The organism is Alteromonas sp. HB246098 (assembly GCF_054890645.1).
In genome coordinates this window covers 115343-230685 of sequence record NZ_JBTZUG010000005.1, presented here as the reverse complement: position 1 = coordinate 230685, position 115343 = coordinate 115343, and the positions used below count along the sequence as shown (strand labels likewise).

The 115343-nt window shown below is 43.0% G+C and carries 93 protein-coding genes, 1 tRNA gene, 1 pseudogene and 1 riboswitch (2 of these 96 running past the window's edge); of the genes and pseudogenes, 52 read left to right on the top strand and 43 right to left on the bottom strand.

What is annotated here, in order from left to right:
- Nucleotides 1–69, bottom strand: the 5' end (the start) of a protein-coding gene (locus ACYTPF_RS12750; RefSeq protein ID WP_179984394.1) for a hypothetical protein. 714 nt of this gene lie to the left of the window's left edge; the window shows 69 of its 783 coding nt (coding positions 1–69); its start codon is at nucleotides 67–69; the stop codon falls past the left edge of the window.
- Nucleotides 70–197: 128 nt separating this feature from the next.
- Between ACYTPF_RS12750 and ACYTPF_RS12745 the strand changes: the two genes are divergently transcribed.
- Nucleotides 198–1031, top strand: a complete 834-nt coding sequence (locus ACYTPF_RS12745; protein WP_179984395.1) for a polyphosphate kinase 2 family protein — start codon at nucleotides 198–200, stop codon at nucleotides 1029–1031.
- Between the two features lie 31 nt (nucleotides 1032–1062).
- On the opposite strand, the gene minE is transcribed toward ACYTPF_RS12745, so the two are convergent.
- The 5 genes from minE to ACYTPF_RS12720 all read right to left on the bottom strand — a co-directional run bounded on the left by minE (nucleotide 1063) and on the right by ACYTPF_RS12720 (nucleotide 5137).
- Nucleotides 1063–1317, bottom strand: a complete 255-nt coding sequence (gene minE, locus ACYTPF_RS12740; protein ID WP_118492536.1) for a cell division topological specificity factor MinE — start codon at nucleotides 1315–1317, stop codon at nucleotides 1063–1065.
- On the bottom strand, nucleotides 1317–2126 hold the full coding sequence (gene minD, locus ACYTPF_RS12735; RefSeq protein WP_461852471.1) for a septum site-determining protein MinD: 810 nt from the start codon (nucleotides 2124–2126) through the stop codon (nucleotides 1317–1319). The genes minE and minD overlap by 1 nt, the downstream gene beginning before the upstream one ends.
- Nucleotides 2127–2156: 30 nt before the next feature.
- Nucleotides 2157–2951: a septum site-determining protein MinC gene (gene minC / locus ACYTPF_RS12730; protein ID WP_461852470.1), complete on the bottom strand. Its 795-nt coding sequence runs from the start codon at nucleotides 2949–2951 to the stop codon at nucleotides 2157–2159.
- A gap of 361 nt (nucleotides 2952–3312) precedes the next feature.
- Nucleotides 3313–4680, bottom strand: a complete 1368-nt coding sequence (locus ACYTPF_RS12725; RefSeq protein ID WP_461852469.1) for a class II fumarate hydratase — start codon at nucleotides 4678–4680, stop codon at nucleotides 3313–3315.
- A 124-nt stretch (nucleotides 4681–4804) separates the two neighbouring features.
- Nucleotides 4805–5137, bottom strand: a complete 333-nt coding sequence (locus ACYTPF_RS12720; protein WP_461852468.1) for a hypothetical protein — start codon at nucleotides 5135–5137, stop codon at nucleotides 4805–4807.
- 202 nt (nucleotides 5138–5339) lie between these two features.
- Between ACYTPF_RS12720 and azu the strand changes: the two genes are divergently transcribed.
- Both azu and ACYTPF_RS12710 read left to right on the top strand, forming a co-directional pair.
- On the top strand, nucleotides 5340–5789 hold the full coding sequence (gene azu / locus ACYTPF_RS12715) for an azurin (protein ID WP_461852467.1): 450 nt from the start codon (nucleotides 5340–5342) through the stop codon (nucleotides 5787–5789).
- A gap of 91 nt (nucleotides 5790–5880) precedes the next feature.
- Nucleotides 5881–7128 carry a putative manganese transporter gene (locus ACYTPF_RS12710; protein ID WP_461852466.1) on the top strand — a complete coding sequence of 416 codons (1248 nt, stop codon included), beginning with the start codon at nucleotides 5881–5883 and terminating at the stop codon, nucleotides 7126–7128.
- A gap of 83 nt (nucleotides 7129–7211) precedes the next feature.
- Here ACYTPF_RS12710 and ACYTPF_RS12705 read toward each other — a convergent pair whose 3' ends face one another.
- Nucleotides 7212–7919: a DUF6776 family protein gene (locus tag ACYTPF_RS12705; protein ID WP_461852465.1), complete on the bottom strand. Its 708-nt coding sequence runs from the start codon at nucleotides 7917–7919 to the stop codon at nucleotides 7212–7214.
- A gap of 104 nt (nucleotides 7920–8023) precedes the next feature.
- On the opposite strand from ACYTPF_RS12705, the gene ACYTPF_RS12700 reads away from it, so the two are divergent.
- The 3 genes from ACYTPF_RS12700 to ACYTPF_RS12690 all read left to right on the top strand — a co-directional run bounded on the left by ACYTPF_RS12700 (nucleotide 8024) and on the right by ACYTPF_RS12690 (nucleotide 10505).
- On the top strand, nucleotides 8024–9700 hold the full coding sequence (locus tag ACYTPF_RS12700; protein WP_461852464.1) for a chloride channel protein: 1677 nt from the start codon (nucleotides 8024–8026) through the stop codon (nucleotides 9698–9700).
- A 1-nt stretch (nucleotide 9701) separates the two neighbouring features.
- Nucleotides 9702–10130: a CopD family protein gene (locus tag ACYTPF_RS12695; RefSeq protein WP_179984404.1), complete on the top strand. Its 429-nt coding sequence runs from the start codon at nucleotides 9702–9704 to the stop codon at nucleotides 10128–10130.
- Between the two features lie 183 nt (nucleotides 10131–10313).
- Complete coding sequence (locus ACYTPF_RS12690; protein ID WP_179984405.1) at nucleotides 10314–10505, top strand: hypothetical protein; 192 nt, start codon at nucleotides 10314–10316, stop codon at nucleotides 10503–10505.
- Between the two features lie 31 nt (nucleotides 10506–10536).
- On the opposite strand, the gene ACYTPF_RS12685 is transcribed toward ACYTPF_RS12690, so the two are convergent.
- Nucleotides 10537–11235, bottom strand: coding sequence for a UPF0149 family protein (locus ACYTPF_RS12685; protein ID WP_461852463.1), 699 nt, complete (start codon nucleotides 11233–11235; stop codon nucleotides 10537–10539).
- 251 nt (nucleotides 11236–11486) lie between these two features.
- Here ACYTPF_RS12685 and ACYTPF_RS12680 point away from each other — a divergent pair, with 251 nt between their 5' ends.
- Nucleotides 11487–12683, top strand: a complete 1197-nt coding sequence (locus ACYTPF_RS12680) for an Nramp family divalent metal transporter (RefSeq protein ID WP_461852462.1) — start codon at nucleotides 11487–11489, stop codon at nucleotides 12681–12683.
- A 173-nt stretch (nucleotides 12684–12856) separates the two neighbouring features.
- Here the strand turns inward: ACYTPF_RS12680 and ACYTPF_RS12675 are convergent, their stop codons facing one another.
- The 3 genes from ACYTPF_RS12675 to typA form a co-directional block, all read right to left on the bottom strand.
- Complete coding sequence (locus ACYTPF_RS12675; protein ID WP_461852461.1) at nucleotides 12857–14032, bottom strand: MalY/PatB family protein; 1176 nt, start codon at nucleotides 14030–14032, stop codon at nucleotides 12857–12859.
- Between the two features lie 264 nt (nucleotides 14033–14296).
- The gene (locus tag ACYTPF_RS12670) at nucleotides 14297–14674 is read right to left on the bottom strand and encodes a response regulator (protein WP_179984409.1); all 378 of its coding nucleotides are present in this window, start codon (nucleotides 14672–14674) and stop codon (nucleotides 14297–14299) included.
- Nucleotides 14675–14991: 317 nt separating this feature from the next.
- Nucleotides 14992–16824: a translational GTPase TypA gene (typA, locus tag ACYTPF_RS12665; protein ID WP_179984410.1), complete on the bottom strand. Its 1833-nt coding sequence runs from the start codon at nucleotides 16822–16824 to the stop codon at nucleotides 14992–14994.
- Between the two features lie 458 nt (nucleotides 16825–17282).
- Here typA and glnA point away from each other — a divergent pair, with 458 nt between their 5' ends.
- The 4 genes from glnA to glnG all read left to right on the top strand — a co-directional run bounded on the left by glnA (nucleotide 17283) and on the right by glnG (nucleotide 22175).
- The gene (gene glnA, locus ACYTPF_RS12660; protein ID WP_020746516.1) at nucleotides 17283–18692 is read left to right on the top strand and encodes a glutamate--ammonia ligase; all 1410 of its coding nucleotides are present in this window, start codon (nucleotides 17283–17285) and stop codon (nucleotides 18690–18692) included.
- A gap of 244 nt (nucleotides 18693–18936) precedes the next feature.
- Complete coding sequence (locus ACYTPF_RS12655; RefSeq protein ID WP_461852546.1) at nucleotides 18937–19560, top strand: DUF4124 domain-containing protein; 624 nt, start codon at nucleotides 18937–18939, stop codon at nucleotides 19558–19560.
- Between the two features lie 130 nt (nucleotides 19561–19690).
- Nucleotides 19691–20776, top strand: coding sequence for a nitrogen regulation protein NR(II) (gene glnL, locus ACYTPF_RS12650; RefSeq protein ID WP_179984413.1), 1086 nt, complete (start codon nucleotides 19691–19693; stop codon nucleotides 20774–20776).
- Complete coding sequence (gene glnG, locus ACYTPF_RS12645) at nucleotides 20766–22175, top strand: nitrogen regulation protein NR(I) (protein ID WP_179984414.1); 1410 nt, start codon at nucleotides 20766–20768, stop codon at nucleotides 22173–22175. The genes glnL and glnG overlap by 11 nt, the downstream gene beginning before the upstream one ends.
- A gap of 86 nt (nucleotides 22176–22261) precedes the next feature.
- Here glnG and ACYTPF_RS12640 read toward each other — a convergent pair whose 3' ends face one another.
- On the bottom strand, nucleotides 22262–23401 hold the full coding sequence (locus ACYTPF_RS12640) for an HD-GYP domain-containing protein (RefSeq protein WP_461852460.1): 1140 nt from the start codon (nucleotides 23399–23401) through the stop codon (nucleotides 22262–22264).
- A gap of 203 nt (nucleotides 23402–23604) precedes the next feature.
- Between ACYTPF_RS12640 and ACYTPF_RS12635 the strand changes: the two genes are divergently transcribed.
- From ACYTPF_RS12635 to ACYTPF_RS12620, 4 genes are all read left to right on the top strand, one after another.
- Nucleotides 23605–24330, top strand: coding sequence for a 1-acylglycerol-3-phosphate O-acyltransferase (locus ACYTPF_RS12635; protein ID WP_461852459.1), 726 nt, complete (start codon nucleotides 23605–23607; stop codon nucleotides 24328–24330).
- A gap of 32 nt (nucleotides 24331–24362) precedes the next feature.
- On the top strand, nucleotides 24363–24761 hold the full coding sequence (gene rraB / locus ACYTPF_RS12630) for a ribonuclease E inhibitor RraB (protein ID WP_118492491.1): 399 nt from the start codon (nucleotides 24363–24365) through the stop codon (nucleotides 24759–24761).
- A 111-nt stretch (nucleotides 24762–24872) separates the two neighbouring features.
- Nucleotides 24873–25688: a choice-of-anchor H family protein gene (locus tag ACYTPF_RS12625; protein ID WP_461852458.1), complete on the top strand. Its 816-nt coding sequence runs from the start codon at nucleotides 24873–24875 to the stop codon at nucleotides 25686–25688.
- A 167-nt stretch (nucleotides 25689–25855) separates the two neighbouring features.
- Complete coding sequence (locus tag ACYTPF_RS12620; RefSeq protein WP_461852457.1) at nucleotides 25856–27310, top strand: sensor domain-containing diguanylate cyclase; 1455 nt, start codon at nucleotides 25856–25858, stop codon at nucleotides 27308–27310.
- Between the two features lie 79 nt (nucleotides 27311–27389).
- On the opposite strand, the gene ACYTPF_RS12615 is transcribed toward ACYTPF_RS12620, so the two are convergent.
- Both ACYTPF_RS12615 and ACYTPF_RS12610 read right to left on the bottom strand, forming a co-directional pair.
- Entirely contained in the window at nucleotides 27390–27596 is a 207-nt protein-coding gene (locus tag ACYTPF_RS12615; RefSeq protein ID WP_461852456.1) for a type II toxin-antitoxin system antitoxin, read from the bottom strand.
- 61 nt (nucleotides 27597–27657) lie between these two features.
- A complete protein-coding gene (locus tag ACYTPF_RS12610; protein WP_461852455.1) occupies nucleotides 27658–28506 on the bottom strand; it encodes an SPFH domain-containing protein in 849 nt (282 codons plus the stop codon).
- Nucleotides 28507–28691: 185 nt separating this feature from the next.
- Here ACYTPF_RS12610 and ACYTPF_RS12605 point away from each other — a divergent pair, with 185 nt between their 5' ends.
- Together ACYTPF_RS12605 and ACYTPF_RS12600 are read left to right on the top strand one after the other, a co-directional pair.
- Nucleotides 28692–29975, top strand: coding sequence for an ABC transporter substrate-binding protein (locus ACYTPF_RS12605; RefSeq protein WP_461852454.1), 1284 nt, complete (start codon nucleotides 28692–28694; stop codon nucleotides 29973–29975).
- Nucleotides 29976–30023: 48 nt separating this feature from the next.
- The gene (locus tag ACYTPF_RS12600; RefSeq protein WP_461852453.1) at nucleotides 30024–32699 is read left to right on the top strand and encodes a hybrid sensor histidine kinase/response regulator; all 2676 of its coding nucleotides are present in this window, start codon (nucleotides 30024–30026) and stop codon (nucleotides 32697–32699) included.
- 259 nt (nucleotides 32700–32958) lie between these two features.
- Here the strand turns inward: ACYTPF_RS12600 and ACYTPF_RS12595 are convergent, their stop codons facing one another.
- Genes ACYTPF_RS12595 through pepA form a run of 3 tightly spaced genes read right to left on the bottom strand, consistent with a single transcriptional unit; the run spans nucleotide 32959 to nucleotide 37703 of the window.
- The gene (locus ACYTPF_RS12595; protein ID WP_461852452.1) at nucleotides 32959–35733 is read right to left on the bottom strand and encodes a valine--tRNA ligase; all 2775 of its coding nucleotides are present in this window, start codon (nucleotides 35731–35733) and stop codon (nucleotides 32959–32961) included.
- A gap of 35 nt (nucleotides 35734–35768) precedes the next feature.
- Complete coding sequence (locus tag ACYTPF_RS12590) at nucleotides 35769–36191, bottom strand: DNA polymerase III subunit chi (RefSeq protein ID WP_461852451.1); 423 nt, start codon at nucleotides 36189–36191, stop codon at nucleotides 35769–35771.
- Between the two features lie 6 nt (nucleotides 36192–36197).
- A complete protein-coding gene (pepA, locus tag ACYTPF_RS12585) occupies nucleotides 36198–37703 on the bottom strand; it encodes a leucyl aminopeptidase (RefSeq protein ID WP_071817605.1) in 1506 nt (501 codons plus the stop codon).
- Nucleotides 37704–37966: 263 nt separating this feature from the next.
- Between pepA and lptF the strand changes: the two genes are divergently transcribed.
- Nucleotides 37967–39067 carry an LPS export ABC transporter permease LptF gene (gene lptF, locus ACYTPF_RS12580; protein ID WP_461852450.1) on the top strand — a complete coding sequence of 367 codons (1101 nt, stop codon included), beginning with the start codon at nucleotides 37967–37969 and terminating at the stop codon, nucleotides 39065–39067.
- Nucleotides 39068–40129, top strand: a complete 1062-nt coding sequence (gene lptG, locus ACYTPF_RS12575) for an LPS export ABC transporter permease LptG (RefSeq protein WP_461852449.1) — start codon at nucleotides 39068–39070, stop codon at nucleotides 40127–40129.
- Between the two features lie 111 nt (nucleotides 40130–40240).
- Here the strand turns inward: lptG and ACYTPF_RS12570 are convergent, their stop codons facing one another.
- Nucleotides 40241–40684: an RDD family protein gene (locus ACYTPF_RS12570; RefSeq protein WP_461852545.1), complete on the bottom strand. Its 444-nt coding sequence runs from the start codon at nucleotides 40682–40684 to the stop codon at nucleotides 40241–40243.
- A 316-nt stretch (nucleotides 40685–41000) separates the two neighbouring features.
- On the opposite strand from ACYTPF_RS12570, the gene ACYTPF_RS12565 reads away from it, so the two are divergent.
- From ACYTPF_RS12565 to ACYTPF_RS12535, 7 genes are all read left to right on the top strand, one after another.
- The gene (locus ACYTPF_RS12565) at nucleotides 41001–41141 is read left to right on the top strand and encodes a hypothetical protein (protein ID WP_461852448.1); all 141 of its coding nucleotides are present in this window, start codon (nucleotides 41001–41003) and stop codon (nucleotides 41139–41141) included.
- Between the two features lie 80 nt (nucleotides 41142–41221).
- A complete protein-coding gene (locus ACYTPF_RS12560; protein WP_461852447.1) occupies nucleotides 41222–43282 on the top strand; it encodes a TonB-dependent receptor in 2061 nt (686 codons plus the stop codon).
- A 161-nt stretch (nucleotides 43283–43443) separates the two neighbouring features.
- On the top strand, nucleotides 43444–43977 hold the full coding sequence (locus ACYTPF_RS12555; RefSeq protein ID WP_461852446.1) for a sigma-70 family RNA polymerase sigma factor: 534 nt from the start codon (nucleotides 43444–43446) through the stop codon (nucleotides 43975–43977).
- A complete protein-coding gene (locus ACYTPF_RS12550) occupies nucleotides 43974–44711 on the top strand; it encodes an anti-sigma factor (protein ID WP_461852445.1) in 738 nt (245 codons plus the stop codon). The genes ACYTPF_RS12555 and ACYTPF_RS12550 overlap by 4 nt, the downstream gene beginning before the upstream one ends.
- Before the next feature lie 205 nt (nucleotides 44712–44916).
- Nucleotides 44917–46509, top strand: coding sequence for a DUF4331 domain-containing protein (locus ACYTPF_RS12545; protein ID WP_461852444.1), 1593 nt, complete (start codon nucleotides 44917–44919; stop codon nucleotides 46507–46509).
- An 11-nt stretch (nucleotides 46510–46520) separates the two neighbouring features.
- Nucleotides 46521–47099, top strand: coding sequence for an Ig-like domain-containing protein (locus tag ACYTPF_RS12540; RefSeq protein WP_461852443.1), 579 nt, complete (start codon nucleotides 46521–46523; stop codon nucleotides 47097–47099).
- A 304-nt stretch (nucleotides 47100–47403) separates the two neighbouring features.
- Nucleotides 47404–47490, top strand: a tRNA-Leu gene (locus tag ACYTPF_RS12535).
- A gap of 59 nt (nucleotides 47491–47549) precedes the next feature.
- Here ACYTPF_RS12535 and ACYTPF_RS12530 read toward each other — a convergent pair.
- The 4 genes and pseudogenes from ACYTPF_RS12530 to ACYTPF_RS12515 all read right to left on the bottom strand — a co-directional run bounded on the left by ACYTPF_RS12530 (nucleotide 47550) and on the right by ACYTPF_RS12515 (nucleotide 52969).
- Nucleotides 47550–48758, bottom strand: a pseudogene (locus tag ACYTPF_RS12530) (ISL3 family transposase).
- 278 nt (nucleotides 48759–49036) lie between these two features.
- Nucleotides 49037–50338: a glycosyl hydrolase family 8 gene (locus tag ACYTPF_RS12525; RefSeq protein WP_461852442.1), complete on the bottom strand. Its 1302-nt coding sequence runs from the start codon at nucleotides 50336–50338 to the stop codon at nucleotides 49037–49039.
- 455 nt (nucleotides 50339–50793) lie between these two features.
- Nucleotides 50794–52197, bottom strand: coding sequence for a sugar porter family MFS transporter (locus ACYTPF_RS12520; protein WP_461852441.1), 1404 nt, complete (start codon nucleotides 52195–52197; stop codon nucleotides 50794–50796).
- Between the two features lie 10 nt (nucleotides 52198–52207).
- Nucleotides 52208–52969, bottom strand: coding sequence for a ThuA domain-containing protein (locus ACYTPF_RS12515; RefSeq protein WP_461852440.1), 762 nt, complete (start codon nucleotides 52967–52969; stop codon nucleotides 52208–52210).
- A 223-nt stretch (nucleotides 52970–53192) separates the two neighbouring features.
- Here ACYTPF_RS12515 and ACYTPF_RS12510 point away from each other — a divergent pair, with 223 nt between their 5' ends.
- Both ACYTPF_RS12510 and ACYTPF_RS12505 read left to right on the top strand, forming a co-directional pair.
- Nucleotides 53193–53756 (top strand): hypothetical protein, encoded by a 564-nt coding sequence (locus ACYTPF_RS12510; RefSeq protein ID WP_461852439.1) that lies wholly within the window; start codon nucleotides 53193–53195, stop codon nucleotides 53754–53756.
- Nucleotides 53753–55873, top strand: a complete 2121-nt coding sequence (locus ACYTPF_RS12505) for a glycosyl hydrolase family 8 (protein WP_461852438.1) — start codon at nucleotides 53753–53755, stop codon at nucleotides 55871–55873. Before ACYTPF_RS12510 ends, ACYTPF_RS12505 begins: the two co-directional genes overlap by 4 nt.
- Nucleotides 55874–55908: 35 nt before the next feature.
- Here ACYTPF_RS12505 and ACYTPF_RS12500 read toward each other — a convergent pair whose 3' ends face one another.
- Entirely contained in the window at nucleotides 55909–57096 is a 1188-nt protein-coding gene (locus ACYTPF_RS12500) for a XylR family transcriptional regulator (protein ID WP_461852437.1), read from the bottom strand.
- Between the two features lie 196 nt (nucleotides 57097–57292).
- Between ACYTPF_RS12500 and ACYTPF_RS12495 the strand changes: the two genes are divergently transcribed.
- Both ACYTPF_RS12495 and ACYTPF_RS12490 read left to right on the top strand, forming a co-directional pair.
- Nucleotides 57293–57994: an NUDIX hydrolase gene (locus ACYTPF_RS12495; protein WP_461852436.1), complete on the top strand. Its 702-nt coding sequence runs from the start codon at nucleotides 57293–57295 to the stop codon at nucleotides 57992–57994.
- A 126-nt stretch (nucleotides 57995–58120) separates the two neighbouring features.
- A complete protein-coding gene (locus tag ACYTPF_RS12490) occupies nucleotides 58121–58948 on the top strand; it encodes a hypothetical protein (RefSeq protein WP_461852435.1) in 828 nt (275 codons plus the stop codon).
- A gap of 80 nt (nucleotides 58949–59028) precedes the next feature.
- Here ACYTPF_RS12490 and ACYTPF_RS12485 read toward each other — a convergent pair whose 3' ends face one another.
- Nucleotides 59029–60159, bottom strand: a complete 1131-nt coding sequence (locus tag ACYTPF_RS12485; RefSeq protein ID WP_461852434.1) for an endo-1,4-beta-xylanase — start codon at nucleotides 60157–60159, stop codon at nucleotides 59029–59031.
- A gap of 187 nt (nucleotides 60160–60346) precedes the next feature.
- Between ACYTPF_RS12485 and ACYTPF_RS12480 the strand changes: the two genes are divergently transcribed.
- From ACYTPF_RS12480 to ACYTPF_RS12450, 7 genes are read left to right on the top strand one after another with little or no spacing between them, the layout of a single operon-like run.
- Nucleotides 60347–61678: a glycoside-pentoside-hexuronide (GPH):cation symporter gene (locus tag ACYTPF_RS12480; RefSeq protein ID WP_461852433.1), complete on the top strand. Its 1332-nt coding sequence runs from the start codon at nucleotides 60347–60349 to the stop codon at nucleotides 61676–61678.
- Between the two features lie 14 nt (nucleotides 61679–61692).
- Nucleotides 61693–62736, top strand: coding sequence for a glycoside hydrolase family 43 protein (locus tag ACYTPF_RS12475; RefSeq protein ID WP_461852432.1), 1044 nt, complete (start codon nucleotides 61693–61695; stop codon nucleotides 62734–62736).
- A gap of 5 nt (nucleotides 62737–62741) precedes the next feature.
- Nucleotides 62742–64232, top strand: coding sequence for a tryptophan halogenase family protein (locus ACYTPF_RS12470; RefSeq protein ID WP_461852431.1), 1491 nt, complete (start codon nucleotides 62742–62744; stop codon nucleotides 64230–64232).
- Nucleotides 64225–64926, top strand: a complete 702-nt coding sequence (locus ACYTPF_RS12465) for a SapC family protein (RefSeq protein ID WP_461852430.1) — start codon at nucleotides 64225–64227, stop codon at nucleotides 64924–64926. The genes ACYTPF_RS12470 and ACYTPF_RS12465 overlap by 8 nt, the downstream gene beginning before the upstream one ends.
- Nucleotides 64927–64935: 9 nt before the next feature.
- Nucleotides 64936–65943 carry a cupin-like domain-containing protein gene (locus ACYTPF_RS12460; protein WP_461852429.1) on the top strand — a complete coding sequence of 336 codons (1008 nt, stop codon included), beginning with the start codon at nucleotides 64936–64938 and terminating at the stop codon, nucleotides 65941–65943.
- Between the two features lie 11 nt (nucleotides 65944–65954).
- Nucleotides 65955–67445 (top strand): tryptophan halogenase family protein, encoded by a 1491-nt coding sequence (locus ACYTPF_RS12455; RefSeq protein WP_461852428.1) that lies wholly within the window; start codon nucleotides 65955–65957, stop codon nucleotides 67443–67445.
- Between the two features lie 11 nt (nucleotides 67446–67456).
- Nucleotides 67457–68143, top strand: coding sequence for a DUF6445 family protein (locus ACYTPF_RS12450; RefSeq protein WP_461852427.1), 687 nt, complete (start codon nucleotides 67457–67459; stop codon nucleotides 68141–68143).
- A 39-nt stretch (nucleotides 68144–68182) separates the two neighbouring features.
- Here the strand turns inward: ACYTPF_RS12450 and ACYTPF_RS12445 are convergent, their stop codons facing one another.
- Both ACYTPF_RS12445 and ACYTPF_RS12440 read right to left on the bottom strand, forming a co-directional pair.
- Nucleotides 68183–71221 (bottom strand): TonB-dependent receptor, encoded by a 3039-nt coding sequence (locus ACYTPF_RS12445; protein ID WP_461852426.1) that lies wholly within the window; start codon nucleotides 71219–71221, stop codon nucleotides 68183–68185.
- A gap of 109 nt (nucleotides 71222–71330) precedes the next feature.
- Nucleotides 71331–72266 carry an SMP-30/gluconolactonase/LRE family protein gene (locus ACYTPF_RS12440; RefSeq protein ID WP_461852425.1) on the bottom strand — a complete coding sequence of 312 codons (936 nt, stop codon included), beginning with the start codon at nucleotides 72264–72266 and terminating at the stop codon, nucleotides 71331–71333.
- A 142-nt stretch (nucleotides 72267–72408) separates the two neighbouring features.
- Here ACYTPF_RS12440 and ACYTPF_RS12435 point away from each other — a divergent pair, with 142 nt between their 5' ends.
- The 4 genes from ACYTPF_RS12435 to xylA all read left to right on the top strand — a co-directional run bounded on the left by ACYTPF_RS12435 (nucleotide 72409) and on the right by xylA (nucleotide 78590).
- Nucleotides 72409–73539, top strand: coding sequence for an endo-1,4-beta-xylanase (locus ACYTPF_RS12435; protein ID WP_461852424.1), 1131 nt, complete (start codon nucleotides 72409–72411; stop codon nucleotides 73537–73539).
- A 157-nt stretch (nucleotides 73540–73696) separates the two neighbouring features.
- On the top strand, nucleotides 73697–75154 hold the full coding sequence (xylB, locus tag ACYTPF_RS12430) for a xylulokinase (protein WP_461852423.1): 1458 nt from the start codon (nucleotides 73697–73699) through the stop codon (nucleotides 75152–75154).
- 10 nt (nucleotides 75155–75164) lie between these two features.
- Nucleotides 75165–77180 carry a transketolase gene (gene tkt / locus ACYTPF_RS12425; protein ID WP_461852422.1) on the top strand — a complete coding sequence of 672 codons (2016 nt, stop codon included), beginning with the start codon at nucleotides 75165–75167 and terminating at the stop codon, nucleotides 77178–77180.
- Between the two features lie 90 nt (nucleotides 77181–77270).
- Complete coding sequence (gene xylA / locus ACYTPF_RS12420; RefSeq protein ID WP_461852421.1) at nucleotides 77271–78590, top strand: xylose isomerase; 1320 nt, start codon at nucleotides 77271–77273, stop codon at nucleotides 78588–78590.
- Nucleotides 78591–78695: 105 nt separating this feature from the next.
- Here xylA and ACYTPF_RS12415 read toward each other — a convergent pair whose 3' ends face one another.
- Nucleotides 78696–80306 (bottom strand): glycoside hydrolase family 43 protein, encoded by a 1611-nt coding sequence (locus ACYTPF_RS12415; protein ID WP_461852420.1) that lies wholly within the window; start codon nucleotides 80304–80306, stop codon nucleotides 78696–78698.
- Between the two features lie 197 nt (nucleotides 80307–80503).
- On the opposite strand from ACYTPF_RS12415, the gene ACYTPF_RS12410 reads away from it, so the two are divergent.
- From ACYTPF_RS12410 to ACYTPF_RS12390, 5 genes are all read left to right on the top strand, one after another.
- Nucleotides 80504–81478: a Gfo/Idh/MocA family protein gene (locus ACYTPF_RS12410; protein WP_461852419.1), complete on the top strand. Its 975-nt coding sequence runs from the start codon at nucleotides 80504–80506 to the stop codon at nucleotides 81476–81478.
- Nucleotides 81479–81530: 52 nt separating this feature from the next.
- On the top strand, nucleotides 81531–82475 hold the full coding sequence (gene tal, locus ACYTPF_RS12405) for a transaldolase (protein ID WP_461852544.1): 945 nt from the start codon (nucleotides 81531–81533) through the stop codon (nucleotides 82473–82475).
- 138 nt (nucleotides 82476–82613) lie between these two features.
- A riboswitch (FMN riboswitch) is annotated at nucleotides 82614–82770 on the top strand.
- Nucleotides 82771–82889: 119 nt separating this feature from the next.
- On the top strand, nucleotides 82890–83543 hold the full coding sequence (gene ribB / locus ACYTPF_RS12400; RefSeq protein ID WP_461852418.1) for a 3,4-dihydroxy-2-butanone-4-phosphate synthase: 654 nt from the start codon (nucleotides 82890–82892) through the stop codon (nucleotides 83541–83543).
- A gap of 447 nt (nucleotides 83544–83990) precedes the next feature.
- The gene (locus ACYTPF_RS12395) at nucleotides 83991–85214 is read left to right on the top strand and encodes a sugar phosphate isomerase/epimerase family protein (protein ID WP_461852417.1); all 1224 of its coding nucleotides are present in this window, start codon (nucleotides 83991–83993) and stop codon (nucleotides 85212–85214) included.
- Between the two features lie 798 nt (nucleotides 85215–86012).
- The gene (locus tag ACYTPF_RS12390; protein ID WP_461852416.1) at nucleotides 86013–87983 is read left to right on the top strand and encodes a DUF2779 domain-containing protein; all 1971 of its coding nucleotides are present in this window, start codon (nucleotides 86013–86015) and stop codon (nucleotides 87981–87983) included.
- A gap of 440 nt (nucleotides 87984–88423) precedes the next feature.
- Here ACYTPF_RS12390 and ACYTPF_RS12385 read toward each other — a convergent pair whose 3' ends face one another.
- The 7 genes from ACYTPF_RS12385 to ACYTPF_RS12355 form a co-directional block, all read right to left on the bottom strand.
- Entirely contained in the window at nucleotides 88424–89185 is a 762-nt protein-coding gene (locus tag ACYTPF_RS12385) for a GolD/DthD family dehydrogenase (protein WP_461852415.1), read from the bottom strand.
- A 33-nt stretch (nucleotides 89186–89218) separates the two neighbouring features.
- Nucleotides 89219–90505 carry a D-tagatose-bisphosphate aldolase, class II, non-catalytic subunit gene (locus ACYTPF_RS12380; protein ID WP_136781831.1) on the bottom strand — a complete coding sequence of 429 codons (1287 nt, stop codon included), beginning with the start codon at nucleotides 90503–90505 and terminating at the stop codon, nucleotides 89219–89221.
- Nucleotides 90495–91451 (bottom strand): sugar kinase, encoded by a 957-nt coding sequence (locus ACYTPF_RS12375; RefSeq protein ID WP_461852414.1) that lies wholly within the window; start codon nucleotides 91449–91451, stop codon nucleotides 90495–90497. The genes ACYTPF_RS12380 and ACYTPF_RS12375 overlap by 11 nt, the downstream gene beginning before the upstream one ends.
- A gap of 775 nt (nucleotides 91452–92226) precedes the next feature.
- On the bottom strand, nucleotides 92227–93996 hold the full coding sequence (locus tag ACYTPF_RS12370) for a purine-cytosine permease family protein (protein ID WP_461852413.1): 1770 nt from the start codon (nucleotides 93994–93996) through the stop codon (nucleotides 92227–92229).
- Nucleotides 93997–94775: 779 nt separating this feature from the next.
- The gene (locus tag ACYTPF_RS12365; RefSeq protein ID WP_461852412.1) at nucleotides 94776–95717 is read right to left on the bottom strand and encodes a tagatose kinase; all 942 of its coding nucleotides are present in this window, start codon (nucleotides 95715–95717) and stop codon (nucleotides 94776–94778) included.
- 40 nt (nucleotides 95718–95757) lie between these two features.
- Nucleotides 95758–96579, bottom strand: a complete 822-nt coding sequence (locus tag ACYTPF_RS12360; protein WP_161569384.1) for a DeoR/GlpR family DNA-binding transcription regulator — start codon at nucleotides 96577–96579, stop codon at nucleotides 95758–95760.
- A 1074-nt stretch (nucleotides 96580–97653) separates the two neighbouring features.
- On the bottom strand, nucleotides 97654–97881 hold the full coding sequence (locus ACYTPF_RS12355) for a type II toxin-antitoxin system Phd/YefM family antitoxin (protein ID WP_461852411.1): 228 nt from the start codon (nucleotides 97879–97881) through the stop codon (nucleotides 97654–97656).
- 222 nt (nucleotides 97882–98103) lie between these two features.
- On the opposite strand from ACYTPF_RS12355, the gene ACYTPF_RS12350 reads away from it, so the two are divergent.
- From ACYTPF_RS12350 to ACYTPF_RS12340, 3 genes are all read left to right on the top strand, one after another.
- Nucleotides 98104–98460 carry a RidA family protein gene (locus tag ACYTPF_RS12350; RefSeq protein WP_461852410.1) on the top strand — a complete coding sequence of 119 codons (357 nt, stop codon included), beginning with the start codon at nucleotides 98104–98106 and terminating at the stop codon, nucleotides 98458–98460.
- Between the two features lie 194 nt (nucleotides 98461–98654).
- Entirely contained in the window at nucleotides 98655–99443 is a 789-nt protein-coding gene (locus tag ACYTPF_RS12345) for a lipase family protein (protein WP_461852409.1), read from the top strand.
- A 90-nt stretch (nucleotides 99444–99533) separates the two neighbouring features.
- Nucleotides 99534–100607, top strand: coding sequence for an ADP-ribosylglycohydrolase family protein (locus ACYTPF_RS12340; protein WP_461852408.1), 1074 nt, complete (start codon nucleotides 99534–99536; stop codon nucleotides 100605–100607).
- Between the two features lie 127 nt (nucleotides 100608–100734).
- Here the strand turns inward: ACYTPF_RS12340 and ACYTPF_RS12335 are convergent, their stop codons facing one another.
- Complete coding sequence (locus ACYTPF_RS12335; RefSeq protein WP_461852407.1) at nucleotides 100735–101823, bottom strand: Gfo/Idh/MocA family protein; 1089 nt, start codon at nucleotides 101821–101823, stop codon at nucleotides 100735–100737.
- Between the two features lie 288 nt (nucleotides 101824–102111).
- Between ACYTPF_RS12335 and ACYTPF_RS12330 the strand changes: the two genes are divergently transcribed.
- Complete coding sequence (locus tag ACYTPF_RS12330; protein WP_461852406.1) at nucleotides 102112–103275, top strand: AI-2E family transporter; 1164 nt, start codon at nucleotides 102112–102114, stop codon at nucleotides 103273–103275.
- A gap of 194 nt (nucleotides 103276–103469) precedes the next feature.
- Here the strand turns inward: ACYTPF_RS12330 and ACYTPF_RS12325 are convergent, their stop codons facing one another.
- The 3 genes from ACYTPF_RS12325 to ACYTPF_RS12315 all read right to left on the bottom strand — a co-directional run bounded on the left by ACYTPF_RS12325 (nucleotide 103470) and on the right by ACYTPF_RS12315 (nucleotide 107918).
- Nucleotides 103470–105215, bottom strand: a complete 1746-nt coding sequence (locus ACYTPF_RS12325; protein WP_461852405.1) for an alpha-amylase family glycosyl hydrolase — start codon at nucleotides 105213–105215, stop codon at nucleotides 103470–103472.
- A gap of 377 nt (nucleotides 105216–105592) precedes the next feature.
- A complete protein-coding gene (locus ACYTPF_RS12320) occupies nucleotides 105593–106090 on the bottom strand; it encodes a DUF6644 family protein (protein ID WP_461852404.1) in 498 nt (165 codons plus the stop codon).
- Nucleotides 106091–106100: 10 nt separating this feature from the next.
- Entirely contained in the window at nucleotides 106101–107918 is a 1818-nt protein-coding gene (locus ACYTPF_RS12315; protein WP_461852403.1) for a DUF6152 family protein, read from the bottom strand.
- A gap of 525 nt (nucleotides 107919–108443) precedes the next feature.
- On the opposite strand from ACYTPF_RS12315, the gene ACYTPF_RS12310 reads away from it, so the two are divergent.
- On the top strand, nucleotides 108444–111572 hold the full coding sequence (locus tag ACYTPF_RS12310; RefSeq protein ID WP_461852402.1) for a TonB-dependent receptor: 3129 nt from the start codon (nucleotides 108444–108446) through the stop codon (nucleotides 111570–111572).
- Between the two features lie 171 nt (nucleotides 111573–111743).
- Here ACYTPF_RS12310 and ACYTPF_RS12305 read toward each other — a convergent pair whose 3' ends face one another.
- Nucleotides 111744–112184 carry a Dabb family protein gene (locus tag ACYTPF_RS12305; protein ID WP_461852543.1) on the bottom strand — a complete coding sequence of 147 codons (441 nt, stop codon included), beginning with the start codon at nucleotides 112182–112184 and terminating at the stop codon, nucleotides 111744–111746.
- Here ACYTPF_RS12305 and ACYTPF_RS12300 point away from each other — a divergent pair.
- Nucleotides 112069–112341 carry a hypothetical protein gene (locus ACYTPF_RS12300; RefSeq protein ID WP_461852550.1) on the top strand — a complete coding sequence of 91 codons (273 nt, stop codon included), beginning with the start codon at nucleotides 112069–112071 and terminating at the stop codon, nucleotides 112339–112341. The genes ACYTPF_RS12305 and ACYTPF_RS12300 overlap by 116 nt on opposite strands.
- Here ACYTPF_RS12300 and ACYTPF_RS12295 read toward each other — a convergent pair.
- The 4 genes in view from ACYTPF_RS12295 to ACYTPF_RS12280 are tightly spaced (at most 58 nt apart) and all read right to left on the bottom strand, a layout consistent with a single transcriptional unit that may run on beyond the window.
- Complete coding sequence (locus ACYTPF_RS12295) at nucleotides 112316–113047, bottom strand: HugZ family pyridoxamine 5'-phosphate oxidase (protein WP_461852401.1); 732 nt, start codon at nucleotides 113045–113047, stop codon at nucleotides 112316–112318. The two genes, ACYTPF_RS12300 and ACYTPF_RS12295, sit on opposite strands and share 26 nt — an antisense overlap.
- A gap of 58 nt (nucleotides 113048–113105) precedes the next feature.
- Nucleotides 113106–113936, bottom strand: a complete 831-nt coding sequence (locus tag ACYTPF_RS12290; RefSeq protein WP_461852400.1) for an ATP-binding cassette domain-containing protein — start codon at nucleotides 113934–113936, stop codon at nucleotides 113106–113108.
- A 5-nt stretch (nucleotides 113937–113941) separates the two neighbouring features.
- On the bottom strand, nucleotides 113942–115081 hold the full coding sequence (locus tag ACYTPF_RS12285) for a FecCD family ABC transporter permease (RefSeq protein WP_461852399.1): 1140 nt from the start codon (nucleotides 115079–115081) through the stop codon (nucleotides 113942–113944).
- Nucleotides 115081–115343, bottom strand: the end of a protein-coding gene (locus ACYTPF_RS12280; RefSeq protein ID WP_461852398.1) for a heme/hemin ABC transporter substrate-binding protein. Its footprint extends 694 nt past the window's final position; only the last 263 of its 957 coding nucleotides appear in the window; its start codon lies beyond the right edge, outside the window; its stop codon occupies nucleotides 115081–115083. The genes ACYTPF_RS12285 and ACYTPF_RS12280 overlap by 1 nt, the downstream gene beginning before the upstream one ends.

Here is a 115343-nt window from a genome sequence, read left to right as displayed (position 1 = left end):
ACTACGGGTATTAAAAGAAAAAAGAAAAATTGCCGTCAAAAGAACCAACGAATAAACGTTGAACTGCATACTTAAATCCTGTTAGCGTAATTTGACAGGTAAGTGTAGACGCTCTTTTCAATTCTGCATGAGATTTCTTAAAAATTAATAATTCGCGGTTAATATTCTGATATTTATCTGAAATATAGGTTATTTATATGAGCTCTTCTCATCAAAAAACTATCGTTACCTTGTTTGATGATTTCGGTCGTTCTCGATTTAATGAGAAAGAAGAATACAAAAATCAGTTAAGTACATGCCAAGAATCTCTTTTTCATGTTCAGCAGTCCTACTATCACCAAAAAAAACGCGCGCTTATCGTTTTTGAAGGCTGGGATGCATCAGGCAAAGGTGGAGCCATACGACGTATCACAGAAAAATTAGATCCTCGCTCCGTGAACGTGTTTCCGGTATCTGCGCCGACACAAGAAGAACGTGAAAAACACTTTCTTTATCGCTTTTGGAAACAGATCCCTTCACCTGGTAAGCTCACAATTTTTGACCGTTCCCACTATGGACGAGTGCTGGTTGAGCGGGTTGACGGGCTAACTCCCGCCAATGACTGGCAGCGTAGTTATCAAGAGATAAACGAATTTGAAAAAACGCTTAGCGATAATGGCGTTCGCATCATAAAGTTGTTTATGCATATCTCCGCAGACGAGCAGCGCGAAAGATTTGAAGAGCGCTTACACAACCCTTTTAAGCGTTGGAAACTCACTGAAGAAGATTTACACAATCGTCGCATGCGCGAACATTACGTTGAAGCTATTAACGATATGTTCGAGAAGACTCATACTGATTACGCTCCATGGCATATTATAAATGGAGAGTATAAATGGCAGGCGAGAGTTGACGTACTCGAAACCCTCGTTCAAGCATTAAGTGAAGGGGTAGATATTACCCCTCCCCCTTTAGATGAGAAGCTCATCGCTATGGCTTCAAAACAGCTAGACGTGAATGAGGAAAAACTAAGAAGCACTGATAAAGAATAATGTGTCACTATTTTTTATCAGCAATTACCAACTAGTTTTCCGGAAGCGTTACGTTTAGCTCTAGTACGCTGCATTCGTCATTATTATCAAGCTGAACTGAAACCTGATCATCCGCGATAGAAACGTATTTGCGAATTACCTGAATAATTTCCTGCTGCATCATTGGCAAGTAATCGGGCTCTGTCCGTTTCTTACGCTCATGCGCAACAATAATCTGTAACCGCTCTTTGGCTACTGCCGCAGTGCTCGGCTTTTGCTTCTTTTTGAGCAGGTCGAAAATTCCCATTACTTCCCTCCTAGCAGACGCTTAAAGAACCCTTTCTTCTCTGCCTCTAGGAAACGATGAGGAACAGTTTCGCCTAGCAGACGTTTTACAGCGTCAGCATAAGCTTGTCCTGCATTAGCTTCTTCGTCAAGAATAACCGGCTGACCTTGGTTAGATGCTTTAAGCACTGCTTCAGATTCTGGAATAACGCCCAATAGTGGAATCGCCAAAATTTCTTCCACATCGGCAACACTCAACATTTCCGCACTTTCTACACGCATTGGGTTGTAGCGAGTAAGAAGCAGATGCTCTTTAACCGGTTCGCCTTTTTCTGCGCGCATCGATTTGCTTTGTAAAATACCTAAAATACGATCTGAGTCACGTACCGACGATACTTCCGGATTGGTTACTACAATGGCTTCATCAGCAAAATAAAGCGCCATTTGAGCACCTTGTTCGATACCTGCTGGCGAATCACAAATGATGTACTCGAAGTCTTTCTTAAGCTCGTCTAATACGGCTTGCACACCCTCTACAGTGAGTGCATCTTTATCGCGAGTTTGAGAAGCGGGAAGAATGAAAAGATTTTCCGTTCTCTTATCTTTAATTAGCGCTTGTTTTAGTGACGCTTCTTTGTTGATAACGTTAACAAAATCGTAAACAACGCGGCGCTCACAACCCATAATAAGGTCGAGGTTTCGCAAGCCTACATCGAAGTCTATCACTACCGTTTTATTACCTGCTAACGCAAGCCCCGTACTTATTGCTGCACTCGATGTAGTTTTACCTACACCACCTTTTCCTGAGGTTACTACGATAATCTTTGCCATCTATTCTTTCCTATTAGTGCGTACAAAGCATTAAGCTAACGGCTCTATACGTAATGTTTCTTCTTCTAAATACACTTGTGCAGGCTTCTTCCAGCACTCACCCTTTACGGTGTCGTGCATAATGAATTGCCCAGCAATTGAAATGAGTTCTGCGTCTAATGACTGACAAAATACACGAGCCCCCGTGTTGCCTTTAACGCCAGCTAACGCGCGTCCGCGCAACGTACCGTAAACATGAATGTTGCCATCAGCCAAAAGCTCAGCACCTTCGCTGACCGACGCAGTTACTACTAAGTCACTGCCTTCAGCATAAACTTGCTGGCCAGAACGTACAGGACGATTTATGACTTTAGCTGGCTTAAGTGCTGGAGCTACTGCAGGAGCAGGCTCGCTTTTAGGAGGCTCTGCAGGTGCTTGCTTCTGTGCTTGCGACGCGCGCTCGTTGCTATGGGTTTTGTTGCTGCCGCTTTCAGTGCCGTTATTAGCGCTCTCTTTTTGTGAACGAAGTGCGCTATCTGTAAATTTACTTTGGCTTACATCAGCTAATCCCAAATCATTAATGGTTGCTTTCAGCTCTGCCACTTCACCTTTCACCGCCATAGGCTGCAATTGCAAACGACGGCAAAGAGCCACTAGCAGTTCGAACTCGGTAGCAGACAAAGGCTTTATCAAATGCAAAATCAGTGAGGAACGGGTAAAGAACTGCGGCGCGCTCGCAACTTTCTTAGATAACTGAGTTTCGAAGTTATCTGGCTCAAAATCTATTACTTCTAACACAATACTGGTGAGCGTAGTGCCCTTCATGCGAAAGCAAGTTTCTGTCATTTTTTCATCCCGAAAAGGCGTTACTTTTTTCCTAGCAATTCGCCATCAAAATAAGTAAAACCTATTAGCGCTAATGTCTGTCGCTGTCTTACGCAGCTATACAAATAATTTATATCATCACTGTACCAAAATTCCTGTTCACATACAGCAACTGTATACCGCTTAAAACAGGTTTTACCTAAGCTATTAGCTAGGAACGTGCCAACCATCGCATAGTTTTTAGGCAAGCAGCTGCTCTGCGATTTTTTTACTCAACATCCTTCGAGCCAAACCACAAAAAAAGTGCGATGGTAAGTCGCACTTTTTTCAGTCCACATCTGTTTCTAACAAATAGTTTAGGCCTTGGGTAAGCCCTTTACAGCTAAGTGAGATCTCTAGGATCTAGTAAGGCTTCCAGCTCGTCCCTAGGGATATCTGTCATTGCTTCAGCCACATCGATAACAGGCTTATTCTCCTTATAAGCTGCTTTGGCAATTTCCGCAGCTTTTGCATAGCCAATGACAGGGTTGAGCGCGGTAACGAGGACAGGGTTTCTGTAAAGAGGCGCTTCAATGTTATCTTGGTTGACCGTGAATCCTTCAATTGCCTGTTCGCCGATAAGCGTCGCACTGTTGGTCATTAGCGACAAGCTTGATAACAAATTACTGGCAATCATAGGCAGCATGACGTTGAGCTCGAAGTTTCCAGACTGCCCGCCTACGGTAATTGCCGCGTCGTTGCCTATTACCTGTGCTGACGCCATTGCCACCGCTTCAGGAATAACTGGGTTAACCTTGCCCGGCATTATCGATGAGCCGGGCTGTAATGCTGGCAAAGCTATTTCGCCCAAACCAGCTAGCGGGCCGGAATTCATCCAGCGCAGGTCATTGGCAATTTTCATTAAGGTTACTGCCAAGCTTTTCGTCGCACCTGAAAGCGTTACCGCGGTGTCTTGCGAGCCAATGAGCGCAAAGAAATTATCTGCTGGTTTAAACGCGATATCAGTGAACTCTCCTAGCGTATCTGAAAATGTTGTTGCAAAGTCAGCATGGGCGTTTACACCCGTACCCACTGCCGTGCCCCCCTGAGCAAGGGTTTGGATAGCAGGTTGCACAGCACGAAGATTTTTTAACTGCTGCTTAAGCTGAGATGCCCAAGCTAGTAGGCTTTGATCCATTCTTACTGGCATCGCATCCATAAGGTGAGTGCGCCCCGTTTTACAATATTGCGCGACAGACTTTGCTTTTGATTCAATAATACTAACCAGACCTTCCACAGCAGGCACTAGCTCATTTGATAAGGCAATAGCCGCGCTTACGTGAATGGTTGTTGGTATTACATCATTTGAACTTTGCCCATAATTTACATGATCGTTCGGGTGAACCTCTTCACTTGAATAACGACATGCCAAACGGGCTACTACTTCGTTGGCATTCATGTTTGTGCTGGTACCGGACCCCGTCTGAAAGACATCTACCGGAAAGTGCTGCATAACATCGTCAAGGGCTAACAGTTCATCGCAGGCTTTTACTATCGCCAAACCGCGATCGCTATCTAGTGCTTTCAGCTTCATATTTGCTTGCGCTGCGGCTTTTTTTACAGTGAGCAACGCGTGTATAAAAGCTTCAGGCATGCGCTGCCCACTGACCGGAAAGTTTTGAATAGCACGTTGAGTTTGTGCGCCGTAAAGTGCATCTTCAGGCACTTGTAACTCACCCATGCTGTCGCGTTCAGTGCGTGTTGCTGTCATAACTCGTATCCTTGTGTTGATGTAACTGAATTTTTGGCGTGTTTATCACGCTGTCATCAAAGGTCTACTCGGGCTACTAAGTGCAAACTAAGAGTACTCAGTAGGTATCTCCCTCGTTAGCCGCTCATAAAAAATGTGGGACTAGCACATGCATATCTATTTTTAATCTTGCAAGCGTAATTCGATCACTCTCGGTACAGGCGTAGCGCTCAGCGGTAAGTAAAGGCTTGTATAAGTGGTCTAAACAGGCATAACGCCACTGCTTACTAACTAGCGGGTCGCAAATGACTTCATACAGCAATTCAACTGCATTTTTATAAATCGCAAACTTGTCGCTTTTTTGTGGTAGTAAATTAGCGATGCAGGTCACACTATCTAAATAGTTGGCCAATACATCCAGTTCACCACCGTTGTGTCCAAAACGAATTTGTTTACGTGCATTTCGTATCGATGACATTAGCTTTTATCGTTTATCAAGAGAGCATCAAAAAATAACGCAGTGAATAGGCGAGAACTATTGATAGCAAACTCACCACAAAAACTCAAATGATAATTATTAGCATTCAGGCTGATCCAGTGTTATGCTTTTTCGTATTGAAAATGGAATCTTCTAATTCCACCGAAAGGTGCGGTTAATCTTTATTCAAAGGATATTATTTATGATCAAGAAACTACTTGGCGGCACAGCCCTTTTTCTTTTAGCTTCCAGTGCATTTGCTAACGAATGTGAAACGACTGTGGAATCAAATGACGCGATGCAGTTCAATACAAAAAACGTAACGATTCCTGCAAGCTGCAGCGAATTTACCGTAACGCTAAAGCATACTGGTCAACTACCTAAGCAATCTATGGGTCATAACTGGGTAATGACCACCAAGGCTAATGGGCAAGCGGTAGCAACAGACGGCATGAGTGCTGGACTCGATAATGACTACATTAAGCCTGGTGATGAGCGTGTTATTGGCGCTACAGAGATAATTGGTGGTGGCGAACAAACTTCTACTACGTTTTCTGTTGAAGGTCTAAGTAAAGACGAAGAATACATGTTCTTCTGCTCATTCCCCGGTCATATCGGAGTTATGCAAGGTACGGTTACCCTTTCTAGTTAAGCATATGCAATTTGCCGATAGGCAAACGAAAGGCGCACTTTTAATTGTGCGCCTCCAAATAAGTGTTCAGTAATCTGAGAGTGAAGTTGTAATGAGTACAGCGTCCCACACATCGAAAAGTGCAAAAGCGTTGGAGCGCGATAAGTATCGACCGCGGCTTCTTGGTAGTTTTACTCAAGGTTTAATTCAGAGCACTCTTTACCCGCTGCTAGCTAACAAGCGGCTGCTTATGCCGCTTTTAGTTATCACTCTACTCGCTTATGACAGTACCCGCTTTGTGACGCTTTCAGTTTTATCAGACGCATACTTCCAAGTAGCAGCATTTGTTTATGCATCGCTCGCACTTTATTACTTGGCCACATTGCGGGTCTCAGCTGATGCTATTGGCAACTACATGAAAACGCACCCCGTCCACGAGGTAGGCCTTTCGGCACTGCTTGGTGCTTTACCCGGCTGCGGTGGTGCAATTATTGTAGTGACCCAGTACACACGAGGTGTTACCAGCTTTGGCGCGGTGGTAGCGGTATTAACCAGCACCATGGGCGATGCCGCCTTTTTGTTGCTAGCTCAGGCGCCATTAGATGCGTTAACCGTTATGGCGGTTAGTGTGACTGTAGGTGCCGCGACGGGATTAGTGGTTAATAAATTCCATAATTATCGAGCACCTGAAACGGTTGATTCGAATGAAGAGCTCCAGAACACCGATAAACCAAAAGCACTAAGCCATCAAGCCGCGTCACTATCTAAAGTATTCTGGATGACTATGAGCTTACCGTCGCTAGCAATTGCCTTGGCTCTGGCGTTTCAACTCCCCGTTCACAGTTACTTAGCTATTAGTGAGGATACACTAACACTAATTGGCGCCTGTCTGTGTATAGCAAGTTTGGTGCTTTGGTCACTGTGTGGCTCGGGAAGCGGATACGCCTCAGTCACCAAAGAAGACGTCATTCCGCCCCCTCCTAAATGGCAGGAAAAAGCCGCGTTAGATACGCAATTTGTATTGGCATGGGTGATACTCGCATTTTTGATTTTCGAGCTTTCTGTTGCCTGGTTTGGACTAGACATAGCTGGAATGCTTGAAGCTATGGGACCTGGCTTGGTCGGCTTGGCTATTGTTATAGGTTTTTTACCCGGCTGCGGCCCTCAAATATTGGTCACCAGTTTGTATTTAAATGGCGCTGTTCCTTTTTCAGCTCAATTAGGCAACGCGATTAGTAACGATGGCGACGCCTTGTTTCCCGCTATCGCGCTTTCGCCAAAGGCAGCCCTTATCGCTACGGTGTACTCTGCCATTCCAGCTTTTCTTGTAGGCTATGGCTACTGGTATCTCTTTGAATGAAATAACAAGACCATAATCCTAAAAACTATTAAGGTTTTACACACCAAAACCACGGGCGTGGCTAAACCATAGTTTTCAGGGGCTTACTCTAGGTCAACTGAAAGCGCTTCACTCCACGGCACGCTTACCTCATAGTTTCCTTTGCGAGTTTTATACTGATAAACCCGAGTAGTGAAAACAATAGACTCTACGTCTATATCCTCTTCGATAGTAAGCGTTACGTTAACCGCTTGGAAAAAACGAAAGCGATACTTAACGTCTTCATCAAGTAAGCTTGATTTGCCGGATTCTAACCTAACAGGCTTTCCATTTCTTTTGCCCACAATAGCAATGTCTAAGTTGCCATTTATCACTGCCTTTCTTTGTTTAGATTGCAGTAAAACTAATCTGAGTTGATATGATGAATCACTTAATTTAAAGACCTCTACCCCTTCAATAGCAAAGCCGTCATCGGTTTTCTCGGGCGCCATAACACGCTCATAAAAGCTTAACAGCTCTTGTTGTGCTTCTAGTTCTTTCTTCTGACCGCTCAACGTTTTTGCGATATTTTCAGACTCTAATGTGGCGAGCTCTACGGCTACTTCAAGCTGATTTACTTTCGTCGTTAGCGCGTTATTTTCTTCAGACAAAATAGCAATAGTTTCTTTTTGAGCCTGCACTTTCTTGCTGTCGCCTTCGTCAACAATTCGCGCTAGCTTGTAACCGAATCCAATCATGACGAACATGATGAACGCTACCATCAAGGTCCATTTATAGTTGCCTAATAATTCTTTTAATTGGTCTGTTGTCATAATTTCTTCATTAAAAAACTACAAAACGCTAACGCGTTCTAAATATTATGAATTTTAAGTGTTTATGGTAAGCTGCTAGCTACGTTAATCTACTGTACCACAACATGCGCTTGCAGGCTTTAAGAGAGGAGTTAGCTCATCCACGCACTACTATTCAGTTGTGCATGCTGGGCATTGTAGGGGGAACCTGCGCGGCGCTTATTATTATACTGTTTCGGCTATGCGTTGAATGGCTTCAAGAAACAGGGATATCGTCGCTTAAGTCAGTTCTTGCTTACGACTGGTTAGTGTGGCTAATTATGCCGCTTATTAGTGTTGGCTTAATACTATTCATTGCTTTTCTCACCGGCTTCAAACACTACCGCTTGGGCATTCCTTTCGTTATTCACCGGGTAAAATACTATTATGGTTACGTGCCTTTCAGAACAACCATAAACCAATTTTTTGGCGGTATGCTGGCATTAGCGGGCGGTTTTGTCGTAGGGCGAGAAGGCCCTTCTGTCCATATGGGGGCATCAGGCAGTAGTCTTCTCGGGCAATGGCTTCGTTTACCCTATAACAGTATTCGAATTCTTGCTGGCTGTGGCATTGCGGCAGGCATCTCTGCATCGTTTAATACTCCCTTCGCTGCCGTTATCTTTGTAATGGAAGTCGTGCTTCGAGAATACAAAATTCACATATTTGTACCTATCATGCTGGCCGCAGCCTGTGGCTCTGTGCTTACCCGTATTGTATTTGGAGAGGTCAATGAACTTTCCTTCTTATCGTTTAATGCGTTTAGCCAATGGATGTATTTCTATCTCGTGCTATTAGGCATTTTACTGGGTATGTTGGCCGTGCTTTTTAATAGCCAGCTTATGCGTGTTATGACTTGGTTTAGACCGGTTTCTATGGTGTGGCGCTTAATACTTGCAGCGCTAATTACAGGTATCATAGGTATGTTTATACCTGAGGCACTTGGGGCGAATTTTATCGACGTTGAGCACTTATTCGATAGCTCCCCTGGCGCGCTATTGTTGGTATCTACCCTTGTATTTAAGGTTATCTTAGCGGTATTCGCTATTGGCCTTGGTATCCCTGGGGGGATCATAGGCCCAGTAATGGTTATTGGTATGCTCGCCGGAGCCGTGCTTTTATTGCCGCTATCCTACTTTATCAACGTGCCTGAATTCACTAACAGCTTTGCATTGCTAGGTATTGCGGGAATGCTGACGGCGGTGTTACACGCGCCTCTCGCTGCACTTTCTGCGGTTATGGAGCTCTCTTATAGCCCTCAAATTATTCTGCCAGCCATGCTGGTGATAGTGCCTGCTTACGTAACTTCCACCCAGTTTTTCGGCAACCGCTCTATTTTTATACGCCAGCTTGACTATCAAAATCTTCCATACGCTATTTCATCTATCCGAGAGGCCCTTGAAAAGACAGGTGTGCTAGCGGCAATGAATACAGATTATAAGCTTTTTCACGATGCCCCAGAACAAGCGCTAATCAACTATTTAGAAGGCGATCCGACAAAAATTGTCATTCAGAAATCAAAATTTGAAATAGATGTGCAGTATAAACTGGTCCAATACAATGTAAGTTTGGAACACGATGCATCCGCGTTAAACTATTATGAAATGGAAGGCATTAGCGCCCAGTCTACGCTGCACGAAGTATACGAACATCTTAAAAATTCGCGCTCTGGCGCAGTTTATATTTACGATCAGGAGCTTAACGATATTATTGGCGTAGTAACCTGGAATATCTTGCAAAGCTTCTTACAAAAGGCACATTATTAATATGTACATTTTATGGTTTAAAGCACTGCACATCTTTTTCATGCTGGCATGGATGGCAGGACTTTTCTATTTACCACGACTTTTCGTTTATCACGCCACGACTAAGTCTCAAATAGTTAAAGATGAATTTAAAGTCATGGAGCGCCGATTGTGGCTCTTCGTTACTCCATTCGCCTTATTAACTCTGGCATTCGGCGTTGCGCTTATTGTCAGCTATGGTGGCACCTGGTTTAAAATGTCCGGGTGGCTCCATATAAAATTATTGTTGCTGCTTGCTATTTATGGCTACCACTTCTATTTGTTTAAGTTGATGAAGCAGTTCGCACGAGATGAAAATAGGCACACTCCCCGCTTCTATCGCTTTTTGAATGAAGCCCCAGTGTTAATTATTCTCGCAATTGTATGCTTAGCTGTAGTTAAACCCTTTTAGGTTTAACTACACGCGTTGGCATTTATAGACAGTAAGAAAGTCAGTACTCAAGGAATCAGTACTACAGTGTGATGTAAAAAGTTTTTAAAACTTAATGTAGAGCGTGTTGTAAACATCACACATAGCCGCCCGAAACTCACCATGTATAGGGTTTATTGAATTGTTTTTATCGGAATGTTTACCATGGATGACAGTAATCAACACCTCAAATACCTACTAAAGCAGACGGATATTGCGTTTAAGGCGCTAATGAGAGAGCCTGCCTCAACACTATTAAACGAGCAATATGAAAAAGCGAAGCTTGAGCTAGATAGCTACACGGCATCGCTTAAACATACGTTAAACCAACGTCACCAGCAGCAACGGCAGCGTTAACCAAATACAGTGAAGTCGATTGAATAAAGTCCTAAGTAACTTTGCTAAAGGTTTCGAATTGATTGGGTAATGCCTGCGCCAACTCTCCGGATAACTTTGTGTAATCTGCGAGTACAGATGGCAACTGCTTAACAAGCATGCGGATATTACTTTCCAGCTGGGCAATTTGCGTTTCGTTTCTGTAGGACAAAGCCAATTCTATGTTGGCAAGCGTTGAAAAAAGCTTTAAACAACGGGACAACCTCGCCTCCGCAGGTTTAGGTAGTTTATCCTCTTCTAAATGCTCCTCGTCATCATTTGTATTTTGAGCAGAGCGCTTATCAAGATGGTTCCAAGCATTTTGCCATACTGGCTCTAATTGCTTATGTACTTGTAAAAGCCCGTTCAACCAGCTTTCTAATTCCTTTGAAGGCCTCATCACTCCTTTCACTTCTATCGCTTCGGTGAGTTCACTAGATAAAGGTGATTTACTCTGGCGCATTAAATCTAAATGGGCGCGCAAGCCGTTCATCAAGGTATCTGCAAGCTTATCGACATCTTTATCTACTAACTTGCTGTCACTAGATTGAATGAGCCAAGGCATCCACTGCTCGGGCATGGGGATTTCTGGTGCGGCGGCAACCGCAAAGATCATCCCATCAACCTGATAAGCATTCGGAAGTACATTTTTGAAATTGGGATGCGAAACGATATCGCTGATGATGTGTACTGGAAACCCGTCTTTCATCATTACCTTCCTTTTTTAATTTGCGTTCTCTTTCTCGAAACGGTAGTCTGCGCGGCCACTTTGCAGAGGGCGTGTTTTCTAGCCTTATACCTCACCCACATAGTTGGGGTTGGGCACACAGAAAAATAGGTCCTTTGCATTGGGTACGCGACAATAGGTTTAAAACCAATCTGTTACTGTATTGGTTTAGCGGTACTGTTGCGTGCTCGCCCACCTATTGTCATGATAGCAAAACTTAACTAAGAGTCGTTGCAATGGCAAAAGATAAATCAGGATATATCATCGCGGCCGCCTTCATTGGCCCTGGAACAGTAACTACAGCAAGCTTGGCGGGTGCAAACTTTGGTTTTCATTTAGTATGGGCGCTACTTTTTTCCATATTTGCAACCATAGTATTGCAAGACATGGCGGCACGTCTTGGTGTAGCAAGTGGCCAAGGCTTGGCAAGCGCAATGAAAAACATGGCGTATAAGCCATGGCTTAAAAACGCCTTCATTGTACTCATTGTTAGCGCTATTGGCATTGGTAACGCAGCCTATGAGTCGGGCAACCTAACCGGGGCAGCAATCGGTCTAGACGCGTTTATCAATATAGGCATTGGTCCGTGGGCCAGCATATTAGGCACTATCGCAATCGTGTTGCTATGGTCAGGTAGCTACAAGTGGATAGAAACAGTATTGGTGTATCTTGTATTTATCATGGCGGGGGTATTTTTAGTGACGCTGCTAGTAGCCAAACCTGATATTACCGCAATGTTTAGCCAATTAATGTCACCGCGATTAGATGCCGATGCCATTACCACCGTGCTAGCCCTTATTGGCACAACCATAGTGCCATACAACCTATTCCTCCACGCCAGCCTTGTTGCGAAGTCATCAAAAGGACAGGATAAACAAAACGCTGTAATAGCCTGTCGAAACCAGTCGGCTAGAGCAATCAGTATGGGAGGGCTTATTACGCTAATTGTTATGGCCACAGCTATGATGGCGTTTTTCAACCAAGCAGCCACCATGGACGCGTCTAATATGGGCGAGCAGCTAAAACCGGTTTTAGGTGACAAGGCGCAGTGGTTCTTTGCATTAGGGTTGTTCGCAGCCGGTTTGACCAGTGCCATTACCGCCCCCCTAGCCGCCGCTTATGCTGTAACCGGCGCGCTTGGACTATCTGATGATATGCAAAGTAAAAGCTTTAAAGCTGTTTGGTTCATTATCATTGTTGTAGGTGTAAGTGTTGCAGCACTTGGCTTTAAGCCCCTACCTGCTATTTTATTTGCGCAGGCAACTAATGCCCTACTGCTACCTATTATAGCGATATTTTTGCTGGTCGTTATGAACAAAAGCACAGCGCTGGGTGAGTTTAGAAATACGTGGAAAAGTAACCTAGCAGGCTTTGTGGTAGTAGGCACAGTGATTGGTTTGGGCTTATACAAACTTATCGGTGTGTTTAGCTAGCGTTAAAAATGATGGCAGAGTAATTTGCTCCCTTTGTATGCCGTTGTGGTGTGCACTCGCAGATAGCAGAGAAATTACGTAACTAACAAACTATATGAAAAGGGCCAAAGTAATACTTTGGCCCTTTTTGATAGAGAGCGTAGTTACAAAAAGTACTCTGACCCCACAGTTTTTTAGCTGGCGAGGCGTTGAAGTATGTCTTGAAGCATAGATTTGCTGCAGCCAAAGTTGATTCTGAAATGATCTGCTTTGTGGAAATCAATACCCGGAGATGGACCAACGCCCTTCTCTTCCGCCCACTGTTGAACGTTTTCTACGCCTAGTCCACTGGCATCTACCCATGCTAGAAACGTTGCATCGGCTTTTAGCATTTTAAGCCCGTCAATACTGTTGATGGTGTTAAACACCATGTCTCTGTTTTCACGTAAGTAGCTAAGCTGCTGCTGATGCCAATCGTCACACTGAGTGAATGCAGCTTCTGTTGCCGCTAAGCCTAGTACGGTTACCCACGGCACTATGCCTGCTGCGGCATTAGTAAACGCCTGACGTAGTTGGCGATTAGGAATAATGGCAAAAGACGTACCTAAACCCGCAATATTAAATGTTTTGCTGGCAGCCATAAGCGTTACGCTATTTTCAGCAAGATTAGCCTCGCGACCTGCTGGGATATGCTGCTTCCCGTCTTCTAAAATAAGGTCACAGTGTATTTCATCAGAGCAAAGCTTAACATTGTTCGCATTACAAATTTCAGCAATACGGTCCAGCTCCGCTTTAGAAAGTACCGAACCTACAGGGTTCATTGGGTTACAAAGAATAAACAGCTTGCACTTAGGATCCGCAGCTTCTTTTTCTAACGCGTCAAAGTCCAGTGTATAGCGCGCTCCATCGACTTCACTGATACTATCTAAACGTTCACCGTTCGCGCTTTCAACAACAGTACCTATATCTACTCGCTCTAGGCCGTTAAGCTTTGGTGCTGCCAGCAGTGGCGGATAATTTGGCGTTTGAATAAGCACTTTATCGCCGGGTTCACAATACGCTTTACATGCTACGTTGAACGCAGGTACAACGCCTGGTGTCCACACTAACCACTCGGGCTGGATTTCCCAATTGTGCTTATCTTTAAGCCATCGCACTACAGCCTGAATAGCACCGTTATGATGGGCAGGCAGTATATACCCCATATTTCCATGTTCAACTTGACCAGAGATGGCATCTAAAATTGGCTGAGCACAACGAAACTCGGTATCAGCCACCCAAGCTGGAATGATGTCTTTTCCTTTGTACTTTTGCCATTTGAACGAAAACGTATCTTTTCTAGAAGGGGTATTATCGAATAAGGCGCTCACATTACATCCTGTTGCTCAAAAACTTATAGCATCAGTGTAGAATTTTAGCGCCTCATAAACTAGGGGCTTAAGATGAATTAACTCAGATTTGCTATATCGAAATGTACTTTTATAGAGGGAAAGTTAAGGCGTTAAACAAGCTGTGGCAAAATGGACTTTTCCATTTTATACCTTGTTGCGGTGAAAGCCTGCTTACTTTCGTTATCAGGTGTCCGTTACCAAGTGGCGTCAATAAAACCGTAACATGTAAGACAAGCTTTAAGGCTAACTTGCTTGTGTGACTGCTTCTTTCGACTTTTGAACCAGCTCTTCCATATTCAGAGGTTTAGCTAAAAAGCCTGATACTTGTAGCTTACGTGCTTCAATAACGAGCTCTTTGTTAGGGTCGGCAGTAATAAGCAAAAAAGGGACGTTTAAACCAGATGACTGACAAGTTTTTAAAAGGCTAAGCCCGTCGTAATCCGGCATTACTTGGTCACTTATGATCAAGCTTATGGTGTCGGAAGTTTGTTGTAGCAAGAAGTCTCTCGCAAATTTACTACGCGTAAATGGAAAAACAGTGGCGTCTAACTGCGTCTCTAACGCATCAGTAATAAGGTCTAGCGTAATAGGATCATCTTCAACAACGGCTACAGAAAACACTACCCTTCCCCTTTAGTTAGGTCATTAGTCGTTTATATTACAGCGACTTAGCTTACGTGTTAATGCGTAAACTTTTTCTTTCTTAAGCATAGAAGTTATAAGTATGTTTGACCACTAACCTTTGGTCGATATTTAAGCTTTTGGGTGTTTAACCATTACAGTTAAATAACTAAGTTGGAGAGTTCGAAAGGAAAACTTTAAACCTACAAAAAATAGGGAAGGCTGGCGGCAACTATTAGGTTAACAAAGTTCAATCACTAAATAAAAAATGCCAGCAAAAGCTGGCATTTTTAAAATCGATGTAGTCTTAAAGGATATTAAGACTTAGGTGCGCGTGATGCACGCTTACGTTCGTTTTCTGTAAGAAGCTTCTTACGAATACGGATAGACTCAGGTGTTACTTCTACTAGTTCGTCGTCATCGATGAACTCAAGCGCTTGCTCAAGTGACATCTTGATTGGTGGAACTAGGGTTTGCGCTTCGTCAGTACCAGAGGCACGAACGTTTGTAAGCTGCTTACCTTTAAGTGCGTTTACAGTTAGGTCATTGTCACGGCTGTGAATACCAATAACCATACCTTCGTAAACTTCAACACCGTGACCGATAAATAGGCGACCACGCTCTTGCAGGTTAAACAGGGCGTTAGTCAATGCTTTACCGTTTGCGTTTGCGATAAGTACACCGTTTTTACGCTTACCGATAATACCGCCCTTGTACGGACCGTAGTGATCGAACGTGTGGTAAAGCAAACCAGAACCAGATGTCATTGTCATAAAGTCTGTTTGGAAACCAATTAGGCCACGGCTTGGAATAATGAAGTCGATACGTACGCGACCTTTGCCATCTGGAGACATATCGGTCATTTCGGCTTTACGAAGACCAAGCTGTTCCATGATTGAGCCTTGGTGCTCTTCTTCACAGTCAATTGTTAGTGTTTCGTAAGGTTCTTGTGTTTCGCCATCAACTTCTTTAAGAATTACCTCTGGACGAGATACAGCAAGCTCGTACCCTTCACGACGCATGTTTTCAATAAGAATACCTAGGTGAAGTTCACCACGACCTGATACGCGGAACTTATCAGGGTCTTGAGTTTCTTCAACGCGAAGCGCAACGTTGTGCACTAGTTCGTCGTTAAGACGCTCTAGGATGTTACGTGACGTTACATATTTACCTTCTTTACCCGCAAACGGAGACGTGTTTACTTGGAAAGTCATAGTAACAGTAGGCTCATCAACCGTAAGTGGAGGAAGCGCTTCAACTGTATTTTGGTCACAAATGGTGTCAGAGATCTTAAGTTCGCCAAGACCTGTGATAGCAATGATGTCGCCGGCATGTGCAGATTCAACTTCGTGACGTGCAAGTCCAAGATAGCCGTAAACCAGACCAACTTTACCGTTACGCTTTTCGCCATCAGCAGTAACAACTGTCACTTGTTGGTTTGGCTTAACTGAACCGCGCTTAACACGACCTACACCAATTACGCCCACGTATGAGTTGTAATCAAGCTGAGAAATCTGCATTTGGAAAGGACCGTCTACGTCTGCATCAGGTGCAGAAACTTGCTCAACGATAGTTTCAAATAGTGCATTCATGTCTTCTTGAGGCTCGTCTGCATCGTGTGATGCCCAGCCATTTAGTGCAGAAGCGTAAACAACTTGGAAATCAAGCTGCTCGTCAGTTGCGCCTAGGTTATCGAAAAGGTCGAATACTTGATCCATTACCCAATCAGGGCGTGCGCCAGGCTTGTCGATTTTATTGATAACAACAATTGGCTTAAGGCCTTGGGCAAATGCTTTTTGCGTTACGAAACGCGTTTGTGGCATTGGACCTTCCTGTGCATCTACAAGTAGAAGTACAGAGTCGGCCATTGACATTACACGTTCTACTTCACCACCGAAGTCAGCGTGTCCTGGAGTATCTACGATGTTGATACGGTAGTCATTCCAGTTAATCGCTGTGTTTTTAGCTAGGATGGTAATGCCACGTTCTTTCTCGATGTCGTTCGAGTCCATTACGCGCTCTTCTTGCTCGCCTCGAGATTCAAGGGTGCCAGACTGCTGTAACAGTTTGTCTACCAGGGTGGTTTTACCGTGGTCAACGTGGGCGATGATTGCGATGTTACGCAATTTACTAATATCAGTGGTATTCATGCTTATATAGAGCCTGTGTAAATCGATGCCAACTTAATTCGGGAATCGAATTAGTCTGCATTAGATTTGTTGCAAAAAAATGCAGATAGAGAAATTTGCGCGGATTGTACAGAAAAACCACGACGTTTGCGCACCTTTTTTTGATAAGAAGTCACTTTTATTAGAATTACCTCTTCAGTTTAAAAAATAACCATCACATTTGCACCGAATTGAACATATACGGTGGTGGTGTGATACAAAGTGATCTAGGCTAGATGACATAAAAGTAACAATTAAGCACCACTATGGAGCATTAACGCACCTTGCTGGTGCATTGCTATTCAAATGGAAGTGATAGATGCCTGTCCATGCCGCAAAATTCGGCTTGCTTGTAAATGGCATGATAATCGCTTTCACTTTTGCCACTGTTGGAGTGAAGCTGATCATTCCGCATTTTTACATTAAACCTGGAGGACACGATGTCAGTAGATAAGGCATTAGAACTGATTAAAGAAAGTGAAGCGAAGTTTGTAGATTTACGTTTTACCGACACTAAAGGTAAAGAACAACACGTATCAATTCCTGCAAGTGTTGTTGATGAAGAATTCTTCGAAGAAGGTAAAATGTTCGACGGTTCTTCAATTGCTGGTTGGAAAGGCATCAACGAATCAGATATGGTTCTTCTTCCAGACGCAGACAGCTGCGTAGTAGACCCTTTCGCAGAAGAAACACAAGTAAACATCCGTTGTGACATTGTTGAGCCTTCAACAATGGAAGGTTACGAGCGTGACCCACGTTCTGTTGCACGTCGCGCAGAAGAGTACTTGAAATCTACAGGTATCGGCGACACATGCTTCTTCGGCCCAGAGCCAGAGTTCTTCCTTTTCGACGACGTGCGTTTCCATACAGATATGGCAGGTTCGTTCTACAAGATTGACTCTTCAGAAGCAAAGTGGAACTCAGGTGAAGAATTCGAAGGCGGCAACATGGCTCACCGCCCTGGCGTTAAAGGCGGCTACTTCCCAGTACCTCCGGTAGATTCTGCTCACGACATTCGTGCTGCTATGTGTATGGTTATGGAAGAAATGGGCCTTGTTATTGAAGCTCACCACCACGAAGTAGCGACAGCGGGTCAAAACGAAATCGCTTGTGAATTCAACACGCTAGTTAAGAAAGCGGATGAAATTCAAGTGTATAAGTATGTTGTACATAATGTTGCACATGCATACGGCCAAACTGCTACCTTTATGCCTAAGCCTCTTGTTGGCGATAACGGTTCTGGTATGCACTGTCACCAGTCTATCTCTAAAGACGGCGTTAACATCTTCGCAGGTGACAAATACGCAGGTCTTTCTGAAGAAGCACTTTACTACATCGGTGGTATCATCAAGCACGCGCGTGCAATCAACGCCTTCGCTAACGCTTCTACTAACTCTTACAAGCGTCTAGTTCCTGGATTCGAAGCGCCGGTAATGCTTGCATACTCTGCGCGTAACCGTTCTGCATCAATTCGTATTCCTCACGTAACAAGCGATAAAGCGCGTCGTATTGAAGTACGTTTCCCTGACCCAACAGCTAACCCTTACCTAGCGTTCTCTGCAATGCTAATGGCTGGCCTTGACGGTATCAAAAACAAGATCCATCCTGGCGATGCTATGGATAAAGACTTATACGACCTACCTGCAGAAGAAGCTGCTGAAATCCCAACTGTTGCAAGCTCGCTTGAAATGGCACTTGAAGCGCTTGATAACGACCGAGACTTCCTTAAAGCAGGTGGCGTTATGACTGACGACATGATTGATGCATACATCGACCTTAAGTCTGAAGAAGTTACTAAGCTTAACATGACAACTCACCCGGTTGAGTTCGACATGTACTACAGCGTGTAATAACACACTGTATAGCGATATATACTAAAGCCCGCTTCGCGGGCTTTTTTTATGTTTGCAATTTAACTACTATGTCCTTGTGTCTGCGCTAAAAGTGGCTTATAAGTTTGCTTACCTCGGGCAGTAAACTAAGGGCCGCCTTATTTGAGTACCGCTTGAAAGATGTAGCTACAGGCCTCCCGTGACAAAAGTATTATGCTGACATTTTTCAAATATAATGATTAGGTAACAAACCGTGCAAAACATGATGCGATACATCTGCTTAACTTCACTGCTATTAATTAGCAGCAATGGGGTGTTACCCCTTCAAGCCGCTATGCTTAGCTTAGAGCAAGATAATTCGCAGCAAGAAACACAAACAAATGAGACAGAGCGCGACGCCGAGGCAACTACTACCCTTTCTTCTTCAACTACAACAATCTATAAGGTGGTAGGAGAAGATGGCTCTATTACTTTCACCGATAAGCCGCAAAAAAATGCTGAACCACTGGCATTCGATGATAAAACGCAAAATGTAGTCACAGCAGCCAAAGTACCTCCCCCACCACCGCTTAAGCCTGGTGCGCCCAAACCAAATTATCGCGTAGTCATCAAGTCCCCTGCACCAGAAGCAACAATCCGAAATAATCTAGGTGAGCTAACTATTTCTGCGGCGCAAACTGGTGCACCCAAAGCGCCTACCTATCGCTTAATATTCGATAACGCCCCATTTGCTAGCAATAGTTCGGGCGTATTTAAACTCTCAGGTATCCATCGTGGGGCACATACTTTTAAAGTTGAGTTAACTAACAATACGGGCAAGACTCTTGCATCGTCTCCAGAACAAACCCTTTACCTACATCAGGCATCGGCGTTAATTAATAACTAATAGCGTGCAACCATTGTTCTGTAAGCGCACCACCGAGGTTCAGTAAGCTATGTTTGCTTAGCCTCTTATTCGCGTATCGCATCATTGCAAGCTACAATGCACAATTATGGTGCAAAGGAGACGAACTCGGATGCATTCCACCGAGTTAGAAACACAACAGCTTATAAATAGCCTAAACACAGCGTTGGTAATGGTAGATAACAAACTTACCATTGTTTACGCTAACCATGCAGGTGAAGCCTTGTTCGAGACCGGGCTAAAGCAACTTATCGGGCACCCGCTTCAAGATTTTTTCTTACCGGGAACAATAGAAACTACCAGACTAAAAGCGGCGATTAGAAAAGGTGAAGACTTTACAGAGAACGAAATTAAGCTAGCGTTTAGAGACAACCGCTATGTTTCTGCAGATTTAACCGTTACCAACTTACACTTTGACGATGGCCCTCGACTGCTGTTCGAAGTCAAAAAAATTGACCAACAAAAACGGATTTCTCGAGAGAATTTACAAAATGCACAGCATTATGCGGCTCGAGAGCTAGTACGTGGCCTAGCCCATGAGATAAAAAATCCATTAGGTGGCATTAGAGGCGCAGCCCAGCTTTTAGAAAAAGAGCTGTCGGAAGAACACAAAGAATTTACGCGTATGATCATTGAGCAATCTGATCGTCTGCGCAACTTGGTCGACCGTTTGCTAGGCCCTAATTCACTGCCTCGATTCGAAGAAAGCAATGTGCATCAGGCTCTTGAAAAAATACGTAGCCTAATGCGTTTTGATTCAGATAACCCTATAGCCATAGTCAGAGACTATGATCCAAGTATACCGCCGCTGTTATTAGACCCTGACATGATTCAGCAGGCTGTGCTTAATATAGTCAGAAATAGCATTCAAGCTTTAACTGAGAGCCAAACCCCTAACCCAGAGATTAGGCTAGTTACGCGAATAGAGCGCCAGATGACGATTCAAACGAAACGTCATGCACTGGTAGCAAAAATAAAAATTATAGATAACGGTCCGGGTATTCCCGCTGAAATTAAAGACACGCTTTTTTATCCCATGGTCACGAGTAAGCAAAATGGCTCTGGGCTGGGTTTGTCTATTTCGCAAACCCTTATTAACCACCACGGCGGCAAAATAGATGTAGACAGCTACCCTGGTCACACTGAGTTCGTAATTTACCTACCAATAGATCGTAAGGAGACAGACGATGACGAATGAGTCTGTGTGGATTGTCGATGATGACAGTTCTATTCGTTGGGTGCTGCAAAAGGCCTTACAAGCCGCTGATATCAGCTGCTTAAGTTTTGAAAACCCCGAAGATTTATTGCTTCAACTTCAAAGCGGTCAAGCCCCCGAAGTCATCATTTCAGATATAAGAATGCCACAAATGGACGGCATGACATTACTGAACGAAGTACACGCTTCCCATCCATTGCTTCCCGTTATCATTATGACGGCGCATTCGGATTTAGACAGTGCGGTAAACGCTTATCAAAAAGGGGCATTTGAATACTTACCAAAACCTTTTGATATTGACGAAGCAGTAACCTTAACTCAACGCGCCCTTGCTCATGCAAGAGAGCAGTCGACGGTATCCAAATCACAAGTTGAAGACGTTGTAACCGAGATAATTGGTGAAGCGCCTGCTATGCAGGAAGTTTTCCGTGCTATAGGTCGACTTTCACGTTCTTCGATTAGCGTACTTATTAACGGCCAATCGGGTACGGGTAAAGAGCTGGTAGCGCACGCACTTCACAGACACAGCCCTAGAGCGAGTAAGCCTTTCATTGCGCTTAACATGGCGGCAATCCCGGCTGACTTGGTTGAGTCTGAGCTGTTTGGGCATGAAAAAGGCGCCTTTACCGGTGCACAAGCTGCACGCCAAGGGCGTTTTGAGCAAGCTGACGGCGGTACACTTTTCTTAGATGAAATAGGCGATATGCCGTTAGATGTGCAAACCCGCCTTTTGCGAGTACTCGCGGATGGTCAGTTTTATCGCGTAGGTGGCCATCAGTCGGTAAGCGTTGATGTACGCATTATTGCGGCGACCCACCAAAACCTAGAGCAGCGTGTTGCTGAAGGAAAGTTCAGGGAAGATTTATTTCACCGCCTGAACGTTATTCGTGTGCACCTTCCATCACTCAACGAACGTCGTGAAGATATTCCGTTGTTAACACGCCATTTCCTTCGCCGAGCAGCTAAAGAACTTGATGTGGAAGCAAAAAGCATTTCTAAAGAAGCTGAGCGCGTTATGTCTCAACTGCCTTGGCCCGGTAACGTAAGACAGTTAGAAAACGTATGCCGCTGGCTAACGGTAATGGCAAGTGGACAAGAAGTCTTACCGAGCGACTTGCCGCCAGAAATTCACAGCGATAGCGGTATTGAAAAACCGAGTGCCGAATCGGGTGATTGGCCAGATTTACTCGCGAGCTGGACCGACAAACAACTACGCGATGGTCACCACAATATCCTTAACGACGCTATGCTGACTTTCGAACGCGTGATGCTTGAGCGAGCACTCCAGCACACACACGGCCACAAGCAAGATGCGGCTAAACGCTTGGGTTGGGGAAGAAATACGCTTACCCGTAAACTGAAGGAATTAGGCGTAAATTAAACCTGCTTCGCTTTTAGAGATAGCTGAAAAGCCTTTAGCTGAATTAGGCTCTCAGCCAACATCATATAGCAAGATAAGGGCAGCGCTTACTGCCCTTTAGTTAAAAGCGCTGTCATAGCTTGATTAAAATGCCTTACCCACTTCATACTAAACTGACCTTTGGCGCTTCGATTTATTTCTATCACCGCCTCTTTTTTGGAAAGAACATTGTCTTCGTTGTGCGCCCTTGGGTGTGTCATCGCGTCGTAAGTGTCAACAATTGCAAGCAGCTTAGCGCCTTCACAGATATCGTCTTCTTTTATGCCTAGCGGATATCCAGTTCCATCAGTGCGTTCATGATGCTGCATCACTATTTTACGCGCCATGTCCCATTGGTCTAGGTGCTCTAACAAACGAGCGCTTTTGTAAACGTGAGACCGCATCAGATTGAACTCAATATCACTTAATTCATCGCCTTTATGCAACAGCTTTAACGGCATGAACGCCATGCCAAAATCATGAACGTAACTGGCTACCGCCAGCTGGTCTTCGTCAATTGGATTTTCAGCGACATCGTTAATGTACATGGCCAACTTAGCAATGCGATCACCTCGTCCAACCCAATAGTTAGAACGACGCTCAATGGTTTGCATAAGATCGCGGAAAAACAAAATATCTTGTTTCTTCTCGCTGCTAATGTCTTTAGGTATACCTGTCGCAGCTAATGTGGGCGGCTTTATTTGCACGTTTTCGGGGTCGTCGCCGTCAGCGACAATGTCTAACGCAGGGTTGAGTAACAACACAGCTTCAGTAAGACGTTTTTCATGTTCAGCAGAATTGTCAGGCGTAACACGACTGATAGCCAGCACTAGCTGATTGTGAAGGTTGTCATCATACTCAGCCTTACCGTCAGCCATCACAGCCTCAACAAAGGCTTTTACCCTGTCCATAGTAAGTAGCACTAGGTCGCTCATTGTACTGGTATACGCTACCTGTCCTTTGCGCAAGTAATCGAGTAAATCTTCGACATGCTGCAAAAGCGGGATCATGGGTGAGAAGTTAACCAAGCCCAAATCGCCTTTAATAGTGTGGATTGAACGAAACAGGGCTCGTTGCAACTCGTTGTCTTCCGGCCGAAGCTCTAATTCAATCAAAGTTTGCTCACTTGATTCATAGAGTTCGTTAATTTCCTCCATAAGGTCAGCAAGAATATCTTCTTCTAGGTCGTCTGGAGTAAATGTCTGCATGTAATGAATACCGAGTTAGGTTCTATTAAGCTTTCTATTATTGTAATTCGGTATCGGCAAAATTTCCTCATACTAAAGGTGATAAAGAAGGAACTTTCACAAGTGATGACCCGATTAAATCTAAACATTGTAAAAACTCATCGGACAAGTGTACGCTGAAACTTCATCTATACTGCGCGCGTCAATTGTATCTAGGAGTTGTTTTGATCGCTTTATTTCGCATACCGGCACTATTTATCGCCTTTCTATTAATCAACATTATTTTGCTGATCATCTGTATTGTGCGCCCTTTTCACAAGGACAACGTGCATGTTGCCGGTAGTTTGTATTCACTTATGGCTAAAATAGTGGGCCTTAAAATTATTATAAAAAGAGACCCCGCTGTAAAAACGAACGAACCTTATGTTTTCATTGCAAATCACCAAAACAGCTTCGACGTTATTACTATTTGTAAGGCTGCGCTTCCGGGCGTAGTCACAATTGGAAAAAAGAGTTTGAAATGGATCCCTATTTTCGGCCAAATTTATTGGCTGTCGGGGAATATCATGATCGATAGAAAAAATTCAGGAAAAGCCAGAAACACCTTGGATATTGCCGCTAACCGCATTGCCAAAAAGAAAACATCTGTATGGCTTTTTCCTGAAGGAACGAGAAGTTATGGCAGAGGTATTCTACCTTTCAAACAAGGTGCATTTCGTTTAGCCAAAACCACGAATGAACCTGTGGTTATGGTTACAGCGAGCAACCTGCATGAAAAGGTTAAATGGAACCGCTGGAACAACGGGATTGTGCTGATTGATATCGCAGCGCCTCAATCACTTACCGAAGAACGCACAATTAAAGAGTGGATGGTGCACTTTAATGATGAAATGAAACAAAAGTTTGATGTGCTTAATACACAGGTCGATGAACTGGAAAAAAGCAGGTAAACTTGCGCCTAAATTGCTAACGAGTGTTTATTATGACCCAGTTCGATGAAAGAGAAGAGTGGTACGAGTTTAACCAAGAAACTATTGATGCCCTTCTAGAAGATGGCAGTCAAGCAGATGCCGACTATACCATTGAGCACCATTTCGCCAGTACCGACTTTGACGTCTTAGAAAAAGCCGCTGTTGATGCGTTTAAAGCTGGCTTTGAAGTAACTGATGCCGAAGAGCTAATTCTTGATGACGGCGAAACCATTTTTTGCTTCGACGCCGTGGTAGAAAGAAAGCTAAACATTGAAAAACTTAATGCGGATTCAGATGCCCTTTTAAAAATCGCTGACAAACACGATGTGACCTACGATGGATGGGGCACGTATTTCGAGCCACGCGAAGAAGGCGAGTACGAAGAAGAAGACCATCACTTCGACGACTAACCCTTAATTTTTCCTATAAAGCTGAAGGGATATTAAGTTACTCTTCAGCTTTTGTTCATCTTTTTTCGTCAACAATGACTCTGTCATTATCGATTGGAAAAGGATGGACAGATGAAAAACTTAGTATCAGCACTTACAGCGTATTCTGCTATCGCCGCATTACAGCTTGCGTTTTTGTCACCTGTGCATGCGAATACTGATAGTAATTCAGAAGAAAAACAGGTTAACTCAACTGAATTCCGCTACGACAAACCATTTGTAGCCGCTGAATCACTACAACCGAAAACCACAAGTGGGCTGACCAATGACAGTATTGTCGAGCAAACTACAGATAAGGCCAACGCTCAACAAAGCACGCTCAGCCAAACTAATAAGCATCAACAACACCTAGGTGTAAACAAGTCATCAAGCGATATTGTGGTTAGCAGCGTTAATGAATTCTGGATTTATGAAAGTTGGGTAACGCTGCTACAAGACATTGACTACGATGGATATCACTCTACATTCTCTATTGAGTTTGACGCCGACACGATTTTCACACGAGCGCCTGTTTACGCAGTATTGTATTTAGGTAAAGACGGTCTCTACGATGCAATTCACGTGTCGTCTGAATTTTATATTTATTCAGAAGATTCAACCGATACATTTACCATCGAAAGTTCATTAGTAACTGGCTTTCCTCCTGGCGAATACGACATACTGCTAGAACTTTACGATGCAGATACTGAAGAGCTAGTGGCATTTACCGATGCTTATGACGACAACGCACTTGCCTATCTTCCTCTTGAAAGCGAAAACAACGAGTACATCGTAGAGGATACGGTAGTAATAGTAGAAGAACACGGTGGTGCTTGGTCGTTACTTCCATTGTTTTTACTAGGGGGCATTGTAGTTACAAGACGCCTCAGCAAATTCTCTCGCCATTAATTTTCCTTCTAAATTTATCTTTGCCAAAAGCTGTTTTAAACACAGCTTTTGGCTATTTTTTAAACCAAAGTCTAATATATAGGTTAACTCTTCTTTCTAATTAACGCTGATTCGCCAATGTACAGGGAAAAACAGTACATACTGACGCTTTCAAGTGGTGTAGTGCAATGAGCTTCAACAATGTTAACTTGTTCAATCTTTTAGAAAACACAGAAATTGGTGTGGTTATTCACAATGCTTCTGGCGCAGTAGAGTACGCCAACCCCGCTGCGTTGTTGATGCTTAAATTAAGTCTTGGAGAGCTTAAGGACAAAAGCTTAGATGCAGAGACATGGGAGTTCATAGATAGACAAAACCGGCGGCTTTCCTACGATGAACTACCTGTAGTTCGAGTACTATCGACAGGCAAATCTGTAACTAATCAAATTTTGGGCATTATTGACAAAACAACAGAAAAAACCGCTTGGTTTAGTGTTAATGCCTACCCAGATAAAGTTAGCGGGAACGGAATTACACCGCCCTTTGCAGTCGTTTACTTTACAAACATCACAGCGAAAATAAACGACTTTTCCCATAGAGACATTGTGCAGAAATCACAAGACATGATCTTGGTGACAGAAGCCAAAAACATCAATGCCCCACTCTCACCTAAAATAATTTACGCCAATGAAGCCCTCTGTAAGCATACTGAGTATGACTTCGAAGAGCTAATTGGCGAAACACCCAGGATTTTCCAAGGAACCCTAACAGACAAAGCCTCCACAGATCGCATTCGCCAAGCCCTTGTTGAACAAATTCCGTGTACTGAGACACTGCTGAACTATACGAAAACCGGTACACCGTTCTGGGTACAAATGAATATATTCCCTCTAACCAACGATTTTGGTGAAGTTACGCACTTTGCTGCGGTTCAGCGCAATGTAAGTGAGATGAAGTTTCAGTCTGAACAGCTGGATAAAAGAAATTCAGAGCTAAAAAGAATAAAACAAGATTTAGAAAACTTGGTTCACGAACGTACAAGTGAGCTGCGAGATGCAAACCTGAAATTAGAAAAGCTGGCATATTTTGACGCCTTAACCAATATCCCCAACAGGCGAGCGTTTATTGATGCGTTCTCTAAATCTTTAATGTTTGCCAAACGCAACAACCATGAAGTTCTGGTAGGAATTGCAGATGTTGATCACTTTAAATCAATAAACGACAACCTTGGCCATGGGTTTGGCGATGAAGTGCTGACTATCGTTGCGCAAACAATGCAGAGATTCTTTCGCGCCGAAGACGCAATAGGCAGAATTGGAGGGGAAGAATTTGCTTTTTGTATTGTGCTTCTAAGCCAAGTCTCGCCGCACCAAATTCTGGATAGGCTAAGATTGAAGGTAAGCAGATTACATGAAACCCAGCCGCTTTTAAAAGGGCATAAAATTACGGTAAGCATTGGTGCAGTACAATCGAAGGATCTTCAGCACAAAAGCGCTAAACAGCTTCTCACCTATGCCGACAAAGCGCTTTACAAGGCCAAGAGCAATGGGCGAAATACAGTGGAGTGCATTCAGGAAGGTGCAAAAATTTCAGCAATTTCAGCTCAAGAGCCATTAGACGATGAGTCGCGGGAGGCGCTTTAACCGACTTTAAAAAAAACGCCAGCCGTTTACTTTAAACATGCTTGAGTTGCTTAACACAATGGCCTATTAGTGAACCTTATTAATCGTCATTCTTCGACGGTTGAGTTTCTTCAACTTCCACCACTACCTTTTCTACAAGCTTGACTCTGCCTTGCTTCACAAGCGCTTGTCTTAATACATACTCAATTTGTGCATTAACACTACGCAAATCATCAGCGGCCCACCTTTCCATAGCGGCAAGTACATTTTCATTAATCCGAAGTGGATACGCTTTTTTCTTTGCCAAAATAAAAACCTTATGTGCCGCTTTAAGTTGCGACGGCACCATAATTAGAAACTAAACTTTATTAGTAAATTGTACCTGTATTAATAACAGGTTGCGTTGATTTATCACCGCACAGCACGACTAGTAGGTTACTGATCATGGTCGCTTTGCGCTCTTCATCTAGCTCAACAACCCCTTTTTCGTTTAGTCGTTGAAGTGCCATTTCAACTGTTCCTACGGCACCATCAACAATCTGCTTGCGGGCAGCAACAATAGCTGAGGCTTGTTGACGCTGTAGCATAGCACTTGCGATTTCTTGCGCGTAGGCAAGGTGGCTAATACGAGACTCCAATATGGTGATCCCTGCTTTCGCTAAACGCGCCTGAATTTCTTCTTGTAATCGTTCTGAGATCTCTATCGGGTGGCTGCGAAGGGCCACTTCAGCTTGCTCATCATCGCGAGGATCATAAGGAAAACTACTTGCCATATTACGAATAGCAGATTCACTCTGGATGCGAACAAAGCTTTCATAATCGTCTACGTCAAATACGGCTTCTGCAGTATCCGTGACTTTCCACACCACAATTGACGCGATTTCAATGGGGTTACCTTGGTTATCATTTACCTTTATTTTAGCGCTTTCGAAATTTCTTATGCGAAGTGAAATGTTGGTTCGGCGAAATAATGGAATTGTCCAACGCAAACCTACATCAGAGACGGTACCGACGTAGCTTCCGAAAAAAGTCATCACTTTGGCTTGATTGGGTTGCACCATAAAGTACCCCATCCAAAGGGTAGCAACCAGAAGACTTAAAATAATTCCTCCCTCTGGACTCCCTCCAACGGCATAGAAAAATGCCGCAGCCTGTGCAACCAATAAGACACAAATCATCAAATATCCGTTTACTGAAAAACCGTTCTTTTCTTGCATACCCATCACCTTTGATATCATTTTGATATCTTTATAATTGAATCGTAAATGCTTTGCCATAAGCTAAGTGTTACCAGATATGTCCAAAACACGATTGCATTAAATTATCTTCAAACATTTTTTGGTAACTCTCTGAAATAGATGCCAGAATGTTACAAAGGATATTTCTTATACGGACTTTGATAATGTCTACTAAGCCTTGCAACATTAGTAACGCCTCTACATCACGCCGCACTTTGTTAAAAGGCGGGCTAGCGCTTGGACTGACAGCCGGCATTACCCCCTTTGCTATTGGTAAAGCAAAACCAACCTTGCGGGTTATGGGAACGCACGTTACTTTGCAAGAAGCTATTCGACAGCGAGCTATTGAAGATCTAGGCATTAACATAGAGTTTGAACCTGGCGGTAGCGCTACTGTTTTACAAAAAGCCTCAATGGCGCCCCATTCTTTTGATTTATACGAGCAATGGTCAAATAGCATTAACGTTCTGTGGCGAGCAAAATCTATCCAACCTATACAGAAAACGCGCCTTCAATATTGGGATGAAATAAACAATTTAAGTAAAACCGGTAAGCTCACTGAGAATGCGCGCATGGGCGCGGGTGATGCACCCCATAAAATTCTTAATGTACAGGGCGATGGCTCTTTAGGCGAACAGCACACCGATACCATTAGCTTTTTACCCTATGTACACAATGTTGACTCCTTTGGTTATGACACCTCAAAACTACCCACTGAACTTCAAGGGCAAGAAGAAAGTTGGGGATGGCTGTTAGATCGTCATTTTTCTGGAAAAGTAGGTATTGTGAACGACCCCACAATCGGACTATTCGATTTAGCGTTAGCAGCGCAAGCAAAAGGGTTTATTACTTTTAAAGATATTGGTGCCATCACCCAATACGAACTAGATGACTTGTTCAACCTGCTCATTGAATTAACCCAGCTCAACCACTTTAGTGGTTTTTGGACATCGGTGCCCGAGTCTGTTGAATTTATGAAAAGCGGCCGTGTTGCCATTGAAAGTATGTTCTCCCCCGCTGTCTCGGCACTGAATGGTCAAAATATTCCGGTGACATTCGCGGCACCTAAAGAGGGCTATCGAGGGTGGCACGGGGTAATGTGTCTTTCTTCTGCTACTCAGGGCAAAATGAAAGATGTAGCTTATGAATACATGAACTGGTGGCTGTCGGGTTGGCCTGGTGCATTTATAGCAAGACAGGGCTATTACATTTCAAACCCTAAGCGTTCTGCCGATTATTTATCGCAGGCTGAATGGGACTATTGGTATAAGGGTAAAGTTGCCTCCACTCCGCTAAAAGGCCCAGATGGCAAGGTCAGTGTACAAAAAGGCGCCCAGAGAACCGGTGGTAGTTATGAAGAGCGCTTTAGTAACGTTGCAGTTTGGAATACGGTTATGCCAAGCTATGAATATAGCTTACAAAAGTGGTACGAATTTATCACCGCATAAAACAGTGTAATACCACATCTTAAATGGAAGAAGGTTCTTTAGGCTTATATGTTATCGTCAATACGGATACAGCTTATAACAGTGTTAGTTGCGCTAATCGCACTGATCCTTGCCCAAGGTTTTGTAGCGCGAAAAAACCAAGAGGTTTTGAACGAAGGCGTTGCATCTGCTGCGAAAGCCGTCATTGACGTTAGTACAGTTAAAGAGCTTGAGCGCGACGTTGTCGACCTTCAGCGCAATGTCCTAATCTTTAAGGAAAATGCAAGTAAGTCAGCCATAACTCGCTTTAGCCGCCTAATGATTACGATAAACGGTAAGCTAGATAAATTAGCGGCGGTAAATGAGCTCGCTGATTCAAAAGACGACAGCAATCAAATTCTCGATAGAATGAGAGAGCATTTACACGCTTACCAGGAAAACTTCTCTCAAGTTGTTGAGGCTCGCTCAGAAAGAGACAACCTTATCGATCAGGGCACAATGTCTGACATAACGTTGCTAGGAAGTAAGCTTGATAAGGCTTTAGCACAAGGGCAGCTTTCTGCTGCTTTCGTAGACGATGCCAAGGTCATTCTTATACGTACAGAAAATGCCATGCTGAAATACTTGATGAAGCCTGATATGAAATTCATCCAGTCTTTTAATGATGCCATAGACGCTTTGAAAGGCTTACCATCTTCTGCCCCTCCTAAACTGCAACAGCGTATTGAACGCATCATAGATAGGATTAAAAACGACTTCTTTAAGCTGACACAAATAACACAAGGCAACCTTTTTCTAGTTAATGTTGTTATGGCAGGCTCTGCCAATGAATTTCTCTATTTAAGTGGAGAACTGGCGAAAAAGGTAAGTACCGACTCTGAGGTTATAACGCAGCGCACTTACCAAATAGCAGAAAGTACACAACGCAATGGTGAGCTCTTTTCTCTGTTTGCCATTTTACTTGCTTTGTCGGCGGCATTGTTTTCTACCTTGCGTATTCTTGGCCCTATCCGCTCTATCACGGAAGTTTTCAACAAGCTCGCTCAAGGCATACAAATCTCTAATATTCCAGGCAGTAATCGGAAAGATGAAATTGGCAAGCTAGCGAAAGCCGCTCTTGTGTTTAGCGATAAAAACCGTGAGACAGAAAAACTGCTTAATGAAGCGCGAACCATGAACTCTCAGTTGGAAGACTTAAATAAAGTTATCACTGAATCTAAAGTTAAAGCCGAACAAGCTACCGCATCGAAAAGTATGTTTCTGGCCAATATGAGCCACGAAATACGCACGCCTATGAATGGCATTATTGGGTTGATAGAACTAGCACAGCAGCAAGAACTTTCTTCTACGGTTAGAGGTTACTTAGACAAAGCGGCGTATTCTGGGCAGATTCTGCTAAGCGTAATTAACGATATCCTCGACTTCTCTAAAATTGAAGCAGGTAAGCTTAAAATAGAAGAAGTGAGCTTTTCACTACACTCGCTATTTGACAACTTGATTGCGGTAATTGCGTTACGAGCAAAAGAGAAGAACCTGTCGGTTCATTTTACGGTAAACCCCAAAATACCGCCTCAGGTCATTGGCGACCCTCTTCGTATAGCTCAAATTATCATGAACATTGGCAACAACGCCGTAAAATTCACAGAACAAGGCCGTATAGAAATTGAGTTTGACGGTAGCTTAAATGAAAAAGGCAACCTGCTTAATCTTTCCATGAGAATAACCGATTCTGGCATTGGAATGAGTCCAGCGCAGCTTGATAAAATATTCAAACCTTTTACCCAAGCTGACGGTTCAACCAACAGAAAATACGGCGGTACGGGTTTAGGACTTGCTATCGTTAACCAACTTACCGAACTTATGAATGGACGACTGGATGCGACCTCGACCATGGGTAAAGGCAGCACGTTTGAAGTTGAACTTCCCTTACGAGCTTTTAAAAACCAGCCCGGGGTATTAGAGAACTCGCCTCAGCTACCAAATAATAGCATTTACATCACTGAGTCACCTTTGCTTCCTGAGGCTTATTGCACCCAAATTCAGCTTTCGACAATATCGGGCATGCCATTAGATGAAGCTAAAAATGTTTTGTCGCTCCCAGACCACATTATTGTCGATGTTCATGAGTTTAGCTTCTTTAGAAAGAATATTAGCTGGCTAAATAGCTTATTGGAAAGCGGAAAATCTGTGGGCTTGGTAATGGAAAGCGCAGGCAGTGCTTTACAATCTAAATATGATTCGCTTTGGAAGGGCCCATTAATTATGCACCCCTTTACCCCGGCCCAATTCGAACGTTTTGTTAATCAGGTTATCTCGAAAGACGCCAGCTTTGAAGGTCAGCACTTTAAAGACGAATCGCTAATTACTTCACTTGAGGGGCACGTGCTGCTGGTTGAAGACAACAATATAAATCAGCTCGTTACCGGCGAGATGCTTACTAACCTAGGGCTAACCTTTGATATAGCAGAAGATGGTAAACAGGCCGTACAAAAAATAGAAAACTCGCCTCAATACGACCTCGTACTGATGGATGTACAAATGCCAGTTATGGACGGATATGAAGCCACAACTCAGCTTCGAGAAAAAGGGTTTACAGCATTACCCATTATCGGCCTTTCCGCTAACGCGATGAAAGAAGACAAGCAAAGCGCTATAAAGTCTGGCATGAACGACTATTTGACCAAACCTATAAAGCAAAAGTCTCTGATAGGCATGCTAAGACAATACTTGGGTAAGCAAGACTAGGTTCCATTGGGCGAAATCGGTTGAGGTAAATGTTTAGTCGTGCTTTTGGTAGAAGGCAACAGCACAAAGCCCTAATGTCAGTCAGTATTTATTTAAATTAAGTTCTGATGTGAGTTAGCGCTTTAATGTATTAGCCCGCATGTAATATCAGTCCGCATAGATAATTTATTAAGACGCTCCGTTTGATTGCTAATAAAAAAGGGCTACCTTTCGGTAACCCTTCTAATTTTTATCGATAAACCCCGTTCTAGGGCTGCACTTAAAGCGCTTTAATGGTCTCGAACTGCTCTTTAAGTTTGGCTAGAGCTTTTTCACCCTCTTCCAACTTAGCGCGTTCTTTTTCAATTACCGCTTCAGGCGCATTGCTTACAAACTTCTCGTTACCCAACTTGCCACGAGTACGAGAAACATCTTTCTCGATTTTCTCCATGGCTTTAGTAATACGAGCAAGCTCTGCGTCTTTATCGATAAGCCCTGCCATTGGGATAAGAATTTCCATCTCGCCCACTAGCGCTGTGGCGCTGGCTGGCGCTTCTTCACCGTCTTTCAAAATAGTTACGGTTTCAAGCTTAGAAAGCTTATCTAGGAACGCTTTAGCGGCATCAAGACGGCGAGCGTCTTCGTCGCTTACGTTTTTAAGTAGCGCATTAAGCGGTTTGTTTGGCGAGATATCCATTTCACCACGGATATTACGAATACCCACGATAAACTTCTTCACCCACTCGATATCAGCAAGTACTTTGTCGTCTTGTTTCGCTGCATCAACTTCAGGGAATGCCTGAACCATAATGCTTGCGCCCTCTTCCACCTTAAGCGCACTTAGTGGCACAACGCGCTGCCAAATAGTGTCGGTGATAAATGGCATTAGCGGGTGCAACAAGCGAAGCAGACTTTCAAGTACGTTAATAAGCGTATGACGTGTACCGCGCTTCTCAGCTTCGGTGCTAGCGTCATTGCTAAGCACAGGCTTAGTAAGCTCTAGATACCAGTCACAGAACTGGTTCCAGGTAAACTCGTATACGGTTTGCGCAGCAATATCGAAACGGTAATCTTCAAGGGCCTTTTCAAACTCAACTAGGGTTTGTTGGAACTTAGCCCAAATCCAGCGATCGGCCATGCTAAGTACCATTTCGCCACCGTCACGACCTGTATCGTGCTCTTCTGTGTTCATCAATACGAAGCGCGATGCATTCCAAATCTTGTTACAGAAGTTGCGGTAGCCTTCGACACGGGCCATATCAAAGTTAATATCGCGGCTGGTTGACGCCATAGCTGCAAACGTAAAGCGCAATGCGTCTGTACCGTAGGCCTGAATACCGTCCGGGAACTGTTTACGGGTACGCTTGGCAATCTTCTCAGCAAGCTGAGGCTGCATCATGCCAGCAGTGCGTTTAGTAACTAGCGACTCAATATCAATACCGTCAATCAAATCGATTGGGTCAAGCACGTTGCCCTTCGACTTTGACATTTTATCGCCGTTCTCATCGCGGATAAGACCAGTAATGTAGATGTCTTTAAACGGAATTTTGCCCGTGAACTTCTTGGTCATCATGATCATTCTGGCAACCCAGAAGAAAATGATGTCAAAGCCGGTTACTAGCACTGAAGAAGGCACGAAGGTTTCTAGATCAGGCGTTTCTTCTGGCCAGCCCATGGTGGCGAACGGCCATAGTGCACTTGAGAACCAGGTATCTAGTACATCGTCGTCTTGTGAAAGCGTTACGTCACTGCCGAGGCCGTGCTTTTCACGCACTTCTTCTTCAGTGCGGCCAACAAAAACCTTGCCGTTTTCGTCGTACCACGCTGGAATGCGGTGTCCCCACCACAGCTGACGTGAAATGCACCAGTCTTGAATGTTGTGCATCCACTGGTAGTAAGTCTTGTTCCAGTTCTCTGGCACAAAACGAATTTCGCCGCTTTCCACCGCTTCAATCGCAGGTTTAGCAAGAGACTCAACGGCTACATACCACTGGTCAGTTAGGTATGGTTCGATAACCGCGTTGGTTCTATCGCCACGTGGAACTTTAAGCTTGTGCGGCTCAATCTTAACCAATGCGCCTTGTGCGTCTAAATCAGCAACAATTTGCTTACGGGCGTCGAAGCGATCTAAACCGCGATACGCTTCTGGCGCTTCGTCGTTAATTTTCGCATCGTCGGTAAGAATGTTGATCATAGGCAAGTTATGACGCTTACCCATGTCGTAGTCGTTAAAGTCGTGAGCTGGCGTAATTTTAACGCAGCCTGTACCAAACTCTTGATCGACATAGTCATCGGCGATAACCGGAATTAAACGACCAGTAATCGGTAGCTTAATTTCTTTGCCGATGAAGTTTTGATAACGCTCGTCATCCGGGTGTACCGCAACCGCGGTATCGCCTAGCATGGTTTCAGGACGCGTTGTCGCAACCACTAGCTCACCGCTACCGTCAGCTAACGGGTAGCGCATGTGCCACATGTGGCCGTCTTCTTCTTCGTTTAGTACTTCAAGATCAGATACTGCTGTGTGAAGCACTGGATCCCAGTTAACCAAACGCTTACCGCGGTAAATAAGGCCTTCTTCGTGAAGTTTCACGAATACTTCAGTTACGGCTTTAGACAGGTCTTCATCCATGGTGAACACTTCGCGAGACCAGTCAGGAGAGGTACCTAAACGGCGCATTTGACCAGTAATAGTACCGCCACTGTGCTCTTTCCATTCCCACACTTTTTTGATGAAGTCTTCGCGGCCTAAATCGTGGCGCGTCTTGCCTTCAGCGTTAAGCTTACGCTCTACCACCATTTGGGTAGCTATACCTGCGTGGTCGGTACCCACTTGCCAAAGGGTGTTGTCGCCCTTCATGCGGTGATAGCGAGTTAGGGCATCCATAATGGTTTGCTGGAAACCATGGCCCATGTGAAGGCTACCGGTAACGTTCGGCGGCGGAAGCAAAATACAATATGGGTCGCCGCTGCCTGAAGCTTTAAATAAACCCGCCTCTTCCCATGACTTATAGCATTGCTGCTCGATGGACTGCGGTTCGAAGGTTTTATCCATTACACACTCTCAAATTGAAGCTAAACGCGAATGACTTATGCAGATTTAAACTGCATGTTGCATCCAGCTTGCTGATAGTTTTTGTATCTTACCCGCGCAGCCTGTTTGGCGTTCTCGTCCACGGGTACAAAATCGATGATTTGACGATGCTGATTGGGTGAAGGCACCATACCGGAACCCACGTTCACCACCATTTGTCGTCTGGCTACCTGCTCGGGCTGCCAACAAATTTCCACCGGCGTTCCTGACTGCGGCCCTTCACCAAAAAGGTTATGGGGCACAAAGCGGTCTGCCGGCAGTTGCCATAACAATTCATCAACGTCTTCAGCTTGCGCCTGTGTATCACACAGCACGCTAATTTTTTGCTTATTAGCAAACGCTGAGGCAATGACTTCACTGGCGCGGCCTGCCACACCATTGTCACTGCTGGTAAGTTGATAAAATATCACTTGTGGCATAAATGATTAGTCCTCTAACTTGATATCAGCGCGGTTCATTAGGAACTGAGACAGCATAGGCACTGGACGGCCTGTTGCGCCTTTGTTCTTACCACTGCGCCATGCCGTACCGGCAATATCAAGGTGAGCCCAGTTGTACTTCTTAGTGAAGCGTGACAAGAAACAACCTGCGGTGATCGAGCCCGCTGGGCGACCACCTAGGTTTGTCATGTCGGCAAACGGGCTTTCAAGCTGCTCTTGGTAATCGTCCCATAGCGGTAAACGCCATGCGCGATCTGAGCTTTGCTCTGACGCATTAAGTAGTTCGTGAGCTAGTGGGTTGTGCGTGCTCATTACCGCTGTTGCGTGATGACCAAGCGCGATGATAGCTGCCCCCGTTAGGGTAGCAACATCAATGACTAACTCTGGCTCATAACGTTCAACGTAGGTTAGCGCATCGCACAATACCAAACGGCCTTCTGCATCAGTATTTAGTACTTCAACGGTTTGGCCCGACATGGTCGTAAGAATGTCACCCGGACGGTAAGCTTTACCATCTGGCATGTTTTCACAGCCTGCCAATACACCAATAACGTTAATTGGCAGATTCAGCGCCGCGATAGTGTGCATTGTACCTAGTACACCTGCTGCTCCACCCATGTCGTACTTCATTTCGTCCATGGCTTCGCCAGGCTTTATTGAAATACCACCTGAATCGAAAGTAAGGCCTTTGCCTACAAGCACGATTGGCGCTTGATCAGCTGGGCCACCGCGGTGATGCATAATACTCATCATGCTTTCATTTGCAGAACCACGGCCAACGGCAAGGTAAGACTGCATACCCAGCTCTGCCATTTGTGTTTCATCTACCACTTCAGCGGTTACGCTGTCGTACTGGCTTGCTAATTCTTGTGCTTGCTGCCACAAATACGCTGGGTTACAGATGTTTGGCGGCATGTTAGCTACGTCTTTGGTTACTTTCGAACCACGAGCTACAGCTAAACCATGTTCAACTGCGCGCTCACCAACAGTAAGCTCGCGACGAGTAGGTACGTTGAATACAATTTTACGTAACGGGCGGCGAGGCTCACCTTTCTTGGTTTTAAGCTGCATGAAGGTGTAAAGTGTATCTTCAGTTGCTTCTACAGCCTGACGCACTTTCCAATAGGTATCGCGCCCTTTAACGTGAAGCTCGGTTAAGAAACACACCGCTTCCATTGAGCCGGTTTCATTCAATGTTTGAATAGTTTTGGCAATAATATTTTTGTACTGACGCTCATCAAGCTCGCGCTCTTTACCACAACCGACAAGAAGCACGCGCTCACTTAGTACGTTTGGCACGTTGTGTAGCAACAACATTTGGCCCGCTTTACCTTCAAGGTCGCCACGGCGCAACAAGTTGCTGATATAACCTTCACTGATTTCGTCTAGTTGTTCAGCCACTGCCGTAAGGCGGCGCGGCTCGAAGACACCCACAACAATACATGCGCTGCGTTGTTTTTCAGGACTGCCACTTTTTACACTAAACTCCACGATATCACCTCGCTTTTCGTCGTTTATGGTTTGCACGATGACTAAAATCACGTAACGTTTCGCGCTGCTTTATGTTTTAATACACAGCATAACTTTTTAGTTCGCTGCAATTCACGCTTACAGACCTATTGAATATAGGTTAAATTTGCGTCAAAACACCATGCAAACGGTTTATGATTGCAGGCAAAACTTGTAAAAACGGTAAGTTTAAACAAAATTGTGCTTTCTTTCACTAAAATTCCTAATTTTCCGGAAGGGCTGAGATGCTGATATTCCGCTATTTACTTAAGGAAACGCTGAAATCTCAGTTAGCGATTTTCTTTATCCTAATGGCAATTTTTGTCACCTTGCGATTCGTGCGCGTTTTGGGCGACGCATCAGACGGTGATATCCCCGCTGGGCTAGTGCTTGGCTTCTTAGGTTTATATGCCCCTATTCTCTCTTCGTTGGTGCTGCCTATTAGTGCTTATCTGGGTATTATGCTGGCACACGGCAGGCTGTATGTAGACAGTGAAATGACCGTAATGCGGGCTTGTGGTATCAGTGAATGGTACGTCACACGGGTAATGCTGTTCTTATCCGTAATCATCATGATAGTTACAGGCGCAATTACCCTTTATTTCGCGCCACTGGCCGCTGAAAATGAATACCAACTACGAGAAAAAGCCCGTAACGAAGCTGGGCTTTCTGCCCTTATGCCAGGTAGATTCCAGCAAACGGGTAACGAAAAAGCGGTTATATTTGTGCACGATGTAGATAGCAACGATAAGCTGCAACGTGTGTTTTTATCCCAGAATCAAACGGATGACAGCGAAGGCGATGTGCGCGTTGTATATGCGCAAACTGGTGAAGTGGCCAATAACCCTGACGGTACGCGAAACCTTGTGTTGAAAGAAGGGGTACAGTACGAAGGCAAACAATCTGAAAAGGCTTATCGCAAAGTAGAGTTTGACGAATACCAAATTCAGATTGCCGATAAACCCGCGGATGAAACCCGACGCAAGGTGAGCGTATTGCTCACCAGCGAGCTTTGGGAAGACGACAGTATTGAGGCCAGAGCCGAGCTTCAGTGGCGTATTGCGATACCGCTATCGATACCCTTTTTAGTGCTGATTGCGGTTCCGCTGAGCGCCGTAGATCCACGTCAGGGTCGCTTTGGTAAAATGTTTCCGGCCATTCTGCTTTACCTAGGCTACTTCTTGCTGCTGCTTGCAAGTAGACGCGTACTAGAAGATGGAAAAATGCCGCCACAATTAGGCTTGTGGTGGGTACATACCATCATGCTGATCATTGGTGTCATGTTAATCGTGCGGGACAGAAAGACCGGCACTGAGCTTCGCGCTTGGATATTGGGGAAAAAGTAGATGTTTAAAATCCTCGATTTATATATTGCCCGTACGCTGTTAGGTACTATCACCGTTACGCTTAGCGTACTTATTGGCTTAAGCGCACTTATAAAGTTTGTAGAACAGCTGCGTAAAATTGGCGAAGGTGACTATGACATGCTTGTCGCCTTTATCTACGTTTTACTAAGCTTACCTCGTGACTTAGAGCAGTTCTTCCCTATGGCCACATTACTTGGCGGCCTTATTGGTATGGGCGTACTGGCCAGTAACAGCGAACTGGTAGTAATGCAGGCCGCGGGTATGAGCCGTTGGAACATTATCAACTCGGCCATGAAATCAACCCTTGTCATGATTTTATTGGTGATGGCCGTTGGTGAATGGGTTACTCCATACAGCGAAACCAAAGCCAAACAGATAAGAACCGAAGCCATTTCAGGCGGTAGTTTATTTTCTTCCGATAAGCTGGTGTGGGCAAAAGATGGCGACCGATTTGTAAGCATTGGTCAGGTGCTTAGCCAAGATTCACTTAAAGACGTAAGCATTTTTAGCTTTAACCCAGACTTATCTCTTGAAAGTATTACCTACGCGAAAAATAGCGCTTTCGATGGCGACGGCTGGTGGTTAAGCGATGTTGAAGTAACCGAGTTTTCAGAGACCAAGGTGTCGGTAGAAGAAAACGACCGTATGCGATGGAACTCAACGCTAACCCCCGATAAGTTGGGGATTGTAGCGGTTAAGCCAGAAGCTTTATCCATCACTGGGTTGCTAGATTACGTAAATTATTTAGAAAACAACGGCCAAGACCCTGCGCGCTATGAGCTAGCGCTGTGGCGAAAAATATTTCAGCCTATCTCAGTAGGTGTGATGCTATTAATGGCACTGTCGTTCATCTTCGGCCCGCTACGTAGCGTTACTATGGGCGCAAGAGTGATTATGGGCGTACTCACTGGCTTTGGTTTCTTTATTCTTAATGAAGTGTTTGGGCCAGTCAGTTTGGTATATCAGCTGCCGCCGTTTTTGGGCGCTTTGCTGCCCAGTCTGCTGTTTGCTGCTATCGCTGGTGTTATGCTTAAACGTTGATTAAGCTATCAGCGCTCGAATAGTTTCACGGTCAAGTTGCATAAAAAAGAGGCGTTTTGAAGCCTCTTTTTTAATACTTTTTTAGCGCCCTTCAAGGCCTAGAATGCGTCATCACCAACTTTTGTGGTCGTTCGCTTCTTTGGTAAGCTTCAACACTTCCGTTTGGGCTAAGCGGTCCTGTAGTGATTGCTTATTTTTAAAATCAAACAAAACAAGCAAGGTCCCTAAACCGCCCAATGATGCGACAAGGCGAATTAACAAGCGCGGCCATGTCATAGGCTCTTCAACCGTGCTATAAATTCGTAAACGCCATGCTCGCATGCCAAGCGTTTGTCCGCCCCTGCGCCAAAACCACAAAAAGAAACCCGCTATCCACAAGCCTACCCAAGTTTGAATAAGCAGTTTATAGCCAGAGGAAGCTTGAATTAAATCTGCGGGTTCAGCATAACCTTGTAAATCAAGCGCACCGTTTTTCAGCATAACTACCAGCGTCACTATCATCATCATGGCCGCGCACATACCGACGGCAGTGGCTACTAGAGTATCGTAAATCATCGCCAATAAACGTCTAACGAAGCCTGCTCTTTGCACTGGATTGTTTTCGGCATCGTTTTTTTTAGTACTGTCCCCACCGATATTTTTAGAGTGATAAGTAGATTCGGCTCTTCGTTTCGCTTTTTTGTCGTGTTTTGCCACGCGTTTCTCTTCAATATTTTCTAGACAGTCTATATTTTGGCATATGTACGTGATTGCATAAACAGGCGCAGGTATCCTTAACGCCATTTTAAAGTTTTGCAGTTGCGGTTAAAAGTGATCGAATTTAAGTGTTTGAACATACAAAAAACTAAATCGACTTTAAAAGGAATAGTACATGTCTGTTTCGAAGAAAAAGTCAGCGAAAGAGAAGTGTCGCCCCAAAGTCTCTTCAGAGCGCCTACGTCACCAAGCATGGATAGCTACGTCATTCTTGCTGCATTTTGAACAGGGTTCTAATAAATTGTCATTGAAGTGAAACTTTGGTTTCACTTTTTTTGCATCCAATTCACTTGATGAATCGTTATATGATTAAACTACATATAATGGACATCGAGTGTGACCAATACAAAATTAATAACGTTTTCTGCTTTAAGTGCACTTTGCTTTTTACATCCTCTAGCCTGGTCTTACGACGGCTTTGAAAGTGATATTGAGCATATTCGAGTTCGTGGTGACTCTTCAGTAAAAGACGGTGAATTTATCTCGGCTTCTCAGGGATGGGTGTCTGGTGATACTATGATTGACCGCCCTATGCTACGCGCTGGTGAAATATTGGAATTTATTCCAGGTATGATGGTGACGCAACACAGCGGTTCAGGAAAAGCCAACCAGTATTTTCTTCGCGGTTTTAACCTTGACCATGGAACCGATTTCACCGTAAGCGTAGATGGAATGCCGGTCAACATGCGCAGTCACGGCCACGGTCAAGGGTACAGCGACCTAAACTTTATTATTCCTGAACTAATCGACAGCCTTAGCTATTTTAAAGGTACCTACTATGCCAACATTGGCGATTTTTCTAGCGCAGGCGGTGCGATTTTTAATTTGAGAGATTCTCTTGAAAACAACCAAGTATTCTTAGGTCTGGGCGAATATGGTTTTAAACGCGCCGTTACACTAAACCAGTTTGAAGCCGGAGAAAGCCGAGTTGTTACGGCTTTAGAATACCAAACCTATGACGGCCCGTGGACTGATGTTGACGAAGACGTAAAAAAGAAAAACGCTCATATTCGATATATTACCCCAATGTTAGATGGCCAACTTACCATAACAGGCATGGCTTATGACAATAGCTGGAATGGCGCTGATCAGGTACCCGCGCGAGCTATTCAAAGCGACTTAATAGACCGCCTTGGCTCTATCGATACCCAAGTTGGAGGTGAGTCTTCTCGCTATAGTCTATCAGCAAACTACGCTAGCGACACATGGAACGCCTCTATTTATGCCATAGACACTGAGCTTAGTTTATTTTCTAACTTCACTTACTTCCTCGATAACCCTGAGCGAGGCGACCAGTTCGAACAAGCTGATGATAGAAAAATCTATGGCGGTGAAATATTTACTACCCTCCCCCTCGCTATTACAGAAGGGAGCAGTATTACCTTGGGCGGCCAGTGGCGCTTTGACGATATTGACAATGTAGGCTTGTATCGCACTCAGAATTTAACTCGATTCGGCACCGTTCGAGAAGACGCAATAGAAAGCAACAGCTATGCACTTTTTGCTCAGTCCAATATTTTTCTAAATGATAGATTAAGCCTTTCGTTAGGCGGTCGTTATGATTATTTAGATGTTGACGTAGATAGCGACCTAGACGCCAACAGCGGCAGTGCTGACGATGGTATTTTTACGTTAAAAGCAGGTCTTAAATATTTGCTGTCTGAACAGCTCACCGCATTTGCCAATATCGGTCAAGGCTATCACTCAAACGACGCACGAGGTGCAACTATTACCGTAGATCCGGTAAGTGGGGATACAACCGAAACTTCACCGCTATTGGTGAAGTCTCTTGGTTATGAAGCTGGGGTTAATTTTACCGATAACAGAACCTATAACGTTTCAGCTGCATTATGGCGACTAGAACTAGACAGTGAACTGGTTTACGTTGGCGACGCAGGCTTCACCGAAGCAAGTCGTCCATCGGAAAGACACGGAATAGAAGTAAGCGCCTACTACTGGGTTAATCATCATCTAACAACTGACATTGAAGCGGCTTGGACAAAAGCAAGATTTAGCGACAGCGTAGAGGGCGAAGGCCGTCATATTGACGGTACAGTTCCGGGCGTTGTGAGCGCGGGCCTGACCTATTTTCAAAACAGCAACCAGTTTGGGTTTAGCTATACGCTGCGAGGTCGTTATTTAAGCTCTCGCACAGTAGAAAGTTTCGATGAAATCTCACCACCATCAACGTTTTTAATGAATGCACAGGTCGCTTATCGTCAGCCCATGTGGGACGTTACTTTAGAAGTGTTGAATGCCCTTGATAGTGATGATCATGATATCGACTACTTTTATGTGTCGAGACTTCCTGGCGAGCCTGAAGAGGGCATAGAGGATTTGCACTATCACCCGGTTGAACCAAGAAATATGCGCCTTACGGTTTCAGTCAAATACTAAAATACCAAGTTCTTGGCTAATGCAGTTTAGGAACCGTCAGGCGAAATTGAGTATCCATTCAAGCAGTTGTACATAAAGCATGCTACTTTAGAAAGTAGCCACCTCATACTTAAAAGCAACAAGTAAATGGCCGCGCCATAATGATAATAATAGGAGCATCAATGGAACATGAAACCCTGTTTCCGCTGCTGTGTAAAACAGCAGAGGGAAACAAAGAAGCTTTCGCAAAGCTTTATGAGCTAACAAGTGGTCAGCTTTACGCTGTTGCTTTAAAGCTCTTAAAAAGGCCAGAGTTAGCTGACGAAGCCACCCAAGATGCCTATATAAAAATTTGGCATAACGCCGGTAACTATCAACGGGGAAAAGGCACTGTCCTTACTTGGATGGTTAGCATTGCACGCTATCGTGCGCTCGATTTGATTCGCTACCACAACGTAAGAAATGAAGTGGAACTAAACGATGACGCTTCAGCGGGAGAAGAAAGCGCACAAACAGTTAAACTGGGAGCGGAACAAGCGAAGCTGGCCGCGTGTTTAGATGAATTAGACGGTCCGCAGCGCCAGGCTATTCATTTGGCCTATGTTAACGGTATGTCGCATCAAGAAGTTGTGACTCACTTGGCATCACCACTTGGAACTATTAAAAGCTGGATAAGACGAGGCTTGCAAAGCTTGCAGAGGTGCCTATCACTATGAATTATTTAAAAGAAGAGCGATTAAACGCACTTGCCGCGGAGTATGTGGTTGGAACGCTACGCGGTAAAGCGCGCACCCGCTATCAAAAACTAATGATGCAGTATCAAGCTGTGAGCGACGCGACTGCCCAGTGGGAGCAATACCTTACTGGATTTGCTGAAACCTTGCCACCAGTCGCACCGCCCGAAGGCGTATGGGAAAATATTCAAGCAAAACTAGGTCACAAGGCGGCTAACGATACTACATTCACGAATAATGTTGCCGATTCAGCGCCAATTAGCGGAAATATCGTCGATTTTGAACAAGAGAAGCAGAAGCGCTGGAAGAACCTATCGCTCATATCCACAGCTGCTGCGATGGTGTTGGCCGTATTGCTTTTCGTCATGCAACCTTTACCTACCCCAGAGGTTTCCCACATCGCCGTTGTCAATAATGCTGATAACACGCCACTGTGGGTGATAGAGGTATCTGACACGACTATGAATGTTAAGGTTACCGATGCTTTCGTGGCGTTAGCAGACAAAGACTATGAGCTGTGGATGGTACCGGCAAACGGTGAAGCGCCAATTTCCCTCGGTTTGATGCCTGAAGCCAATGGCGATACAAGAGCAACACCAGATATACTGCTAGATCAAAGTATCGCGGCGTTGGCAGTGAGTTTAGAAGCACCTGGCGGCTCTGTAACGGGGGCTCCAACGGAGGTACTTTATATAGCACCGATTGTTTCCGTATAAATTCAATCACTTATGCACTTAGTCAAAAGGCCACATTACGTGGCCTTTTTGCGATTTATACTTATCGCTTTTTTAAAAAAGCCTTTCAGACAGTACACTTTTACCTTTCATAAAAATTTTATTTTAATTTTTTAAACAATTTTGCATCTAAGTTGAAACTTCAATCGTTTGGTCTTTTGAACTCATAAAAACAGAGAGACCCAACATGATCCAATTCAAACGCAAAACTCTAACACTGGCTATTGCCGTGACATGCGCCGCCGTAACTGCGGGCGCAATAGCGTCAAGTCACCGTGAAGCACCTAATATTACTCGCCACCCAGCCTTAGATAGCACAGATTTTTACGCTTTCAACAGTTATGAAGAAGGCCGTGAAGACTATGTGACTTTTATTGCCAACTATATTCCACTGCAAGATGCCTACGGTGGCCCTAACTACTTTGCTATGGATCCGAATGCACACTACGCCATTCATATCGACAGCGACGGTGACGCGAATGAAGACTTAAGCTTTGTATTTAAGTTCAACAATATGCTTGCTGCCGATAACGAAGGCATTGCCCTGCCAATTGGCCCAGAAGGCGAGCAAAAAATGGTGAAAGTGCCACTAAAAAATGTAGGTGGTATAAGCGCAGACGATTCAAGCGCAGCAAACTTCTCAGAAATGTATAGCCTCACCATGGTAAGTGGCGACATGCAAACGGGCACGCGCACTACGCTTACCCCGGCAATGGGCGATATGTTCAAAAAGCCTCTTGATTACATCGGCAATAAAACTTTTACCAGTGAAACAGAATACGCACGCTATGCTGAAAGCTTCATCTACTCATTTAATATCCCTGGCTGCGATGACATGGCTAAAGTATTTGTTGGCCAGCGCAAAGACCCCTTCGTTGTTAACTTAGGCAAAACATTCGACTTGGTAAATTATGTACCTGTTGAAGGCGATAGCGCACCGGGCGCGGGGGATGGCGAAGGCTTCCCTGGCGGCATTACGCAAAGCACTATGAATGATGATTTAGTGGACAAAAACGTGACGGCCCTATCTATTGAAGTACCAAAAGCGTGTGTTACCGGTGAAGGCAATGGCGTAATTGGTAGCTGGACCACGGCAAGTTTGCCGCAAGCGCGCATTTTAAACCCAGATGCTACTTTTGAGAAGCCAGAAACCAATGGCGGCGCAATGACCCAAGTATCTCGCTTAGGTAGCCCGCTAGTTAACGAGCTTGTTATTGGTATTGGCGATAAAGACAAATTCTCTAGTTCTCATCCAAGTGCAGATGGCCAATTTGCCGATTATGTCACTCACCCATCTTTACCAGAACTACTGAACATTCTGTTTAAAGATGCAGTGAATGCTACGCTGGGTACGGATATTGAGACCCTTGCGCCGACTAACTTCCCGCGTATGGACTTAGTGACAGCGTTCCTTACAGGTTTCCCAGGCGTTAACCAGCAAGCAACCGTAACCGCATCAGAAATGCTGCGCCTAAACACAGGTATTCCAGCGACACCTGCCGAATCCCAGTCTACATTCGGTGTAGCAGGCGATGACTTAGCGGGCTTCCCAAATGGTCGCCGCCCTGGTGATGATGTGGTTGATATTGCGCTTCGCGTAGTAATGGGGCGTTTATGCTACCCCATTCCAGTTGCAGGAGAAGACACAGACCTTGGCCTTTGTACACCTGAAGACGCGAGTGTAGGTAATGTACCATTCACTGATGGTGCGCCTGTAGATGCTAGCATGATTGATACGTCATTTCCGTATCTAAAAACACCACTTGCTGGCTCTGAATAAGGAGACCCATCATGTCTACAAAGATTAGGTTATTTAATGAGTGCAGTGGTAATACTGCGCCTAACAAGCAAACGTCAGTAAATCGTCAACAACACCGTTTGTGGATTGCTTCAGGATTGGTGTTAGCACTTTCTGGCTGTTTCGACAGTGACGACGATAACGACTATCAAGCCCCTGAAGAAAATTCAGCGCCAGTAGCGGTCGACCAAATGCTAACAACGCAAGCAGATATTGCATTTGATGGAACGTTAACAGCAACCGATGAAGATGGCGACGCACTGACTTTCGGCCTTGGTGAAAACGGCAGTTTAGGTAGTGCTGAAGTTAATGCAGATGGCAGCTTTACCTACACGCCTAACGCTCAGGTTACCGGAAGCGATAGCTTTACCTTTACCGTATCTGATGGTGTGAATTCAGAAGTCACGGCCTCTGTTAGCGTAACCATAGAAGCGCAGCAGGTGTCTTTCTCTAGCTATACCCGCGATGCCTTCAATCAAGCGCCAACGGATAAGCCATTACCAATAAATGGACGTGAGTTCACCCAAGATGCTGACGACACTACATTCGATGACTTATTGATAGACCAATAACACACATCAAATGATAGGAGTTGGTTAGCACATTACCAGTGTCAACCGTAAAGCCAGGGACGGCTTTTTAAGGACGTATGAATGATGCTGAAGAATTGCCATCTCTAATGGACACCGCTATAGCAATAAAACACACAGCCAAGGTTGGTAGAAATACGCTGTTGCTAATGTGATAAATAGATTCGCCTCCTCTTTTGGACAATCTTTCGACACTTAACCATAAAAAGCACAAAAAATTGTTGTATAGGCGCGATGCATCGCTATAATGCCAAGCATCAACACCACGTTGATATCTATACACAATGCCAGTGTGATGGAATTGGTAGACATGGCGGATTCAAAATCCGCTGCTAGCGATAGCGTGGCGGTTCAAGTCCGCCCACTGGTACCATCTCTTCTTTGTAGAAGTAGATACTGAAGAGCTCTACCCCATAAACGGGGGATCAGCATTCACCTTACACGATTGATAACACCATCCCATCCGGTAACCGGCATAGCACAATGGGTCATCATTCTTATTCGATAGTTTTCAAAGTTTCTAAAACCATACGCTCTTCTTGATATCATTTCCATTTTGTTGTGGAAGCCTTCAGTGATCCCGTTGTTTCGTGTAAAGCGCCACATGGCGATGATAGGTTGCAACCACGAAGTTAAGGTTTTGGCCAGTGCACGAAGTGGACTGTGATGTAACTGTTCAAGCAAGTCTAAGAACCTCGGTAATGTCTTCTCCATTCGTTTTTCATTCATAGTCTTTAACAGCATATACCTGATGAGCTTCTGTTTGACCTCATACAGTGTTTTCAACACCGGATAGTCAGCTAAGTAGCGTTGTAGGTTGCTGTTTTTCTCTTCGCTTAAATGCCATTGATGTCATCGCATCAAACTAAGTAAACCCCGATTTTTACGTCCTTCAGGGTGGTGTTGCTGCCACGCTTTTAAGAAGTGATAGTTTATCAAGCGCACCACATGAAAACGGTCAGCGACTATCGTAGCATTAGGGAAATAGCGTTTGGCAATACCACGATAGGTTTCCGATAAGTCCATCGCGATGAGCTTCACGTTTTCTTTATTGGGAATGTGGCGTAAGTACGAGCGTAAACTTAATTCAGAACGTCCCAGTTTTACATCAAACACACTACGATGTCGTAAATCTACAAACGTCGTCGCATGACCCTTCTTACGGGTAAAAAAGTGTTCATCTATCCCCAACATCTCAGGACAAGGTCGACTGATGATTTCTTTGTATTTTTGACTGATGTGAGACTGGTACCAACGTTCAACCGTGGTAGGGCTGTTACGGTGCGTGCGTGAGATACCACGCTGCGTAACACCACCGTGGTGCGCTTCAAAGACTTCTAAGCGAAAGCACTCCGACGCCCGATAGCGTGGCCGGATCCCAACAAAAGGGTGCCTGAAATAACGACCACAGCATCGACAGTTATACTTAGGTACCTTTAAATGTAACGTTAGCACCTGATTACCTTGGCGCGTGTGCTTCACAGTACGCTTATGTGTGGCTTTTATGCGTAAATGTCGACTCTCACAATGCTTGCATAGAGGCTTTTTAGCGGGCTTTGCCCACACTTCAATAAAATCATATCTATAAACACGTTCTATTTCTAACTCACTTATGACTAAAATAGTACCTGCGTGGGACATCTGTACTCTCCATTAAATGATTCTTCGCAAAATCAGTTTAATGAATGCGGATGTCCCCCGTTAATGATGAAGAGTCAACAAATCCTACAACGATTCGTACAAACGTGCAGAACAAACTGACATAAACCGAAATGGCGGGAGAAATGCTCTAATTTGAGAGCTATATCTTCTTTACATAACAGATATAGCCCAAACAAAAGTTTTCAAATTTCCTCTATCTAGTCTATAGGATTGAAAGTAAATGCCCTTTTCCATTGAATAAATACCAGAGTGACTCATTACCCTGAGTTGGCCATTCCATGAAATTTAAACTCTCCTGTAGCATGTAGTAAAGCTAGCATATACATACTGCCGTTGTAATAGCGATAGCTTCCCGATGGAAAGTCCTGGCTCCAAAAGTCATTAAAAAACGTGCTTGCTTTTGCTGCTGATACAGTTGACCCTAATAGACCTACTGCATTGGCTGCCACTTGACCTATTCCGCACTTATCTGTTCCAATCGGCCCCCCCCACTGATAGCGTTGGAAATAAGTGCAGTTTCCGTTATTGCGCTCTCCATCAAAGAAATTTAATATGCCGTTTAGAATATCTTTATGCCACTGTTCCGCCCCTGTTAAGTGAGCGTCCAGACCAATATTCATAGCAACACGCCATGCGTCATACTCGTACATATCACCGGGATTAGGTTGCCCACAGAAAAGTAATCTGTCTGGGTTTTCCTCTTTAATACCATCGTTATTGCAATCGAGTTTTTCAGTTGAGGTAGCGGGCCAGCCGTTGTGGTAAGCAAGATAGGTAGGCAGCTTATCGACAATTTTGTTGAAGTGAGACTTTAAAAAGGCACGGCTCGTATTAGCAGCATCCCTCCAAAACTGCTTGTTAGATGAAGCTCTATAAGCAAAGTACTCGTAAAAAGCTGGTATTTGATAAGAGGGGTCGGTAATCCCTGTCCAATAGGGCGAGAAAATAATGTTTTTATTATTCATTAATTTTGTGCGCAGCGTATTCAATACACTCTCACCGTCAGCTTTGTAATTGAATGTACCACCACTGCCCCATCTAGCGTCAGCATTTAACAAAGCAAATGCGTAATATAGTTCTCCATCTGGAGCTGGTGCATGGTCGATAACGCTGACCGAATTGCCGTTAACCCGCAATTGCCACTTAAACGTACCTCGTAATTCGTTAGGGCCTGAATTTAAGGGATTACGTTGGTGGTTTTTGGCAAATCGCCAAAGTTTATTGAAGCGAGTTTGGTCGTCCATCATAACCGCAATTGTCATTGCCCAAGATTGCCCCTCTGTTCTTACATCGTTGCTATCTGGAGTCCAAATGTATGCTTGGTTATCTCCGTATTCATAGTATATACGCGAGGAACCTGAAACCATGCGACTGTAGTTAGAAGTAAGTTTATTTTGGATACCGGTTTTGCCAAACTCATTGGCCAGATTTCGATAACTACCGTTAGTTTCTGAAGCTCCCGTTTCTGGTGGTGATTGATTAAACGCCGCACTGGCATTGAGAGCGCTACACATCATTAGGCAAGGTGCAACTAATATTGCAATTACTCGTTTATTCATAAAAAGCTCGTTTATTTAAATTAATTTCAAATATTCAACACTTCATGTACATTTAAAGAATGACAACTCTCTCGGTTCAACATGAAGTGCGCCTGATTCGTCACATACGCTCATTACACTTGTTAAAATAATGTGAACACTTCGTAATATATAAGGTGTATTTAAGAGGGGCGACAGCTAAACAAATAAACATAACTTCGATCGGTATAATAATAAATTTTGAAGGTATGTTGTTGTCAATTAAAAGGGGCCTAGATAATGAAAGGAGTAGCTATCACGTTTTGAGTATTTCGCTGCAGAGGTCGGCTATATGAAATTTAGGGCTACTTCAGAACCCACGTAAGCATAGCGCAATGGTTGGTACAGTTTTAAAATGCACCGTATTTATTGGACAATAAGCGAACTGTAACTTTACCAATGTAAAAGCGGAAAATATGAAATTTGTTGAATTATACTTACATTTCTTCCAACTCTTTACCTTTGGTTTCCTTTACAAGTAGAACTATGAATACCAATGAAGCCATCGCGAAGGCGGCGTATAGACTGTATGTTCCCGACAATCCAATACCCAAGAGCAAAGCCGGGAAAGTAAAGGTTACGGCAAAGTTTGTTCCCCACTGGACAAGGCCTGATACAGCTAGGCCAGTCTCCTTTATGCTATTTGGAAACATTTCACCAAGCATAACCCACATCACAGGCCCCCAAGAAAAATTAAAGCAAAACACGTATAGGTTCGCCGAAATTAACGCTAGCGGCCCCAAGCCCCCAAGAACTAAACTCCCTGATGAATCTATATCAGCTAGGTAGAAACATGCCGACATTATTATTAGGCAGAGTGACATACCAACCGATCCCATAACAAGAAGAGGGCGACGCCCTACCCTGTCGATAACAAGTAGCGCTATGGCGCATGCACATATACTTAACCCACCACTTATCACGTTTATTAATAGAGAGTCACTCTCAGAAAACCCCACAGCTTGCCACAGTACTGCGCCATAGTAGAAAACGACATTGATACCGACTAACTGTTGGAAGCTTGCCAGACCTATACCAATCCAAAGAACCGAGTATTTCCTAGTAGAAGACGACTTAGTTACATTTAACTTTTGTCGTTCTCCTTCTATTGATAGCTTTATTTCGTTAATTTTTTGCACTACATCTTCATTTAATAACTTTCTAAATACAGACTTTGCTTGCTCAATCTTGCCTTTGGTCACTAAAAAGCGAGGGCTTTCAGGAATAAAAAAAAGCAAAACGAAATAAAGGACCGCCGGTACTAACTCCATCCAAAACATCCATCTCCAGGCTGCGAAGTCCAGCCAAAGCGTTTTTGTCGAGCCAGATGCTATATCTGCCAACAGGTAGTTACTGATAAATGAACAGAATAAACCGCTTACAATTGCAATTTGCTGAATAGATGAGAGCATTCCTCGATACTTTGCAGGCGATACCTCTGCAATATAAGCGGGCGCGATTATAGATGCCCCTCCAACAGCGAGACCACCGATAACTCTATAAAATATAAACTCTCCACTGCTTGTAGAAATACCTGACCCCCAAGCACTAAGTACGAATAAAACAGCAGAAAATTGTAAGATTGTGCGTCGACCTAATCTTCCAGCCAGCCAAGAGGAGAAAAATGCGCCTACGGCACACCCGATTAGCATACTTGATACATTAAGTCCTGTACCAATACTCTCGGATTTAAAAGCCAATTGGAGACCATCAACGGTTCCATTAATGACTCCACTATCAAAGCCAAATAAGAAACCACCTATAGTTGCCACAACACATACAAAGATGACTGAACTATGAGCAAAAATTGTTTCAAGAGAAAGAGCTTTATTATCAATCATTGCTGTCACCCTATTGCTTCATGGGCAAAGAGAGTTTTTTTACTCCCTTACCAGTTGCTGCCCAATAAATACCGCCAAATAAATGCCACTGGAACGATTCTACGTCGTAGGTAGCTGCCATATGACCCAAAGACGTATAGAAAGAGCGTCCTCCATCAAAATAATGAAACCACGCAATGGGATGAAAGCCCCCCATCCCATTTCCGCTGACTGCTTCCCATTTAGCCTCGGGGTTATACGAATTCTCATTCACAGAGAGCAAATAGTTCAAGCCCTCAACCTTAGGCTCAGAAAATTCGTACCACTCATCAGTCCATAATTGCTTGTCTTTGAACGCGTGCATGCCCGGAAAGCCACTATCCAGCACGCTAATTAAGGCTGTTTGTACAGGCGGGTGAATGATGAAAGTACGCCCTATCAATTTTTGATACCAATGCCATGACTTTTCGGTATCACTGGCGCTATGTATACCAACAAAGCCTTTTCCGCTTTGTATAAACTTTTCAAATGCCTGTTGCTGTTGATTATTAAGTACGTCGCCGGTTGTTGAGAGAAAAATTACTGCATCGAATTTTTGGAGCGTTTGTTGATCAAACATATTTGCATCTTCATGCCATTCAACATAGAAGGAGTGTCGCTCACCAAGGCTATATATAGCTTCTACCGCCTTATGTTGAGATTTGTGGTGCCACTCTTGTGTTTTTGTAAAAAGGAGTACATTAAATTCATTTGCTAATACACTGGTTGAAAAAGCGACAAGCAAAGTAGCCATCAATACTCTCGCTGTATTGCGAAAACAACAAAAAAACAAAGCTCTCTCCCTATAGACTCGCTGTTAAATTACGAATTAACAGGAGTCTATCCCACAGGCTCTTTACGAGTCTTTGTATTCCATTTATGAATTTACACTTCCAGCCAAATTGTTATTGAAATGTTAAGATTAAAAATTAACCTACTTAACTTCAATTTGACTATAACTATGATTGGAGTTTGTAATGCTTGTAAGAAAAAACGTTTTACTCAATTTTTTGAGGATGTTGATAGTTTTACATTTGGTAATCGTCAATACGGCTAATGCTGCGCTTATTGAGCACTCGCTAAAAAAAATAGATAGCAGTAGCTACGAAGTTGAATTTGCAATTTTTAATACTTCCAGTGCTCCAGTTAAAGCTTTTACACTTTATTTTGATTATGACTTTTTCGCAGGTATTTCTATTACTTCTACGCCAGCTGACTGGGATAGCTTCGCCGTACAGCCAGACCAAATATTAGGAGTAAACGAACCTGGCTTTGCAGATTTCTATTCAAGTACTGTAGCTATAGGCCCTAATAATTACTTGAAAGGTGTTCTTATTACATTTGATTGGAACGGTATGGGTGAAATAGCAAGCGCTCCTTTTTATTTTGAAACTTATGACCCTTCGACCTTTGCCGTGCTAAGTTCTGGCTACTCAACGCTGAAATCTGTATCTGTTAATGAGCCAAAGACTTTGGTCGTTTTTTTATTGGTACTTATTGTAGTAATTTCTAAGACATACGTACGGAGCGCTAAGCCATGATACTCTCTAAAGTGCCATTTCTAAGCTTATTTTTAATAGTTAACATCAGTTGTTTTCTGTCGAATTCAGCACTAGCCCAAATTCAAATCGACGGTTTGCATCTCGTCGATAAACAGCGGATAAGTCGCTATGAATTTAAATATACTTTCAACGTGACTGTTTCGAACGATGAAGCTGATGCGTTTAATATTGCTATAACACCTAACGCCCAAACGCAAACCACGTCTATACAATCTGAACCAATAAAACTAAGCTTTTTAGCCTCACAATCAGTAAAAACTCTAGAACATAGTTTGGTCTTTATACATGATAGGCGGGAGGCTTTCTCAGATGATACAATCACTTGGGAAATCACTTTTGACGCTGAGTATAGTATTTCAGACACCTTTTCGACAAATTCGAGTTTTCACACTGGAACATATACAAATTTCTTTTCAAAGCTCGGTATTGCGTCACAACAAGCGGTCTCTGATAAGCTTGAATCGACTTACTCCCAACTATTTGAACTTATACCCGAAAGTGGAAGCAGCGCTAGCGATGATAGCAGTACTGTTTTGTACAGCGAATCATTCGAGTTAGGCTTGGAAAATTGGGAGACTACTCCAGACAATGGTTCGCGATTAGAAATAGCAACAAACCATAGTGGTCAGTCAGTTGTTATTTCGCCTAGATGGGAAACCTCTGGAGACGTATTTTCCTTTAAGAACCGAGCATTTATTAATGAGAACATTCAAAACGGTATTTCCGTTAGCTTTGATCTTTATATACCTCACACATATATTGAAGATGGGAATTTAACTACGCAGCTACTGTTAGAAGATGCTAATCAGCAGCCTGCATTTGTAGGATACGCGAGCGTATCTCCGCACCCTTCGGATACTTTTTTCACAATAAAATTCGAAAATATTAGTTCGCAAACTTCATTTGGTTATATCAGCGACAGTTTTGACTTTTCCCGTGTTCAAGGTGTCGGGGTTCAATTTATTGCAAATGGAAAATCAGCCGACATTGAAGGCGACATCGTAATTGATAATGTGGAAGTTAGCACTGCGATAAATGCTCCGCCTTCTACAGATAATGGTCAAAGTCTCCTATTTGCAGCAGGAGAAGATATGGCATTCATCAAAGCAATAGACTCAAATGACATTCGCTCTGAAGGCATGTCATATGGGATGTTTATTGCTGTGATGATGAATGATCAAGAAACGTTCGATAAATTGTGGAAGTTTACTAAAACAAAAATTCAAAATAAGTCAGGTCCACATGCGCACTTTTTTGCATGGCAATTGAATGCAGAGCCACCTTATTTACCAATTGCAACAAATCCAGCGCCGGACGGCGAAGAGTTTTTTGCAATGGCTTTGTTTCTAGCCAACAACAGATGGGGAAGTAGCGAAGGCATTTTTGACTATAAGAGAGAAGCAAACAAAATACTCTCTGATATGATTTATACGAACTCATCATCTACTCGTCTAATGATGCATCCGACATACAAGCAAGTGGAGTTTGTAACTACTTTAAACATCGCATCATTTTCTGATCCCTCTTATCACCTCCCTGCATTTTACGATTTATGGGCTATATGGGCTGACGACAACAACACGTATTGGCATGAAGTAGCACAAATAAGCAGAGCTTATCTTTTAAAAGCTGCCCACCCTGTAACCGGCTTATATAGTGACTACGCATCTCACGAAGGCGTGCCTCAAGTAACAAGCTTCAACAGTAATAGTCATAAAAGTGCTTGGGACTCTTTTAGGGTAATGGGTAACCTCGCACTTGATTACAATTGGTTAAGCGAGAACGATGATTTAAAAGAAGTTGTAGAAAGGCAAGTGTCTTTCTTTTCAAATGAGGTAAATACGTTTGGCGATTTCATTGCGATTTACGAAGTCGATGGTACTCGAGAGCCTGGTATTAACTATAGAAGCCACGGAAGAACCGCAATGAATGCATTTGGAGCGACAATAAGTGAAAACAACTTTGCTAAGGAGATGATCACTTATTTGTGGCAGCAAGATGCACCGACAGGAAAGTATAGGTACTACGATGGAATGCTGCACATGCTAAGTCTTCTACATGTTTCGGGAGAATATAAAATTTATCATCCAGAATAAGTACTTTGTTCCCCTGCTGCCTAGCAGGGGCTTACTCACCTTGGACTTGGAGCTCGATTATAGTGCTCCTCCCTGTATTGGGTAGGAGTTAAATCGAAATGCTTTTTAAATACAGCATACATGTATTGAAGTGAAGGGTAACCACTTTGTAAAGCAACAGACTTAGTAGGTAATTCCGTTTGTTCTAGCAAACTCCTCGCTTTATTGAGCTTTTCATTATGTATTTCGCTATGAACTGTATGTCCGCGTTCCAATATAAACCGCTGCTCTAAGTTTGAGCGAGAAATCCCAATAAAATCGGTAACTTGATCAACTTTGATTCCTTTGGTCGCGTTTTGCCTGATAAACTGCATCGCTTGTATAACATAAGGGTCTTTGAGTGACTTGTAGTCTGATGATTGACGAGCTGACACGCCAGCAGGAGGAACCAATACTCTTACATTTTCGGTTGAAGGGCGAGTTAGTCTGCGGTGTAAGAGCTTCGCTGCTCGATAACCCATTTCTACTGCACCTTGCGTTACCGAGCTTAAACTAACTCGACTTAAGTGACGAGCAATATCGTCATCGTCAATACCAATAACCGAGATTTTATCCGGCACCGCAATACCTGCCAACTCACAAGCTTGCAGAATATGTCGCGCGCGACTATCTGTAACAGCGATAATGCCTATTGGCTTTGGCAAGCTATCTAGCCAGTCAGCAAGCCTATTGATTGCGTAGTGCCAAGTATCAGGACTTGTTACCACTCCTTGATAAAAAAACTCTTCATATCCTTGAGAACTAACTAGGTGCTTGTAAATCTTTTCTCTTTGCAGTGCCCATAAATGAGAGTCGTCTGATGGTACACTATAAAACCCAAAACGTTCTAAACCACGGTTTTTTAGATGCTCGAATGCCTGCTTAACTACTTCATAATTATCGGTAGCGACATAGGGTACTGGTGGGTAGTCTTCCTTATCAAAATATGAGCTTCCCACGCCGATTACGGGTTTATCTGATTGCGACAATGCGTTTCTAATTTCTAAAGAGTCGAAATCAGCAATAACACCGTCCCCCGACCAGTCATCTATATGGTGCAATCTTGCGGTAAAGTCTTCTTCTAGATATACATTCCAATTTACTTTTGAAGCTTGTAGATAGACTCCTACACCCTCGATGACTTGCCGGTCATAGATTTTATTGGCATTGAAGAGGAGAGAAATACTGTGCTTAATGTCAAACAAACCATACCTCCTTTGTCATAGTATTAATTTCTTGTTGAATAGTTCATTATGACTATTATGATTTAGTGTTTTCTAATAACTATCATGCATAAATAATCGCCGCACACTACAACCATATTGTAATAATGACCATAACATATTGGCAAATTATTTTATTTTTTATTAACATTATCTTTTGACAAACTATAGGTAACTAATGCCAACTTCACTCCCTTCTTACGCAGGCCCATACCTCCCCCACTTATCTGTAGATAATATTGTTTTTGGTATTATTGAAGGTAAGCTCAACGTTCTTGTAGCTAAGTACAACGAAGGTGATGCAAAAGGAAAGCAGGGGCTATTGGGAGGATGGATTGGCTTTGATGAGAGCATTGATGAAGCGGCAAAAAGATTAGTCAGCGACATAACGGGAGAGCAAGATTTCCATATGGAACAGCTCAGAGCATTTGGCGAACCAGATAGATTTCACCTCGATAGGGTAATTACGATTGCTTACTACACTTTAGTAAGACCTGAGAACTACAAGTTCGAGCCCGGTTTCACGGCTGACGACGTTTCGTGGTATCCCGCTAATAATCTCCCACCACTTATCTATGATCACAATGAATTAGTAGAGGTCGCATTAGAACAGTTAAAAAGAAAGATTAGATTTGAACCTATAGGATTTAACTTACTACCTGATAAGTTTACGTTAAAGCAGCTACTGGAAGTCTACGAAGCAATTTGGGGCATTAAGCTTGATAAACCAAACTTCCGACGAAAGATATTAAAAATGAATTTGCTAGTAGACTGCAAGGAAAAGCAGAAAGGGGTAACTCATAGAGCCGCAAACTACTATCGTTTTGATCCTATTGTTTATCAAAAGCTTTGCGAACATGGCTTCAATTTCGAATTTTGAAGATACTTGCTCCTAAGCCTCAATATAGACTCAAAATTTTAATTACAACATTATTAAAAATCGAAAAAAGCGCGCAGTTCCCCCCCTGTTATAGTCGGTAAAACTTAAACTCAACAGGAGCAAACAATGAAATTGCCTTTTTTTCTTTCAATATTAGTTTTCACATCCTGCCTTGCGTCGGCAGATGAAATACGAAAACCACTTTTCGACAAAAGTAATGACTTACTACTGCTGAACTTTGATTTAAAAACGGATGTGGACGACGTTCACACCATAGCCGCGTCTGATCTAGTTTTTAATCATCCTTCATTCTCGAACATAAATGTATTGGCAGTCACCGGAACTTATGGCGTTCAAAGTGGATTATATGTGCCTGCCGACGAACTAATGGATAAAGTTTTCAATGATAAGTGGACTGACGCACACATGTACCTCGCTGACTCCATAAAGTTAACTATTGAAAAGATGCATGATGTCTTAAGTACTGGAGGTAAGGTATGGATTGCAGAAGCAGGGCAAAGCGACTATACAGCAATAGTTATGCGGACGTATTTGTCACGATTTGGGAGCCTCCCTCACTCTTCAATAATAGTTGTTCAACACAGTGAATGGAATGAAGAGAACACCAGTGCCGATGCTTTGCAATTTGTTAAAGAAAACGCCACTTACATTAAAATACCTGATGGAAATATTACCGATAACGGTTCACCTGGCTTTAACGACCCATCTTTCAATGCAAAGAATCTCGAAAAAATAAAAAGAACCTCGACCGTTTGGAGTCTAGCTAGTTCAATATCATCCCAGTACAACGGCATAAACGGTCGCTACCTGAATGAAACGATTGATAAAGGAGGCGTAGACTTCTCAGACTTAGTAGAAATTTCATGGATACTCGGTCTTGATAAACTTGATAACACTCAAAATTTCTTCAATAACTTTCTAGACAATCATTAATTCAAGCCGATACCTATTACTTAACACTTTTGGGGCGGCCTGACCGCCGCCCCTTAAATTATTAGGCAAAGCTACCCTTTCTATGCGCCTGGCAGACGTTTAGCAAAGTCTTTCAAATTCGCATCTCTATCAAATAACAGCGGATAATCTGTTCGACCAGGCATAGGCCAATCATTTCGCCACGAGTGTGCGTCGTGAATTCCCCAGAAAGTAATGCGTCCGATTTTATCACTGTTACGATTAAATATGGCAAATAAAGCTTGGTATCGCGACGACAATGCCTCCTGTTTATCTGAGGGCAAGCCATTTTCATAGGGGTTGAACTCGTCTTGCAAAGCAAGCGATACCCCTACATCAGCCCCCATATTTTTATCATCCGGAAAAGGCAATACCGAGATATCTAGTTCAGTGATCATCACATCCACACCAACTGCAGCAAAGGCATTTATACTTGCTTCAACATCAGAGAAGTTGGGATATTCAAGAGCATAATGTGCTTGCATGCCCACACCATCAATGCGAATCCCTTCTGCCTTCAATTTCTTAACCAGTTCAACGACACCATTACGCTTTTCTGGTTTGAATAGGTTGTAATCGTTGTAATATAGTTTTGCATTTGGTGCAGCTTCTTGGGCAAATTTAAATGCATACTCTAGGTAATCATCACCGATTATGCTTCGCCACTTTGAATCGCGAAGAGTACCATCTTCATTAAATGCCTCATTCACCACATCCCATGCATAAACACTGTCTTTGTAGCGGCCCGCTACCGCAGTTATGTGCCTCTTCATTAGCTGCAAGAGTTCATCTCTGCTTTTCTCACTGCCATCTTTTCGATGAAAGACCCAATCAGGTGTTTGGCTATGCCAAACCAGTGTATGCCCAACAAGTTGCATACTATGTTTATTTGAAAAGGCCACTAATGCATCAGGTCGAGTAAAAGAAAATGTGCCAGGCTGAGGGTGAATTTCCTCCCATTTCATCATATTTTCTGGCGTTAATGTGTTGTAATGGTGAGCAATCAATCTGCTCTCAGCAACATTAGCAATATGCCGTTCGTTAACCGCAGCGCCTATACTGTACTTATCATTAAAGGCTTTCTTTAAGCTAAAATCTTCGCCTGTATTTCCGCTCCTATTAACTTCACCACTGCAACCTGTCATCCATACGATGGCACTCACAACACACGCAACAAATATTCTTCGATTCACAAAATTCCCCTTATAGTCATTGGAACCATAAATTCTGCTGGACATATCATAGTAAGACAAACAATCATTTTTACCATTGCCGTTACAATTTTAAGTTTTTAACTAGACATAACTTTTACACAGTATACTTTACATTAACATTTAGTAGTTATAGTATTTTTGACAATTAGAATTAGAGAGATGTTTAGTGAAAGCTACTGCATTAAGTGTTAAACAAAAATTTGGTTATGGTTTAGGCGACACTGCTAGCAACATTGTTTTTCAAATGGTTGCTAACTTTATGTTGATTTTTTACACGGATGTTTTCGGAATAACGGCAGCAGCAGCAGGTACTTTGTTGCTCGTAGTACGCTTGTTTGACGGCATTACAGACCCTGTTATGGGTACTATAGCTGACCGTACCCGAGCAAAACTTGGAGGTTATCGACCCTACCTTCTCTATTTAGCCATCCCGTTTGGCATTTTCGCTGTTCTCGCTTTCTACACACCCGATTGGTCATACAACTACAAGTTGGCTTATGCATACGTCACATACGGATTATTAATGACCGTATACACAGCTATTAATATTCCCTACGGTGCTCTCGGAGGAACCATGACGACGGATCCTACCGAAAGAGCCTCTTTGCAATCTTATCGCTTTGCTATGGCCATGTTTGCCATGTTCTTAGTAGTGTGGGCTATTCCAAAGTTAGTAGCGTTTTTTGGTAAAGGCAGCGACCAACAAGGCTACCCAATCGCTATGCTGTTTATGAGCGTATTAGCCATTCTGTGTTTTGTTCTGTGCTATTTTCTAACTTCTGAGGAGAAGGTACAAATTGAGGGAGAGGAGAAAGCCAAGCTCTCTGATTTTTATTTGCTGTTAAAAAACAGCCAGTGGACATTAGTAGCGCTTATTAGCTTATTCACTCTAATCCTTATTGGTGTACGTTCCTCAGTTGCTCCTCATTATATAAAATACTATTTAGAGCAGCCTGATCTAATTTCTTCTTTCTTAACTGTCGCAGCTATAGGTTCTGTATTAGGCGCAGTATCTACTCACCTTCTGACAAAAAGAATTCAAAAAATTAGTCTTTTTAAAGTGGCTTTAATCGTCATTATTATATCTCACATTTTGTTTTTCATTGTTCCGCCTTCCTCAGTTGCGGTCATATTCTCACTTTTCTTTATTGCCAATTTTGCTCATATGATCATCACACCACTCATGTTTTCAATGGTGGCAGACACCATCGACTTTGGTGAGAAAATCAGTGGTAAAAAGCTTACAGCTATTGCTTTTTCAGGCCATTTATTAGCGATAAAGCTCGGTTTCGCTATTGGAGGTGCTATAGCAGGATGGCTGCTTTCAGTGTTTGGTTATATCGCAAACCAACCACAAAGTGCAGAAGCCCTTCAAGGAATCCTCATCGCATTTGCCGGAATTCCTATTCTTTGTACGGCAGCTGCATTTATTTTCATCACGCGCTATCGGCTAAGTGAAACAGCCGTTATAGATATACAACATTCGCTTTCAAAGTAGTTAACAGGTTTAATATGCAATTAAGTCATGCAGAAGAAGTTCAAATTAAAGATGCAGAGCGTGCAGAGACGCTTACGGAGAACCAGAAGGATAAACCGCTTGTAGAACACATTTATACAGCTGATCCATCTGCTCATGTTTTTGAGGGTAAAATTTATGTCTACCCCTCTCATGACATTGAACAAGAAGGCGGCCCCTCTGTAAATGATGACGGTGACCAGTACGCTATGCGTGACTACCACGTTTTGTCATTATCAGAAGACTTACAAAAGGCCACTGACCACGGTGTAGCATTGTCACTAGAGGACATTCCGTGGGCTAGTGAGCAGTTGTGGGCACCCGATGCTGCGAAAAAGGGAGATACCTACTATTTTTATTTCCCTGCTCGGGACAGAAATGGCTTATTTCGCATCGGTGTAGCAACTTCATCGGCACCTACTGGTCCGTTTAAAGCTGAAAATAGTTACATTGAGGGGACTTTCAGTATCGACCCTGCAGTATTTGAAGACGACGACGGTAGTTATTATCTCTATTTTGGTGGTTTGTGGGGGGGACAATTGGAACATTGGGAGAACAATCAATATTCCATCTATGCAGCGAACCGTGAAGCCAGCGATCCTGCGTTTTGCCCTCGAGTAGCAAAGCTTTCTAATGACATGATTTCATTAGAAACAGCGCCTAAAGAAATTTTAATCTATAACGAACTCGGTGAACTTATTACAGCAGGGGACAACCACCGCCGCTTTTTTGAAGCCGCATGGCTGCATAAGCACGAAGGTGTTTATTATTTCTCTTACTCCACAGGCGATACACACAAAATAGTCTATGCTACTGGCGCCTCACCGTTTGGTCCTTTCACATACCAAGGCACTATATTAGAACCTGTTCTTGGATGGACCAATCACCACAGTATCGTTTCATACAACGATAAATGGTATCTGTTTTATCACGATAGTACCTTGTCAAAAGGACAGTCACATTTGCGCAGTGTAAAAATGACTGAAATTATCCATGACGATGACGGCAGAATCATTACGTACAACGCTTACAAAGAGTGAATGATATGAAAGTTGTTATTGTTGGCGGCGGTACCGCAGGCTGGCTTTGCGCAGCATTAATAGCTGCTAAGCATCAGCCACAGATTGTAACAGGTCAGCTGACAGTAACACTTATTGAATCAGCTAACACTCCGACGTTGGGGGTCGGTGAAGGAACTTGGCCCTCAATGCGTGCGACGCTCAGAACGATTGGCATTAGTGAAACTGCGTTTCTGCTTGCCTGCGACGCAACATTCAAGCAAGGGTCGACATTTTTAAACTGGATAGCGGGCGACGACCGATATCATCACCCTTTCTCTCCCCCCGACCGCCAGGCTGCTCATCAGCACGAGGAAACAAATGTTGAGATAACCGCTAAGCAATCGTCTCAGGTAGATTTAATAAGACACCACAGAACGCCTAAATTACTCAGTGCAACTGATTATGAGTTTACTGCAAATTACGGGTATCACTTAGACGCTGACAAGTTTGTTGCACTGTTACAACAACACTGTACCAGCGCTCTAGGTGTACTTCATCAATACGATGATATAGCAACGTGTAAAGTCAATCACGAAGGCAACTTGCTGTCGGTGCTAAGTTTAAAAGGCGCGAGTTATGAAGGTGATCTATTTATAGATTGTTCAGGCGCAAAGGGTCTCTTGATTAACGGCCACTATAATGTGGGATTGACGGACGTAAGTCACATATTACCGAACAATTGTGCTATCGCCTGCCGAGTCCCGTACAATCAAAGCGACGCTCCGATATACTCAAGTACGAGAGCTACTGCCACATCACACGGTTGGATTTGGGATATAGGTTTACAAAGTCGTCGAGGTATCGGTCACGTTTTTTCAACAAGTTTCTCAGACAAAACATCAGTTGAAGCACAATTGCGAGGGTATATAGAACAAGACCCTTACCTCTCATTGCGAGACCTTTCTTTTAAAGAAATAAGATTTACAGCTGGTTATAGAACTACATTTTGGCGTAATAACTGTGTTGCGGTTGGTATGGCTGCAGGTTTCATCGAACCATTGGAAGCTACTGCGTTAGCGCTAGTAGAACAATCAGCATTGTTTATCGCATCGCATCTGACAAATAAATCGACTTCAATGGCAGCAGTATCGAAGCGCTTTAACCGATTGATGACTGAGTATTGGCAGGAAGTAGTAGATTTTTTAAAACTTCATTACGCCTTATCTACACGAAATGACTCGCCTTATTGGCGGGAAGTAAGGTCTCAAGACTCCCTCCCTGCCTCACTGAAAGAAAAGTTACTCATTTGGCAAGCTTTACCAGCTTCAATCTACGATACAGAAATGAAAACGCCGTTATTTTCGCACAACAGTTTTCATTATGTTCTAACAGGTGCTCGACAATACTTGCCCGCAATGAAAGTAAAAGTCGCGGATCCTTCGTTTAACCATCATTTAGTGAATGCCCTGCCAACTCAAAGACACTACTTTACTCAGTTACATCATGCGAACAATAAGGTGAAAAAATATGCCTAGCATTGAAGTTGTTAATAATATTGATCACGCAAATATTTATATAAACACAACATTTACTGAAGCGAACAGCAATATAAGCTGGGTGTATCCCACCTTCATTCAAGAATTTCGCCTCGTCATGAGAGAGTACCCAATTTTATTTCAACAAACTCAAGACGGTACCCTCACACCGGTAGTACTATGTGGACTAAGTGCAAAAGAAAATGTATTTGTTTCCGACGGAGAGTGGCGCGCTCGTAATATTCCACTATCTGCACAACGCTTACCATTTTCTATCGGCTTTCAGCAATCAGACTCTACTTCGACTCCCATCGTCACACTAGATACCACCTCTCCACAGGTCAATACTCGCGGAGAGGGGCTACCACTTTTCTTGCCTCACGGAGGCAATAGCCCCTACCTAGACCAGATTACAGATATATTAGAGCACCTTCACAATGGCCTAGTCTCTTCACAACCTTTTATTGATACGTTGAATGAATTGGCGCTCATTGAGCCCGTCACTTTGAACATAAAGTCAACTCATGGGAACAAGCAGCTCATTGGGTTTAATACAATCAATGAGGATAAACTTTCGTCATTGAGTATTGACGAGCTAAAGATTCTGCATGACCGAAATTATTTAGAAGCGGTCTACCTTATGCTGGCATCACTTCAAAATGTTCAAGCAATTAGTGAAAAAAGTCAGCGATAGTAGGTCGTTATGCAAATCACATCGCTACCAAATTTACCAGAGCTGTCGTTAGAAACTTTCGAAGGCGATCCCTTACACTATTTAATGTCCAGCGAACCATTCGTCGTTAGACGGTTCGCTGCACAATGGCCACTGTATTCTTGTGTAAGCACTGATATCGACTTTCTGCATTTGTTAAGTAATTGTGCTGCTGAAACAACCTTACCGTATTTCGAGCTTCCTCCATCGGCAAAAGGCAGAATATTTTATAACTCTGATTTTTCCGGCTTTAACTTCTCCCAATCCCGTGACGTTTTTCATATTTTTGCTAAAAAACTGATAGATCGAGATACGTGCTGCTACTTAGGAAGCACGCCTGTATCTCATGCCTTTCCAACACTATTCTCCATGATAAACGCGCCTTGGGCTCCCACTGATTCAATTGTTAATCTTTGGATAGGCAACGCTTGCTCGGTAGGAGCACATTATGACGTATTACAGAATTTAGCGGTCAACGTTACAGGTCAGAGAACATTCACCTTATTTCCGCCTGAATCCATCGTCAACTTATATCCAGGACCTATACACAGGGCCCCCGGCGGTCAAGCGATAAGCTTGGTAGATTTTGCAGATATTGATGAAAAGCAATACCCCAGATTTAAAAACGCCTTAGATAGCGCGATGACTGCTACCTTGTCAGAAGGCGACGCCATCTTCATTCCGTCACTGTGGTGGCATCACGTGCAAGGTAAGAAACGAATCAATACGCTGTTGAATTTTTGGTACAAACATAAAGAGACTCCTTCCCAACAGTTACGTCCAATGGACGCGCTCTCCTATTGTATTGCTGCAGTGCGTGATTTGCCAAAAGCACAACGTAAAGGCTGGTTAGACGTTTTCAAATACTATGTATTTGAGCACGATAGTGCGGACACTGAACACATACCGATTAGTGCACGCGAGAGGCTGACAAGTCCTCTGCCTAATGACATACAAAAAAAGATTCGGGCTCAAATGACAAATAATTTAAAGCGATAGGGGTTAAGACAATGAGTGTTAATTCATACAAAAACATAGTTATAGCGGGAGGAGGAACCGCTGGTTGGATGGCCGGTGTAGCTTTCGCAAAACTGCTTGGTAACCAAGTCAAAGTTACCCTTATTGAGGCCGATGATATACCTACTGTAGGCGTTGGAGAAGCTACCATTCCATCACTTCACGTTTTTCATGATTTACTTAAAATCAACGAAGCTGAGTTCATGAAAGCTACAGGTGCAACGTTTAAGTTGGGGATACAATTTGATAACTGGTATGAGAAAAATGCTGGATATCTTCACTCGTTCGGCTATTTAGGAAAAGGATGTTGGGCAGCTGGTTTTCAACACTTTTGGCTTCGCGGTCAAAAATTAGGTATAAGCAAATCACTGGGCGATTATTGCGTAGAACATCTCGCTTGCAGGGTAGGACAGTTTGCTACAGCACCTGGGCAGCCTAGAAATTACGCATACCACCTAGATGCTACCCGTTACGCAGTTTTTCTTAAAAAACTAGCGATCGAAAATGGGCTACATCACATTCCGCAAAGAATCACCGCGGTAAACATGTCTGAAAAGGACGGCACCATCGAGTCGCTATCATTGAACGACAATGAGACTGTTTACGGCGATCTGTTTATTGACTGCACGGGATTTAAAGGCTTGTTAATAGAGCAGGCGTTAAATACCGGATTTGAGGACTGGGGTCATTGGCTCCCTATGAATAGTGCTGTTGTGGCACAAACGACACTGACAGAGCAATGCAAGGTACCGTTTACACGGTCAATCGCGCACGATGCTGGATGGCGTTGGAAAATTCCACTTCAACATCGTACTGGTAACGGAATGGTGTACAGCGATAAATTCATCAATGATGATGATGCCAAGCTAATGTTCGAGCAAAGCCTAGCAGCCCCGCCTATTACTACTCCTCGTTTACTTAAATTTAAAACTGGCACTCGCAGGCAGCATTGGAACAAAAACTGCGTAGCTATCGGGCTTTCGAGTGGATTTATTGAACCATTAGAGTCTACGAGTATTCATCTAATTCAACAAAGTATCATTCGTCTTTTGCAGCTAATCCCCAACAATCAGGATTATGTACCCAACCAATTGCTTTTCAATCAACGTATGCGCTTTGAAATGGAGAATATACGTGATTTCATCATTCTTCATTACCACGCCACAGCCCGCAAGGACACACCCTTTTGGCGTTTTTGTAAAGGAATGGCAGTACCTAAAAGCCTGGAAAGGCGAATCGCACTATTTAGTTCATCAGGCCATGTATATAAACAAGATGAAGAGCTTTTTGGAGAAGACTCGTGGTTACAAGTTATGCTGGGACAAGGCCTCTACCCAAAGTCCTACCATGCAATCGCTGATGCTATGGAGCCAGCTGAGCTTAGCAGCTTTTTAGAAAATATTTATTCACAGGTAAGACGACAGGTCGATAGGTTTCCTTCGCATACTGATTTCATTAAACAATACGCTAAAAGCGAAGAATAAGAATATTCGAAATGCTTCTTTCAGAAAAGACTTTTGTCCGTGGCATCCACGAAGGCCAAGCCAAAGTCATTGTAACAACTAAAATTTTCGAGCATCCTGACAAAGTTGTGAATTGGATAGAATTAAATCATAGCTTTAAACAAAGTAGTACTTTTTACCCCGGCGTTAGAACGCCTATTCCACTTTGGATGCTTAAGCCCGTTGTAACGGCTGCCATACGTTCGATTCGAAAAGTTTTTAATATCCCTAATAGCTTAGTGCCGCAGTTAAGGGGAGCCGATTTCTCTTTAATTACTACCGAACCATCTAGACTTGGCGTTATGCAAAGAATACCTCATTATGACGACGTGTATCCTTTTCAATTTGCTGCCTTGTGTTACCTCTCAGAGCCTCCTCACGGTGGAACCGGTTTTTTTCGGCATAACGAAAGTAAAATATTTCGTTTGCTGGAGCATGATGAAGCACCTTATCTAAATACATTACAGAAAGAACTCTCGCATGAAACACCAATGTCTCAGTATCCTTCGAGAGCTTGCCCTCTTTTTACGCTTACTGACATTATTGATTACACTTACAATACGATGGTCATTTATCCAGGTAACCTTTTACACAGTGCATTGATTGAACCACAAAGCGATATTTCAACGGATATAAAAAACGGTAGATTAACCGCAAATATTTTTATCCGTTTTGGCTAATATTAAAAAGGCCTCGAATGAGGCCTTAGTTAAATAGCACTAAAAACTGTAGCGAACTCCTAAATTGTATCTAGCCCCCGTTTGGGTAATTCTATATACCAATCTGTCGTCACGCCCCACTTGCTTGTTTTGTTCATCAGTTATGTTTATTCCTTCAACAAAAACAGATAAACCTTCCACTGACTCAAAATCATAACTTAGATTAACGTCAATTTGATGATAGGCATCGGTAAAAATCGGCGCTGTTAAATCACCATTTACCCTTCTCTCACTTAAAAATTTGTCTCTCCAGTTATAAGAAACCCTAGCCTGTAAACCGTTTTTCTCATAGAAAGCTACTAGGTTTGCCGTATCAGACAAACCAACGAGTGCTTCGGTATCAGACAACGAATTGACGTCGTAACTCAAGTCTGTATCAACGTAAGTGTAGTTAAATATTCCTCCAAAACCGGTATCACCGAAATTATGTTGGACATTAAACTCAATCCCATCAATGGTGTGCTCTGTATCACCATTTACAGGGACGTTTACGTTGAACACTACAAGATTATCTGAGTCAGGATCGCCTACTATAGAACCACCGTCTAAATTGCCATCTTCATCAAAATTAGGCGTAACCAAAGGGTCATCAGCATAGTTAGTCAGAATATAGTTACGTATTTCTTCGTTTGAAGCATTAGCGCCTAGTGCAGCAACAGCAGCATCAAATTTCGCACCATCTAATGGGTTAGCAAGATTGAAAACTGTCGATTCCACGGTGCCAGTTGTGATCCAATTGCTTACTTCTTTTCTAAAGTAACCCAACGAAACATAGCTACCTTCGTCATAATACCACTCTGCCGCAAGGTCTAGGTTTTTAGATTCTAAAGGTCTAACCCCTGGGTTTCCAGATTGACCAGAATACCCACTTAAGCTCCCACCTGTATTAATGGTTGTTCCGCCTTGTAGAGCATTATAGCTGGCTCGCGATAATGTTTTACCCAATGCAAGTCGCATGACAACGTCATCTGTAACGTTAAGATTGAAGTTAAAGTTAGGCAAGAAGTTATTGTAGTCAGCTTCTTGACTAAGGGTTTCTACCCCCGCGAAGCCAGTTACGGACGTAGCCGTGTCCTCGTTCCACTCAACACGAGTATAAGAAGGAGCCGCAGCCGTTGAAAGCACTTTGGTCTGCTCGTACCTTGCACCTAATAGCAAGTTATAGAACATGTCACCAATTTCGCCTTCATGCTTCACTTGTGCGAAAACTGACTTAATTTTCTCTTCGGTATAGCGATTTGTTCCTGCATCCCAGTTCGTAGACGCACAGAAATGTCCTTCTCCGTTAGGTCCAGCCACTGCTCCTTCGGGTGCTAGGCAGTCGCCCCACACAGAATCAACGTTAGCTGTCGGATCAGCAAACTCAGCAGCACGTACAATTTCATCAAAATCAGCGAACCAAATTCTGTCAAACACGTCGTACAAAGATTGGGTAGCAGTGCCAGCAAAGTCGCTTGCACTTCCATTGAACTTATCTAGGATTGTATCTTCTTCCCAATCAATATCGGCGAAATCACCTACTTCACCCACCCCACCCCAATCGGCACGCTGAACCTGTGTGTGTCTGTATCGGTTACTAACATTGTTTAGTGAAATCCCAAAATCTATTGAGGTGTAATCAGAAATATAATAATTTCCGGAAATTTGGGTTTGGTCCACTTCTGAAGTGTAATAGTCATTGGCAAACCAGCTTCCCGAAAGTCTAAAAGTATCAGGTGAAAACTGATCAATGTTTCCTGTTGCTATCGTAGGAATATCTCCCCGTAAATCTAATCCTGTGCGAGTTCGGGTATAAGAAGGCAGCTGAATATTGTTACGCGTTCCATGTCTTGGATCTGAAGCTTGCATCTCCGCTTCAGAGCTATGATGATCGAGTTCTAAGCGCAGATCGACAGATGCTTGCCATTGAAGGTTTAGACCGATTGAGTCTGTCGATTGCTCATTACCCCAAGCACCAACGGTAAGCGATGTATCAGCTAAATCTGCATCACTGTTTATTTCATAAATCTCTGAGTAAACTAAAGGAACGGCATTTGGCTCACCAGCCCAGATAGTTTCGCTTCTGTCACCCGCGTAATTGAACCACACTGAAGCATCTGTATGTTGCTCCTCAATATCATTTCGAATGACCGTGTAATCTAATGTTGCTGTTAAGGAGTCGATTGGTTGGTATTGTAATACTAACTGACCATTAACACGCTTCCTTTGGCGTTCCTCAAAAACATAACGAGGCTGCTGAGGAGTTGAGTAAATACCTGAAGTAGGCCTATTCTGTCCTCCAGCTTCTCCAGCAGGAACCCCCGCCCATCCAGTGTTCGTATAATCACTTCCTCGATAACCTTGATCTTGAAGAAACTCGCGCATACCACTATCTCTTTCTTGATAACTGGTATTGATAGAAACACCTACTTTGTCGTCCATAAACGTTTTGGAATAGAGACCACTAAACTCAGGCGTCAAGCTTGAATCCATGGATGAATCATCACTAACAACCTTTGCACCAAACGACGCAGTCGTTCCTGGGGATTGTAAAGGGCGATGAGTCAAAATATTGATGGTTGCTCCGATACCACCAGATTGAACACTTGCTTCTGCAGTTTTATATACTTCAACGCCCTTAACTGCCTCAGATGCAATATTTGCAAAATCGAAAGTTCTATCACCTGTAGTACGTGGCAGTTGTCGTCCGTTTAGCGTGATCATGTTCTGCGAAGCACCAAACCCGCGTACCGTAACTCGACTACCTTCGCCAGCCGCTCTATCAATTGAAACTCCAGTTATTCGTTGAAGAGACTCTGCAAGGTTTGTATCTGGGAACTTGCCCATATCCTCTGCGGAAATAGCATCTACTATTCCATCCGAATTACGCTTGACGTCCATTGCTCGCTGAAGGCTACCTTTTATGCCCTTAACTTCTATAACTTCTATAGACGAAGTAGCATTTTCTTCTGCCGCTTGTTGAGCTATCGCGGTGGCTGAGTAGCCTGCGGTTCCAATTGCAGAGAGGACTGCTGTTGTTATGAGTTTTCTCTTAAACATGTATTTTCCTCGACCCATTGTTAATGTCATGTTGACCATATGAGATATAAACACAACAACGCATGGTTAACAATATTTTAACGTTTTCTGTTTTTACGTTTTTCCTTTGTTATTTTTTATTCAACGATTGGGAGCCTTTGTATTTAGTTTTGGCAAGATATAGATAATCAGGGGTTGTAATCAAAAGTGATTTCCAGTCCTTACCGCCAAACGCAATATTAGTAATTCGGGTATCTATTTTGATTTTAGACTTTTCATTTCCGAGGTTAGAAAAAACTACGATTTCACCTGTAGTGTGGCTGGCGACGTAAATGTTTCCTTTCTCATCTACCGCTAGGCCATCGGGTGCATTCACTTTAGCAAAAAGCTGTCGTGTCGAGGTATCAACACTTCCAAAACTATCAACGTTGTATACATAAACTGAATCATTACCTGCGCCGACATAGAGTTTGTTCTCCCCTGGGGAAAGTGCCACCCCATTAGGGTTAGGCAGACTATCATCAATGATTTGAAGCTGACTCTTTTCTAAGTTAAATGCATAGACAGATGTATGTAAGAGTTCCCTTTTCCGCCCCCATAGTTGCCAGTCAGGATCGGAGAAGTAAACTACACCTAATCGACTTATAACTAAGTCGTTAGGAGAATTAAACTTTCTTCTGTTGTAGTGCGTTAAAAGCGAATAGCACTTATCCGTTATCACACACAAGCCACGCAGTTTATGATTCGCGGCATAGAGCTTTTCTTCATAAGAAATAAGGCCATTGGTACCACTATCTTTGAAAACCAACTGAGGCGTTTCACCTTCTGCCAACGTCAAAATATTTGATAACGGCCCTTCTCCGGTGTCCATTGAGAAGTGCATATCTGAAAAATAAAACCGGTCACTACTTTCAGACCAAGTAGGTCCCTCCAAGAAGCTAAACTTTCCAGGTACTTTTTTAATATCAAAAATGAGTGATTCTTCGGCGATTAAGTCGTGGTTCCTCAAGAGAAGAATAATGGTTATCACAATGTTAAAAATATAGACGTAAACGGATTTTTTCAAAACAAACCTTATTGTCATATCGACTATTAAATGTTAAATGTAATTTACAAATACTGAAAATATTTTGCAATTTTTTTGTAAAAAACAATTTAAGTTGACCTAGTTACATTGATCACTCATCGGAGTTTTGAAGGATATTGTTATGAAGATAAAGTTTTTTCTCAGTTGCTTCTCTAGCTTACTACTAATGCTCACCACCCCAGTTTCAATAGCAGAAACACTAAAAGAGCATTTTAAAAATGAATTTAAGGTTGGCGCGGCTGTCGGGCGTGACATCGTAGAAGGGAGGCTTCCCAACGCAAATCAAATCGTTGCTGAGCATTTCAATACGTTGACAATAGAAAATGATATGAAAGCGGAGATCGTAAGCCCGAAAAGAGGCGTGTACAATTTTGACTATGCTGATGCTTTTATCAACTATGCGGAAAAAATGGGTGCTTTCGTAGTGGGCCACACATTGATTTGGCATAACCAAACACCATCATGGTTTTTTACTGAAGTTGATGGGACAGCCTACAATAAGACAAAGCAAAAAGAAGTACTAGAAAACCACATTAAGGTTATGGCAACTCGTTATGAGGGTAAGGTTCATGCATGGGATGTATTAAACGAGATTATTGACGACGATGGGCAGTATCGACCGACGACTTGGGTCAATCAAATAGGTAGCGGCGACGAACTTGTTAAACTAGCCTTTCAAACCGCTCAACAATATGCATCAAATACAGAACTTTATTATAACGATTTCAATGCTTGGAAGCCTGGCAAAGTAAAGGGAATAATTAGAATGATTAGAATGCTCAAGAAAGAAGGCATTCGAATTGATGGAGTAGGAATTCAAGCACACTGGGGCCTTAACTATCCAAACATAGATTTAATAGAAAAAGCTATTGATGCTTATGCCGCAGAAGGCGTCAAGGTGATGATTAGTGAAATCGATATCGATGTATTACCAATAACAAAAGAAGGGCAAGTAATTGGAACCGGACTCCTCCATAAACAATTTCAAGAACCTGAATTCGAAACCTTTTTAGATCCTTATAAAGAAGGTCTCCCCTCAGATGTAGAAGCCCAACTTACTCAGCGATGGGCTGAATTATTTTATCTCTTTAAAAAGAAGTCTGAATTCATCGACAGAGTGACATTTTGGGGTGTAGATGATTCCACTTCGTGGAAAAACTACTACCCTATAGAGGATCGCACTAACTACCCTCTCATATGGAATCGAGATTACACGCCTAAGAGTGCTTTGGAAGCAATTCTTTCACTTTAATCATTTTTGTAGTACGCCTTCATCGTGAAGGCGTATCGTCATTTTTTTAGTAAGTTACTTGTATTTGACACAGAAATATTCATAACCACCATTGGCATTTTCGTAATTGTTGAGTTTTAAATCTTCGTTAATCTTGGGTTAAAAAAGAGGATTTGAAATGCATTACATTGGTATCGATCTAGGTACGTCAGGGGTTAAAGTAGTCGTTTGCGATCAAAATGGAGTCGTAATTGACAGCGAGTCAGCACCGCTTACGGTATCTTCACCTTCTCCAACATGGTCTGAGCAGTCCCCCTCTGACTGGTGGCTAGCTATAGATAAAGTATTGCTTTTGCTCGGAGACAGAGGAAGCCTAAAAGAAGCAAAAGCGATTGGCCTCGCCGGTCAAATGCATGGCGCGGTTTTTCTTGATTCTCATGGGGAAGTCATTCGTCCAGCAATACTATGGAACGACGGACGTTGTGCGAAAGAATGTGAAGAAATGATGCTCGAATTTCCAGAGTCGACTTCATTAACTGGTAATTTGATAATGCCGGGATTCACCGCTCCTAAAGTGAGATGGCTTGCCAAACATGAAGCTGCTAACTTCAACAAAATTTCAAAAGTTCTACTACCTAAAGACTATATTCGTTACCTATTAACAGGCAACTTTGTAAGTGACATGTCCGATGCTGCTGGCACGTGCTGGCTTGATACTAAGAAGCGAGACTGGTCTGATACTTTACTACAGCTATGCGGCCTAAATCGCTCGCATATGCCTGCATTGGTGGAAGGCACTGAGTCATCGGGAACGTTGAAGGAGTCACTCTCCAAAAGGTGGAACGTTCCTTCAATAACGGTGGTAGGTGGTGCTGGTGACAATGCCGCAGGTGCAATAGGAAGTGGCGTGACTGATAGCGGGCAAGCGATGTTATCGCTAGGTACGTCTGGAGTCATATTCGCAGTTACTGATGACTTTGTTTATAGCCCAGAGTTGGCACTACATAGCTTCTGCCACGCTTTGCCTAACAAGTGGCATGCAATGTCGGTTCACCTCAGCGCCGCATCTTGCTTACAGTGGTTTGCAAATATTGCAGCCAATGGTGATGTCGCGCCCCTTCTTAATGAACTAAATAGCTCCAGCAACTTGCCTTCCAAGTCTACGTGTTTTTTCATTCCATATCTTAGCGGAGAGCGCACACCTCACAACGACCCATCGCTCACCGGGAGATTTTGTAACCTTACCCACAACACATCTAGAAGCGATATGACATATGCAGTACTCGAGGGTGTTGCCTTCGCATTTAAAGATGGTCTGAACATCATGCAAGATGCAGGGGTGAATCTACACTCAATTTCAGTGATCGGAGGCGGAGCCCGCAGTCAGTACTGGCGACAATTGATTTCCGATGTATTGGGGCTAAAGATCGCCTACAGACAAGGGGGAGAAGTGGGTCCGGCACTAGGCGCAGCAAAGCTAGCACAAATAAATATCGAAAATACTAAAGAACTGGCTGAGCTATGCCCTGCTCCTCCGATTAATGAAGTACACAGACCAGATGAAAATCGCCATCAATTATTGATGGAAAGGTACAAAACTTTCAAACAACTAGCTAGCCAACCTCAATCAAATTAATAGGTATTTTATGTTCTCTAGTAAACAGTGCGCTGACGCAATAAGAATTTTAAGTATTGATGGCGTAGAAGCCGCTAACTCTGGTCACCCAGGGATGCCATTAGGTATGGCAGATATTGCAGAAGTGCTTTGGAGAAAGCATTTAGTTCACAGCCCTCGAGACCCAAATTGGATAAATAGAGATCGTTTCGTGCTGTCCAATGGCCACGGTTCAATGTTGCTTTATAGTTTGTTGCATCTTACTGGATACGATGTTTCTCTTGAAGACTTATCAAATTTTCGTCAAATACACTCAAAAACGCCAGGACATCCAGAAAAAGGCTATACTCCGGGTGTTGAAACGACCACAGGTCCGCTAGGACAAGGTCTCGCAAATGCCGTGGGTTTTGCACTTGCTGAGACAATGCTGGCCAGTGAATTTAATAAACCAAAATTCAATATTATTGATCATTACACATACTGCTTCGTTGGTGACGGTTGTTTAATGGAAGGCATATCTCACGAGGTCGCTTCTTTAGCAGGAACGTGGGGATTAAATAAGCTTATTGTTTTCTATGACGACAACGGTATATCAATAGACGGTGAAGTGGAAGGTTGGTTTACTGATGACACACCCAAGCGCTTTGAGAGTTATAATTGGCATGTAATACGCGATGTAGACGGGCACGATGCTAATGCCATCGACGAAGCAATTTTAGCCGCTAAACAAACATCTCAGCCTACATTAATCTGCTGTAAAACAACTATCGGTTTTGGTTCTCCTAATAAAGCGGGTTCTCATGCATGTCATGGTGCGCCATTGGGTGATGAAGAGATATCTCTAATTAAGCAATCGCTCAACGTTGGTAATGAGCCATTCTCCCTTCCGCATGGAATGTATAGTGCGTGGAGCGCTAAGGATAAGGGTAGCACTTGGCAATTTAAATGGGACGAAAAGTTCAAAAACTATGCGACTTTTTACCCTCAAGAAGCTAAAGAACTAGAGCGAAGACAAAAGGGTGATTTACCACGACACTTACCGACTCAAAAGAAGGCTCTGCTAGCAGATCTCTTAGCTAATAGAGTGAGCGTCGCTTCAAGAAAAGCTTCAGAAAGTATGATTAACCACTTAAAAATGTTAATTCCCGAGTTAGTGGGAGGGTCTGCAGATTTAGCACCTTCTAATCTAACACAATGGAAAGAAGCGATACCTTTCGCTACTGCAACCCCTCACGGGCAGTATTTACATTTTGGCGTTAGAGAGTTTGGCATGGCTGCAATTGCCAACGGTGTTGCCGCTTATGGCACTCATAGAATCTTTACTGCCACCTTCTTAATGTTTATGGAATACGCAAGAAATGCCGTACGTATGTCTGCTTTAATGAAGCTCCCTAATATTTTCGTGTTTACTCATGACTCAATAGGACTTGGAGAAGATGGACCCACTCACCAACCTGTAGAGCAAATAGCGAGTTTACGCGCCACGCCAAATTTAGATACTTGGCGGCCATGCGATGAGGTAGAAACAGCTGCTGCTTGGTATACCGCCATTGAGCAGTTAGAGCGCCCAAGTGCCTTGTGTTTTTCTAGACAATCTCTTCCACCTACCCCACAAACTGAGACAACAGTCGAGAATATTAGCAAGGGCGGGTATGTGCTCACAGATTGTAATAAAGAACCAGATATAATTTTAATGTCTAGCGGCTCTGAGGTTCATTTAGCGCTTTCCATCGCGCAACTCCTAAACAGCAAGACTAATTATCGAGCTAGGGTAGTTTCAATCCCTTGTTTTTCTCGGTTCAAAGAACAACCAAAAGACTACATAGAGGAAGTGCTTCCAACAAAAGTAAGACTTCGGTTCGCCATTGAAGCTGCGAGTTCTCAACCATGGTATGAATTTGTGGGCTTAGATGGCGTGGTCTTTGGTATCGATACATTTGGAGAATCGGGCAAAGCTAGCGATCTTTATCACCATTTTGGACTCACCGAATCGTCCATATACGAAAAGATACTCACCCATATAGATCCCCTCTCATCTAAAGAATAAGAAGAAACCTATTAGGAAAAAACATAATTGTTAGCGTTATGTAAACGTCTAATAATCAGTTGCCATTTAAATAAAACCGGAGAACCATCCATGTCTCAATTTTTCGAGTCCGTAGAGAAAATTAAATTTGAAGGCCCGTCTTCAAGTAACCCACTAGCATTCAGACACTATGATGAAAATGAAGTTGTGTTAGGTAAATCTATGAAAGAGCACCTGCGATTCGCAGCGTGCTACTGGCATAATTTCTGTTGGGACGGTGCAGATGTTTTTGGCGCCGGAACTTTTGGTCGCCCTTGGTTAAAAGAGGGTGATGCGATGGAAAGGGCTAAACAGAAAGCGGATGTAGCATTTGAATTTTTTAGTAAATTAGGTGTTCCTTTTTACTGTTTTCATGATGTTGATGTAAGCCCTGAAGGAGACAACCTTAAAGAATATACTGAAAATTTAGCTGTAATGACCGACGTACTTGAGCAAAAGCAGGAGGAAACAGGTCTGTCTTTACTATGGGGGACGGCTAATTTATTCAGTAATCCTCGATATGCGGGCGGAGCGGCGACAAGCCCTAATCCAGAAATATTCTCTTATGGTGCAACACAAGTATTTAACGCCATGAACGCGACTAAGCGTCTAGGCGGAGCTAACTATGTGCTTTGGGGGGGGAGAGAAGGTTACGAAACATTATTAAATACTGATCTACGCCAAGAACGAAAGCAATTGGGTAGATTTATGCAGATGGTAGTTGAGCATAAACACAAAATAGGCTTTAACGGCACGCTACTCATCGAGCCAAAACCACAAGAGCCTACAAAACACCAATACGATTATGATACCGCTACGGTTTACGGCTTTCTAAAAGAGTTTGGTCTTGAAAATGAATTTGCTGTGAATATAGAAACCAATCACGCAACTTTAGCTGGTCATTCATTCCATCATGAAGTGGCCACCGCCATTTCTATGGGTATCTTTGGCAGTGTTGATGCAAACCGTGGAGATGCACAAAATGGGTGGGATACTGACCAGTTCCCAATTAATGTAGACGAGCTGACACTGGTTACGTATGAAATTTTAAAAGCAGGAGGCTTCGCCACCGGTGGCTTTAATTTTGATACGAAATTACGCCGACAAAGTACTGATCCTAAAGACCTGTTCTATGGACACATTGGCGGTATGGATCATCTTGCTATGGCATTAAAAAGAGCAGCTAAGCTTATTGAGAGCGATTTTCTTTCAGAAGCAGTTTCAAAACGCTATCAAGGATGGGGAACCGAGCTAGGGAAAGATATTTTAGGCGGTAACTACAGCCTTGAAACATTATCAAAGCTTGCCCTTAATGAACAATTGAACCCTAAACATCAATCTGGACAACAAGAGCTATTAGAAAATAAGGTAAACAGAGTTATTTACGGCTAAGTTCACCATACTTTCTAGCAGAGGCAGGCCTATCGCCCCTCTGCTAGAACCCTTCTTGTAATTAATTAAATATGGAAAAAGCAATACTTTAATCATCCATGACAGCTAAGCATTGTCTGTAAACTCTTTGTATTCGACTGAGTGAAAATAGGCAGGCTTTCTAGAACCAGACAAATCTTGGCAAGCTATTCCAACGAAAGCACCAGTAAAATTAGCTCCAGCTCCCCCTTCGCCACATTCGTCTGATAAAATGCTGTAATCAAGGTTTTTTGAAAGCCACACCCATTCAGCGTTCTCAGTCTTAAATGCAAAATGGAGTAGATCGTACTCCACGTGTGCTTTAAGCGTTAATTTACCCTCGTCAGGCAACTTTATGTTTTCTTCTAAGTGATAGGTACAGATGGCTTCACCTTGGCAAGAAACCAACTCCATCACCTTCCCTCTTTTTTCGTCTAAAGTGACATATACATAATAATATTGTTCGCTATTGTAATAACAAACTAGACCTGCCATTTGCTGGAAACTCTCTGGCGCAAAGCTGAGTTCCACTGTATATGTAAAACAAAAGTGCTGCTGTCGCCTAGCCATCAAACTTTGCTCAAATAAACTGCCAAGACTCTCTTGCCCATGAAGCACAAGTGACTGATTCAAATAATAAAGTATATTTTTCGGTAAAGGATAACGTAGAGAATGGTAACTAGAAGGTAGTGTTTGATTTTTAAAGTCGATAAGCTCGTTACGAAGTGTAATGTCGGTACAAGAATTTGTTTCAATTGATTCTGCGGGAGTATTTTTTCCACTTTTTAGACGCGGCCAGTCATTAATCCATTCAATATATTGCAAAGCTGTTTCTCTTCCCATAACAGCCCGACCGCGATAAGCGAGCGGTCGGCTACACAAATGAACCAAAACGGTATTTCCTTCAACTGTCGAGCAAAAATCTCCATGCCCTGCTCGTTTTAGCGCTAGTTTCGGTGTAAGCCTGCTCGTCATTAGCGGTCTGGAATCGGGCAACTCGTAAGGCCCCCATACCGATCTTGATCTTGCGATAGTTACAGCATGATCTCTATCAGTACCTCCCTCTGCTACTACTAAATAGTAGTAATTATTCCTTTCAAATATATGAGGACCTTCTGCTAATCCTAATTCTGAACCTTTAAATATAATCTTTGCTTTACCTAATAACTCACCGGTAGAAATATCTATTTCTTGACAACTTATTCCATGAAAAAACCTGTTAGCGCCTTGAGAACAACGCGTTTTTCTCGGCCTGTGATCCCAAACCATATTTAGCCAATAACTTTTTCCATTTTCATCGTGGAACAAAGATGGGTCAAAACCGCTGCTATTCACGTGAATCGGCTGTGTCCATGGGCCTTCTATGCTCTTACTTGATGCTATGTAGTTAGGCGTATCTTTAAAATCCCCTTTAAAACGCCGCGTGTTAGTGAAGGCGAGGTAAAAGGTGCCTTTTTTGTAAGAAAGACAGGGTGCCCAAACCCCACAACTATCAGGATTTCCACGCATATCTAGTACATCAGTCCTATCCAGAGGCCTTGCAATAAGTTCCCAATTAACAAGATCACTTGAATGATAAATACAAACTCCTGGGTACCACTCAAACGTCGAGGTCGCAATGTAATAATCATTGCCTACTCTTACTATTGAAGGATCGGGATGGAAACCCGGCAATATCGGGTTGCTGATTAGAGTCATTATGTTGATACCTTATGAAATAGTGCCAAAAGGACTTAAGGTTGAATCTATAGTACAACGCTAACAATTACGATTATTTACAAGGTATTAATCAATTTTCATCAACCTATTCTCAGTACGAAATATTGCTATAACCTGTCTGTTAAAAAGCAGTTGCGCTAGCAGCTCATAAATCCACACTAGCTTTGGACACATACATGCAAAACAAGACGGTAAATTGGGGCATCATTTCTACTGCTCGTATAGCTAATACATTTGCAGCCGATATAGCGCAGTGCGCTAACTCACATTTATATGCGGTTGCATCTAGGAACTCAAAAAGTGCAGAAGAGTTTGCAGCACGTCACCGTATCCCAAAGGCATTTGGAAGCTACGAATCGATGCTTGAGGATCCAAATATTGATGCAGTTTATGTCGCTACGCCTCACAGCATTCACTGTGAAAATGTGATGCAAGCATTGAAGGCAGGTAAACACGTTCTGTGCGAGAAGCCAGCTACGACTTCACTTTCTTCCCTTGAGCACATGATCGCGGAGGCTAGAGCGCAAAATTGCTTTTTTATGGAGGCAATGTGGACATATTTTCTACCACCAATAATACAAGCAAAGAAATGGGTTGATTCTGGACGAATAGGTAAACTCAGGCATATAAAAGCAAGCTTTGGCTTCCCTATGGTTTACCAACCCAACTCTAGAGAGTATGACAAAAAGTTAGGAGGAGGATGCCTGTTAGATATGGGGATATACCCTATTGCTTTCGATTCTCTATTTTTCGAATCTACCCCACTACCATCGCTTATTAATTGCCATTTTGCCCCAAATGGGGTCGAAGATGACGTATCTTGGACTTATCAAAGAGGTGAAGTGCTTTCAACACTTCACACGAGCTTTCGAGGTCAACTCAATAATGATGCATGGTTGATTGGAAGTGAAGGGACAATTCAGATCCCAGATTTTTGGTCCGCGAGAGAAAGCTTTTTATACAACTCAGGAGAATTGGTTGAGCATCAAACTTTCCCTCGCTGCGGTAGCGGTTTCGAATTTGAAATTGCTCACGCAAGTGAAAAAATCCTACGCGGAAAAACAGAGTCTAATATTGTTTCTCACTCTGTATCACGAAATTTTATGAGAAAGCTTAACGATTTGAGTCTACTCATCAATAGTAAGACTTAAACCATGTAAGAATCATTCAAACCTATTTATTGTTAATTTAAAGAAAGTGAAAATCATGAGCATATTAGAGCAGTTAAAGAGTGTAACCACTATTGTTGCCGATAGTGGCGACATTAATTCTATCAAGTCTATATTACCTATCGATGCAACCACAAATCCTTCACTTATATTAAAATCAGCGAAGGAAGAGCAATATAGTTATCTGCTCAATTTAGCAATTGAAAATACTGACGACACGTCCAATATCGCTGATATCTGCGACCGTCTAATCGTCAACTTTGGCTGTGAAATTTTGAAACACATACCAGGACGAATTAGTAGCGAAGTGGATGCTCGCTTGTCATTTAACACTCAAGCATCAATAGATAAAGGTAGAAAGCTTATCTCTATGTATGAAGAAGCGGGTGTGTCGCGAGACAGAGTACTTATTAAATTAGCGGCAACATGGCAAGGCATCAAAGCTGCAGAACAACTCGAAAAGGAAGGCATTCACTGCAACTTAACACTGTTATTTTCTCTACCTCAAGCTATAGCATGTGCAGAAGCAGGCGTTACGCTTATCTCACCCTTTGTAGGCCGCATACTTGATTGGTTCAAAGCTAAAGATAATAAAGATTACCACGGCAAAGATGATCCGGGAGTAAAGTCAGTAACGCAAATCTACAACTACTATAAAAGCTATGGCTACCAAACCGTCGTTATGGGAGCAAGCTTTAGGAATACAGAGGAAATATTGCAGTTAGCAGGTTGTGATCTCCTGACTATATCACCTGACCTCATTCATCAATTAAGCAAAATGGATGGAGAATTAGAAGTCAAATTAGATTCGAGTAAGGTTGTAGCAAAGTCGAACGCTGACATCAAAAAACTTACTTATGAAGAATTTTTATGGCAGTTTAATGAAGATGCAATGGCGGTCGAAAAATTAAGCGAAGGTATTCGTAATTTTGCAAAAGACCAAGAAGCGCTAGAGCTGTTGGTGAAAGAGTTTGTCTGAGCCCGCAGCCAGTGAAATAGCTGAATAATTGCTTCTTAATTATTGCTTCACTGAAAATAAATAGACGCTATTTCAGCGTTGCGTTTGAAGCTCACTAATTTACAATGATCATGCTTCATATATGTCAATGAAGCTGAACTTTATTCTCAGGGCAAGGTGAAATTCCTTACCGGCGGTAATATTGAAATCATTCGGTAGAGCCCGCGAGCGCTTATAATTTCCACAATTATAAGGACTAGCAGATCTGGTGAAATTCCAGAGCCGACGGTTAAAGTCCGGATGGGAGAGAATAATAAGACACCATTTATACTGTCTTTACTGACGGTAGACTTTCGTATGCTAAAAAACCTCGGTAGTAGTCTATTGTCATACTCTTCAAGCCCTGATTCTAGTATTAAATTTAAGGAATTTACTATGAATCAGTCACTATTAACACAATTTGGAAACACCTCAGAAAGAGTCTCTGCCGCTATTTCAGCACTGCAGCAAGGGAGAGGAGTTCTACTCGTTGATGATGAAAATCGCGAAAACGAAGGTGATATCATCTTTTCAGCAGAGCAGCTCACTAAAGAACAAGTCGCACTTCTTATAAGAGAATGCAGTGGGATTATTTGTCTATGTATGGAAGATAATCATGCAAAACGGCTTGATCTTACCCCAATGGTCAAAGATAACAGCAGTAGTTACGGCACCGCTTTTACAGTCTCAATTGAAGCCAAACAAGGTGTAACTACTGGTGTCTCAGCTGCGGATCGTTTAACAACGATAAAAGCAGCTATAGCAGAAAATGCGAAACCAAAAGATTTAAGCAGGCCTGGTCATGTTTTTCCACTTGTAGCAAACCATGAAGGTGTACTTGCCCGTCGGGGCCACACAGAAGGTACTGTAGATTTAATGAAACTGGCGGGTTTGAACCCATACGGCGTATTGTGTGAGCTTACTAATAAAGATGGTTCAATGGCAAAATTAAAAGAAATAGTCGAGTTTGCCAAAGCCCACAACATGACGGTATTGTCGATAGATGATATTGCTCAATATCGCGCTAATTTTATCGCACAGGCCGTCTAATTTAGTTACCGAATAGACTACTTCTTAACCTTGCTTCAAATGGTTATTTAAGGCATTCGGTAGCGTTAAAAGCTAAAGTGATAACATAGAGCTTTCCATAAACTCTGTTATCACTTCCCTTCTACCAAAATAACAACGCGAGATACTAATGCACGTTAAACATGTATTGACTTCTCGCGACTCTGTTTCGTTCTAAGTGATTTTTGAATTAGCGATTGGTGACTTTCACATCTGATTTATAAGTTGTCTGCGCCATTAACCAACTTTTTCAATAGAGATCGAGCATCTGCAATGTCGACAGAGGTAAATATGATAATGACCACTTCTACCACCTGTTTACACCACGCCCCTTTATAGTCATTATAACCATAACAACATAGAATTTGGTTACCTATGAAACTTATTAGACCGTTTATCTCCCTATTATTGATTTGTACCAGTAGTACTATGGCCCAAAATTCGATTAACACTCAATCGGATCGATTGCGTCAATACGCCGGGTATTGGGTTAGTAGCTCAGATTTAAACACTGACAATGTCGCAGATTTTCCCAATATTAAAATGAGTAACGTTCCTGCTATGCAAAACCAAGCGCTACAGGTTGATGTAGTGCAGTATCACGGTGGTAAATACAATCAATTGTTAGTAGAACTCATAGGCTATGACTCAAAAAGTGAGAAAATCATCGCGTTAGGACAAAACCAACAAGGCTTTATTTTTAAGGGTGAAGGTCTGTTTTCATCCGACTCGGAATGGAAGATGCGTGATAAGGATATGCTAGGTAACTTTTACATGGATGTTGAATTTCATTTTAATAGTTTTACCGACGTTGTTGTAGAGGGCTTTAATGAATCAGGTGAAAGTCTGTGGCAAACCCGCTTTATTAAATCCAACCCTAAGAACAAAAACATTGGAATTCAATTAGTCTCTGTTCATGCAGAAATGCAAAAAGCGCCCGCGGCAACACTCCGTGAATTGAGCCGTATGGGCTATAGCTACGTCGAAACATTCGTATACGATGATGGAAAATTTTATGGCATGCCACCTATCAAATTTCGCAATTTAGTTGAGGCGCAAGGGTTAAGTTTCTTAGGTTCTATGGTATTTCGAGATTTGCCATTGCCTGAAGAATTGGAAAGTACTATGAAATGGTGGAGCAAGACGATTAATGATCATGTGGCAGCTGGCGTAGAATACTTAACGATATCTAACAATCAACTAAACTCGATTAAATCCATAACTGACTTGCAGCACATTGCTAATTATTACAATGCCATTGGTGAGCTCTGTAAAGAAAAAGGCATAACTTTCGTATTTCATAATCACGCTGACGAATTCAAGACAATTGATGACGTGCGTATTTACGATTATCTTATAGAAAATACCAACCCCAATCATGTATTTTTCCAAGCTGATATTTATTGGATGATTGTCGCTGGAGTTGCCCCTATCAACTACTTTAAAAAATACCCTAACCGTTTTTTGAGCTGGCACGTGAAAGATTATAGCGAACTCGGAGTTAGCGGAAAAATCGACTGGACTGGCTTGTTTTTCCAAAATGGAGTTAACCTTCCCAAATACATCGTCGCTGAAGTTGAAAACTACTCCTATCCACCGCTTCATAGTGTACAACTTGCTTGGGAATATTTATATTTTCAATTGTTAGAATAGCTAAACAAAAACTTCTAATTTATGCCTAAGATAAGTGTTTAAATAAACGAACTGAAGTTCCGCTTAAGACCTTGAGTTCAATAAACGGACGTTCAATGGTGTGTTCTCCTACGTTGGACTCTGGTAGAAAGCAAACATCAACGCGGCTATAAACAGTGAGAGTTTGCAAACGTCCAGTGACCAGAGGAAGCGGATTAAATGAGCTTGATATATCTGATTGCGAAGATCAGAACGGAATGTCATCATCAATATCAGACTCTGTTGCTGGAAGGGCTTTTTGAGGCAATGGTAGGCTGTTTGCTATGTAAAGGTTTAGTTGAATTAGTACACCTAATACATTGTTCCTTGAGCATGCTAAATTGGATATATTATCTCATTTCTTGTAGTTTAGCTTCATAGGGCTTGCTTGCAAAGAATTTGCAAAGTGCTTTTATGACACTATAAATTTCTGATTCAAATTAGTTAATTTAGACACTAACTTTTCAAAATCCGCTGCTAGCGATAGCGTGGCGGTTCAAGTCCGCCCACTGTACCATCTTCTTCTCTAGAAGATACTGAAACCGACTTTTGAGTCGGTTCTTTTTGTGTCTGGAAGAAAGATAACCCTCCTAACGAAACCAATGCCCCATATTCATCTAGCTCTACTGTAGTGCTTTTCTTTGTATGCTAAAACAAGTTTTTGAGCGGTCTATTTGCAGTATTAAATAGTGATGGACATTTAATAACCGTTGTAAATTATTCCTTAATCAACTATTTTCAAAATAGGACTAAAGATTTCGTCAGGGATTAGCGTTTTTCATGCCAATGCTTACCAAAAGCAAGTTCAAACTCGCGTGTGAGTGTCCAACAAAACTTTCATATGTTGATGACAAGGGTTATGAAAATACTTCAATGGACGACTCCTTTCTTGAAGCTCTTGCTGATGGTGGATATCAAATTGGTGAGCTAGTCAAAGCCTATCATCCTGAAGGTCTGAACATTGAAGCCCTAGACAAAGAAGAATCGCTTGCGCAAACCAATGAATTATTGAAAAGAAACAATGTCATTATTTTTGAAGCTGCAATTCAATATGGTTCGATGTTTATTCGTGTCGACATGCTGAAGAAACAAGGCAATAAGATTGAGCTCTATGAGGTAAAGGCGAAATCCTATGACATAACAAAAGATGGTGACTTCAAAAACAAAACGAAGGGTTATCAGTCAGGTTGGATGCCCTATTTGCTAGACATCGCATTTCAGTGGTTCGTAACAAAAAAAGCATTTCCACAAAACTCCATCGACTGCTTTCTTACATTGGTCGACAAAAGAGCCACTGCGAAAACCGACGGTATAAATCAAAAATTCAAAATTACAGAAGACAAGAAAAATAGAAAACGTGTCGTCACCTGCAACTCTTTATCTCAACAAGACTTATCTGCGAATTTCTTGACTCATCGTCATGTGATGCCAATCATTAAAGACCTTTTTGAAGGCGAGAATGCCTTTACAATTCCCAACTGTCCAGGAGAAACTCTAGAGCAGAATATCAATCAGTTAGCCAATTTGTACGAGCAACAAATACGCATTGCGCCTGTTATCGGTAGCAAATGTAAGAAATGCGAGTTTAAAGTTAAATCTAATCCTGAACTTAAAGATGGCTTTAAGCAATGTTGGAAAGAAGAACTGCGCTGGAGCGACGAAGATTTTGAGCTGCCGACTGTTCTCGATATCTGGAACTATCGAAAAGCCGATGCACTTGTAAAAGAACGCCGCATACATTTTAAAGATTTGACCGAAGAAGATTTTGGCTTATCAGGTGAAGAAACGAACTTCGCTTTGCTACCCAAAGAAAGGCAATGGCTTCAAGTAGAAAAAGTAATAAATAATGATGGCTCTGCATTTTTCGATTCTGATGGCTTAAAGAAAGAAATGGCCACGTGGGAATGGCCACTGCATATGATTGATTTTGAAACCAATACTGTTGCGCTACCCTTTTTTGAGGGTATGCATCCTTATGAGACAACTGCCTTTCAGTTTTCACACCATATTATTTATAAAGATGGCCGTGTCGCGCATGCAGGCGAGTTTCTTAATACAACGCCGGGCGAATTCCCTAACTTTGCATTTATTCGCGCCCTAAAAGCCCAATTAGAAAAAGACAAGGGAAGTATTTTTAGATATTCAAACCATGAAAATACTGTTCTTTGTGCTATTCATCGACAGCTAGAAGCTTCAGATGAAATAGACAAAGAAGAACTCATAGGGTTTATCAAAACCATTACTAACAAAAAAGACAAGAAAACAGGCTACTCATGGCGCGGAACCAGAGACATGGTTGATTTATGGGATTTAGTCAAAAAATACTATTATGACCCGGCAACTAACGGCTCAAACTCAATAAAAGCTGTTCTTCCAGCGGTTTTGAATCAAAGCCAATTTTTGCAGAAAAAATATGGTGAGCCTATTTACGGGTCTGAAGAAATTTCTAGTTTAAATTTTGAAAAATTTACCTGGCTTAAAAGGGACTTTGAGTCAGGCAACATTATCGACCCATACAAACAATTACCAAGAATGTTTAAAGATATTAATGAGCAAGATTTGGAACTGCTTAGTGGTGATGATGAGTTGAATAACGGCGGTCTAGCGTTAACCGCATACGCAAAGTGCCAGTTTACCGAGATGAGTGATTATGAACGAAATGAGCTGGAGAAAGGCCTTCTCAAATATTGTGAGCTGGATACTTTGGCGATGGCGATGATTGTTGAGGCTTGGTTAGATTGGATACACTGATACCTTGTTATTTGGTATCAAGGAAAATCGGAAAAACACAATGAATGAAAATATTTATAAAAAGTTCCTACTAATAGAAGAACTCTTAAAAACAGAATTTTCTGACTCATGGAAAGAAGTTCACCATCTAGTCAGTCTCATACCAGAAAATCCCTGTTGCAACTAAATAACCGAAACTCGCCCAGCTTGAGTTAGAGACCGCTTGGAAAAAGCACTTTCTGACGTTTGAACGGGTAAGTTCTTTTTTACTTCAAAATAGCTATAAACCTGTGGCCAAAATGACTTGACCACTACACAGTTATACCGCCAATGCATGTTTCTATTTGTGAAACTAATACAAATAACGGTTACTACACTCTCATAAAAAAGGTAGATGCCCACGATAAAGCAATCCACCTTAAATAACTCTTTAACTCAATGACACTAAATTTTGTGCTCTATTAGGTTGCAGTATAACCGCCATCTACTACTAAATTTTCACCATTGACCATGCCAGCTGCGCCGCTAACAAGATACAAGGCTGAATGCGCAATTTCTTCTGGTTGAGCAAAACGACGCGCCGGTACTTTCGCTTTAAAGTTTGCACCTGTTTCGCCAGACCAGTAACCACCCGCGCCTAACTCAGTCTCTACAACCGTAGGAGAAATAGCATTAACAGTAATACCTTCAGGGCCCCACTCCATTGCCATCACGCGGGTCATGCCTAGTACACCAGCTTTACTTGCGCAGTAAGCTAAGTGACCATCAAGTGCCACCAATGCCGCCTGAGAAGCAAGGTTAACAATACGCCCACTCTTTTGTTTCAGCATTTGTTTACCCACTTCACGGGCATATAAGAATGGACCTCGTAAGTTCACAGCCATAGTGATATCCCAGAGATCTGCTGGCGTCTCTTCAGATTTGGCTAGGGGGCCAATACCAGCATTGTTTACAAGAATATCAATACGTCCAAGCTTTTGCACCGAGTCAGCAACGATTTGCTGCGCAGATGCTTCATCAGAGACATCAGCTATCCACGCCAGGTTGTTCTCACCAAGTGAACGTGCTGTTTCATGAACGGCTTCGCTTTTATCCACCAAAATAAGTGTCGCGCCACGCTCAGCAAAAAGCTCAGCTATACATTTACCAATACCTGATGCGCCGCCTGTGATAAGAGCAACTTGCCCTTCAAGGTTGTAGGCTTTATCAAACGAAAATGACATTTTTTATCTTCCTCTTAATTAGTTTTATACGCGCTATTTTTTTGCAAGGCCGCTAGCACGGGCGTAGGTTGATACCACTTCTTGAATCCAGTGTCTGGCTAAAGAAAGCGGATCGTTGTTTAGGGTCCCTGCACGAAATGCCGCATATTGAAGTGGCATAAATTGACTCAACAACGTCATAGGTGCAGGTTGCTCTGTAAGGTTGTTAATAAGCGTTTGTACGCTTTCATCAACTTTAGGGTCTGCCCAGTAGTAACGCGACCTATCGCTAAAGCTGTATTTGCGCGCAAAAGCCTGTTCTTGCTCGGTACCTGTGTAATATTTAGCCCAGTTTTTCGGGTTTTCCAGCATTTGCTGTTCAAGTACTTGGCGTAAGTTTGAAAGTGGTTTATTGGTGATCCACTCTTGTTCAATATAGCTTAACGCAAACAACGCCTCGCGCGCCGCGTAGGTTAACCCTGGGCCAACTTTTAGAATGGCAAAATGATCGCGAACCAGATTACTTAACGCTGTTTCAGTTTGATAATCGGTAGAGTGCGCCTCATAAACCAGGTTTTCAATGTCTAATATGGTTTTGCTTAATTCCTGTGCTTTTTCAGGCTGATATCCAATGACCATAGCATGGTCAAACTCAACACCAGGCTGAACCACTACCCCGATGACTCTCTCCCATGCACTTTGCAAACCGCTTTGGTTAAACTTTTCTTTGTGGGTGTTTATGGTTTGTTTTAAGTCATCAATATTGGTGGTGGCAAGCTCATGTAAGTCTTCTTGGGCACCGCCGGGCACAGGTACCTCGGTACCAATAATATACATAGGGGGCACTTTCGAGTCGTCAATCGCGGCTTCGGCGGCGGCACATAAAATGGTCGCGCGCTCGGCGATTACTTCATCCGAAAGTGGAGCTACATCATCTGCGCACGCCATGCTCGCATCTAAGTGTATTTTAGAAAAGCCAGCGGCTACATAATCTGCCACCATTGTTTTTGCTGCTTCCATAGCTTCTGCGGCAGGTAACGATGTCCATGGGTTTGGCCCTAAATGGTCGCCTCCCAAAATAAGATCATCTTCAGAAAAACCTACTTCCTTTGCAATATCTAGCACATACTGACAGAAGTCACTAGGCGTCATACCGGTGTAACCGCCTTCATGATTAACTTGATTACACGTTGCCTCTACGAGCAAGGGTGAGCCATCAGTTTTAGCTTGCTGCATAGACGCTTCAATAACAAGTCGGTGCGCAGAACAAACAGAATAAATCCCTCTGCTACCATCGGCTCTATTTCGTTCAACAGTTTCTTTCAGAAAATTAGCATTCATGTTTTTTCTCCACTGATAGTATAAATTGATCTAGCTCGTTTAATGTCGAGTTACCTTCCATAGGACCACGTTGTGTCACGGCCAGCGCGCCTGCAGCGTTTGCCAATTTTAATGCGCGCTCTATTTCAATCTCTTGTGCTAAGCAGGCAATAAGGGTTCCGCCAAAGCAATCACCCGCCCCTGTTGGGTCGACCTCGGTTACCTTGAATGAGGGCATTTTTATCGAACGTGTTCGATCGTAGTAAACGCAGCCTTCAGCGGCATTTTTTACCACCACCATGTCCATGGAATATTTGTTTAGTAGGGTTTCAACAGCGTCGCTTTCTGGTACATCACCACAAAAATAATGCAGGTCTATTTCGCTGGGGAGCAAAATGTCGCACGCCTCTAAAATTAGCTGAGTGGCTTCTTGAATCACCGGCGATACCATGATTTCTGGGCGAATATTCGGGTCAAACGATACTTTTCCGCCACTTTGCTTAACCAACGCTAATGCGCGCTTAACCGCTGCAATTGAACCCGCGTTGCCAAGCGATGAGCCCATTACATGAAAATAACGGCAATTGCTGGCAAGGGCAGGGTCAACGGAGTCTTCGTTAATAAGCGCTGCTGCACTGTTACTAATGTTAAAGATAAACTCTCGGTTTCCGTCTTTTTGATAAGTAACAAAAGCAGTGCCTGTTGGTAATTCGTCCGAACGGCTAATACCACTTACATCCACACCATCACTGCGAAGCCGGTTTAAGATAAGCTCGCCAAAACCATCATTTCCAGCACAACCAATAAAGGCCACGGAAGCCCCTATTTTAGCCGCTTGATCCGCGAATATTGCTGGAGCGCCACTTGGATAAGGCCCAAGAAATACACCCGGCTCGGTAAAGGATTGGCCAATATCTTCTGCCATAATTTCAGCGAGTAGTTCGCCCATACATAAAATGTCAGTCATCGCTCAACTCATTGATGCTTGTCGTCCTCTATTAGCACTAGGACAACCGTTTAATTACATAAGCAATCCCGCTTTTTATTAAACAGAATTGCTACTTTTAATCGGCTTTGTTTTACCTTTGATAGCGTTTAACGAAATCACTTACTTTCGATTTTTTCTTTAAAGCTTATCTTAAGCATTCAAAAAATTAACGCTGACTACTTAGCTAGCCTGAAAACGTGCCTAGTACGAAATATCGTGACAACCCGCCATTGTTAGGCATTTAAAAAGTGGACGATATGGTTAAATCTGTATATCGCCTGCTTAAAGCGCGGCAAAATCTAGATTTAAAATCACAATAAAATCGAAACTTTCGAAAGCCATTTATTTCATTTTTTGATGGTAACCTTGGATTTACTGTTCGTAAAGTTATTTCGAAGATTTCGTAAAAAAAAATATTCTAACGAAAGGAAAGGTAAACAATGATCGTTGCGAGCGGTAATATCCGCTAAGCGAAAATAAGAGGTTTAAGATGCGGGTTGTTAACTTGCCATCCCCCGGTAGGCGAGGATACGGCGAAGACGGCGTGTATAAGGGCTGATTATTTACGGGTGCTTAATTGCGGATTCATAGTGTAAATAAGCAGGCCATAATTAACATTATGGCCGCATAACTTATCCTAGGGCTGGGTCACTGCTGATAGAAGATTACTTCCTATACCACTATACAAGTGGCAGTTAGCGTTGCTAACTCAACGTATTATCAATACGCGCGTATGTGGCCAAGCCCTATTCACTTAGGCACTGTGTTCAGCCATTGATTGACTGCGACTATTCAAGCGCGTAGCAGGTTGTTCCGCTTTATTGAGGGTTTTATGGCGTTGTAGCGACCAATATGCCGTCACAAAGTAAATAACCGTACAAATAAAGCATGCTATTTCAAACTGAGATTTATGCATGGAGTAGATGCTCATGCTGTCACTAAAAAACATCACTTGGCTGGCAAAGGCAAAAATTATAAGTAACGAAATAGTAGAACAGCCGTTCAATACTTTCGTAAATAGTGAGCTATCTTCTAGGGGGGGCTGCACGTTTTTCGCCTGTTCTGCTTGGTAAGCTTTTATGTTTTGCAGCTCTTTTTCCTCAGCCTCAATTTCTTTACTGTAGTTCTCACCTGCGCCATATTTTTTAGCCAGTAAGGTGTAAACGACAATAGTGAACAACCAAGTCGGTATAAATAAATAGTAAAATGACATTACATCAATGATATTCAGACTAACGCCAAACACTAGCGCCAGCACCCACGATGCAATAGCTGGAACGCTGCGAGTAATGTTTTTATATTTAGCCCAATAGCGGGTTAAACCAATTTTAGGAAATAAAACATGCTCAGCAAATACGATACCGCCAACGGGCACGACCAATAAACCTGCGTAGGTAAGTAGTGGCAACATTTGAGAAAATACAAACGGGAAACAAGCAATAATTACGGTAACAACACCAACAATAGCGGTAGTACGTTCGCGAGACTGCGCCACAAAAATAGATTGTGCAGCAAGACCAGCGCGGTAAAGATTTGCGTTTGCCGTAGTCCAACCTGCGATGATAACAACCACAAAGCCCGTCCAGCCTAATGCGTGATAAGCAACATCGCCAGGATCAAGAGATGATATTGTGGTTTTTAGTAACACCGCTACACCAGCTCCCATAACTCCTGCAGCGATCCACGCTAAGTAATGACCAAAAAACATGCCCACACCTGAAAATAAACCGTACCGTTTACGTTTAGCAAACCTAAATATTGCCATATCAATTAAGCCAAAGTGGGTAATAGAGTTTGCTGCCCACGCAAAACCAATAACTTCTAATAAACCAATACCTGGCTCTCCCTGTGCATTAGTGCCGGTCCATATGGAGGCGTCTCCTATTGCTATAAAGTCACCAAAACTATTTAAAGCAGTGGTGCCCAATACATAGTTAGAGAGTTCAGGAAATAAAACAAATGAGCCGGCTAAAAAGATAACAAATAGCCAGGGCGCACAGATTTTAGAAAAGTCTGCCACAGTGGAAAAGCCATACATAGCAACAAACACAACAATTGAGCCAACCGCTAAAACAATTGCTACAAACGATAAACTATTTGGATACCAATCTAGCTGTGCCGGAATGTTAAACAAAAACCTCACCGCTGTTGCCGATACAGTGATCATTGCAGCGGATATCACACTAAATATAACCACATTAGCCCAGTTATAGAGCTTGGTCATCGAATTACCAGCAATCTTATTAAGGTAGTTGTATATACTTAAACGTGTTTCTACCGCAATGGGAGTGGTAATCAACCACCATGAACACATCGCTAGAAAATTACCAATGAGTAATCCTAGTAAAATATCGATGGTAGATGCGCCCAGCGCCACGAAGGTTGCACCAATCACAAATTCGGTTGCCGCTACATGCTCACCAGCAAATAGGCCAGCAAAGTGTTTCCAACCGTGCAGTTTGTGGTTAGCAACGGGAAGTTGCTCCTCATTCACATTGTCTAATCTATGTGTATTTATCGTCATGGATTTTCCTACTATTACAGATATTGTCTGCTTATAACTTCGTCACACTAAATTGTTCATCGCTCCCTACTTTTGCATTATTCATGGTCGACTGGCGTCGAGACACAACTCACAAAAATAGTTTTTACAATAGCTACTTGTGTATAAATAACGCTCAAATAAGATAATATTGATGCTACTTCGATACTTTTTAACCAGGTAATTCACTTTCGAATAACATGGTGAACATTTTCTGCTAGCGCTCAAAAGTAATCGTCTACTAAATAAACCATTAGCGAGTGCGTAAATAAAAAACGATAAAAGCATTAACTTAAAAAACATACGTGAAGCTTTACTTATGCTTAACGCACGATAATAAGTGCAATACTCGGTTTAACCCCCACATCAAATCGAAAGCATCGAAAGAAAAAAGCTTTCATTTGTTAATAGTAACGCTGCGGCTGGGGTACGTAAAGAAATTTCGAAGACTTTGTAAACAAAAACCTTCACTCGAAAGGTTAATAAAGCAAGATATGCTTGAGTCTACAGCGGTTAATAGGTTAATTATTTTCACGCAGTGACGTTGTAAGGAAGTAGCGAAGAGATAGTAAAGAGGCAGCAGGATAATGGTGAGCCTAAGCAGAGGCAGTAAAAAAACGTGGTGAGCACACTTTATACATTTGCCTGTTTGTTACCGCTCGGGATGTAAGGGGAAATCAAGCCATACTTAAGCTTTTTCAATTACTTAGCGAGAAAGCCCAGTGAGGGTTAGTCACTGGGCCGTGTATGGCTGCCGTTGCTTATTTGGCGCAGCGCTCAATAAAGGTATCAAGCTCGGAAAAGGTAGAGGTGCCCTCCATAGGGCCTTTTCGTGCCACCGCTAACGCACCTGCGGCATTCGCATATCGTAGTGAATCTTCTGGTGACATTCCCTTAAGACGGCATACCACAAAAGCTGCGCCAAAACAGTCGCCAGCGCCTGTAGGGTCTACCTCATCACTGGCAAAAGGGGGAAGTGATATTAGCTCACTGCGGTTATAGAAGCTGCCGCCGTTACGACCACGCTTAATCGCAATTTCGCGCACGCCAAGATCAAGGATTTCCTCAATTGCTTCATTTTCTTTATTAGAGCTGGTCAGCATAGAAATATCGGCACCACTTGGTAAAAATATATCTGTATACTCTAAAATGAAATTAAGCGCCTGACGCATTTCAGGAATTTTTAGCATTTCTTTACGGATATTAGGGTCGAAAGAAATAGAACCACCATTATTTTTCACTATTTCAATCGCTTTTTTCATTTCGTCAATAATACGGAACGAAAATAAAGACGACCCCATAACATGGAAGTGTGTACAATTTTTAAGTAACAACTCTGCCGAAGGGGTTAGCGAAAAGTGTGCACATGCGCTATTCGTATAGTTGAAAATAAAGTCGCGTGAGCCATTTTTTTGATAAGTAACAAATGCCGTACCCGTTGCAATTTTTTTGTTAACGCTAATACCACTGATATCGACGCCATCGTTACTTAGCCGAAACATATTAAGCGCACCAAAGTCGTCGTCACCTACGCTGCTGATAATGCCACAAGGTTGATTTAGCTTCGCTACTTGGTCAATAAAAATAGCCGGAGCACCGCTAGGGTAAGGGCCTGCTAATGCGCCCGGCTGTCGAAAACTTTGACCGACTTCTGTCGTCATAATTTCCACTAAAATCTCGCCCATGGTCACAATTTTGTTCATTTACACTCCATTATTATACTGCCTAAGGTACGCATAATAGTTAACCGCCACTATATATATTATAACTACCCTGAGTGCTGGTATTTGACATATCTGCTTGCTGAAGTAGCGCAAGCTCTTCATCCCCCAGATCGCAATTAACAATGAGCGTACTCAGTTCGCTTAAGCGACAGACAGGATACCCTTCGCATGCAGAGAAACCTACACGTGAAATTAAGCCGATATTTTTTTCTGCATGACTGACAACATCGCGATATAACCGCGCCATAGCCGCATTTTTAACGGTAAGATAGCCCTCTTCGTTTACGCCCATAAACTCAATGAAGCACTTGTTCACTAACTGCAGACGCACCGCTTGTTCAGCAATAGGGCCTACCAACGCAGTGCAGTCATCAATCACCGCACCACCCAATATTTGTAGGTCGCAGTTAATAAATTGCTGCACAGTGGGAACTATTTCATAGGTATTTACAATGAGTGACAAGCTTTCGTGAAGCGCCAAAAAAGGCACCATTTTATGTGTTAATTCACTCGCGCCTAAAAAAAGCGTATCGCCACTTTCGGCGCTATTGGCGGCCAGTTGCGCTATAAACGTCTCATCAGCCTTACTTACTGTAGACGACGAGGTTGCTTCAACTGGGTAAGATTGGGACGAGCTTGAGTTAGGATTATATTTCGCGCTACCAAACGAGCGCACAATAAACCCCTGCTCTTCTAAATAGTTGAGGTCGCCACGAATGGTGACCGTAGAAACCGAGAATTGCTGACTTAAGGCCTCTACTTTCACTTCGGTTTGTTGGCGAATTACATCTAAAATTTGTAATCGGCGCTTCAGTGAACTATTTCCAGTCGATCTGACCAAACTAATCTCCCTCAACAATCGGCCAGAACGGCACTGCTAACTTTACATAATTAAACGTTTACAAAAACATAGGTTTGTTTAGCGCGGCACTTCTTTGCCCTGCTTTTGATGTATAGCTTGAATGTAAAATTCGAACTATTCGAAAATAAATACTTACAACCGCGAAATACTAACGCCAAGGCCCCGAAGGGTCAAGGTGATGAAGTATGGGCCTGAAGGTAAACGTCTTGATACTTTAAGTTAATGACAATTTTTCGAGATAGCATTATTTGAAGAAGACAGCAAATAGGACAGTCACTTCCTCTGCTGATGTCCAGTTGGATTCTGAGCTAACTCATGACTATTGAAACACCCCATCCATGCAAAGAATTTGCAAAGTTTTTCAACATGCTTTAACTTATTGATTTTTAAATATAAAAGAATGCAGTATCTTTTCAAATTCCGTTGCTAGCGATAGCGTGGCGGTTCAAGTCCGCCCACTGTACCAAACATTAAATCAACTTTTCAGTTGTTTTTTTTGTGTCTGAAGCTCAGTAAATCGCCACGCAAGCGTGTCGGCCGAGTGTCGGTCCAATCAAAGCCCGCCCACTGGTACCATCTCATCTTTGTAGAAGTAGATACTGAAACCGACTTTTGAGTCGGTTTTTTGTGTCTAAAAGAAAGATAACCTACCTGACAAAAGCGGCTCTACCCCATAACCGGGGGATCAGTATTTATCCTGTTCTATTAATTTGGGGTAAATCAGACGAGTAAATTAACTTTAAACAAAAGCTTTTTCAGATCTTGTCTAGAATCAAAAACTAGAAGAAGAATGACTGTCTTTGTAGACTCTTCAACTCGGTAAAGCACCACATTATGACTATCGACAAGAAGCTGCCTGTATTCGGTTAACCCTAATTCCAGGAGCCTGTCGCTATGAGGCGCAGAATACGGATTTCCATAGAGTTGAGACTTAACTTTTGATTTGATAGCTCGCTTGGCCTCGTTTGCAACATTGTGATTAAATTTTCTGGTTAAAAAGGCATCCAGTTTTTCAAGCAAAGTTTAAAAACCGGTGTCATTTTTATGCTATATTCAATCGTCGTCAAATGCTTCATCCAGATCAAATAGCCCGTTCTGTCGCGCACTGCGTTCTGACAAGTTTATGAGTTTTAATAATGTTATAGTTTGTTGCTGTTCTTCGTAGTCATTCGCATCCTGAATAACATACTTTGGCTTGCCATTTTGCGTGACCAAAATGGGATTATCCAATTCCAGATGATTCGCATGTTCCTTAATGTAAGATACAGTTTGAGTTTTCATGACAATCTCTATTGGTCTAAATATAGACTTATTATAGTCCGATAGACGAGGAATGAAACGGATAGACTTCCTAGTGGATTGCAATATTTTCATGATGTACCCATACCGGAACATTTATTTAATCAATACTTCATTTGGTACTGCCTAACAATTGAAGTCCCCCACCAAACCAATTAAAGTCGCTCAACATTCCCCCCTAAATTCCCAAAAAGGCTTTAATTGATGAACATTGAACGAATGGAAACCAAGCAGCGCATGAGTCGCATTGTGAAGCACAATGGCGTTATCTACTTATGCGGGCAAGTATGTGCAGATGCCACGCAAGATATTACCCACCAAACTCAAACCATGCTTGATAAAGTGGATAGCTTACTTGTTCAAGCGGGAAGCGATAGAAAGCATATGCTTTCAGCGACCATTTACCTTAAAACCATGGATGATTTTGCGAAAATGAATGAGGTATGGGATAACTGGGTACCAGAGGGTTATGCTCCAGCGCGAGCTTGTGTTACTGCCGATATGGCACGCGAGGCACTGCTTGTAGAAATCTCTGTTGTTGCAGCTGAGATTGCAGAATAAGCATAGAAATTAAGAACTGATTTTAGGCTCTATGATTATCGGTATGCCCACACATAGAGCCAACCATTCTAAATTTATTCAAATATTTCTCGCCGTCATATCTCTGAAATAAATATCCTATAGCGTATAAGGTTCTCTGAAAGTGCCGTCAAAAGCACTATTTCAAAATGCACATTGCTCCGATATGAGTTTTCATGAAGAAATTGAAACGCTATCAATACGAACGATATGCCATCCTCTGTCAACTCGCCTACCCCGACGCCGACGCGCAATACGAAAAAATACTAGATCCTTTTCATGAACGTCATCTTGTCGATAAATACGGTAGAATGAGCGTAAGGATATTGTGGGTTGAGAACAAAAAAGAAGTCATCATCGTTTTTCGCGGTTCGTTAGGCTTCAAAGATTGGTTTGCCAACCTGTTTTTCATACCCTATAAATTGCACCAATTAAATAGAAATTTCTTTGTCCACTGGGGGTTTGCCCGATTGCTTGCGCAGCCAATGTACTCAAGTACAAAAACCTCTGATGACGCCTTACCGCTCAGAGAACTACTCGTAAAAGTATTAGAGCCACTTCGTGCACAAGGCAAACGGTTTTCATTTATCGGTCACTCATCCGGTGGCGCGGTCGCCGTGCTCATGGCCGATTATTTCGAAAGACGGTTCCCTAAGTCAGTAAAAAGAGTGGTTACCTTTGGGCAACCTGCTGTTGGCACCCGCTCTTGGTACAAGCATTACTTGTTACACCATCGAACGTATCGCATTTGCTGCGACCTAGACGTTATTACCTTTATGCCTCCCTTCCCTTTTTACTTCTGGCATGTGGGTAAAATGCTGTGGCTGCATGATGATAAAATTTATGAAAACACGCCTACTCACAGGCGATTTTTAATGTCTCTTAAAAGCTGGTTGTTGCGCCCTATTACCTACCACTACATGCGGAAATATATCCGCAACAAGTCGTTGTTTGACGAGCATTAAAGCGATCATTTTTAGCCATTTGAGCGTAATTTAAATGAGTTAATACACGCATACCCATCCAAATGAGTTAGTTGGCAGGCGAGAGGAAAGATGGCTTCACTAATCATAGAACGCGCAAGAGCAGCACTTAAAAACGCATTTGTCGGCGACGCACTCGCTATGCCAGTGCACTGGTTTTACAACCCAGCTGATATCTATAAAGCATTCCCATTAGGAATAGAACAATTTGAGGATGCGCCATCCTTTCATCCCTCTTCAATAATGTCGCTGCACTCCACACAACAAGGCGGTCGTGCAAACAAAGCATCAGCTAGCCAAAAAGAAATAGTGGGTGAGGTCATTCTTAAAGGAAAAAGACAGTACTGGGGTAAAGACAACGTTCATTACCATCAGGGAATGAAAGCAGGTGAAAATACGCTTAATGCCCACTGTGCTCGTATCGTTCTAACATGTGCCCTTAAAAGCTATGATGCAAACGAGTTTTTAAACCAATATATTAGCTTTATGCGCGCTGACAAACCTAGTCATCCAGACACCTATGCCGAGTCTTATCACAGAGGTTTTTTCGCAAATCTCGTACAGGGCATTCCGGCAGAAAAATGTGGAGCGGTTACCCACGATACAGCCTCAATAGGCGCATTTGTATCAGTAACCCCTCTAGCGATAGTAGAAGCTGCTAAAAATACCGCGCTTAGCGATATCAAACACCTGTGCCGTGAACATTTGTATTTAACTCATCCCGATGAGTCCTTAGCTTCAGTCTGTGATTACTATGTAGGGCTGATATACAAATTGGTTCACCGCCAAGATGAATCACCCAAGGATATTCTAGAAGAGATTGCGGGTAAGTCAGCACGTATGAACTTAGCTTCTCTTACGGCAAAGAACAAAAGCGATATTGAAGTTGTTGGGCGCATGTATTCGCCAGCATGTTATATCTCAGACGCCTGGCCCGCCGTTTTGTATTTCGCATACCGCTATGCAGATAATCCGAAAAGAGCGCTTATAGCAAACACTAATGTGGGCGGTGACAACGTGCATCGCGGTTTTGTTTTAGGGGCCATACTAGGTTTAATGCACGGGGCCGAGATAACTTCATGGTTTAGCGAGTTAACAGACGCGAAAAAGCTAAACTCGCTAATCGATTCTCTAGACGTTGAATGACTCAAGGGGGAAGTTTCGTAACTTGAAGCTTCTTACATTCAAGGCGAAGCGAATGCCAAACCTAGCATTTCATGAACAACTAATTATTGATGCTTCGCTTGCGCCTATTGAGCGCGGTGACAAAACGTTACAGCCTAACTGTTTGACCCGTTTTCGCCGCTTCAAATATGGCGTTAACAATCTTAATATCAGCAAGCCCTTCACTACCGGTTACCATTGGCTGGCGCCCAGTTAATATGGCTAAAGCGTCATTATCCATTTGAAGCGTTTGCTGCATACCGTTAATAGGTGGCAGTGTTTTTCCGTCAGACGTTGTACCCGTTACACCGTTATAGCTCTGCATTGGTTTTAGCTGATACCAACCGCCTTCACAATCAGCTTTAAAATGATTAAACCCTTTTACTACGCTAGTGCCGCAATCTGCCACCAGCCCGTCACCAAAGTCCATGGTGAATAAGGTAGTTTCATCAACTTCAGTGAATTTTTCGGGGAAACGTTGAGGAGGATGACTACCGGTAACAGACAAGGGCTCTCGCCCCGTTAAAAAACGAGCACTGTTTATCGCATAAACGCCCATGTCATATAGTGCACCGCCTCCCATATGCTTTTTCATGCGCCAGTTGTCTGCCGCTCTACCCTGCCCGGCATAACCCGCAAAGCTCGATACTGCCGTTATATTTCCATAGGGTTTCGTTTTTAGATACTGACGAAATGCGCGTGTATTAGGCTCGTGCTGCATGCGATAGCCGATAGACAAAGTCACATCATTTTTATTACAGGCATCGATGATAGCTTGGCACTCCTCACTATCCATGGCCATTGGCTTTTCACACCACACGTGCTTTCCTGTATTTGCAGCCTGCACAGCAAAGTCTTTGTGCGTACCTGTGGGCGTTACGACATAGATAACGTCAATATCATCATTATCCGCAATCTTAGCCATAGTGCGGTATGTGTATACGTTGCTATCCTTAATTCCATGCTTTCTTTGCCACTTGGGAATTTTTTCTTCGCTACCTGTGATGATTCCTCGCAGCTCACAATGCTTGGTGTGCTGTAGCGCAGGCGCTAACAAATTTGTGCTGTAATTACCTAAGCCAAGCAAGGCTACGCCTAGTTTCTTCTTAGGTGGTTGAGCTAACAAATAAGGGCTGTGGGCAACGAGCAAACCAGAACCCGCTAGCTGAAGAAAATGACGACGAGTGATACGAGGCATTAACCTTCTCCATAAGAAAAGAATCCATGTATGGTTTTAGTAGTGTTTTACTTGTTTAAATAGATCACTCACAAATTGCCTAATAGGATAAGAAAGCTCATCACTGCAGCTAATATTATTTAAAAAGTAATTAGCTCTTAACTATTATTTCGAAACCTCATTTGTTGAAGTTTATGGTCTCGTTTCATTAATCTCAGCACTGAACTTTAATTATGAAATTTTCGTAATATTCATACTGGAATTACACCTATATATGCGCGAAAAGCGCTTCTCACCAAAGGCTAAGACATGGATAACGCTGGCTCTATTAATGAAAAACAAAAAAAGAATCTAACTGGCGCGTACCCTAAAATAGCCAAGCAAACTAAATTGCTGAATACATTAGTAATCTTCGCTTTTATTTACACTATGTACTTGGCGAAATCTTTACTTATTCCGCTGTTCTTTTCTGCCTTTATCGCCTTACTATTAAGCCCACTTGTTGCCATTGCTCGAAAAGTTTACGTGCCACGGACGATGTCGGCTGGAGCATTAATTGCGCTATTGGTGGCGCCTTTCACTTTGTTAACTGTTCAACTTGCTGAGCCCGCCGAACGTTGGCTACATTCACTCCCTAAAATAGCTTCTGAGATCACTGAAGAAATAGAAGAAATTAGCAGTAGTATTGATGCTTACACGACACCGCCTTTGGCTGAGCCCGTAGAAAAAGAGTCGTCTATTTTTGACTGGTTTGGCGATGATAATGAACCGGAAACTCCCGTTGCTAATCCCGATACCGCAAACTCAGTAAAAGATAAGATTAAGCAAAGTAGTATTGATATGGGATTAACACTGTTTAGCAGTGCTCCCTTCCTACTAGCACAAGTACTCGGCTGCATTGTATTAATTTTTTTCTTATTAGTTTTCGGCCCTAACCTATTTCACGTTTTCATTCGAGATTTCCCAGTGGTTACGGATAAAAGACGAGCACTGGTATTAGTCGATCAAATCCAGCGAGAGCTTTCTGCATACATAGTAACTATCAGTATCATAAACACATGTTTAGGTCTGGCTACCGCTGGTGCATTTTACTATTTGAAGATTGAAGACGCGCTTCTGTGGGGAGCCCTTGTGGCGTTAATGAATTTTGTGCCCTATTTAGGTGGCATTGCTAGCTGCGTCGTTCTGCTAGTTGTAGGGCTTGTTCAATTTGGTCTTGTAAGTAGCGCATTTTTACCAGCAGGTGTTTTTCTAATTTTAAATATTATTGAGTCTCAGCTAATCACTCCAGCTGTGCTAGGGCGTAGTATGCAGCTCAATCCGCTAATTATTATAATTTGGATCGCCATCACAGGGTGGCTATGGGGTGTGGTAGGCGTGTTACTAGCAGTGCCTATATTGATGTGTATTAAAATTATTCTTGAAAACTTAGGTGTTTTTAACCATTGGATAAGGCTTCTTGAATCGAAATAATAGGCTGTGTGTTGATAAGTTAATGAAGCCTTAATCGAAAAGCCTATGTGGGCAAGTATGAGCATTAAAAAGGCCTAATGGGCTAGGTTTTACCCCATTATATTTCATCGCCTTTAGGCCTTTTCTTATCTTAATCAAGTGCACACCAAACACGTTAACCCGCTGTGTAGGTGAGCATTTCCTCTCTTAAAGCGTTAACCTAAGCTACTTCGCTCGGTCAAAATAAGAACGCCGAATGAGGGTAGCCTGACTCTTCCATTGTCTATATGAATTTCCTGCGTACATAGTCCATCAGACCAAGCAAATAGACAATGGGGATCAGCCGGCCCACCTAATAATTGATACTCATCTATTTCTGCGCTACCTAAATGAAGGAATACCCACACGGATTCATTGGCAACGTCGTTAAAACGGCGATAGCCCAGCACTTTGTTTTTAGTGTCATGATGAACAATCTCTGTATTTTCGCCAGTTAGCCCAGAGGTCGCTTTAACCTCGCCTTTGCGTATCTTAATCAACTCGGTTATTGCTTTTAGGTATTCATCAAAACTATCCGTGCGTGACCAATCTAAGTCTTTTGTATCGTTAAACCAGCCAGTCTCTTTGAACTCCTGCCCCTGAAATAGCATAGGTATGCCAGCACTTGTAAGCACTAGCGCTGCCGCTAAAATTCCTTTTTGACGTGCAAAATAATCGTCATCTACATTCCCTGGTGCAATTTCTTCCACCAACCGGGCTTTACCATTAGCCACTTCATCGTGAGATTCGGTATAGACCACTCGCGAAAAGGCGCTGCCGCTATATTGTTTGCACAGGGCGCTAACGAGTGTATCAAGATTTATATTTTCATCGTTTGATTGGGTAAGCACTTCACGTACAGGGTGTACAAATGCGGCGTCCCATTGCGCCGTGTAACCACAACCGCCTTCCTCTACAGAATTTGTAATGTAGTCGTGCTGATGTAGATCTTCAGCAATTGTCATTTTTTCAGCGCATGCTTGTTGAATACGCCCATTTATTCCCTTAATGAGTTCATAAGCTTCTGGAATATCATCTTCACCTGAGTCTGCTCCAGAGACGGTACGCATAAAAGGCACCATGTCCATTCGCAAACCATCAGCCCTAAACTCTTGAAGCCACATCATGGCGTTGTCGGTAATATAATCTCGTACTTCTTGACGGCCATAGTCAGGGCGGGTGTCACCCCATGGGGTACTTGAACGTTCGTCGTTATAGAAATAAATTCCGCCCTTGTCGTTCTCGCTCCATCCGTCAAATTGCCAAATATCCAAGTCGCTAGGACCAAAATGGTTGTACACAACGTCCATTATCACGCCCATTCCCAGCTTGTGAGCGGCGTCGATAAAACGCTTAAGACCGTCTGGCCCACCATAAGCTTCTTCAACAGCAAAGGGGCAGGCTGGGTTATATCCCCAGCTTATATCACCTGCAAATTCGTTCACCGGCATGAGCTCTATCATATTTATGCCGAGTGTGGCCAAGCTATCTAGCTTCTCTATCGCCGTGTCGAATGTCCCTTGCTCACCGTTCTTACGGTGAAAGGTGCCAATATGAAGCTCGTAGATAATTCTTTGATGAATAGGAACTGGTTTAAAGTCTTCTACTTCCCAACTGAAGGCATCATCATAAATAACGCTATTGCCTACACTATTGGTCATCAACCTTGCTCTCGGGTCGTTTTTAAGAGCGCTGTCACCCTTGCCAGTTGTCACCTCATACTTGTATTCATGGCCACATGCAGCTCCATCGGCTTCACACCACCACACACCGTTGTCCTGTCTCTGCATACTGATTCCCGGGCGATTCCAGTTATTAAAATCTCCGGTGAGTGAGACGTTTTGTGCGTTAGGCGCCCACACGGAAAAACGATATCCATTTTGTGTTTTTACTACACCTGGACCTATTGGATTTTCACACATTTTATTAGCGCTCCAACGCGAAGGGTTGAATAAAAAAGAGGATTGCATCGCGAAAGTAGCGACGACTCAAATAGAGTCCGTTGGATGTGCAACTCAAATGCCAATAACAAGTGTGGCTGAGCCCTTATAACTCAAGGGTTTCTAATGCTGCGTCACCCTGTGCCGTTCAATTTTGCGTAGTTTTTACACATTGATTAGTAAAATTGGTGGCGAGTAAGTTAGGTACTGACTGCATCTGGGTAAATGGAATATCAATAAAAAGAGTTGTTCCTGCGCTAGCTAGCCAACCCTTACGAGATCACGCGTTGCATAGCGGTTTAACTTAATAACCGCCATGCAAAGTGACAATATGGAAAGATTTAATAAATGAGTTTTGATTAAGGTGTTTCAACATAAGGAATAAAGCGACCTAATACAATAACGCTCAACCATAGCGCTAGGGATAACCAGGCCACTACCGCTGCTTCTTTGCCTCTCGTTGGTGGCTGGTGAGTCTTATGTAGCTGCGGTTTTACTCTTTTTACAAAGTAAATCGTATTAACACCGGCTAGCCCAATAGCCAGCATCTTAAGCCCGAAAGCAAGGTTAACTAGGTATCGTCCAGGGTCGCCAAATACAAATAAAACACCCGATATCAAATTAATAGCAAAACCGATAAGGGCAAAACGAAGAAACAACTCAACATTGTTTAGCGGAACTTTTTTGGCAACACCTACAAGCCTCAAATCGACGACAAGTAAAGCCCCAAAAAGCATGCTTAAACCTAAAAAATGTGCCATTTCTAATATTGGAAATACTACAGCATTGTCCAAAACGAAATGATTAAGCTGGCTTGATTTTAATGTATCGATCACTGTGGATAGAAAAGTATTCATTTTTACGCCCCTAACCTGTGTAGCCAATCAAGCGGCCAGCAATAATAGCAAACACCCAACAAAGCAATGCGACGACAGCCAGCGTCTTATGACTTTTATCGTTTTCGCTTGGTGATGACATCGCTTTTTTGACCATCAACTTAGTAAAAGTAAGTCCCAAAATGACCATTACAATTTTTACTCGAAAAGCTAAGTTGAAATACAGCTCGGAAGCGTTACCGAAAAACAAAGCTGAACCCGATAGAAAATTAATCACGAAACCAATCAAGCCTATCGACCAATAAGGAGTAAAAGATGAGAGAGGTATCGTTGATGCAAATCCTAAGACACGAGCACATAACATCAATGAAACGCCCACCATAATCGCCATACCAATTGCATGCAGCGACAGGATAATGGGATAGCCCCATTGCGTGCTTGATACAGTTGTTCCAATTTTTGTTTCTTCAAGCCAATACAAAAGCGGTTTTACCGATTGATCTGCTTCAACTTTTTCTGAGGCGCGTGTTACACCTACACCACCTAAACTGTCTGACCCTCGTTCAGCGGTTAGATCTTCACATTCGTAGTCTATGTATTTGTCATTGGTGAAGGTTACCTGATCTTGCCCTTCCATTGGTGACGCTAAATATAGTGGGTCTGTTATAGTATATTTTCTGGTTAAAACAGTGCCATCTTCACTTAACGTAAAGCGCTCTACTATGGTCATTTGTGTACTATTCTTAGCTGGAGAAGGTGGGCCAGGTCTTCCCTCAGGGCCACTTCTACCAGCACCAGACGCACCTTGTGCACTATCAGGTCTAGGTGGACGTTTTTGTCGCTCTCCTTCTTCTCCCGGTGGCGGCCCACCTGGATTACCTCCAAGAGGTGCCATGATCCATCCTTCATCAAACCCTGTGGTTGTCACAACTAATTCCTCGCCTTCCCAATGTCCTTTAGAAAAACCGGCGCGATTAGGTTGGTAGTCTTTTGGAATAGTAGTGCCATCTAGGTAAATTGTACGTTTCAAATTCATGAAGCCGTAAGTCAACGTAATTCGTTCATCTGTTTGGTCAATACGATTGACCATCATATCGAACCACCAGTCCATAATGATGTTAGTTGGCTCACATTGATATCGAGGATTATCAGCAGATGTAGCGCCTTCGACCGCTATTTCTCCAGCAGGTGTTAGCGTAGCTCGACTACCTCCTCCACCTGGAGGGCCTTCCCCTGAACGAACCATTACCCAATTTCCAGCAATATTCAACGAGCCATCTTCGCGAAGGCGCTCACGCGAAATCAGGTCTACGGTCTGCTCTGGTGACGCGGCGTCAAGATGGTCGTCCTCATCATGGTGCTCGTCATCATCATGATGGTCGTCCTCGTCATGGTCTTCTACATTATAATCTTTTGACGGCTCGTCTTTTACAGCACCTTCACCGTTTTCAATAACGTTTCCATTTTCGTCAAACTCGCTGTTTCGAAATGCGACAACACCATTTTCAAAGGTGATTTCTTTCATGTAACAAGTAGTAGGATCGGTTCTGTCTGGTGAACCCTTGATGGAAATGAAGCTACCCGTTTTAAAGAGCGACTGAGTCCAGCCTCTTCGCTTTAACAAAGAACCAGACTGTAATTCGCACCGTTTGTTCGTAACCTTACCGGTTTCATCAATTGAGTCGAAATACACGTAAGCATGTGGGTTAACAAGACGAACCCTAGTGATGTTACCGCTAAACTCGACCGTTGCATTGGTATCGAATTGTCCGCTACTTCCGTGATGGGCGTGTGCTGATAACGAGGTTAATAGCGCAGCAAAAACACATAGATAAGCAAGGTGCCGCATTACTTTTTCCTTGATAAATAGTTTTGTTCGGGTCACTTGTCACCTAGATTGGAAATGGTTTACAAGGTCAATGATATGTCTTTGGTTTGTAGGTAGATCATAGTAAATCGGCTCTCCTCTCACCATAGGAAAAGTGTAAAGACGGGTTAAATTATACGCTTAGCACTACAGACAACTTTTCCAGTTTAACTGCTCACTCCTACCTCATTTTTAGCGACCATTCACCTTCGGAATACCTTTTTAACACCTAGTTAGCCTCTTTCCGTAAAGTTCCGTAAATGAGGTAAACCTTCGTAAATCCACTTGACCATTCCGACCAAAAATCACTCAAATAGATTTATAAATCATTAGCTTATGTAAACTCGAATTTACACTAATGAAATACAAATGAAATATAAAAGACGAACAATTGCGGGCTGTGGAAACCGGAGACTTTGTACCTCACCACTGAATACGTATTAGTACCTAGCGCATTGGTATCGACAACGAAATACAAACCTAACTTTCATTAACAAAGAGAAGCACATGATTAAAAAAACTTCGCTTAGTCGCATTGCGATGGCTGTCGCACTGTCTATTGGTGTTACCGCTACAGCGGTCGCAGCCACCGGTCAATCTTCCGCAATGCGCGGTACAATTGTTGGTCCACAAGGTAATCCAGCTGCAGGAAGCGCTATTACCATTATCCACCAGCCTTCAGGTACTGTAAAAGAAGTCACGGTTAACGAAGATGGCGTGTTTTCAGCCCGTGGATTGCGCGTTGGCGGCCCTTATATGATTATTGTTGAGTCAGATAAGTTCCAAGGCCGCGTTATCGAAGATGTTTACTTAGAATTAAATGACACCTTCGAGCTAGATACAGCGCTGGAGTCTGCGTCCAGTATTGAGCGTGTGACGGTTACAGGTAGTCGAGATTTTTTTGCGAATAATGGCTCAAACTCAGTCTTCGGAGAGTCCGCCATTTCCAACATGCCTACATTTAATCGCGATATCAAAGACATTGTACGCTCGAACCCACTGGCAGTGGTAAGCGCTGACGGAGAAGAATTGAGCATTGCTGGCTCAAACCCTAAATACAATACTTTCACCGTAGACGGTGTAGGTGTTAACGACACCTTTGGTTTGCAGTCAAACGGATACCCTACTTCTCGCCCACCTGTTTCGTTAGACGCTATTAGCCAAGTGTCTGTTGAGTTTACCCCTTTTACAGCTCGTGCCGGGAAGTTTGGTGGTGGTAATGTAAACGTGGTGACAAAATCTGGTACAAATGACTTTCATGGTACTATGTTTTATGAAGAAGTCCCTTTTTCAGGCACGGCCGAAGACACAAAGCTTTACAATACAGAATATGATGTTGATAACGAAGAGTCCTCATATGGCTTTACGTTAGGCGGACCGCTTATAAAAGATAAACTTTTCTTCTTTGGTTCTTATGAAAAATGGGAAGAAGAAATAGATACAGGCTTTAATGCTTCCGCTTATCCATCAGAATTAGTCACCGCAGCAGAGAACGTCATTACTGCTCTTAGTGAAACATACGGATTGGAAGACTCGATTGCTGGCGCGCCCGACGCCGATGAAGATGAGAAGTTCTTGGTTAAACTAGACTGGAACATCAATAACCATCATCGTGCTGATTTCACCTATAGCTACCAAGAAAATACCGCGGCACAAAACTACAATGACGATTCCGAAGAATTGCACCTTACCTCCAACACCTGGACACTTGCCCAAAAGAATACTTACTACACCACGCATATCTACTCAGATTGGACCGATAATCTTCAAACAGAGATAAGCGTATCTTACAAAGAATTTGAGCAAGCCTCTGTTACCGCTTCAAATTGGGGCGAAATCAACATAGATACTGCAACGGGTACCGATAACGGCTACGCTATTGTAGCTGGCGTAGATGAAAACCGCCACGCCAATGTACTAGAAAATGAAGTATGGAACTTTGCGGCTCACGCCACCTACCTCGCCGGTGATATTGAATATAAGTTTGGTGCCGAAATTGAGAATACATGGAACTACAACCTGTATGGTCGTGATTCATTAGGCACATGGTACTTTGACGATGTGGAAGGTTTTGCTAACCAAGATATTTCGTTCTTCGAATATGCAAACGCATATACCAATACTGTAGATGACTTGGCCTATGATGTAGAAAGTACAGTCTACGCGCTTTACGGTGACGCAACCTTTGAGTTATTCGAAGACTTTATGGTAACTGGTGGCCTTCGTTATGAGTACCTTACGGTTGAAGACTCACCGCAACTTAACGATAACTTTGCCAATACGTATGGCTTTGCTAATACTGAGAACCTAGATGGCTTTGATATTGTCTTACCTCGACTAAGTTTCAACTGGACGCTCAGTGATGAGCTTACGCTTCGCGGTGGTGTAGGACGCTTCTACGGCGGTATGCCATTGGTGTGGATATCTAACGCTTATACCTCTGATGGCGTCACAAACGATTCAATCACCTTTTCAGATTTAGACGCTACCTCTGTCGACTTCACATCAGTTCCAACTGAAGCGCAAAGTGCACTAGTACAAGGTGCTGGTAGCACAAACAGTATCGATCCTGATTTTGAGCTGCCCTCAGACTGGCGCTATCAAATAGCGGCAGACTACACCTTCGATATTCCAAACGTGGGCGATAACTTTGCATGGACTACTGAGCTTACCTATGTTGACCGTAAAAATGCAGCCTATTGGGAAGATCTGTCTCGTGTAGACAGCGGCAATAGTACAGTGGACGGTCGTATCATTTGGGATAACGTCTACGATGGAACTGAATATGCTGATAACTATGACATTCAGCTTACCAATTCTGACGATGGTGGCCGCAGCATCCTATTTACCACGGCATTGGCTAAGCAATGGGATAACGGCTTCAGCCTAAATGCTTCTTATACTCACCAAGATATTACTGAAGTTAACCCTGGTACAAGCTCTACAGGCGAATCGAACTATCAGTACGAAGTAACCGTAAATCGTAACGACCCGCTGTTAGGCACTGCTTATTATGAAACTAAGCATCGCTTGTTGGTTAACTTAGGCTATACCCATCAATTCTTTGAAGGATATAACACTAACGTTAACTTGTTCTTTGAGCGCCGCTCAGGCCAACCATTCTCATGGGTACTCGGTTCATACCAAGACGGAAACTTAGGCGATCAAACCGCGTTTGACGATTCAGATATCTATCTACCTTATATTCCTTCTGGTGCAAACGACGCTGCGGTAGATTTCGAAAGCGGCCTAAGCTACGACGAAATTATGGCTATTGCAGAGCAAGCGGGTGTAGCAGGTTACGCTGGAGGCTACGTAGATAAATACGCTAACACACAGCCTTGGGTTACCACTATGGACTTAGCGATTTCTCAAGAAATCCCGGGATTTGTTGAAGGTCATAAAGGCCGCATTTATCTAAACATTGATAATTTTGCGAACTTGCTGAATGACGACTGGGGTAAGGTTTACGAAATGACCTACCCTCAGCAGATTTTGTTTGATTACGATGTGAATGAGGCAGGCCAATATGTTTATCAAGAAGCTTATGGCGGCACTGATACGCGAAACTACGATTCTTTCGACGAAGAGCAATCCACGTGGAGAATTAAGGTTGGCGTTAAATATACGTTTTAACGGCTCTCTTGAAAGCACTTTTTTAAGCTTTGCTTAGATACTTTTGACACTCATTAAAGGCTTTTAAAACTTAAAAAAAGCATCGTCCTACTTCAATCTAGGGCGATGCTTTTTATCGTTGTAGCAACAACCACACTTCGATTACTATCAATACCACCCTATCAATAAAACCTATACCGAGACAGAATCTCGCACTACAACCTTGCGCCATAAACCCGAGCACTGCTCAACAAACTGCTTATGAATTGGATGAGATTGGTATTCATTTTGGGCCTCGACACTTTCAAAAAACATGAGTTCAGAAACATCAAAAGAATTATCAATAACGTCGCGCTTTAAAGTATTGGCAGGTACACCGATATGAAGGGAGTGAATTTGCGGTATAGCTTTTAAGGACTCTAAGCCAGCAACCAACTTCGCTCTGTCTTCATTAGAGCCGGAATTGTTGAGCCAAAAATAAACCATATGAAGTATGGGGGGAAGCATACTGTTTTTCATGCTCGAAGACTTAGCAGAGGCTGGAGGCAAAGAACTTGGAGAGCTGGCACTAGCAGGTAATACAGCAAAAGAAGCAAGTGCGCCAGCACTCGTTACAAACTGTCTACGTTTTATATCTGTCATCTTTGATGCTCCATGGTTAAGCGTTTTAGCGAAAGTCTACCTACCATGGCACTATGATGAATTTGAAGCAACTATAGCCAGCTACTATTTAGAACAGCCTGCTTTTGTCAAAACTGCAGCAGCTACGACACCGCTTTGGGTACGTTAAGCGCATGCCGTGCGTCATTGGTCAGTTTCACTAACGCTTTTCGTACGTCTGTTGACGACACGCATGGTTCCTCAAAAGGGATAAACCAGGTTTGCTTTTGTGTACCGCAATGTATACCTTCTGGAAATACGCTGTGCATTATCGGCGCTTCAACGTTGAGGCCTATTTTATGCTGCAAAATAAGCCGCATCGCGTCCTGATGGTCTTCATTCATATGGGTAATCATGCCCTCTGGTGCGCTATGCCAGTCCTGGGCTTCAACGCGCCAATAGTTTTTATCAACCCAGTGGATTTTTCCGAAACCTCCAATAAAACGTACTCGCTCAGTACGAATAACGTAAAAATTGAAATCGTGGGTTTGCTCGTATTTTTTAGCTTGAGGGAATAAACGAAGATACTGTGCTTTCACGTCATCTTGGTTCGCTAGCTGCGCACTCCCCATAATAGTTACTCGGCCATTCGCCTGAGAGTCATCTTCACTAGCATCGAAAATAGTTAAGCTAACCTTGTCGTTCGCTTTAATATTACGCGTATGCAGTGCGATATCACTGATGTAGATAATTGCGTCACCAGCAGGCGTTAAATAATAAGGTACAACCGAGCCAAAAGGGTAGCCGGGCATTGATGTTGAATGCGTGCCCAATACACCGCTATGGTGGGTTCGGCTAAGCTGTTTTGCTTGAAATGCAATATCTTGCATGCTCATGATTAACTCCGTTCTTGTTTTTCTGTTTTCGGTTTTCGGTTTTCGGTTTTCGCGAAAATTAATGGGTTACGAAAACTTGGTTTTGTTCGTTTTTAATTAGGTTTAACTGGGTGTGATAGCACCGAGATAGCATATCGGTGGTGAGCACTTGCGTTGGTGCTCCGTCGGCTAAGCAACGCTTTTCACCCAGTAAAATGAGTCTGTCGCAATAAGGGGAAATTAAATTGAGATCGTGACTTACGCAAATAATGCACAGCCCTTTTGCCCGCAGTGCAACCAGTTGTTGCATGACCAGTTTCTGGTGACGTAAATCCAGCGCTGAGGTGGGTTCATCTAACAGCAACAGCTTGCCTTCCAAACTCTCGTTTTGATCGCCCGGTATTATTTGAAGAATAGATTTAGCTAAAAATATTCTCTGCCTTTCCCCGCCAGATAAGGTTTGAATATTGCGAGCAAGTAAATGCGTAATGTCAAACTGCTCGGCAATACCATGAATCAACCGACTCTTTTGTTCCAATGACTCAACGTACTGATACCGCGCCAAATGGAGTAACTCGTCGGCGATAAATCCAAATGGCGTTGACGCGCTTTGTGCCATCACTGCACGCTGTATTGCTAATTGATTTGCGCTTAGCGAGCTGATCTCTTGCCCATCAAGGGATAGCGTTCCATCAAATGGCGTTTCTACACCACTAAGCATAGTAAGTAGCGTAGATTTACCGCATCCGTTTTCACCCGCTATCGCGGTAAATTCGCCAGTGTTAAATGACAAAGATATTTGCTCAAGCAAACGCGTGTCACCTCTGGCTATCACAACATCTTTCAATGTAAGCAACGCCGTGTTTAACCGTTTACCATTGTCGCTTTGCTCTAGGATTTCCACTTTCATTTTAGCTACACCCCACCACCAAATATGCGGCGCTGTTGCCACAGTAAGTAAAGGAAAAATGGCGCCCCTACTGCTGATGTAACAATACCAATAGGTATTTCCATGGGCACAAATAAGGTACGAGCCAATGTATCGGCAACCATTAATAGCAAAGCGCCCATGAGCGCACTGGCAGGTATTAGCACCTGGTGGTTTACACCAAATATTGCCCTGCACATGTGGGGCACCACCAAACCTACAAAGCTAATAATGCCGCACAGCGCCGTCGCTAGTGCCACAGAGAACGCCACCAGCCATAAAACCCCATGTTTATATCGCGAAACATTAAGCCCCATATAAGCCGCTTCTTTTTCACCAAGCGCTAGTAAATTTAGGGCATTGCGTGACTTCATAAGACCAGTAAAAGCAACAAGCCCAGCTAGCGCAATAAGACCACAAAGCGTCCAGCTTGCGCCGGCAAGACTACCCATGGTCCAGTAGCTTATTTGGCGAAGTGCATCATCGCTTGCTACATAACTAATAGCCCCTATCACGGTTCCGGTTAAGGCGTTAATGGCAACTCCAGCCAAAATAAGCGCGGCTACTGAAACGCCTTGCGGCCCATTTGAAAACCGAAGCACAGTCCATACAGAAAGTAGTGCACCACCAAAGGCCCACATGGCTACCCATACAGACTCAAGCGCAGGGATGAGCGGAGGTACTATGGTCATACTAAGGGCTGCGGCTGCGCCACCAGCAATACCAATTAAACCAGGGTCAGCAAGCGGATTGCGCACTAGCCCCTGCATGGCACAACCAGATACGGCTAGCAGTGCACCAATCAGCATCGTCATGATCACCCTCGGCAGCCTTATTTCAGACAACACATACCAATGGGTGGTGTTTGCTGCCGTATTTTCTACCGTACTTTCTACCGTATTTGCGCCGCTAATGAAGTACCTAAGTTGCTGTTCAATATCAATTGGTAAACTGCCGCGGGTTAACCCTACATAAGCACAGATCAACAGCAATACAACCAATATTCCCATACCTATACGTTTTCGCTGCGCGCGGGCATTAATAAGCTGAAGTACTATAGGCCTAGAATAATCGCCTGGCTTATCAGCTAGGTTATCACTGCGCTTAGCTGCGGAAGATAACTGCATTATTGACTCGTTCCACTGTTAGCCGTTTTTTGCGTTTGTTTCATTTCAATGGCTTTTTCTGCGTGCTCTGCAACACGCTGAAGCGCCACATCAAAGCGCGGAGAAAGCCCCAAACTTATGCTGCTATCCATGGCTTCAACCAGGCAATGAATACCAGCAAAGGTGGCTGCCAACGCATGGTGCGTACAAAGTGCGTCCTTCGCGCTTTTCCCACGCAGCATGTGCCCAGCAGCAATCACAATATCAGGGTTTTGCATCAGCA

What these genes read in the sequence shown, in the direction of transcription:
- ACYTPF_RS12745 (WP_179984395.1), top strand. Translation starts at nt 198, where the DNA reads ATGAGCTCTTCTCATCAAAAAACTATCGTTACCTTGTTTGATGATTTC.
- minE (WP_118492536.1), bottom strand. Translation starts at nt 1,317, where the DNA reads ATGGGAATTTTCGACCTGCTCAAAAAGAAGCAAAAGCCGAGCACTGCG.
- minD (WP_461852471.1), bottom strand. Translation starts at nt 2,126, where the DNA reads ATGGCAAAGATTATCGTAGTAACCTCAGGAAAAGGTGGTGTAGGTAAA.
- minC (WP_461852470.1), bottom strand. Translation starts at nt 2,951, where the DNA reads ATGACAGAAACTTGCTTTCGCATGAAGGGCACTACGCTCACCAGTATT.
- ACYTPF_RS12725 (WP_461852469.1), bottom strand. Translation starts at nt 4,680, where the DNA reads ATGACAGCAACACGCACTGAACGCGACAGCATGGGTGAGTTACAAGTG.
- ACYTPF_RS12720 (WP_461852468.1), bottom strand. Translation starts at nt 5,137, where the DNA reads ATGTCATCGATACGAAATGCACGTAAACAAATTCGTTTTGGACACAAC.
- azu (WP_461852467.1), top strand. Translation starts at nt 5,340, where the DNA reads ATGATCAAGAAACTACTTGGCGGCACAGCCCTTTTTCTTTTAGCTTCC.
- ACYTPF_RS12710 (WP_461852466.1), top strand. Translation starts at nt 5,881, where the DNA reads ATGAGTACAGCGTCCCACACATCGAAAAGTGCAAAAGCGTTGGAGCGC.
- ACYTPF_RS12705 (WP_461852465.1), bottom strand. Translation starts at nt 7,919, where the DNA reads ATGACAACAGACCAATTAAAAGAATTATTAGGCAACTATAAATGGACC.
- ACYTPF_RS12700 (WP_461852464.1), top strand. Translation starts at nt 8,024, where the DNA reads ATGCGCTTGCAGGCTTTAAGAGAGGAGTTAGCTCATCCACGCACTACT.
- ACYTPF_RS12695 (WP_179984404.1), top strand. Translation starts at nt 9,702, where the DNA reads ATGTACATTTTATGGTTTAAAGCACTGCACATCTTTTTCATGCTGGCA.
- ACYTPF_RS12690 (WP_179984405.1), top strand. Translation starts at nt 10,314, where the DNA reads ATGGATGACAGTAATCAACACCTCAAATACCTACTAAAGCAGACGGAT.
- ACYTPF_RS12685 (WP_461852463.1), bottom strand. Translation starts at nt 11,235, where the DNA reads ATGATGAAAGACGGGTTTCCAGTACACATCATCAGCGATATCGTTTCG.
- ACYTPF_RS12680 (WP_461852462.1), top strand. Translation starts at nt 11,487, where the DNA reads ATGGCAAAAGATAAATCAGGATATATCATCGCGGCCGCCTTCATTGGC.
- typA (WP_179984410.1), bottom strand. Translation starts at nt 16,824, where the DNA reads ATGAATACCACTGATATTAGTAAATTGCGTAACATCGCAATCATCGCC.
- glnA (WP_020746516.1), top strand. Translation starts at nt 17,283, where the DNA reads ATGTCAGTAGATAAGGCATTAGAACTGATTAAAGAAAGTGAAGCGAAG.
- ACYTPF_RS12655 (WP_461852546.1), top strand. Translation starts at nt 18,937, where the DNA reads ATGATGCGATACATCTGCTTAACTTCACTGCTATTAATTAGCAGCAAT.
- glnL (WP_179984413.1), top strand. Translation starts at nt 19,691, where the DNA reads ATGCATTCCACCGAGTTAGAAACACAACAGCTTATAAATAGCCTAAAC.
- glnG (WP_179984414.1), top strand. Translation starts at nt 20,766, where the DNA reads ATGACGAATGAGTCTGTGTGGATTGTCGATGATGACAGTTCTATTCGT.
- ACYTPF_RS12640 (WP_461852460.1), bottom strand. Translation starts at nt 23,401, where the DNA reads ATGCAGACATTTACTCCAGACGACCTAGAAGAAGATATTCTTGCTGAC.
- rraB (WP_118492491.1), top strand. Translation starts at nt 24,363, where the DNA reads ATGACCCAGTTCGATGAAAGAGAAGAGTGGTACGAGTTTAACCAAGAA.
- ACYTPF_RS12625 (WP_461852458.1), top strand. Translation starts at nt 24,873, where the DNA reads ATGAAAAACTTAGTATCAGCACTTACAGCGTATTCTGCTATCGCCGCA.
- ACYTPF_RS12620 (WP_461852457.1), top strand. Translation starts at nt 25,856, where the DNA reads ATGAGCTTCAACAATGTTAACTTGTTCAATCTTTTAGAAAACACAGAA.
- ACYTPF_RS12610 (WP_461852455.1), bottom strand. Translation starts at nt 28,506, where the DNA reads ATGCAAGAAAAGAACGGTTTTTCAGTAAACGGATATTTGATGATTTGT.
- ACYTPF_RS12605 (WP_461852454.1), top strand. Translation starts at nt 28,692, where the DNA reads ATGTCTACTAAGCCTTGCAACATTAGTAACGCCTCTACATCACGCCGC.
- ACYTPF_RS12600 (WP_461852453.1), top strand. Translation starts at nt 30,024, where the DNA reads ATGTTATCGTCAATACGGATACAGCTTATAACAGTGTTAGTTGCGCTA.
- ACYTPF_RS12595 (WP_461852452.1), bottom strand. Translation starts at nt 35,733, where the DNA reads ATGGATAAAACCTTCGAACCGCAGTCCATCGAGCAGCAATGCTATAAG.
- ACYTPF_RS12590 (WP_461852451.1), bottom strand. Translation starts at nt 36,191, where the DNA reads ATGCCACAAGTGATATTTTATCAACTTACCAGCAGTGACAATGGTGTG.
- lptF (WP_461852450.1), top strand. Translation starts at nt 37,967, where the DNA reads ATGCTGATATTCCGCTATTTACTTAAGGAAACGCTGAAATCTCAGTTA.
- lptG (WP_461852449.1), top strand. Translation starts at nt 39,068, where the DNA reads ATGTTTAAAATCCTCGATTTATATATTGCCCGTACGCTGTTAGGTACT.
- ACYTPF_RS12570 (WP_461852545.1), bottom strand. Translation starts at nt 40,684, where the DNA reads ATGATTTACGATACTCTAGTAGCCACTGCCGTCGGTATGTGCGCGGCC.
- ACYTPF_RS12565 (WP_461852448.1), top strand. Translation starts at nt 41,001, where the DNA reads ATGTCTGTTTCGAAGAAAAAGTCAGCGAAAGAGAAGTGTCGCCCCAAA.
- ACYTPF_RS12555 (WP_461852446.1), top strand. Translation starts at nt 43,444, where the DNA reads ATGGAACATGAAACCCTGTTTCCGCTGCTGTGTAAAACAGCAGAGGGA.
- ACYTPF_RS12550 (WP_461852445.1), top strand. Translation starts at nt 43,974, where the DNA reads ATGAATTATTTAAAAGAAGAGCGATTAAACGCACTTGCCGCGGAGTAT.
- ACYTPF_RS12545 (WP_461852444.1), top strand. Translation starts at nt 44,917, where the DNA reads ATGATCCAATTCAAACGCAAAACTCTAACACTGGCTATTGCCGTGACA.
- ACYTPF_RS12540 (WP_461852443.1), top strand. Translation starts at nt 46,521, where the DNA reads ATGTCTACAAAGATTAGGTTATTTAATGAGTGCAGTGGTAATACTGCG.
- ACYTPF_RS12525 (WP_461852442.1), bottom strand. Translation starts at nt 50,338, where the DNA reads ATGAATAAACGAGTAATTGCAATATTAGTTGCACCTTGCCTAATGATG.
- ACYTPF_RS12520 (WP_461852441.1), bottom strand. Translation starts at nt 52,197, where the DNA reads ATGATTGATAATAAAGCTCTTTCTCTTGAAACAATTTTTGCTCATAGT.
- ACYTPF_RS12515 (WP_461852440.1), bottom strand. Translation starts at nt 52,969, where the DNA reads ATGGCTACTTTGCTTGTCGCTTTTTCAACCAGTGTATTAGCAAATGAA.
- ACYTPF_RS12510 (WP_461852439.1), top strand. Translation starts at nt 53,193, where the DNA reads ATGCTTGTAAGAAAAAACGTTTTACTCAATTTTTTGAGGATGTTGATA.
- ACYTPF_RS12505 (WP_461852438.1), top strand. Translation starts at nt 53,753, where the DNA reads ATGATACTCTCTAAAGTGCCATTTCTAAGCTTATTTTTAATAGTTAAC.
- ACYTPF_RS12495 (WP_461852436.1), top strand. Translation starts at nt 57,293, where the DNA reads ATGCCAACTTCACTCCCTTCTTACGCAGGCCCATACCTCCCCCACTTA.
- ACYTPF_RS12490 (WP_461852435.1), top strand. Translation starts at nt 58,121, where the DNA reads ATGAAATTGCCTTTTTTTCTTTCAATATTAGTTTTCACATCCTGCCTT.
- ACYTPF_RS12475 (WP_461852432.1), top strand. Translation starts at nt 61,693, where the DNA reads ATGCAATTAAGTCATGCAGAAGAAGTTCAAATTAAAGATGCAGAGCGT.
- ACYTPF_RS12470 (WP_461852431.1), top strand. Translation starts at nt 62,742, where the DNA reads ATGAAAGTTGTTATTGTTGGCGGCGGTACCGCAGGCTGGCTTTGCGCA.
- ACYTPF_RS12465 (WP_461852430.1), top strand. Translation starts at nt 64,225, where the DNA reads ATGCCTAGCATTGAAGTTGTTAATAATATTGATCACGCAAATATTTAT.
- ACYTPF_RS12460 (WP_461852429.1), top strand. Translation starts at nt 64,936, where the DNA reads ATGCAAATCACATCGCTACCAAATTTACCAGAGCTGTCGTTAGAAACT.
- ACYTPF_RS12455 (WP_461852428.1), top strand. Translation starts at nt 65,955, where the DNA reads ATGAGTGTTAATTCATACAAAAACATAGTTATAGCGGGAGGAGGAACC.
- ACYTPF_RS12450 (WP_461852427.1), top strand. Translation starts at nt 67,457, where the DNA reads ATGCTTCTTTCAGAAAAGACTTTTGTCCGTGGCATCCACGAAGGCCAA.
- ACYTPF_RS12445 (WP_461852426.1), bottom strand. Translation starts at nt 71,221, where the DNA reads ATGTTTAAGAGAAAACTCATAACAACAGCAGTCCTCTCTGCAATTGGA.
- ACYTPF_RS12435 (WP_461852424.1), top strand. Translation starts at nt 72,409, where the DNA reads ATGAAGATAAAGTTTTTTCTCAGTTGCTTCTCTAGCTTACTACTAATG.
- xylB (WP_461852423.1), top strand. Translation starts at nt 73,697, where the DNA reads ATGCATTACATTGGTATCGATCTAGGTACGTCAGGGGTTAAAGTAGTC.
- tkt (WP_461852422.1), top strand. Translation starts at nt 75,165, where the DNA reads ATGTTCTCTAGTAAACAGTGCGCTGACGCAATAAGAATTTTAAGTATT.
- xylA (WP_461852421.1), top strand. Translation starts at nt 77,271, where the DNA reads ATGTCTCAATTTTTCGAGTCCGTAGAGAAAATTAAATTTGAAGGCCCG.
- ACYTPF_RS12415 (WP_461852420.1), bottom strand. Translation starts at nt 80,306, where the DNA reads ATGACTCTAATCAGCAACCCGATATTGCCGGGTTTCCATCCCGATCCT.
- ACYTPF_RS12410 (WP_461852419.1), top strand. Translation starts at nt 80,504, where the DNA reads ATGCAAAACAAGACGGTAAATTGGGGCATCATTTCTACTGCTCGTATA.
- ribB (WP_461852418.1), top strand. Translation starts at nt 82,890, where the DNA reads ATGAATCAGTCACTATTAACACAATTTGGAAACACCTCAGAAAGAGTC.
- ACYTPF_RS12395 (WP_461852417.1), top strand. Translation starts at nt 83,991, where the DNA reads ATGGCCCAAAATTCGATTAACACTCAATCGGATCGATTGCGTCAATAC.
- ACYTPF_RS12390 (WP_461852416.1), top strand. Translation starts at nt 86,013, where the DNA reads ATGCCAATGCTTACCAAAAGCAAGTTCAAACTCGCGTGTGAGTGTCCA.
- ACYTPF_RS12385 (WP_461852415.1), bottom strand. Translation starts at nt 89,185, where the DNA reads ATGTCATTTTCGTTTGATAAAGCCTACAACCTTGAAGGGCAAGTTGCT.
- ACYTPF_RS12380 (WP_136781831.1), bottom strand. Translation starts at nt 90,505, where the DNA reads ATGAATGCTAATTTTCTGAAAGAAACTGTTGAACGAAATAGAGCCGAT.
- ACYTPF_RS12375 (WP_461852414.1), bottom strand. Translation starts at nt 91,451, where the DNA reads ATGACTGACATTTTATGTATGGGCGAACTACTCGCTGAAATTATGGCA.
- ACYTPF_RS12370 (WP_461852413.1), bottom strand. Translation starts at nt 93,996, where the DNA reads ATGACGATAAATACACATAGATTAGACAATGTGAATGAGGAGCAACTT.
- ACYTPF_RS12365 (WP_461852412.1), bottom strand. Translation starts at nt 95,717, where the DNA reads ATGAACAAAATTGTGACCATGGGCGAGATTTTAGTGGAAATTATGACG.
- ACYTPF_RS12355 (WP_461852411.1), bottom strand. Translation starts at nt 97,881, where the DNA reads ATGAAAACTCAAACTGTATCTTACATTAAGGAACATGCGAATCATCTG.
- ACYTPF_RS12350 (WP_461852410.1), top strand. Translation starts at nt 98,104, where the DNA reads ATGAACATTGAACGAATGGAAACCAAGCAGCGCATGAGTCGCATTGTG.
- ACYTPF_RS12345 (WP_461852409.1), top strand. Translation starts at nt 98,655, where the DNA reads ATGAAGAAATTGAAACGCTATCAATACGAACGATATGCCATCCTCTGT.
- ACYTPF_RS12340 (WP_461852408.1), top strand. Translation starts at nt 99,534, where the DNA reads ATGGCTTCACTAATCATAGAACGCGCAAGAGCAGCACTTAAAAACGCA.
- ACYTPF_RS12335 (WP_461852407.1), bottom strand. Translation starts at nt 101,823, where the DNA reads ATGCCTCGTATCACTCGTCGTCATTTTCTTCAGCTAGCGGGTTCTGGT.
- ACYTPF_RS12330 (WP_461852406.1), top strand. Translation starts at nt 102,112, where the DNA reads ATGGATAACGCTGGCTCTATTAATGAAAAACAAAAAAAGAATCTAACT.
- ACYTPF_RS12325 (WP_461852405.1), bottom strand. Translation starts at nt 105,215, where the DNA reads ATGTGTGAAAATCCAATAGGTCCAGGTGTAGTAAAAACACAAAATGGA.
- ACYTPF_RS12320 (WP_461852404.1), bottom strand. Translation starts at nt 106,090, where the DNA reads ATGAATACTTTTCTATCCACAGTGATCGATACATTAAAATCAAGCCAG.
- ACYTPF_RS12315 (WP_461852403.1), bottom strand. Translation starts at nt 107,918, where the DNA reads ATGCGGCACCTTGCTTATCTATGTGTTTTTGCTGCGCTATTAACCTCG.
- ACYTPF_RS12310 (WP_461852402.1), top strand. Translation starts at nt 108,444, where the DNA reads ATGATTAAAAAAACTTCGCTTAGTCGCATTGCGATGGCTGTCGCACTG.
- ACYTPF_RS12300 (WP_461852550.1), top strand. Translation starts at nt 112,069, where the DNA reads ATGCTCGAAGACTTAGCAGAGGCTGGAGGCAAAGAACTTGGAGAGCTG.
- ACYTPF_RS12295 (WP_461852401.1), bottom strand. Translation starts at nt 113,047, where the DNA reads ATGAGCATGCAAGATATTGCATTTCAAGCAAAACAGCTTAGCCGAACC.
- ACYTPF_RS12290 (WP_461852400.1), bottom strand. Translation starts at nt 113,936, where the DNA reads ATGAAAGTGGAAATCCTAGAGCAAAGCGACAATGGTAAACGGTTAAAC.
- ACYTPF_RS12285 (WP_461852399.1), bottom strand. Translation starts at nt 115,081, where the DNA reads ATGCAGTTATCTTCCGCAGCTAAGCGCAGTGATAACCTAGCTGATAAG.